Genomic DNA, 115,343 nt, shown 5'->3' on the forward strand with positions numbered 1-115,343 from the left:
GCGCCCCGCCGGGGGGGGGGGGGGGGGCGCCCCCCCCGCCCCCCCCCCCCCCCCCCCCCCGCCCCCCCCCCCCGGGGGGGGGGGGGGCCCCCCCGGCGATGGGCCGCACAGCGGCCCCTTTTGAAGACCACAAATCAGCCTTCAGGTTGCCTGTTACCCGATCAAGGGCAACCCGGCGCCTTGCGCTGGTGGTCTTCGTCGTACTTTTCAAGGCCTTCCGGGCCCACGCGCTTGTTGATCACCGGCACGGTCTCGGCCTGCCACTCGGACTGGTAGCAACCACCCTTGGGCGGCTGCGCCGGGTCGGCATCCGAGGCCGCGCCGCCGGCGCAGGCGCTCAGCAGGCCAGCCAGGATCATCACAGGCAATTGCTTGACCATCAGGCCACTCCCTTTGCCAAGCGCCGACGTCATCAGGCCTTGGCCCGCTCTTCCAGAATTGCCACGGCTGGCAGGACCTTGCCCTCGACGAACTCGAGGAAGGCGCCACCACCGGTAGAAATGTAGGAGATATCAGCGCCAACGCCATATTTGTCGATAGCCGCCAGGGTGTCACCGCCACCGGCGATGGAGAACGCGGCGCTTTCGGCGATGGCTTTGGCCAGCACCTGGGTGCCGTTGCCGAACTGGTCGAACTCGAACACGCCGACCGGGCCGTTCCACAGGATGGTCTTCGACGACTTCAGCAGCTCGGCGAAGTTGGCCGCGGTTTGCGGGCCGATGTCCAGGATCATGTCGTCGGCAGCGACGTCGGCGATGGCCTTGACGGTGGCTTCGGCCGTTTCGGCGAATTCCTTGGCAACCACCACATCGACCGGCAGCGGTACGCTGACCTTGGCGGCGATGGCCTTGGCGGTTTCGACCAGGTCAGGCTCGTACAGCGACTTGCCCACCGGGTGGCCGGCAGCCGCCAGGAAGGTGTTGGCAATGCCGCCACCGACGATCAGCTGGTCGCAGACCGAGCTCAGGCTGTTCAGTACGTCCAGCTTGGTCGATACCTTGGAACCGGCGACGATGGCCGCCATCGGTTTGGCCGGGGCCTTCAGGGCCTTGCCCAGGGCATCCAGCTCGGCGGCCAGCAGCGGGCCGGCGGCAGCGACCTTGGCGAACTTGGCGACACCATGGGTCGAGCCTTCGGCGCGGTGGGCGGTACCGAACGCGTCCATGACGAATACGTCGCACAGGGCAGCGTACTTCTGCGCCAGTTCGTCGGCGTTCTTCTTCTCGCCCTTGTTGAAGCGCACGTTCTCGAACAGCACCAGGTCACCGGCCTGCACCTGGACACCGTCCAGGTAGTCGGCAACCAACGGCACTTCGCGGCCCAGGGCCTTGCTCAGGTAGTCGGCGACCGGCTTGAGGCTGTTCTCGGCCGAGAATTCGCCTTCGCTCGGGCGGCCCAGGTGCGAGCAGACCATTACCGCCGCGCCCTTCTCCAGGGCCAGCTTGATGGTCGGCAGCGCTGCCAGGATACGCGCGTCGCTGGCTACCACACCGTCCTTCACAGGCACGTTGAGGTCTTCGCGGATCAGTACGCGCTTACCTTGCAGGTCGAGGTCGGTCATCTTCAACACGGTCATGAATGCAGTCCTTCAGGGCTGTTTGTTGCGGGTTGGGTGAACGACGTGCAGATAGTGTTCGGCAACGTCGAGCATACGGTTGGCGAACCCCCATTCGTTGTCGAACCAGGCCAGCAGGTTTACCAGGCGGGGGCCGGAAACACGGGTCTGGCTGGCATCGACGATCGCCGAATGCGGGTCATGGTTGAAATCACAGCTGGCATGGGGCAGCTCGGTGTAGGCCAGCAAGCCTTTCAGCGGGCCTTCCAGCGCCGCCTCGCGCAGCACCCGGTTGACTTCCGCCGCGCTGGTATCGCGGGCAGTCTGCAGGGTGATGTCCAGGCACGAGACGTTGACGGTCGGTACGCGTACCGCTTTGGCCTGGATTCGCCCGGCAAGTTCCGGAAGCAGGCGCTCGATGCCACGCGCCAGACCAGTGGACACCGGGATCACCGACTGGAAGGCCGAACGGGTACGCCGCAGGTCTTCGTGGTGGTAGGCGTCGATCACCGGTTGGTCATTCATCGCCGAGTGAATGGTGGTGATCTGCACGTACTCGATGCCGAACGCCTGGTCGAGCACGCGCAGCAGCGGCACGCCGCAATTGGTGGTACACGAGGCGTTGGACACCAGCCGCTCGGTACCGGTCAGGCAGGCCTGGTTGATGCCATATACCACCGTGGCGTCGACGTCGGCCTCGCTGGCCATCGGCTGCGAGAACAGCACCCTCGGGGCGCCGGCGTCGAGAAAGCGCTGGCCGTCGGCGCGGGTGTTGTAGGCGCCGGAGCACTCCAGCACCAGGTCGATGTCCAGGGCGGCCCAGTCGATGCCTTCGGGGGTGGCACTGCGCATCACTTTCACGCAGTCGCCATTGATATGCAGACAGTCGCCATCGACCCGCACCTCCCCAGGGAAGCGCCCGTGGGTGGAGTCGAAGCGTGTCAGGTATTCCAGGCTGGCCTGGTCGGCCAGGTCGTTCAACGCAACGATCTCGAAACCGGCCTTCGCCCCCCGCTCGAACAGCGCGCGCAGGACACAGCGGCCGATCCGGCCATAACCGTTGAGTGCAACTTTGTAGGGACGCAGGTGGGACATTCGTGGGCTCGCTAACGCATGATGGCGGTTGGGGCCGCGTTGCGGCCCATCGCGACGCAAGGCCGCTCCCACAGGGCCCGCATATGCAGGACCTTGTGGGAGCGGCCTTGTGTCGCGAAACGAGGGCAAAGCCCTCGCCTTACGCCTTTATCAGTCTTCCAGCAGCTCTTCGGCAGTACCGAGGATGTTCTCCACGGTGAAGCCGAACTCTTCGAACAGTGCCGAAGCCGGCGCCGACTCACCGTAGGTGGTCATGCCGATGACGCGACCTTCCAGGCCGACGTACTTGTACCAGAAGTCGGCGTGGGCGGCCTCGATGGCGATGCGCGCGCCCACTTCCAGTGGCAGCACGGACTGCTTGTAGGCAGCGTCCTGGGCATCGAACACGCTGGTGCATGGCATGGATACCACACGCACCTTGCGACCCTGCTCGGTCAGCTGGGCGTACGCCTGCACAGCCAGGCCGACTTCGGAGCCGGTGGCGATCAGGATCAGTTCAGGCTCGCCGGCACAGTCCTTGAGCACGTAGCCGCCACGGTTGATGTCGGCGATCTGCTGGGCGTCGCGGTCCTGATGCTGCAGGTTCTGACGCGAGAAGATCAGCGCCGAAGGGCCGTCCTTGCGCTCCAGGGCGTACTTCCAGGACACGGCGGATTCCACCGCGTCGGCCGGGCGCCAGGTGTCCAGGTTCGGCGTGCTGCGCAGGCTGGTCAGCTGCTCGATCGGCTGGTGAGTCGGGCCGTCTTCGCCCAGGCCGATGGAGTCGTGGGTGTAGACGTGGATCACCCGCTGCTTCATCAGCGCCGACATGCGCACGGCGTTGCGGGCGTATTCCATGAACATCAGGAAGGTCGCGCCGTAAGGCACCAGGCCGCCATGCAGGGCAACGCCGTTCATGATCGCGGTCATGCCGAATTCGCGCACGCCGTAGAACACGTAGTTGCCGCTGGCGTCATTGGCTTCGACACCCTTGCAGCCCTTCCACAGGGTCAGGTTGGAGCCGGCCAGGTCAGCCGAACCGCCGAGGAATTCCGGCAGCAGCGGGCCGAAGGCGTTCAGGGCGTTCTGGCTGGCCTTGCGGCTGGCGATGGTTTCGCCCTTGGCGGCCACTTCGTTGATGTAGGCCTGGGCCTTCTCGCTGAAATCGGCCGGCAGCTCGCCGCTGGCACGGCGCTTGAACTCTGCAGCCAGCTCCGGGTAGGCCTTGGCGTAGGCGTCGAAACGCTGGTTCCACTCGGCTTCGAGCTTGGCACCGGCAGCCTTGGCATCCCATTCGGCATAGATGTCGGCGGGGATTTCGAACGGGCCGTGGTTCCAGTTCAGTGCCTTGCGGGTCAGGGCGATTTCGTCGTTGCCCAGCGGTGCACCGTGGCAATCTTCCTTGCCCTGCTTGTTCGGCGAGCCAAAACCGATGGTGGTCTTGCAGCAGATCAGGGTCGGGCGATCGCTCTTGCGGGCGGTTTCGATGGCGGTCTTGATCTCGTCGGCATCATGCCCGTCGACGTTGCGGATCACCTGCCAGTTGTAGGCTTCGAAACGCGCCGGGGTGTTGTCGGTGAACCAGCCGTGCACTTCGCCGTCGATGGAGATGCCGTTGTCGTCGTAGAAGGCGATCAGCTTGTTCAGGCCCAGGGTGCCGGCCAGCGAGGCGACTTCGTGGGAGATGCCTTCCATCATGCAGCCGTCGCCGAGGAACACGTAGGTGTTGTGGTCGACGATGGTGTGGCCGTCACGGTTGAACTGGGCCGCCAGCACTTTTTCGGCCAAGGCGAAGCCCACGGCGTTGGCGATACCTTGGCCGAGCGGGCCGGTGGTGGTTTCGACGCCAGGGGTGTAGCCGTACTCCGGGTGGCCCGGGGTGCGGCTGTGCAGCTGGCGGAAGGCCTTGAGGTCGTCGATCGACAGGTCGTAGCCGGTCAGGTGCAGCAGCGAGTAGATCAGCATCGAGCCGTGGCCGTTGGACAGCACGAAGCGGTCACGGTCGGCGAAAGCCGGGTTGCTCGGGTTGTGCTTCAGATAGTCGCGCCAAAGCACTTCGGCGATATCCGCCATACCCATGGGGGCACCTGGGTGGCCGCTGTTGGCCTTTTGCACGGCATCCATGCTGAGGGCACGAATGGCGTTGGCACGTTCACGACGGCTGGGCATCGCTGATCTCCTGGGGTTTGAATAGGTGGTGTCACGAAAAAAGGCGGCCATTTTCGCCCACTGCGGGGGCTGGGGGCAATGACGTATGGTCGCAGTCGGGGGATTTTCCTCTGATTGGCACTGATTTCGGGGCAAAATCTGGAAATCGGTGCCGGCTTCTTCGCGGGTGAACCCGCTCCCACAGGGTCGCACCAAGCCTGAGGGCAGTGCTGAACCTGTGGGAGCGGGTTCACCCGCGAAGAGACCCGAAAGGGCAACCCCGCACTCCGCCCATCATTCAATATCAAAACTTTTTGATATTGGCCTTGCGAGGGCAACGATGCCTGTCTAGACTGCCGCCCCATGAACCTACGTGCGCAATCGATTCCCGAGCAACGCGAAGCATTGGCTGCCCTGTGCAAAGCCAGTGGCGACGCGCTGCGCCTGAACGTGTTGCGCGCCTTGGCCAACGACTCGTTCGGCGTGCTGGAACTGGCACAGATCTTCGACGTCGGCCAGTCGGGCATGAGCCACCACCTCAAGGTGCTGGCCCAGGCCGAGCTGGTGGCGACCCGGCGCGAAGGCAATGCCATCTTCTACCGCCGCGCCCTGCCCGACAGCCTGCGCCTGGGCGGCCGGCTGCACGCGGCGCTGCTCGAAGAGGTGGACGACCTGGCCCTGCCGCCCGCCGTGCAGGCGCGCATCGCCCAGGTGCAGCAACGCCGTGCAGCCACCAGCCAGGACTTCTTCCTGCGCGTGGAAGAGAAATTCCGCGCCCAACAAGACCTGATCGCCGGCCTGCCGCAGTACCGCGAAAGCCTGCTGGCGCTGCTCGACAAACTGCATTTCGACCCGGCCGCCAGCGCCCTGGAGGTCGGCCCCGGTGACGGCGGCTTCCTGCCAGACCTGGCCCGCCGCTTCGCCCGGGTCACCGCGCTGGACAACAGCCCGACCATGCTCGAACTGGCACGCCAGGTCTGCGAACGTGAACGGCTGGGTAATGTAAACCTGCAGTTGGCCGATGCACTGGGTGCAACGGATGTGGAAGCCGACTGCGTTGTGCTGAACATGGTCTTGCACCATTTCAGCGATCCGGCCCTGGCCCTGCGCCAGCTGGCCAAACGGGTGAAGGCAGGCGGCAGCCTGCTGGTCACCGAACTGTGCAGCCATGACCAGGGCTGGGCGCGGGAAGCCTGCGGCGATCTCTGGCTCGGCTTCGAACAGGACGACCTGGCCCGTTGGGCCACGGCAGCCGGGCTGGCCCCGGGGGACAGCCTGTACGTGGGCTTGCGTAACGGTTTCCAGATCCAGGTCCGCCATTTTCAGCGGACGGCTGGCGACATACACCATCGGTAAATTTCAGGAACCTTCGAGATGAGCGAATACTCCCTTTTCACCTCCGAGTCCGTGTCCGAAGGGCATCCGGACAAGATCGCCGACCAGATTTCGGACGCCGTCCTTGATGCCATCATCGCTCAGGACAAATACGCCCGCGTCGCGTGCGAAACCCTGGTCAAGACCGGTGTCGCCATCATCGCCGGCGAAGTCACCACGTCGGCCTGGGTCGACCTGGAAGACCTGGTGCGCAAGGTCATCATCGACATCGGCTACAACAGCTCCGACGTCGGCTTCGACGGTGCCACCTGCGCCGTCATGAACATCATCGGCAAACAGTCGGTGGACATCGCCCAGGGCGTGGACCGCTCCAAGCCGGAAGACCAGGGCGCCGGCGACCAGGGCCTGATGTTCGGCTACGCCAGCAACGAAACCGAAGTGCTGATGCCAGCACCGATCTGCTTCTCGCACCGCCTGGTCGAGCGCCAGGCCGAAGCGCGCAAGTCCGGCCTGCTGCCATGGCTGCGCCCGGACGCCAAGTCGCAGGTCACCTGCCGTTACGAGAACGGCAAGGTGGTCGGCATCGACGCCGTGGTGCTGTCGACCCAGCACAACCCTGAGGTCTCCCAGAAAGACCTGCAGGAAGCCGTGATGGAGCTGATCGTCAAGCACACCCTGCCTGCCGAACTGCTGCACAAGGGCACCCAGTACCACATCAACCCGACCGGCAACTTCATCATCGGTGGCCCGGTGGGTGACTGCGGCCTGACCGGGCGCAAGATCATCGTCGACTCCTACGGTGGCATGGCCCGCCACGGTGGTGGCGCGTTCTCCGGCAAGGACCCGTCCAAGGTCGACCGTTCCGCCGCCTACGCCGGCCGTTACGTGGCCAAGAACATCGTCGCCGCCGGCCTGGCCGAGCGCTGCGAGATCCAGGTGTCGTACGCCATCGGCGTGGCCCAGCCGACCTCCATCTCGATCAACACCTTCGGTACCGGCAAGGTCTCCGACGAGAAGATCATCCAGCTGGTGCGCGAGTGCTTCGACCTGCGTCCGTACGCGATCACCACCATGCTCGACCTGCTGCACCCGATGTACCAGGAAACCGCTGCCTACGGTCACTTCGGTCGTACCCCGCAGCAGAAGACCGTCGGCGACGACACCTTCACCACCTTCACCTGGGAACGCACCGACCGCGCCCAGTCGCTGCGTGACGCTGCCGGCCTGTAAGTTTTCCTGCAGCGCTGAGCGAAAGCCCCTGCCGAGCAATCGGCAGGGGCTTTTTTTTGACATATCGGCTGACAAACCCTGCATGGCCGGGCGCGCGCCAGCTGCCTAGGCTGAGGGTTCCCACCCGCCATGCAAGGATGCTGGCCATGCCGTTCATGCTGTTGTTCGCCCTTCTGCTGACATTCAACGCCCCACAGGCCCGGGCCGCGCAGTGCCCCGACTGGCAGCCGCAACGAATCGACAGTGAAGTGGCCCAGCTGCGGGCCACCCTCGCCCGCTGGGACGACCACTACCATCGCCAGGGCGTTGCGCTGGTGCCCGACGAACTGTATGACCAGAGCCGCTTGCGGCTGACCCGGTTGCAGCAGTGCTTCGGCCTGGCGAGCGGCCAGTCCCCGCTGGCCGGCGCGCGCGGCCCGCTGCCCCACCCGGTGCCGCATACCGGCGTCGACAAGCTGGCCGACCGCCGAGCGGTGGAACGCTGGATGGCCGGCAAGGCCGGCGTATGGGTGCAGCCCAAGGTCGATGGCGTTGCGGTTTCGCTCGTTTACCGGCAGGGCCGCCTGGTGCAGTTGATCAGCCGCGGGGATGGCGTGCAGGGGCACGACTGGAGCCGCCATATTCCGCAGCTCGGCGCGATCAACCGGCAGTTGCCCGAGGCCATCGACCTGCAGTTGCAGGGTGAACTGTACCTGCGCCGCGATGCGCATGTGCAAGCGCAGGCAGGCAGCGTCAATGCCCGAGGCACGGTGGCCGGGTTGCTGGCACGCAAACAGCTGGAACGCGAACAAGGCGAGCGCATCGGCCTGTTCGTGTGGGGCTGGCCGCGCGGCCCCGAGCAGCAGGCCGAACGCCTCGCCCAGCTGGCGCAAATGGGCTTCGCGCACAGCCAGCAATACAGCGTGGCCATCGACACCGCGGACGATGCGGCGCACTGGCGTGAGCACTGGTACCGCTCACCCCTGCCCTTCGCCACCGATGGCGTGGTGCTGCGCCTGGGCAGCCGGCCTCCGGCCGAGCGCTGGCAGGCCAAGGCGCCGTACTGGATCGCGGCGTGGAAGTACCCGTATGCGCAGGCCCTGGCCGAAGTGCGCGCAGTCAGCTTCCGCGTTGGCCGCACCGGCAGGGTCACGCCGGTGCTGCAGCTGTTGCCGGTTACCCTCGATGACCGCCGAATCACCCAGGTGAGCCTGGGGTCGCTGGCCCGTTGGCAACAGCTCGACATCCGCCCCGGTGACCAGGTGGCCGTCAGCCTTGCCGGGCTGACCATCCCACGCCTGGGGCAGGTGCTGCACCGCGCCGTCGAGCGCACGCCGGTGACCGCGCCGGCGCCCGGCGAGCATCACGCCCACAGCTGCTGGCAGGCCAGCGAGGGCTGCGAGGAGCAGTTCGTCGCGCGCCTGGCCTGGCTAAGTGGCAAACAGGGGCTGGCGCTGCCGCGCACCGGCCCCGGCACCTGGCGCCGGCTGGTGGCGGCCGGGCTGGTGACCTCGATGACCGACTGGCTGCACCTGGATGCCGAGCGCCTGGGCCAGGTTGCCGGTATCAGCGAGGCGACGGCTGCGCAGCTGCTGGGTAGTTTCGACACTGCCCGCGCACGGCCCTTCACACAATGGTTGCGCGGGCTCGGTGCACCGGCACCCGCTGGCTTGCAGCTGACCGGCGACTGGCCGGACCTGGCTGCGCGCACAGGCCGCGAATGGCAAGCGCTGCCCGGTATTGGCGAAAAACGCGGACAGCAGCTTGTCGGGTTCTTTGCCAGCGACGAGGTTCAAGCCATCGCCAGGCAACTGGCCAAGGCAGGGATCGACGGCTTCCGGATCGACGGGCAGGGTATCGAGCAATGAATTTTTACCAATTTGCCTGTAGGGATATGCCCGGATTCACCCGGAAAAGCCCAACAAGGGTTCCTAAAAGGGCAAAACCAAGGCAGGATTTCCCCCAACTTTTGCTGCCCCGCCCCGTCAAGGAGGCTTTTCATGAAACGTATTTCGACCCTTTTTCTGCTCGCGACACTTGGCCTGGCCGCTACCACCGCACAGGCTGCCCAGCCGGATGCCGGCCTGACCGGTTGCGCCGCCAAGCGCAGTGCCATCGAGAACCAGCTGAAGATTGCCCGCGACCATGGCAACGACGACCAGGTCGCGGGGCTGGAAGAGGCGTTGCGTGGGGTCGACAACTGCACCGATGCCAGCCTGCGCAAGGAGCGTGAGCAAAAGGTGCTCGACGCCCGTCACGAAGTGGCGCAACGGGAAAAGGACTTGAAGAAAGCAGAGAAGAAAGGCGACTCGGAGAAGATCAACAAGCGCAAGGACAAGCTGGCCGAGTCGCGCAAGGAACTGCAGGAAGCGGTGGAAGATCTGGACCGCTAAGGCAGCGGCACACACCGCTCAATGTGGGAGCGACGCAGCCACCACCTGCCATCAATGGTTACGAAACTCGGTATGACAAGCCTTGCACGCCGCCTCCACCTGGTCCATCGGCGCCTTCAGTTGCGCGGCGTCCAGCGGCTGGCTGCGCGTCACATCGACCAGTTCACCGGTGACGCCTTCCAGCTGCCGGGCCAGGTCATGGAACCGCGCCTGGCGCTGCCACACCTCGGCACGCGCGCTGCTTTCGCCAGCAGCGTCCTGTACCTGGGGGAAGTGCTGCCAGGGCTGGTGCGAAAGGTTGTCCAGCTTTACTGCACCGTCGGCAAACTTCACCCCGTCGAACGGCAACCGGCCGCGCAGCATGCCCCCCAGGTCTTCACTGGTCTTGAGCATGTCCTTGAAGATCACCTTGCGCTTGCCAAGCGGCGAGTTCGGGTCAACCCGATCGCAACCACCCAGGGCGCCGCCCAAGGCCAGTACTGCCAGCAGAACAACGGTCAATCGCTTCAACATCACGCTCACTTCGGCCTACGCAAATGGGCGGCCAGTATCGCCGGCCAACGGCCAAAGACCAATAGCCACATAAAAAACAGGGGCGGATCTTCATGTTCGCCCATGACAGGAACGCACTCATGAAATCTGCCCTGCGCCATCTGGCCTGGACACTCCCGGCACTTGCCCTATTGGCCGGCTGCAACGGTGGCGAGAACGCCAAACCCGAACCGCATGCCGTCGCCACCTATGCCACTGCCACCTGGCAAGACCTGCCAGCTGTCAGCGACGCCGACCTGGTGGCCGGCTTCCAGGCCTGGCGCAACGGCTGTGAAAAGCTCAAGCGCGACGCCGTCTGGGCCAGCACCTGCGAAGCCGCCGTCAACGTGCCGGACAATGCCCTGCAGGTACGCGCCTTCCTGCAACAGAACCTGCAGGTATATGGCCTGCGTTCGGCACAGAACAATGCCAACGGCCTGATCACCGGCTACTACGAACCGGTCTACCCTGGCAGCCTGAGCCAGTCGGCGACCAACCACGTGGCGGTCTACGGCATCCCCGACGACATGATCGTGGTCGACCTGGCCAGCGTATACCCCGAACTCAAGGGCAAGCGCCTGCGTGGTCGCCTCGATGGCCGGGTGCTCAAGCCTTACGACACCGCCGAGGTGATCAACCGTGACGGCGTCAAGGCGCCGGTGCTGGCCTGGCTGACCGACCCGATGGACCTGCAGTTTCTGCAAATCCAGGGCTCCGGCCGGGTACAGCTGGAAGATGGCCGCCAGTTGCGCCTGGGCTACGCCGACCAGAACGGCCACCCCTACCGGCCGATCGGGCGCTGGCTGGTGGAGCAAGGCCAGTTGAAAAAGGAAGAAGTGAGCATGGGTGCCATTCATGCCTGGGCCCAGGCCAACCCGCAGCGGGTTCCGGAGCTGCTCGCCAGCAACCCCAGCTACGTGTTCTTCAGCACCCGCCCGGACAGCAACGAAGGCCCGCGCGGTTCGCTGAACGTGCCGCTGACCGCCGGCTACAGCGTGGCCATCGACCGCAAGGTGATTCCGCTGGGCAGCTTGCTGTGGCTCGCCACCACGCGCCCGGACGGCACCCCGGTGGTGCGCCCGGTGGGGGCGCAGGACACCGGCGGGGCGATTGCCGGCGAGGTGCGCGCGGACCTGTTCTGGGGCACCGGGCCGCAGGCCGGGGAACTGGCCGGGAACATGAAGCAGCAAGGGCAGATCTGGCTGCTGTGGCCCAAGGGCAAGCCGTTGCCTGAGGTGCCGAAAGTCCTCTGACGTTACGCTTGCCCTGTGGGAGCGGGTTTACCCGCGAAGAAGACTACGCGGTATATGGCACCGGCTTCGCCGGTGTTCGCGGCTAAAGCCGCTCCCACAGGGACCGCACCAGCTTTCAGATGGAAACCACGAAGAACGCCACGATAATCGCCATCCCGGCAAACCACACCAGCGAGCGCAACACAGCCCAGTCGGCCAGATAGCAAATGATGTAAAGCAGCCGGCTGGTGATGTACATCACGCCCAGTACATCCTGGGTAACCTGCTCGGCGTTGCCGACGATATCCGCCACCAGCACGGCGGCGGCAAAGGCCGGAAAGGCTTCGAAACTGTTCTGCTGGGCCGCATGCGCGCGCCGCGGCAGCCCGGAAAGGGTATCCAGAAATGCCCGCGGGTCGTGGTTGTCACGCAGGCGGAAGCGGCCACTGCCGGCCTTGGCGATCAGCGCGCACAGTGGCGGCAGGAACAACGCAATGAGGATGCACCAGAGGGCAACAGTCATGGACAGGACTCCTTGTTCAGTCTTCAGGTCAAAGCTTCATTACCAACATACCGGCCAACACCAGCCCGCAAGCTAGGAGTCTCGGCCCGCCGAAAGGTTCTTTGAGGTAGCGCATCCCCAGCAGCACCACCAGAATCACGCTCAACTCGCGCAACGCCGCCGCCTCGGCCACCGACCCCAGGTGCATGGCCCACAGCACCAAGGCGTAGCTGAGCAATACGCACAGCCCCACCGCCAACCCCAGGCGCCACTGCAGGCGCCAGAACAGCACGAACGGTGCCCGCCGCGCCACGCTGGCCAGCAACGGGAACGGCCAGGCGCTGAGCAAGGTCAGCCACACCAGGTAATCCCAGGGTTTGCCCCACAAGCGCACCGCCTGGCCGTCGAACCAGGTGTAGCAACCGATGCACAAACCAATCAGGGCCACCACTGGCAGCATTGACCAGGGCAGCCGCTCGCCGCCACCGCCCTGCCACAGCAGGCAGGCCATGCCACAGGGGATTAGCAGGATGCCGATGATCTGCTGCTGGCTCAGCGGTTCCCCGGCAAAGGCCAGGGTCAGCCCCAGCACCACCAGCGGTGACAGCCCGCGCATCAGAGGATAGACCAGACCCAGATCGCCCACGCGGTACGCCTGGATCAACAGAAAGCGGTACAGCTGCTCGGCCAGCGCCGAGGCCAGCAACCACGGCCAGATGTTGGCTGGCGGCAGCTCGACGAAGGGCACCGCCAGCACCGCGAAGGCCAGCGCCACCGTGTCCATGCTGGCAATCACCAGCAGGCGCTCGCCGCTGAATTTGATCAGGGTGTTCCAGGTCGCATGCAGCAGGGCGGCGACCAGCACCAGAGATGTTGCCAACACGCCTTGTTGTCCTTATGGCTGGTTCTGGCTGGGACTATATAGCGTTCGGGGGCCGCTGTGCGGCCCAATCGCCGGCAAGCCAGCTCCCACCTCGACCGCGTCGCTTTCAAGGTTGACGCAGTACCTGTGGGAGCTGGCTTGCCGGCGATTGGGCTGCGCAGCAGCCCCCTTACATGGGAACGATTGGAACGAATCCGGTCAAACCTTGTGTCCCGAACCCTGCGCCAGGCCATCAAAGAACTGCCCGTGCCATTCGGGTTACGACTTGGAAGCCACTTTTACAGGATTCGGGATGCTTGAACTCGTTGCCGCGTTTATCTGCCTCACCACCCTTCTCACCTATGTGAACTACCGTTTCATCGGCCTGCCCCCCGCCATCGGCGTGATGGTCACGGCGCTGCTGTTCTCGCTGATGCTGCAGGGCCTGAGCCTGATCGGCTTCCCTGGCCTGGAAGCACGCGTCGAAGGGCTGATGAACCAGATCGACTTCAATGACCTGCTGATGCACTGGATGCTGGCGTTCCTGCTGTTCGCCGGGGCCTTGCACGTCAACCTTTCCGACCTGCGCAGCTACCGCTGGCCGATCGGCCTGCTGGCTACCGTCGGGGTACTGATCGCCACCGTGGTCATCGGCTACCTGTCGCACTGGGTGTTCGCCCTGTTCGGCTGGCAGGTGCCGCTGATCTACTGCTTGCTGTTCGGTGCGCTGATCTCGCCCACCGACCCGATCGCCGTACTGGGCGCGCTGCGTACCGCCAACGCCTCCAAACCGCTGAAAACCACCATCGTCGGCGAGTCGCTGTTCAACGATGGCACTGCCGTGGTGGTGTTCACCGTGTTGCTGGGCATCATCCAGCTGGGCGAAACGCCAAGCATGGCCGATACCGCCGTGCTGTTCGCCCGCGAGGCCATCGGCGGCATAGTGTTCGGCGGGCTGATCGGCTACGCCACCTACCGCATGATCAAGAGTGTCGAGCAATACCAGGTCGAGGTGATGCTGACCCTGGCGCTGGTCATCGGCGGCTCGGCGATGTGCTACGAGCTGCACGTTTCGGCGCCGATCGCCATGGTGGTGGCCGGCCTGATCATCGGTAACCTGGGGCGCAACCTGGCGATGAACGACATGACCAGGCGCTACATGGACGGTTTCTGGGAGCTGATCGACGACATGCTCAACGCCTTGCTGTTCGCGCTGATCGGCCTGGAGCTGTTGCTGTTGCCGTTCAACTGGATGCACCTGGCCGCCGGCAGCGTGCTGGCCCTGGCGGTGCTGCTGTCGCGGCTGCTGACGGTGGCCCCGGCGATCGTGCTGCTGCGGCGCTGGCGCCCGGTGCCCCAGGGCACGGTGCGCGTGCTGACCTGGGGCGGCTTGCGCGGTGGGGTGTCGGTGGCCCTGGCGCTGTCGCTGCCACTGGGCGAGGAGCGTGACCTGCTGTTGTCGATCACCTACATCGTGGTGCTGTCGTCGATCCTGGTGCAGGGTTTGAGCATCGGGCGGGTGGTGCGCAAGGTCAGCGCCCAGCCTTGAGCATCTGTGCCGGCCCCTTCGCGGGTGAACCCGCTCCCACAGCTAACGAAAAATCCTGTGGGAGCGGGTTTACCCGCGAAGGGGCCGGCACTGCCAACCGAGGTCTACTCGACTGCACTGTCCGGGAACTGGTCCTGGATGTACTTGATCTCGGTCCGCCCATGCGGCGCCGGCAGGCCGTCTTCGCCGAGGTTGACGAAGACCATCTTGTCGACCGTGAGGATGGCCTTGCGGGTGATCTTGTTGCGCACTTCGCACTTGAGGGTGATCGAGGTGCGGCCGAACTCGGTGGCGGTGATGCCCAGCTCGATGATGTCACCCTGGCGCGAGGCGCTGACGAAGTTGATTTCCGAAATGTACTTGGTCACCACACGCTGGTTGCCCAGCTGGACGATGGCGTAGATCGCTGCTTCTTCGTCGATCCAGCGCAACAGGCTGCCACCGAACAGGGTGCCATTGGGGTTGAGGTCTTCGGGTTTAACCCACTTGCGGGTATGAAAGTTCATCTTTGCTCCTGACCTGCCTGGCTAACGTGCAGCAATGATGGCAGAGCCACCGCTGTCGCTCCATTGAACATCGACTATCGTCGCGATTAATCGACAGAAAACCTTGGGCAAGCCGGCGCGCGCGGCTATAATCTTCGCCGTTTCACATGGCCGCCCACAGCGGCGCCATGCCCGCCACCCGTCCGAGGGGCGCTGCAGCAGGCTAGACCTGTCAGGCTCGGATGGGGCGTTGCTCGCTCTCGCGGGCGCTTAACGCACAACGGCGCCCATTCGCACACTACGAATGGAGGCTCTCATGAGCGCTGCAAACATGCCTGCTGGTTTTACCGATTACAAAGTCGCCGACATCTCCCTGGCCGCCTGGGGCCGTCGCGAAACCATCATCGCCGAATCGGAAATGCCTGCACTGATGGGCCTGCGCCGCAAGTACCTGGCCGAGCAACCGCTCAAGGGTGCGAAGATCCTGGGCTGCATCCACATGACCATCCAGACCGCCGTGCTGATCGAAACCCTGGTGGCCCTGGGTGCCGAAGTGCGCTGGTCGTCCTGCAACATCTTCTCCACCCAGGACCAGGCCGCCGCGTCGATCGCCGCCGCCGGTATCCCGGTATTCGCCTGGAAAGGTGAAACCGAAGAAGAGTACGAGTGGTGCCTGGAGCAGACCATCCTCAAGGATGGCCAGCCATGGGACGCCAACATGATCCTCGACGACGGTGGCGACCTGACCGAACTGCTGCACAAGAAGTACCCGCAAGTGCTGGAGCGCGTGCACGGTGTGACCGAAGAAACCACCACCGGCGTGCACCGCCTGCTGGACATGCTGGCCAAAGGCGAGCTGAAGGTTCCGGCGATCAACGTCAACGACTCGGTCACCAAGAGCAAGAACGACAACAAGTACGGCTGCCGTCACAGCCTGAACGATGCCATCAAGCGCGGTACCGACCACCTGCTGTCGGGTAAGCAAGCGCTGGTGATCGGCTACGGTGACGTGGGCAAGGGCTCGGCCCAGTCGCTGCGTCAGGAAGGCATGATCGTCAAGGTCACCGAAGTCGACCCGATCTGCGCCATGCAGGCCTGCATGGACGGTTTCGAAGTGGTTTCGCCGTTCATCGACGGGATCAACAACGGCACCGAAGCCAGCATCGACAAGGCCCTGCTGGGCAAGATCGACCTGATCGTGACCACCACCGGTAACGTCAACGTCTGCGACGCCAACATGCTCAAGGCCCTGAAGAAGCGTGCCGTGGTCTGCAACATCGGCCACTTCGACAACGAGATCGACACCGCCTTCATGCGCAAGAACTGGGCATGGGAAGAGGTCAAGCCGCAGGTGCACAAGATCCACCGCACCGGCGCTGGCAGCTTCGACCCGCACAACGACGACTACCTGATCCTGCTGGCCGAAGGCCGTCTGGTCAACCTGGGCAACGCCACTGGCCACCCAAGCCGCATCATGGACGGTTCGTTCGCCAACCAGGTACTGGCGCAGATCTTCCTGTTCCAGCAGAAGTTCGCCGACCTGTCGGCCGAGAAGAAGGCCGAGCGCCTGACCGTTGAAGTGCTGCCGAAGAAACTCGACGAAGAAGTGGCCCTGGAAATGGTCCGCGGCTTCGGCGGCGTGGTCACCCAGCTGACCCCGCAGCAGGCCGACTACATCGGTGTTACCGTCGAAGGCCCGTTCAAGCCGCACGCCTACCGTTACTAAGCGGCAAGCTTGAAGCTTCAAGCGGCAAGCAAAGGCAAACCGTGCCGTTGCTGCTTGTAGCTCAAGCCTGTAAAAATCTTGAACGATGCCCAAGCCAGATCGGCCATCACCGATCTGGCTTTTACTTGCAGCTTGAAGCTTGAAACTTGCTGCTAGGAGAAACGCCTGATGTCCCAGGAACGCCGTTACAGTTTCGAGTTCTTCCCGACCAAGACCGACGCCGGTCACGAAAAGCTGATGGGCGTCGCCCGCCAGCTGGCCACCTACAACCCGGACTTCTTCTCCTGCACCTACGGTGCCGGCGGCTCGACCCGCGACCGCACGCTGAACACCGTGCTGCAGCTGGAAAGCGAAGTGAAGGTCCCTGCCGCACCGCACCTGTCGTGCGTCGGCGACACCAAGGCCGACCTGCGCGCCCTGCTGGCCGAATACAAGGCCGCCGGCATCAAGCGCATCGTCGCCTTGCGTGGCGACCTGCCGTCGGGCATGGGCATGGCCAGTGGCGAACTGCGCTACGCCAGCGACCTGGTCGCCTTCATCCGCGAGGAAACCGCTGATCACTTCCACCTGGAAGTGGCCGCCTACCCCGAGATGCACCCGCAGGCGCGCAACTTCGAGGCCGACCTGGCCAACTTCGTGCACAAGGTCAAGGCCGGTGCCGACAGCGCCATTACCCAGTACTTCTTCAACGCCGACAGCTACTTCTACTTCGTCGAGCGGGCCCAGAAGCTGGGCGTGGATATCCCGGTGGTGCCCGGCATCATGCCGATCACCAACTACAGCAAGCTGGCACGCTTCTCCGATGCCTGTGGCGCCGAGATCCCGCGCTGGGTTCGCAAGCAGCTGGAAGCCTATGCCGACGACACCGCCAGCATCCAGGCCTTTGGCGAAGAAGTGATCACCCGCATGTGCGAACAGCTGCTGCAAGGTGGCGCACCGGGCCTGCACTTCTACACCCTGAACCAGGCCGAGCCGAGCCTGGCCATCTGGAACAATTTGAAGCTGCCACGCTGAAATCTTTTGCAAAATCTGTTTAAGATTCGATTAAGGCTTTGGTCATAGACTAAAGCCTTATTCATTTTCGGGTTACACAGGTCTTGCCTGCCATGCAGCACCAGCCATCGCGTCCACAGCTTGTCTACCTGGCTTTTGGCCCGGCAACCTATCATCAGGAAGCCTGCTTCAGCATCGTCAGCGCCCTTGCCCACCTGGGTACGGCGGCGGGCGAAGCCATGGAAATCCAGGTCTACACCGACAACCCGCAGCCTTATGCCGGCCTGCCGGTCACCGTTCATCTGCTGGACGAAGCCACGCGCCAGGCCTGGAACGCTCCTCACGGTTACCACTTTCGCAGCAAGCATGTGCTGTTGCGCCAGGTGCTGCAGCAGCACCCGCGGGCCGTGCTGATCGACACCGATACCTTCTTCCGTACCTCGCCGCTGGCGCTGTTCGACCGCGTAGCGCCTGGCCGCCTGTTGTGCAATGCCATCGGTGCACGCTACGGCAGCAACCAGAAGTGCCTGCTGTACAAGAACCTGCTGGCCATTCTCGAATCCCGCGGCCTGGCCGATTGCCAGATGCCGCTGGTCAACTCCGGGGTGATCGGCCTGGCGGCGGAAGACGCCGCCACCCTGGACCACTCCATCGCCATGATGGACGAGTTCCACCCGCTGGCCCGCGAGGCCTACACGCTCGAAGAGTTCTGCCTGGCAGTAGCGGCCTACCGCAAGCTGGAGCTGGCCGAGTGTACCGATGTCATCCATCACTACTGGAGCCGCAAGGCGCAGTTCCGCGCGAAGATCCAGGCTTGGCTGCGCAAGCACGGCCATGACCCGCTGAGCCGCGCGGCACTGGCCGATGTGCACCTGGTCAATGACCAGCTGCCACGGCCGCCCGCCTTGCAACGCCTGGGCTACAAGGCGCTGAGCATGACCCTGCCCAGCCACGAACGCCAGTTCGCCCGCGAGCTGCTGTATGGCTGCTACCCCTACCCCAACGAGTTCGACCGCGCCTGCGCGCCGGCCTGGTGGGACAAGGCCCTGGAAAACCTCAATGCCCGCCATGGCCACGTGGCGCCCGAGCAGCTGCGCCAATGCCTGCGCCACCCGGGGCTGCGCCTGTCGCTGGGCGAACGGCGCAAGGATATCGAGGCGCATCTGCTGAGGTCTTCGCATAATTGAGTGAACCTGTGCCGGCCTCTTCGCGGGTAAACCCGCTCCCACAAGTACAGCGCAAGCCTGCCAGCAAGCAGAGCGCCTGTGGGAGCGGGTTTACCCGCGAAGAGGCCGGCACAGGCAAACACCCTCCCCACTGGCCTTGAACAGGCCGAGCGCGTAATCTGCGGCCATGCCGCACATCGCCCGTCTGTTCTGGATCCTGTCGCTCGCCTGCCTGAGCCCGCTGGCTCTGGGCGAGCGCCTGCGCCTGGTAACCGACGACTGGGCGCCCTATGTGTACCAGCGCGACGGCCAGCCGGCGGGCATCGACTATGAAGTCACCAGCCGGGTGTTCGAACGCCTTGGCTTCGAGGTGGAAGTGCAGTTCCTGCCGTGGAAGCGCTGTCTGGTCATGATCGAACAAGGCCTGGCCGACGGCATCCTCGACATCTTCCAGGACGAATCACGCCGGCCTTACCTGGTGTATGCCGCCGAGCCCATGTCAGACGTCGAATTCGTCCTGTTCCAGGCCCGCGCACGCCGCCACCCCGTCCGGCAGCTGAACGACCTCACCGGCCTCACCGTCGGCACCTCGCCCGGCTACGCCTATGGTGCGTCGTTCAACGAGGCCCGGCATTTCAGGCGCGAGTCCGCACCTACCCATGAAGCCAACTTCGGCAAGCTGGTGCTCGGCCGCGTCGACCTGGCGATTACCGACCGCAGGGTGGGCCACTACCTGCTCCGCCACCTGGGCCTGCACCAGCAAATCGAGGAACTGCCGCTGGTGATCAGCCGCCAGCCGCAGTACCTGGGCCTGGTACGCAAGCCGGGGCGCGAAGCACTGGCCCAGGCCTTTACCGAAGAACTGCGACGTTTCAAGCAGGAGCCGGCTTTTGCCGCGATCAGCAACCGCTACACAGGCGACATTGGCAACATTCCCAACGCCGTTGAGCAGCACGAACGCAGCACAGCGCGATAGCTCTGTTATACTCGGGCCTTCCCGCCCGGCTCACGCCCGGACGCTCGGCCTCGCAACAGGCATCCCGATCGGCATCGACGCGCCTTCGCGTCCATCCCTCCGTTACCCGGATGTGCAGTGAAAGCCCAGCTGGACCGGACGCGATCGCATCCCACCGATGCCCGTCGCGCCAGGCAGAACATCCCAACGGGCCCAGCCCACACGAGAACAGGATTGCCCATGTCCTTTGCTTCCCTCGGTCTCTCCGAGGCTCTTGTCCGCGCTATCGAGGCTGCGGGCTATACCCAGCCGACCCCCGTGCAACAGCGGGCGATTCCCGCCGTGTTGCAAGGCCGCGACCTGATGGTCGCCGCACAGACCGGTACTGGTAAAACCGGCGGTTTCGCCCTGCCGATCCTCGAGCGCCTGTTCCCGGCCGGCCACCCCGACAAGTCGCAGCGTCATGGCCCGCGCCAGCCGCGCGTACTGGTGCTGACCCCGACCCGCGAGCTGGCCGCCCAGGTGCATGACAGCTTCAAGGTATATGCCCGCGACCTGCCACTGGTCAGCGCCTGCATCTTCGGCGGTGTCGGCATGAACCCGCAGATCCAGGCCATCGCCAAGGGTGTCGATGTGCTGGTCGCCTGCCCGGGCCGCCTGCTCGACCTGGCCGGCCAAGGCAAGGTCGATCTGGCCCACGTGGAAATCCTGGTACTCGACGAAGCCGACCGCATGCTCGACATGGGCTTCATCCATGACGTCAAGAAGGTCCTCGCCCGCCTGCCGGCCAAGCGCCAGAACCTGCTGTTCTCGGCCACCTTCTCCAAGGACATCACCGACCTTGCCGACAAGCTTCTGCACAACCCGGAGCGTATCGAGGTCACCCCGCCGAACACCACCGTCGAGCGTATCGAGCAGCGCGTCTACCGCCTGCCCGCCAGCCACAAGCGTGCCCTGCTGGCGCACCTGATCACCCTTGGCGCCTGGGAACAGGTGCTGGTGTTCACCCGTACCAAGCACGGTGCCAACCGCCTGGCCGAGTACCTGGAAAAGCACGGCCTGACCGCCGCCGCGATCCACGGCAACAAGAGCCAGAACGCCCGCACCAAGGCCCTGGCCGACTTCAAGGCCAACAGCGTGCGGGTGCTGGTCGCCACCGACATCGCCGCCCGTGGCCTGGACATCGACCAACTGCCCCACGTGGTCAACTTCGAGCTGCCGAACGTGGAAGAAGACTACGTTCACCGTATCGGCCGTACCGGCCGTGCCGGGCGTTCGGGCGAGGCCATTTCGCTGGTCGCGCCGGATGAAGAGAAGCTGCTCAAGAGCATCGAGCGGGTGACCCGGCAGAAGATCCCGGATGGCGACCTGATGGGCTTTGACGCCAGCCAGGTAGAAGCCGAAAAGCCTGAAGTACGCGAGCGCCCACAGAACAGCGGCCGTGGCGGTCGTAACCAGCAGGCACGCGGCGAAGGCGGCAAAGACGCCAACGGCGGCCGCAAGGACAAGGGCAAGGACAAAGGCAAGGCCAAGCAGCAAGCTGCGGAAAAGCCGGCCGACAAGGAAAAGAGCGGCGACAAGCAACAGCAGCCACGCAAGCCGCGTGACAAGAAGCCGCGCCAGCAACAGCAGCAGGCCAGCAACGGCAGCGCGCCGAAAGCGCCGGCCGACCGTGACCCGGAAGAGTTCCTGGACGACGAGATCGACAACTTCGGCAACCGTGCCGACTATGTCAGCCCGTACCAGGGTAAAGGCCAAGGCCGCAATCGCCGTCCAGGTGCTGGCGCCGGCCAGGGCCAGGGCAGCGGTCAGCGCAGCAACGCGGGTGGCCAAGGCCAGGCCCGTAGTGGCGGCCAGCCGCGCAGCGGTGGCGGTGGCGAGAAACGCCCACCCCGCGCCAACAACGGTGGCGGTGCCCGGCGTGACGGCGGTGGTGCTGGCCGTGGTCGCCCGGCGCGGGATGATGCCGCCCGGCAAGAGCCGGCCGTGCGCAACCCTCGCCAGCCGGAAAAGCAACCAGTGATCATCCGCAAGGAATCCAAGCTCGACCGTTACCCGACGCCCGAGCAGCTGGATGACCTGCCGAGCCGCCCGCGCGGTGAGCGCCCGGCGCTGTTGACCCGCAAAGGCTGACAGAAAGTATGAGGGGGCCGCTTTGCGGCCCTTTCGCGACACAAGGCCGCTCCCACAGGCTGTAGGAGCGGCCTTGTGTCGCGAAAGGGCTGCGAAGCAGCCCCCTCGGTACTTCAGCTAAAGCAAGTTACTTCTGCTTCACACCTTCAACACTGATATCCAGGTCCAGGGTCTGCGAAGTAGCGCCCGGGCCCTTGATGCCGAAGTCGTTCAGGTTCAGCGTGGTGGTGGCGTTGAAACCAGCGCGCTCACCGCCCCATGGGTCCTTGCCTTCACCGTTGAAGGTAGCCTTGAAGGTCACCGGCTTGGTCACGCCGTGCATGGTCAGGTCGCCAGTCACGTCAGCAGTCTTGTCGCCAGTCGACTTGACACTGGTGGAGACGAACTTGGCTTCCGGGTACTTCTTCACATCAAGGAAGTCGGCGCTGGCGATGTGCTTGTCACGCTCGGCGTGGTTCGACCACAGGCTGGCGGTTTTCAGGTCGACGCTGATCTTGCTGGCTTCAGGCTTGGCGCTGTCCCAGCTGAAGTTGCCGTCGAAGTCCTTGAACGTACCGTGAATGAAGCTGTAGCCCAGGTGGCTGATCTTCCAGTCAACGAACGCGTGTTGGCCTTCCTTGTCGATCTTGTACTCGGCAGCCATGGCCTGGCCGGCGGAGATCAGGGCGGTACCGAGCGCCAGAGCGGCAAAAGTCTTTTTCAACATCCTTATTTCCTTCCTATGCAATTGAGGTTGAGAGTCAAGCTTTGCGGCCCAGCATGCGGGCCAGGGTCGCGTCACGGTCGATGAAATGGTGCTTGAGCGCCGCCAGGGCATGCAGCACGGCAAAAATCACCAGGCCCCAGGCCAGCCAGAGATGAATCACCCCAGCCAGGTCTGCCTGGTCGGGCAGATCGCTGACCAGTGCCGGCACCTCGAACAGGCCGAACACCGGGATGCCGACGCCGTCGGCGGTGGAAATCAGGTAACCGGCAATCATCACCGCGAACAGCCCCAGGTACAGCGCCAGGTGGCCCAGTTTGGCCGCCGTGCGGGTGAATGCGCCATGGTTGGCCGGTGCAGGTGGTGGCGGGCTGATGAAGCGCCAGACCACCCGCAGCAGCATCACTGCCAGCAGCACCAGGCCGATGCTCTTATGCAGGTCGGGGCCGGCCTTGCGCCAAGGGCTGTAGTAGTCGAGGCCGACCATCCACAGGCCCAGGCCGAACAGGCCGAAGACTGCCAGCGCCACGCCCCAGTGCAGGACGATACTGACCACGCCGTAGCGAGAAGGTGAATTGCGCAGTTGCATGTTGACGTGTTTCCCCGTGAAAGCTGTGCACAGACTAACGCGTAACGTATCGAAGAAAAGCGGAAAAAATTGCTTCGGATTATCGAGAAATCCGATATGTATTGTGTAAGCTTCCCATTAAGGAAACATTAACGATAGACGGTGCATGCGCGCTTGCCAGTGCCGGCCCTTTCGCGGGTGAACCCGCTCCCACAGGGTCGGCGCTGTACCTGAGACCTGCGCCGGACCTGTGGGAGCGGGTTCACCCGCGAAAAGGGCCGGCACTGGCAGTAAATCAACCCGCCTTGGCCTGGGTGTTGGCCTTCTTGGTCTGCGTGGGCTTGTGCGTGGGCTTGTGCGCGGGCGCATGCTTGGCCGGCGTGGCCTTGGTCGCCGCCGGTTTGGCCGGCGCTGGCTTGGCCACAGGCGCTGGCGCAACCGGGGCCGGCGCGGCTTGCGGCGCTGGTGCTGGTGCTGGTGCCGGCGCCACTTCCTCGGCCTTGGCAATCGGCGCGGCCTTCACCTCAGGCTTGTCCGCCCCGCCAAACAGGCGCGAGAAGAAGCCGGGCTTGTCCTGCCTGGCCTCATCGTCCTTTTTCGGCTCGGCCTTGGCAGGGGCCTGGTCAGCCTTGTCGCCCTTCTCGCTCTTGTCGTCAGAGCCGCCAAACATATTGGAGAAGAACCCGCCCTTGCTCGGCTTGGCCGCCGCCGCGCCTGCCGCAGCAGCTGCCGCCACAGGTGCCGCCTTGGCCGGGTCGAACGACTTGCCGGCCAACAGGTCCTGCACCTGGCTGGCCGCACGCTGGCCACTGCGCAGCGCACCTTCCAGGGTGCCTGGGTAAAGCGCGTCGGTGTGCTCACCGGCAAACGTGATGCGCTGCACCGGGCGCTCCCACAGGCGCCAGTACTTGCTGATCTGCCCAGGGCCGTAGGCCAGGTAGGCGCCGCCGGTGCCGGCGTCGGTGCTGTAGCGCTTGACCTCGTAACCGGTGAACGAACCACGCGCCTGCGGGTAGAAGGCGTGCAGGCGGATCAGCACCTGGTCGACCATCTGCTTGTCGCCGAACGCCTGCAGCAGGCGGGCGTTGTCGCCCGACAGATTGATCACCACGTTGGCGCCACCCTTGAGCGCCGGTTCGATCCACAGCATGCCCAGGCCGGCATTACTGTAGATTTCGCCCGACATGCGCGCACGGCTTTCCCACACCGGCTTCTTGAACTTGAGCATCAGCTGGTCGCGCCAGCCATAGTTGGTGCCCTTGAGCGCCGCCAGGTGCTGGCCGTCGAGGCCCGGGGTCATCTGGATCCTGGCCAGGGCGCGCAGTGGCACGGCCATGACCAGGTAATCGGCCTGGTAGCCGACGCTGCCGACCTTGACCGTGACACCGTCCTTGTCCTGAACGATGGCGGTAACCGGCGAACTGGTCTTGATGGTCTTCAGTTGCTTGACGAAAGCCTGGGCCAGCACCGGGCTGCCGCCGGGCAGACGCGCGGCACGCAGGTCGCGGTCGCTGACGCCACGGTAAACGCGGTTCTGCTGGGCGAAGTACAGCAACGACAGGCGCGACGGCTCATCGTAGCGGGTACGGATCTGCTGGTTGACCAGCTGACGGGCGGTGGCCGGTAGCTGCAATTTGTCCAGCCAGGTGGAGACGTTGATCTGGTCGAGGGCGAACAGCGTGCTGGTCGCCTGTGGGTTCATCGGGTCGTCGATGGAACGGGCCAGGTCATCGAGGGTTTTCTCGTAACGCTTGAGCGCCTCGGCGGTGGCCGGCTGCTTGGTGGCCAGGTCGCTGGCGCTGAAATACTCGCCGTCGATCAGGTAACCGGGGGTACGCACGAATTCAGGTGCCGGCAGTGTTTCAAGTTTGAAACGGTCGAGGTACTGGTTGAGTACAGGCTGCGCCTTGGTGTTGCCGATCCACTCGCTGGTAGCCAGGCCCGAGCGCCCGCCCATGCCTGGCTTGGCTTCCAGCAGCGTCACCTGCCAGCCTTTGTTCTGCAGCTCATAGGCGGCGGTCAGGCCCGCCAGGCCGCCACCGACGACAATCGCCGAAGGTGTCTTGTCCTTTGCCAGCGCGGCGCCGCTGGACACACCGATCAATACCAACGCGCACAGGCGCACCCAAGCAGCAGCCATGTCGGCGAACTCCGAGTCAGGGGGTTACAGAAAACGGGGAGAGGCAGGAAATGCCCCGGGAGAGATGCGTTAAGAATACGTCAGCTCCGCCGCCCCTGCCAGCGCAGTGATATCAAGTCCTTTTCGCCACTGACATTTTTGCCACGTGAACAACGGCGGTTGTCCTGCCCAGCGGCATTGCTTAGGCTTACGCGGTCGAACCAAGCCGCACTGCCAGGAGAAGCGACCATGGGCCTCAATGATCAGTGGATGCAACGCGACCTCAAGGTCCTGTGGCACCCCTGCACGCAGATGAAAGACCACGAGCAGCTGCCGCTGATCCCGATCAGGCGCGGCGAAGGCGTGTGGCTGGAAGACTTCGAAGGCAAGCGCTACCTGGATGCGGTGAGCAGCTGGTGGGTCAACGTGTTCGGCCACGCCAACCCGCGCATCAACCAGCGCATCAAGGACCAGGTCGACCAGCTGGAGCACGTGATCCTGGCCGGTTTCAGCCACCAGCCGGTAATCGAGCTGTCCGAGCGCCTGGTGGCCATGACCCCGGCCGGCCTCGACCGGGTGTTCTATGCCGACAACGGCTCGTCGTGCATCGAAGTAGCGCTGAAGATGAGCTTCCACTACTGGCAGAACGTCGGCAAACCAGGCAAGAAGCGCTTCGTCACGCTGACCAACAGCTACCACGGCGAAACCATCGCGGCCATGTCGGTCGGCGATGTGCCGCTGTTCACCGAAACCTACAAGGCGCTGCTGCTCGACACCCTCAAGGTGCCCAGCCCCGACTGCTACCTGCGGCCCGAGGGCATGAGCTGGGAAGCGCATTCGCGCAACATGTTCCAGGCCATGGAGCAGACCCTGGCCGAGCACCACGCCTCGATCAGCGCGGTGATCGTCGAACCGCTGATCCAGGGCGCCGGTGGCATGCGCATGTACCACCCGGTGTACCTCAAGCTGCTGCGCGAGGCCTGCGACCGCTACGAGGTGCACCTGATCCACGACGAGATTGCCGTGGGCTTCGGCCGCACCGGCACGATGTTCGCCTGCGAGCAGGCCGGTATCCGCCCGGATTTCCTCTGCCTGTCCAAGGCCCTGACCGGTGGCTACCTGCCGCTGGCCGCGTGCCTGACCACCGACAAGGTGTACCAGGCGTTCTACGACGACTACCCAACGCTGCGTGCGTTCCTGCACTCGCACAGCTACACCGGCAACCCGCTGGCGTGCGCCGCGGCGCTGGCGACCCTGGACATCTTCGCCCAGGACAACGTGATCGAGGCCAACAAGGCGCTGGCCACGCGCATGGCCAGTGCCACCGCGCACCTGGCCGAGCACCCGCATGTCGCCGAGATTCGCCAGACCGGCATGGCCCTGGCCATCGAAATGGTCCAGGACAAGGCTGGCAAGGTTGCCTACCCGTGGCAGGAGCGGCGCGGCCTGAAAGTGTTCGAGCACGCCCTGAGCCGTGGCGCGCTGTTGCGACCGCTGGGTAGCGTGGTGTATTTCCTGCCGCCTTACGTGATCACACCGGAACAGATCGACTTCCTTGCCGAAGTGGCCAGCGAAGGCATCGACATCGCCACCCGCGACAGCGTCAGCGTGGCGGTACCGGCCGACTTCCACCCCGACTTCCGCGACCCGGGCTAGGCCCGCCAGCCCACCACTGAACCCTGTGGGAGCGGGTTCACCCGCGAATGCGTCGGTGAGCCCACCATCGCATTCGCGGGTAAACCCGCTCCCACAGGGTCATCTGATCCCTTTTTGTCCGAGCTGAACCATGAGACTGTCCCGCTTCTTCATCGATGCCCCCCTTAGCCTTGGCGAGCATGACCTGCCCGAGGCCCAGGCCCACTACATCGGCCGCGTGCTGCGCATGGCCGCCGGCGACGCCGTGCAGCTGTTCGACGGCAGCGGCCAGGAATACCGCGGCCAGTTGCTCGAAGTGGGCAAGAAAACCGTTCGCGTCAGCCTCGACCAGGCCCTCGCCGGCCAGGCCGACTCACCCCTGCATGTCCACCTCGGCCAGGGCCTGTCCCGCGGCGAGCGCATGGACTGGGCGATCCAGAAGGCCACCGAACTGGGCGCCAACGAAATCACCCCGATCGTCAGCGAACGCTGCGAAGTACGGCTGAAGGATGAACGCGCCGACAAGCGCCTGGCGCACTGGCGCCAGGTGGCGATCAGCGCCTGCGAGCAATGTGGCCGCTCGACCTTGCCGGTCATCCACCCGCCCATGACCTTGGCCGAATGGCTGAGCAGCGCCAGTGCCGAGCTGAAGCTGGTCCTGCACCCGGTCGCCGAAGCGCTGACCAGCCACGCCAGGCCGGCCTCTCTGGCTTTCCTCATCGGCCCCGAAGGCGGCCTGAGCGAGGCAGAGGTCGAGCAGGCCAAGGCCGCCGGTTTCCACGCCGCGCGCCTTGGCCCACGGGTGCTGCGCACCGAGACCGCGCCGGTGGTGGCGCTGGCGGTGGCCCAGCAACTGTGGGGCGACTTCTGACTAGCGCACGTACAACGACACCGCCACGAAGTGCATGAGGCTGCCGGCGATCACGAACAGGTGCCAGATGCCATGCCAATGGCGGAAGCGGCTGTCGAAGGCGAAGAAGATGATGCCGACGGTGTAGAACACGCCGCCGGCGGCCAGCCAGGCAAAGCCGGCGCTGCCCAGTGAGTGCAGCAACGGCTTGACTGCCACCAGCACGATCCAGCCCATCACGGCATAGATGATGATCGACAGGACCCGTGCTTCCGAGCGCGGCTTGATCTCTTGCAGCATGCCGATCACCGCCAGCCCCCAGACCACCCCGAACAGGCTCCAGCCCCACGGCCCGCGCAGGCTGACCAGGCAGAACGGGGTATAGCTGCCGGCGATCAGCAGGTAGATCGACAGGTGATCGAGCTTGCGCATGATCACCTTGGCCCGCCCGCGGGTGCTGTGGTACAGGGTGGAAATGCTGTACAGCAACAGCAGGGTGCCGCCGTAGATGGAGAAACTGACGATCTTCCACGGGTCGCCTTGCAAGCCCGCGGCCACGATCAGCCAGATGGCACCGATACAGGCCAGGACGGCACCGACCAGGTGGGTCCAGGCATTGAAACGTTCACCGTAATACATGCAAACACAGACCTCCTGAGGTGGGCTGGGTTCCTGATTTGATGCTGATGGCCTCTTCGCGGGCACGCCCGCTCCCACAGGTAGGGCACATCCCTCAAGCATTGTGGGATCCCTGTGGGAGCGGGTTCACCCGCGAAAGCGCCCTGTGCTTCACATCCTAGCCAGGCTCAGGTTGCAATTGCGCGTCACGCACCAGCCGTTCCAGCCCGACCAGGTCCGGCACCCGTGCCACTTGTTCGCCCACCTGCACCGCCGCCAGCTCCAGCCGCCCCAGCGCCACATCCACGTAGTTCAGCTGGCTGTCGAGCTTGCACGAGCGCGGAATGTCCTGCAGCAACAGCGCCAGGTAACGCAACCCGGTATCCCCCAAGGCATTCAGCACCACCACGCGCGCGCGCTCGCCGCACGGGGTCTCGCCACCACACGCCGCCTCGAAACCGATCAGCGGCAGGCGCTGCTGGCGCCAGTCGATCCAGCCCAGGTGCCAGGCCGGCTCCCCGCGCTGGCACACCAGGTTGCGCTGGCCACTCAATTCCGCCACCGCGACATTGGGCAACACCAGGGTACGGTCGCCCAACGGCAGCAACAGCCCGGTCAGGCTGCTGCGCTGGCCGCCGATCAGTTCAAGCATGGGTCTGGCTCCAGTGGGCAATGCTCTGCAACAGGACCGACTCCTGGTATGGCTTGCCCAGGTATTCGTTGACACCGATGGCCATGGCACGATCACGGTGCTTCTGCCCGGTGCGCGAGGTGATCATGATGATCGGCAGGTCTTTCAGGCGCGGGTCACGGCGGATGCGCGTGGCTACCTCGAAGCCGTCCATGCGCGGCATCTCGATGTCCAGCAGCAACACATCGGGGCGATGCTCCTCCAGCTGGGCCATGGCGTCGACACCGTCCTTGGCCGTCAGCACGCTCATGCCGTGACGTTCCAGCAGGCGGCTGGTGACCTTGCGCACGGTCACCGAGTCGTCCACCACCATCACCAGCAACGCCCGCCGGGGTGCCGGGCCGAGCATCTGGCGCTGCCCCGCAGCGCCGCCCGGCAGGCGCGCCAGGCGCCGCTGCTGGCCGCGCAACTGGCCCGGCAGGTCGAGAATCAGCACCACCCGGCCATCGCCCAGCAGCGTCGCCCCCGACAACCCGGCAACCGCAGCAAATTGCGGCCCCAGGCTCTTCACCACGATCTCGCGGCTCGGCGACAGGCTGTCGGCCTGGATGGCGAACGACTGCTCCTGGGAATGCACCAGCAACACCGGCAGCGGCACGCTCTGCCCGAGCAAGGCCGGGCGCGGCAGGCCCTGCAGCAGTTCACCCAGGTAACGCAGCTCGTATTCGTGGCCAGCGTACCGGTAACGCGGCGTGTCCAGTTGATAACAGGCGGCAAGTTCCGCGGGCGGCACCCGCACGATACCCTCGATGGTGTTCAGCGGAATGGCGTACTGCTCTTCGCCCAGGTGCACCATCAGGGCACGGTTGACCGACACGGTAAACGGCAGGCGGATGAGGAAGCGCGCGCCCTTGCCCTGAGCCGACTCGATACTCATCGAGCCACCGAGCTGCTTGACCTCCTCGTGCACCACATCCATGCCCAGCCCGCGCCCGGAAATCTGGGTGATCTTCTCGGCCGTGGAAAAGCCCGGGCGCAGGATGAACTGGAGGATTTCGTGGTCGCTCAACTGCGCCTGCGGGTCCAGCAGGCCGCGCTTGATGGCCTTGCGGCGCACCGCTTCCAGGGGCACGCCAGCACCGTCATCGGTCATCTCGATGACAATATCGGCGCCTTCGTGCAGCAGGTTCAGGTGAATGGTGCCCTGCTCGGGCTTACCGGCGGCCAGGCGCATTTCGCGGCTTTCCAGGCCGTGATCGACGGCGTTGCGCAGCATGTGTTCCAGCGGTGCCACCATGCGTTCGAGCACGCTGCGGTCCAGTTCGCCCTCGGCATTGCCGACCACCAGCTCGACCTGCTTGCCCAGCTCGCTGGCCACCTGTCGCACCACCCGCTGCAAGCGGGGGACCAGGCGTTCGAATGGCACCATCAGGGTCGCGGTCAGGCCTTCCTGCAACTGGCTGTTCACGCGCGCCTGCTGCTGCAGCAGGCCATAGGCTTCCTGGGCGCGCTGGGCCAGGGTTTCCTTGAGGTCGAGCAGGTCGGAGGCCGACTCGAACAGGGCCCGCGAGAGCTGCTGCAGCTGCGAGTGGCGGTCCATTTCCAGCGGGTCGAAGTCCTCGTAGGCATCGCCTTCGAGCTGCTGGCGGCTGGACATCCGCCCCTGGGTCTCGATGTCCAGGCGCAGCAATTGGTCGCGCATGCGCTCGAGGGTGGTCTCCATCTCGTTGAGGGTGAACTGCGCATCGTTGACCTGCTGCTCGATGCGGCCACGGATGATCGAATGCTCGCCTGCCAGGTTGCCCAGGTCGTCGAGCAACTCGGCATCGACCTTGACCATGTCGCCAGGCACCCGCTCCGGCGCTGCCGTCGGCGCCTCGCTGGCGGCCGCACCAAGCGGGCCCTGGCCGGCCGCGCTGTCAGTCAGCGCCGCGCTGCTGAAGTTGCGGATGTAGTCGATCAGCGCCGTGGCAGCATGCAGCGGCTGGCCCAGGCGCACGGCATCGAGCATGTGCGCCAGGCGGTCGTGGCAGTTCTGCAACAGGGCGAACAGCGGCGCACTGGGCGGCAGGCGGCCGGCAGCCAGCAGCTCGTAGAGAAACTCCAGTTCGTGGGCCAGGTCGCCGATCGGCGCAATTTCGACCATGCGCGCCACCCCCTTGAGGGTGTGCAGGTCGCGCATCAGGTTGTCCACCTCGACGCTGTTGCGCGGATCGGCCTGCCAGCGCGCCAGTGCGGCGGCGGCACTCTCGACGATGTCCGAGCTTTCTTCGAGGAACACTTCCAGCAGTTCTTCGCCGGGGCTTTCCGGTTCGTCGATCAGCGGCTCGGCCAGGCCAGGCAGCAATGGCTGGTGCGCCGGCCCAAGGCCAAGGGTATCGGCCAGGTCCATGTCCGGGTGCAGCGGCGTGACCGTGTCGATGCCTACCAGGCCGGTGGCCTCGGGTGCCAGGGCCTGGCCCAGCAGGTTGCGCAGGCTGTCGACCAGCTCTGGCCTGGGCGGGACGTCCTGCCCGGCCGCCACTTCGTCGAGCATGTCCAGCAGGGCTTCCTGGGCCCGCTGCGCGTGGGCGAAGAAGCGCGCATCGGCAGGCAGGCTGCCCTCCTCCACGGCACCGTAGAGGTCGAGCAGGGCTTCGCAAACATCGTCCATCTGCCACAGTTCGGCCAGGTGCGCAGCGTGGCCCAGGCTGGTCAGCTCGTCGAGCAGGCTGTCCAGCGCATCGCGCTGGCCGGGCTGCTGCTGCCAGCGCGACAGCAACGATTCGGCATCGAGGAGAATATCCATGGCCTGGGCGAGAAAACTGGCGGTCAGCTGCGGGTCGCGCTTGCCGCGCCGCGCGGGGTGCGCGTCGTCATGCAAGCCGGCCAGGCGCTCGTCCACCGCCTGCCCCACCTGCTCGATGAGTTCCGCCGCGCCCGGGATTGCTGCCAGCGGCGCGCTGTCGAGTTGCGCCAGGCCCAGGTGAAACAACGAGCCTGCGGTTTCCAGCCATTCGATCTCGGCCATTTGCAGGGGCAACTGGTGGCCTTTGTATTCACGGGCCAGGCGGTCGAAGGCGGTGGCCAGCTCCGCCAGCGGCATCACCCCGGCCATGGCGGCGCTGCCCTTGAGCGTATGCAGGGCACGCTGCAGGCCATCGCTGACCGGCGTGTCGGGGCCGTCCGCGCCCTGCAGGAAGGCGTCCAGGCTGGCCAGGTGGCCCTGCGCCTCGCTACGGAAGATTTCCAGCAGTTGCGGGTCGAGGCCGTCGATATCGGCCGCCTGCGGGGCATCGTTTTCGGCCAGGGCATGCAGGTGCCCGGCCAGTTGTTCGATTTCCGTCAGTTGCGGCAGCTGGCCGGCGGCAAAGTCGGCCAGCAGGTCGGGCAGGTGCACGAACACCTGCTGCAGCGCCACCACGCCTTGTGCGCCGAGCACGCTGCGCCCGCCGAGCACCCGGTTGAGCAGGTGCTCGGCGCCCCAGGCCAGCTCCGCCACCGCTTCGGCATGCACCATGCGGCCGCTGCCTTTTAGCGTATGCAGCGCGCGGCGCACCTCGCCCAGGGCCTCGCGCTGCTGGTTGTCGGCACGCCAGCGCAGCCAGTGGCGCTCGATTTCCGGCAGCAATTCGCCGGCCTCCTCGAGAAACACTTCGCGCAATTCATCATCGATGCCGTCGACGCTGGCAGCCTGGCCGGCACTGGCCTCCAGCACTGCGCAATGCACGCCCAGTGCGGCCAGGCTGGCGCGGGCCATGTCGATGAAGGGTTGGCCATCGGCCAAGGGGTCGGCAACCCGCCATTGCAGGTAGCATTCGGCGGCGCTCAGGGCGTCGGCCAGGTGCGTCAGCTCATCGGCTGGCGGCTCTACCTCCAGGTGCTGCAGCCAGCGCTGCACGTAGCTGGCGCAACCGGCAAACAGCTCGGCCACGCTCGGCAGCATCAACATCACCAGCGCCCCGCGAACCTGTTGCAACAGGCCAGGCAGCGGTTGCAGGCGCTGCCGTGGCCAGCCGGATTCCAGGCAATCGCCGATCAGGTCCTTGGCTTGCTGCAACACACTCAGCGATTCGCTCAACACCAGTTGGCGAATCTCGGCCAGGTCCGAGCCGGGCAAGCCGCCCTGGCCATTTTCTTCCAGCGGGCCGACCATGCCATTGAGGGTGGCCTCCACGTACAGCAACGCCCCGGCCACATCCATCAACACCGCGTCGTCCACCGCGCGCTCGCCCTCGGCCAGGGCCTGCAACGCCAGCACCTGGTCAATGATCACCCGGCGTGGCTGCTGGAAACCCAGCACCGCCAGGGTGTCGGCCACGTGGCGCAACGGTGCCAGCAGGGCATCGAGCTGCTCGCTGTGCTGGCGATCGCCGCGCACGAACTGGTCGAGGCGCTCCTTGATGCGCATCAGGTCGTCGCACAATGCGCTCACCACCGAGCGCAGGGCATCCCGGCCCGGCCCGGCCTGCAACTGCTCGCGCCAGTTGCCCAGCGACAGGTCGAGGTTGGCCAGGTCGTCGGCACCGGCAAAGCGCTGCGTGGCGCCGCTGATCAGGCTGGCCTGGGCCAGTGGCTCCTCGCCACGGCAGGCACGCAGTTGGTTGAGCAATGGCAGCATCACCAGCGGCAAGTCGTGGCGGGCCCCACGCAGCCGCTCCAGGTACGACGGCAACTGCTCCAGGCCGCGAAACAATGCGCCCAGGCAATCGCCACGCGGGCTGACCTGGCCATCGGCCAGGGCCTTGGCGAACAGCTCCAGCTCCTCGGCCAGGCGTGTCGCACCGCGCAGTTCGAGCATGCGCAGGCAGCCGTGCACCTGGTGCAGGTTGTCGACCACGAACGCCAGCATCGACAGGTCGCCCGGCTCGCCGGCAAAGCGCTCCAGGGCCTGACGCGCCTGGCCCAGGCAGTCGAGGATGGCGGCCTTGGTCCAGGCCAGCGCCACGGTGTCGTGGCGCTCGGGGCTTGCTGCGACTACAGCCATGGACATTCCTCAGCGCGGCTCTTCGGTTGGCGATGGCAGGGTGAACCCGGACACCGAGCGACGCATTTCGCTGGCCATGCGCGCCAGGTGGCGAATGCTGTCGGCGGTGGCGCTGGAGCCGGCGGAGGTCTGCGCGGTGATCTGCTGGATCACCGCCATGGTGTGGGAAATCTGCCCGGCAGACGAGGTCTGCAACTGGGCGGCGTCGGAAATGCTGTGAATCAGGTCGGCGAGGTTCTGCGACACCCCTTCGATCTCGGCCAGCGCCACCCCGGCATCCTGGGCCAGGCGGGCACCGCGCACCACTTCGGCGGTGGTTTGCTCCATCGAGATCACCGCCTCGTTGGTGTCGGCCTGGATGGTACGCACCAGCGCTTCGATCTGCCGGGTGGCCGACGACGAACGTTCGGCCAGGCGCTGGACCTCGTCGGCGACCACGGCAAAACCGCGGCCGGCTTCACCGGCCAGCGAGGCCTGGATCGCCGCGTTGAGGGCAAGAATGTTGGTCTGGTCGGCAATGTCGTCGATCAGGCTGACGATGTCGCCAATCTCCTGGGAAGACTCGCCCAGGCGCTTGATCCGCTTGGCGGTGTCCTGGATCTGCTCGCGAATGTTGTCCATGCCGTTGATGGTGTTGTGCACCACCTCGTTGCCCTTGTTGGCAATCGCCACCGAGCGTTCGGCGACCTTGGCCGATTCGTAGGCATGCGCCGACACCCGGTCGATCGACTCGACCATGTCGCCGACCGCCTCGGATGCTTCGCTGATCTGCTCGGCCTGGTGCTCGGAGGCCTTGGCCAGCTGGCGCGCGGTGTTCTGGGTGTCCTGCACGGCGGCAGCGACCTGCACGGCGCTGTGGTTGATGGTGGCGACCAGGTCACGCAACTGGTCCACCGAATAGTTGATCGAGTCGGCAATCGCGCCGGTGAAGTCTTCGGTCACCGATACGGTCACGGTCAGGTCGCCATCGGCCAGCTCTTCGATTTCGTCGAGCAGGCGCATGATTGCCTGCTGGTTGCGCTCGTTCTTTTCCGCCGTCTCGCGCAGCTGGCGGTTGGTGGTGCGCACCATGACCAGGCCGATGAGGATGATCGAGGCCAGCGCCAGCAGGCCCAGGGCATAGCCGCCGACGGTGTCGAGGGTGCGCCCGCCGGCCAGGTTCTCGAACCCGTTGGCCAGGTGCGAAGCCTCGTCGAGCAAGGTTTGCGACAGGCTGAAGATGTTGCCTGCGGCTTCGCGCACACGGAACAGTTCGGGCGAGGTTTCGAGAATTTCATCCACCGAGCCTGCAACGAACTGGAACAGTTCGGCAATTTCCGCCAGGCGCGCGCGGGCGTCGGCGTCCTCGACGCGGGTCACCTGGATCGCCGCGTTGCCACTGAGCATGCCCTCCAGCACCTGGCCGAAGCGCCCGGCATCGCGGCCAAAGGCGTCGGCCGCCTGGGCGGCGCTGTCATCCCCGGCCAGCACGGTGTTGACCGAGCCGAGAATGCGCTCGGCGAGCAGCAACTGGCGCTGGGCCACCGCCACCTGGTTGGCCGGGGCGCCGCTCTGCAGCAAGATCTCGACCACTTTCTCGTATTCCACCTGCAACTGCGGCACGGTCTCGGCCAGGGTCGCCGCCACCTGGTGCAGCGACAGCACGGTCTGCTCGCTGGCCAGGATGGTGTCGGTGTTCTTGCGCAGGTTTTCCCAGTCGCGGCGGACCGCTTCCATCTCGTCACGCACCGTGGGCGGCGCAGGCGGCAGACCGGTGGAGCGGTCGCCCTCGCGCAGGTAGCCCCAGCGCCGTTCGAAATCGTTGCGCGCATCCGACAGCAGCTTGAATGCCAGGGCCTTGCCGGTGGCCGCTTCGGTGGCGTTCTTGGCGATGCGTTGCGACAGCACGCGCAGCTCGCCGGCGTGGCCGATGTACTGCTTGTCGTAGTTCGATTGGGTGTTCAGGTAGGCGAAGTTGGCGAACAGCAGGATGATCGACAGGATCAGGATCAGAAACAGCACGGTGATCTGCGCGATGCTGCGGGTACGTGGTGTCACGCTGGTAACAGGGGTGGCAGGCTTGTTCACGTTCGCAGGTCCTATAACGCCACATCGAGAAAGCCCGGCGCCTGGGCCAGGGCGAAGGGGCTGAAGATCGCCCAGTTGCGTTCACGCGGGAAATGCCCCTGCACGAAGGGGGCGGCGGCGCGGATCAGCGGTTCCGGCGGCGACAGTTGCAGGCTGTCCAGGGCAAAGTGCTGCAGACCCAGTACCTCGTCCACCAGCAGGCCGACGAACAGGTCCTCGTGGTCCAGCACCAGCACCCGCCGCTGCTTGCCCGGGGCGACATGGCCCAGGCCGAAGAAGCTGCTCAGGTCCATCACCGGCAACAGCCTGCCGCGCAGGTTGGCCACCCCGCAAACCCAAGGCTGCACACCGGGAACACGGCTGCTGCGGGGTTCGCGCAGCACCTCGGCGACCTCGCCCATGGGCGCGACGAACCACTGCCCGGCAATGCGAAAGCCGATGCCGCTCCACTGTTGCAGGCGGTTGTCCTGCGGCGGCTGGTCGGCGACCAGCAGGCGGCAACGCCGGTCGATGTCCAGCAACAACTCGAAGGCGGTCAGCGACGCGCCCTGCGGGCGGGTGGTCAAGCGCCAAGCACTTCTTTGAGCTTGGCGATCAGCGCGTCCTCTTCCACCGGCTTGGTCAGGAAGTCACGGGCGCCCTGGCGCGTGGCCCAGATACGGTCGGTTTCCTGGTCCTTGGTGGTGACCACGATCACCGGGATGGCGCTGGTTTCCGGGTCCTTGCTGAGCTGGCGGGTGGCCTGAAAGCCGTTCATGCCAGGCATGACGATGTCCATCAGCACCGCGTCGGGCTTGTCCTGCCGGGCCAGGGCCACACCATCGGCACCGTTGCTGGCCTTGAGCACCTGGTAGCCGTGCTTTTCCAGCCACTCGGTCAATCGGTACATCTCTGTCGGCGAGTCGTCGACAATCAGAACTCGGGCCATGCTGGTTCCCCATCAGGAAAGAAGATCGTGCCATGGCGGGGCACGGTCAGGGTGCGTGTTGTTGGGCTGCGGCAAAACCGGGCACATGGGCGCGGATCGCCTCGAGCAGTTCTTCCTTGCTGAACGGCTTGGTCAGGAACTGGTCGGAACCGACCACCCGACCGCGGGCCTTGTCGAACAGGCCATCGCGTGACGACAGCAGGATGACCGGGGTGTCCTTGAAGGCACTGTTGTGCTTGATCACCGCGCAGGTCTGGTAACCGTCCAGGCGCGGCATCAGCACATCGACGAAAATGATGCTGGGCTGGTGGTCGACGATCTTGGCCAGGGCATCGAAGCCATCACTGGCCGTGATCACCTCGCAGCCCGCTTCACCGAGCAACATCTGCGCGGTGCGGCGGATCGTGCGCGAATCGTCGATCACCATCACCTTCAGGGGTTGTTCCATCTGTTGGGCTACCATTTGCCGAAATTCTGGGGGCCGCTGCGCGCCCCTTTCGCGACACAAGGCCGCTCCCACAAAGATCGCGCGCCCCTCAGGGCCTGTCGTGCAGCCTCGTGACTGGCATTTTTAGCACACTCCGGGTGCCCGTTCCATCTGCCGCGCCCCTTGACCGGCGGCGTTCACGGCGCCACCCTGAGCCACTTTTCTTTCGATCCACCGCGGCCACGCGCCGCCAAGAGGAACCACCCCATGAGCGTTCGCCTCGGCATTGTCATGGACCCCATCGCGTCCATCTCCTACAAGAAGGACAGCTCGCTGGCCATGCTGCTGGCCGCTCAGGCACGCGGCTGGAGCCTGTTCTACATGGAGCAGCGCGACCTGTACCTGGGGGCCGGCCAGGCCCGTGCGCAGATGCGCCCGCTGAAAGTGTTCGCCGACCCGGCCCGCTGGTTCGAGCTGGGCGAAGAGCAGGACAGCGCGCTGGCCGAGCTGGATGTGGTGCTGATGCGCAAGGACCCGCCGTTCGACATGGAGTTCGTCTACAGCACCTACCTGCTGGAGCAGGCCGAGCGCGAAGGCGTGCTGGTCGTCAACCGCCCGCAGAGCCTGCGCGACTGCAACGAAAAACTGTTCGCCACCCAGTTCCCGCAGTGCATGGCACCGACCCTGGTCAGCCGCCGCGTGGACATTCTGCGCGAGTTCGCCAACAGCCGCGGTGATGTGATCCTCAAGCCGCTGGACGGCATGGGCGGCGCCTCGGTGTTCCGCCACCGCAAGGACGACCCGAACCTGTCGGTGATCCTCGAAACCCTGACCCAGCACGGCAACCAGCAGATCATGGCCCAGGAATACCTGCCGCAGATCGTCGATGGCGACAAGCGCATCCTGATGATCGACGGCGAGCCGGTCGACTACTGCCTGGCGCGCATCCCGGCCAGCGGCGAGACCCGCGGCAACCTGGCCGCTGGCGGCCGTGGCGAGGCCCGCCCGTTGACCGAGCGCGACCGCTGGATCGCCGCCCAGGTCGGCCCGACCCTGCGCGAGAAGGGCCTGCTGTTCGTGGGCCTGGACGTGATCGGCGACTACCTCACCGAAATCAACGTCACCAGCCCCACCTGCATCCGCGAGATCGACGCTGCCTACAACACCGATATCGGCGGGCAACTGATGGATGCCATTGATCGCCAGCTGAAGACGCGCTGACCGCCGACGCACGGCAACTACCCAGAGTGGGGTATGATGCGGGTCCTTATTGCCTGGCCTGCTGCCCCGCCCTGCGGTTGCTGGATACCTGATGACGCTGCCCGCTGACATCCCCGCCGACCTGCTGCCTCCCCGCGTTCGCCCGATGGACCGGCTCGGCTTCACCCTGTTCCTGGCTGCCCTGGTGCACCTGGCGCTGATTCTCGGTGTCGGCTTCAGCGTGATCAAGCCGGCCGAAATCCGCCACACCATGGACATCACCCTGGCCACCTTCAAAAGCGAGAAAGCGCCGGAGAAGGCCGACTTCCAGGCCCAGGACAACCAGCAAGGCAGCGGCACCCTGGACAAGAAGGCAGTGCCTACCACCACCGAACTGGCACCGTTCCAGGACAGCAAGATCAACAAGATCACCCCGCCGCCTGCCGCCAGGCCCGAGGTTATCCCGCCGCCTACGCCCGAGAAGTCGGCGGTGGCGACCAAGGCGCCGAAGCCGCAGAAAGTCGAGCCCAAGCCGAAGGAAAGCAAGCCGCAGCCCAAGCCGGCGGCGCCGGTGCCGGACTTCGACAGCTCGCAGCTGTCCAGCCAGATCGCCAGCCTGGAGGCGGAGCTGTCCAACGAACAGCAGATGTACGCCAAACGGCCGCGCATCCACCGGCTCAACGCCGCCTCGACCATGCGCGACAAGGGTGCCTGGTACAAGGAAGAGTGGCGCAAGAAGGTCGAGCGGGTGGGCAACCTGAACTACCCCGACGAAGCGCGCCGGCAGCAGATTTACGGCAACTTGCGCATGATGGTGTCGATCAACCGCGATGGTTCGCTGTACGAAGTGCTGGTGCTGGAGTCGTCCGGGCAGCCGGTGCTGGACCAGGCGGCGCAGCGCATCGTGCGGCTGGCGGCGCCGTTTGCACCGTTTACCGGGGACCTGGCCGAGTTCGACCGGCTGGAAATCATCCGCACCTGGCGCTTTGCCCGTGGGGACCGTTTGTCCAGTAACTGAACAGGGCCGCTTCGCGCCCCATCGCCGGCAAGCCTGCTCCCACACCGATCGCATTGATCTCAAGCCATGTGCTATCCCTGTGGGAGCGGGCGTGCCCGCGAAGAGGCCGGCATGATCGACACAAAGCTCACCTTGTCAGCCTCGCCACCTGGCGCCACACTATCCCCCATGAAAACCCTCACGCCGAGCTACCTCAAGCATCAGTTCCTGATCGCCATGCCGCACATGGCTGATCCGAACTTCGCCCAGACCCTCACGTACATCGTCGAGCACAACGCCCATGGCGCCATGGGCCTGGTGGTCAACCGGCCGCAGGAGCTGAACCTGGCCGACATCCTCGAGCAGCTGCGCCCGGACGAATTGCCGCCGGCCAGCACCTTGCAGGTGCCGATCTACCAAGGTGGCCCGGTACAGACCGACCGCGGCTTCGTACTGCACAGCAGCGAATGCAGCTTCCAGGCCAGCGTGGCCCTGGAAGGGCTGTCGCTGACCACCTCGCAGGACATCCTGCTGGCCATCGCCGCCGGCGTAGGGCCGAAACAAAGCCTGATCACCCTTGGCTATGCCGGCTGGGAAGCCGGCCAGCTGGAAGCGGAGCTGGCCGATAACGCCTGGCTCAACTGCCCGTTCGACCCGGAAATCATCTTCGACATGGCCAGCGACCTGCGCCTGGAGGCCGCCGCCGCCAGCCTGGGTATCAACCTGAGCCTGCTGACCAGCCAGGCGGGCCACGCCTGATGGCCGAACTGCATTCCGAGCTACGGCTGTTGCTGGGCTTCGACTACGGCAGCAAGCAGATTGGCGTGGCCGTCGGCCAGGTGGTCACCGGCCAGGCCCGCGAACTGTGCACCCTGAAAGCGCAGAACGGCGTACCGGACTGGGCCCAGGTGGAAAAACTGATTGCCGAATGGAAGCCGGACGCCATCGTCGTCGGCCTGCCGCTGAACATGGACGGCACGCCCAGCGAAATGAGCGCCCGCGCCGAAAAGTTCGCCCGCCGCCTGAACGGCCGCTTCAACCTGCCCGTGCACACCCACGACGAGCGCCTGACCACCTTCGAAGCCAAGGGCGAGCGCATGGCCCGTGGCGGCCAGCGTGGCAGCTACCGCGACAACCCGGTCGATGCCATTGCCGCGGCCCTGTTGCTGCAGGGCTGGCTGGAGGCCAATACCTGATCATCTTTGCCGCCGGGCGCACCCGGCGCACCCTTCCGAGGAGCCCGCAATGAGCCTACCCAACCCCGCCGAGCTGATCCGGCAGATGGCTGACGACCTTCGCGCCCACCTGGCCCGCCGGGCCATTACCGAGCCGCGGTACATCGGTATCCGCACTGGCGGCGTCTGGGTTGCCCAGGCCCTGCAGGAAGCCATGGGCGACAGCAGCCCGATGGGCACCCTCGACGTTTCGTTCTATCGCGACGACTTCAGCCAGAACGGCCTGCACCCGCAAGTGCGCCCGTCCGAGCTGCCGTTCGAGGTCGAGGGCCAGCACCTGGTGCTGGTGGATGACGTGCTGATGAGCGGCCGCACCGTGCGCGCCGCGCTCAACGAACTGTTCGATTACGGTCGCCCGGCCAGCGTCACCCTGGTCTGCCTGCTGGACCTGGATGCCGGTGAACTGCCGATCCGCCCGAATGTGCTCGGCGCCACCCTGTCGCTGGCTGCCCATGAACGGGTAAAATTGACCGGACCCGCACCGCTCGCCCTCGAGCGCCAGGACCTCGCCTCCGCTTCCGCCCTTTAAGAGTCCCCTCGCGATGACGCCAATCGACGCCAAGCGCCCGCTGCAGCTCAATGATCAGGGCCAGCTGCGCCATTTCCTCTCGCTCGACGGTTTGCCCCGCGAACTGCTCACCGAGATCCTCGACACCGCCGACTCCTTCCTGGAAGTCGGTGCCCGGGCCGTGAAGAAAGTCCCGTTGCTGCGCGGCAAGACCGTGTGCAACGTGTTCTTCGAGAACTCGACCCGCACCCGTACCACCTTCGAGCTGGCGGCCCAGCGGTTGTCCGCCGATGTCATCAGCCTGAACGTGTCGACCTCCTCGACCAGCAAGGGCGAGACCCTGTTCGACACCCTGCGCAACCTCGAAGCCATGGCCGCCGACATGTTCGTCGTGCGCCATTCGGATTCTGGCGCGGCGCACTTCATCGCCGAGCACGTATGCCCTGAAGTGGCGGTGATCAACGGCGGCGACGGCCGCCACGCACACCCGACCCAGGGCATGCTCGACATGCTCACCATTCGCCGCCACAAGGGCAGCTTCGAGAACCTGTCGGTGGCCATCGTCGGCGACATCCTGCATTCGCGCGTGGCGCGTTCCGACATGCTCGCGCTGAAAGCCCTGGGCTGCCCGGACATCCGCGTGATCGGCCCGAAAACCCTGATCCCGATCGGTATCGAGCAGTATGGCGTGAAGGTGTACACCGACCTCGCCGAAGGCCTGAAGGACGTCGATGTGGTGATCATGCTGCGCCTGCAGCGTGAGCGCATGGCCGGTGGCCTGCTGCCCAGCGAAGGCGAGTTCTACCGCTTGTTCGGCCTGACCACCGCGCGCCTGGCCGGGGCCAAGCCCGATGCCATCGTCATGCACCCAGGCCCGATCAACCGTGGCGTGGAAATCGAGTCGGCAGTGGCCGACGGCAAGCACTCGGTGATCCTCAACCAGGTCACCTATGGCATCGCCGTGCGCATGGCCGTGCTGTCCATGGCCATGAGCGGGCAGAACGCGCAACGTCAATTCGACCAGGAGAACGCCCAGTGACCATCAGTATTCTCGGCGCCCGGGTCATCGACCCCAACAGCGGCCTGGACCAGGTCACCGACCTGCACCTGGACGGCGGCCGCATTTCCGCCATCGGCGCCGCCCCGGCCGGCTTCAGCGCCAGCCGCACGATCCACGCCGCAGGCCTGGTGGCCGCGCCCGGCCTGGTAGACCTCGGCGTATCCCTGCGCGAGCCGGGCTACAGCCGCAAAGGCAACATCGCCAGCGAAACCCGCGCCGCCGTCGCCGGCGGCGTCACCAGCCTGTGCTGCCCGCCGCAGACCAAGCCGGTGCTGGACACCTCGGCCGTGGCCGAACTGATCCTCGACCGCGCACGCGAGGCTGCCAATAGCAAGGTCTACCCGATCGGCGCGCTGACCAAGGGCCTGGAAGGCGAGCAACTGGCCGAGCTGGTGGCCCTGCGCGACACCGGTTGCGTGGCCTTCGGCAACGGCCTGAAGGAAATCCCCAACAACCGTACCCTGGCCCGTGCCCTGGAATACGCCGCCACGTTCGACCTGACCGTGGTGTTCCACTCCCAGGACCGCGACCTGGCCCACGGCGGCCTGGCCCATGAAGGTGCCATGGCCAGCTTCCTTGGCTTGCCGGGCATTCCGGAAACCGCCGAGACCGTGGCGCTGGCGCGCAACCTGCTGCTGGTGGAGCAGACCGGCGTGCGTGCGCACTTCACCCAGATCACCAGTGCCCGTGGCGCGCGGCTGATCGCGCAGGCCCAGCAGCTCGGCCTGCCGGTGACCGCCGATGTGGCGCTGTACCAGCTGATCCTCACCGACGAATCGCTGCGTGAGTTCTCCAGCCTGTACCACGTGCAGCCACCGCTGCGCACCGCCGCCGACCGTGACGGCCTGCGTGCGGCGGTGAAGTCGGGGGTGATCCAGGCGATCTCCAGCCATCACCAGCCCCACGAGCGCGACGCCAAGCTGGCCCCGTTCGGCGCCACCGAGCCGGGTATCAGCAGCGTCGAGCTGCTGCTGCCACTGGCCATGACCCTGGTACAGGACGGCCTGCTCGACCTGCCCACCCTGCTGGCGCGCCTGAGCAGCGGCCCGGCGGCGGCCCTGCGCCTGCCGGCAGGGGAAATCAAGGCCGGTGGCGCAGCCGACCTGGTGCTGTTCGACCCGCAAGCCTCGACCGTGGCTGGCGAGCAGTGGTTCTCGCGCGGCGAGAACTGCCCGTTCATCGGCCACTGCCTGCCGGGTGCGGTGCGTTATACCTTGGTCGATGGGCATGTCTGCCACGAGGCCTGAGTAGCCTCTGTGGGAGCGGCCTTGTGTCGCGATAGGGCCGCAAAGCGGCCCCAGCAATCTATGGATGATGCCGAGAACCTGGGGCCGCCGCGCGGCCCTTTCGCGACGCAAGGCCGCTCCCACATTGACCGCATGCAACCTTGAGCCTGCCACCGACCATTCATCCCCCGCGGTTGAAATCCTTCCCCCCACCCCCATATGAGTCTGCATCAGGCACTTTCGCCCCGCTGCGTGGAGACTCTCCCCTTGACCACCATCGTTTCTGTCCGCCGTAACGGCAAAGTCGTCATGGGCGGCGACGGCCAGGTATCCCTCGGCAACACCGTGATGAAAGGCAACGCCAAGAAAGTGCGCCGCCTGTACCACGGCCAGGTCATCGCCGGCTTTGCCGGTGCCACTGCCGATGCCTTCACCCTGTTCGAACGCTTTGAAGGCCAGCTGGAGAAGCACCAGGGCCACCTGGTCCGTGCCGCCGTCGAGCTGGCCAAGGAATGGCGTACCGACCGCTCCCTGAGCCGCCTGGAGGCCATGCTGGCCGTGGCCAACAAGGACGCCTCGCTGATCATCACCGGCAACGGTGACGTGGTCGAACCCGAAGACGGCCTGATCGCCATGGGTTCCGGCGGCGCCTACGCCCAGGCCGCAGCCCGCGCCCTGCTGAACAAGACCGACCTCTCGGCCCGCGAAATCGCCGAGACCGCCCTGAACATCGCCGGCGACATCTGCGTGTTCACCAACCACAACCTGACCATCGAGGAGCAGGACCTGGCCGACTGATTCAGCTGTTCTGGCGCCCCTTCCCGGTGACGGGGCTTTTCCACGCTGACTCATCTGCCCAAGGACCATTTTCATCATGTCCATGACCCCCCGCGAGATCGTCCACGAACTCAACCGCCACATCATCGGCCAGGACGACGCCAAGCGCGCCGTGGCCATTGCCCTGCGCAACCGCTGGCGGCGCATGCAGCTGCCCGCCGAGCTGCGTGCCGAAGTGACCCCGAAGAACATCCTGATGATCGGCCCCACCGGTGTCGGCAAGACCGAAATCGCCCGCCGCCTGGCCAAACTGGCCAATGCGCCATTCCTCAAGGTCGAAGCCACCAAGTTCACCGAAGTGGGCTACGTGGGCCGCGACGTCGAGTCGATCATCCGTGACCTGGCCGATGCCGCGCTGAAGATGCTGCGCGAGCAGGAGATCGTCCGCGTGCGCCACCGCGCCGAAGACGCCGCCGAAGACCGCATCCTCGACGCCCTGCTGCCACAGGCGCGGGTGACCAGCTTCAGCGAGGAAGCGGCGCAAACCAGCAGCGACTCCAATACCCGCCAGCTGTTCCGCAAGCGCCTGCGCGAAGGCCAGCTGGACGACAAGGAAATCGAAATCGAAGTAGCCGATGCCGTGGGCGTGGAAATTGCCGCACCGCCCGGCATGGAAGAAATGACCAACCAGCTGCAGAGCCTGTTCGCCAACATGGGCAAAGGCAAGCGCAAGGCGCGCAAGCTGAAGGTCAAGGAAGCGCTGAAGATGGTTCGCGATGAAGAAGCGAGCCGCCTGGTCAACGAGGACGAGCTCAAGGCCAAGGCGCTGGAAGCGGTCGAACAACACGGCATCGTGTTCATCGACGAAATCGACAAGGTTGCCAAGCGTGGCAACGTTGGCGGCGCCGATGTGTCTCGTGAAGGCGTGCAGCGCGACCTGCTGCCGCTGATCGAAGGCTGCACCGTCAACACCAAGCTGGGCATGGTCAAGACCGACCACATCCTGTTCATTGCCTCGGGTGCGTTCCACCTGAGCAAGCCGAGCGATCTGGTGCCCGAGCTGCAAGGCCGCCTGCCGATCCGCGTCGAGCTCAAGGCCCTGACCCCGGAAGACTTCGAGCGCATCCTGCAAGAGCCGCACGCGTCGCTGACCGAGCAGTACCAGGCCCTGCTGAAGACCGAAGGGCTGAACATCGAGTTCGTCGCCGATGGTATCAAGCGCCTGGCCGAGATTGCCTACCAGGTCAACGAAAAGACCGAGAACATCGGTGCCCGCCGTCTGCACACCCTGCTCGAGCGCCTGCTCGAAGAGGTGTCGTTCAGTGCCGGTGACCTGGCCAGCACCCACGACGAAGCGCCGATCCAGATCGATGCGGCCTATGTGAACAGCCACCTGGGTGAGCTGGCGCAGAACGAAGACCTGTCGCGTTACATCCTGTAAGACTGGTTGCGACAGTTTCGCGGGTAAACCCGCTCCCAAAGGGTCATCACAATGCCAAGGTATGTGATGACCCTGTGGGAGCGGGTTTACCCGCGAAAGGGCCCTTGAATCCCTCACCCATAAGCTGGAAGCTGTGCTTCATTAGCTCCCGAGAGATTCAGCCCATGGCCCGCCTGCCCACCGCCATCAACCTGCACAAAGCCTCGAAAACCCTCAGCCTCACCTACGCCCCCGGCGAGGTCTACCACTTGCCCGCCGAATTCCTGCGTGTGCACTCCCCCTCCGCCGAGGTCCAGGGCCACGGCAACCCCATCCTGCAGTTCGGCAAGATCAACGTCGGCCTCAGCGGCCTGGAACCTGCCGGCCAATACGCACTGAAACTGACCTTCGACGACGGCCATGACAGCGGCCTGTTCACCTGGGAATACCTCGAACAGCTGTGCCTGCGCCAGGAACAGCTGTGGGCCGAGTACCTCGACGAGCTGCACAAGGCCGGAAAATCCCGCGATCCCGCCGCGTCGGTGGTCAAACTCATGCTCTAGCGCAAGGCCTGAAAGGTTTAGAGCGCATTTTCTAGATTCATCTGTTTGAATGGCTTACAGACAGCCCAGTGAAGGGCTGTCTTGCGCATTACATGAAAGTCGGGTAACCAATGAGGCTGGCAAGCTCCCTGCATCCAGTTGCAGGCAGCCAGCACTCGCGCAGCACCGCTGTTCCTTATCACTGGTCACCCGAGTAGCAGTACCGGGCTCAGAACTGTGCACCTGTCACAGCAACCGGTACTCGTCTCAGGACAACGGAGCGTCTTAGATGAGTAACAAGAACAACGATGAGTTGCAGCGGCAAGCCTCGGAAAACACCCTGGGGCTGAACCCGGTCATCGGTATCCGGCGCAAGGACCTGTTGAGCTCGGCACGTACCGTGCTGCGCCAGGCCGTGCGCCAGCCGCTGCACAGCGCCAAGCATGTGGCGCACTTCGGCCTGGAGCTGAAGAACGTGTTGCTGGGCAAGTCCAGCCTGGCCCCGGAAAGCGACGACCGTCGCTTCAATGACCCGGCCTGGCGCCACAACCCGCTGTACCGCCGCTACCTGCAGACCTACCTGGCCTGGCGCAAGGAGTTGCAGGACTGGATCGGCAGCAGCGACCTGTCGCCCCAGGACATCAGCCGCGGCCAGTTCGTCATCAACCTGATGACCGAAGCCATGGCACCGACCAACACCCTGTCCAACCCGGCAGCGGTCAAACGCTTCTTCGAAACCGGCGGCAAAAGCCTGCTCGACGGCCTGTCCAACCTGGCCAAGGACATGGTCAACAACGGCGGCATGCCCAGCCAGGTGAACATGGACGCCTTCGAGGTGGGCAAGAACCTGGGCACCAGCGACGGCGCCGTGGTTTACCGCAACGACGTGCTCGAGCTGATCCAGTACAGCCCCATCACCGAACAGGTGCACGCCCGGCCGCTGCTGGTGGTGCCACCACAGATCAACAAGTTCTACGTGTTCGACCTGAGCCCGGAAAAGAGCCTGGCGCGCTTCTGCCTGCGCGAGCAGCACCAGACGTTCATCATCAGCTGGCGCAACCCGACCAAGGCCCAGCGCGAATGGGGCCTGTCCACCTACATCGATGCGCTCAAGGAGGCGGTCGACGCGGTGCTGGCGATTACCGGCAGCAAGGACCTGAACATGCTCGGTGCCTGCTCCGGCGGCATCACCTGCACCGCGCTGGTGGGGCACTACGCCGCCCTGGGCGAGAACAAGGTCAATGCCCTGACCCTGCTGGTCAGCGTGCTCGACACCACCCTCGACAACCAGGTCGCGCTGTTCGTCGACGAACAGACCCTGGAGGCGGCCAAGCGCCATTCCTACCAGGCCGGCGTGCTCGAAGGCAGCGAGATGGCCAAGGTGTTCGCCTGGATGCGGCCCAACGACCTGATCTGGAACTACTGGGTCAATAACTACCTGCTCGGCAACGAACCGCCGGTGTTCGACATCCTGTTCTGGAACAACGACACCACACGCCTGCCGGCCGCCTTCCACGGCGACCTGATCGAGATGTTCAAGAGCAACCCGCTGACCCGCCCGCACGCCCTCGAAGTATGCGGCACGGCGATCGACCTGAAACAGGTCAAGTGCGACATCTACAGCCTCGCCGGCACCAACGACCACATCACCCCGTGGCAGTCGTGCTACCGCTCGGCCCACCTGTTCGGCGGCAACATCGAGTTCGTGCTGTCCAACAGCGGCCATATCCAGAGCATCCTCAACCCGCCCGGCAACCCCAAGGCGCGCTTCATGACCGGCGCCGACCGCCCGGGCGACCCCGTGGCCTGGCAGGAGAACGCCACCAAGCATGCAGATTCCTGGTGGCTGCACTGGCAAAGCTGGCTGGGCGAACGGGCCGGCGAGCTGAAAAAGGCGCCGACCCGCCTGGGCAACCGGGCCTATGCGGCCGGCGAAGCCGCCCCGGGCACCTACGTTCACGAGCGTTGAGCCGTGGCCCCTGCGGGGCGCCATGGTGTTCATTTCACCCAAGAGTCACGTGCATGCCGCAACCTTACATATTCAGGACCGTCGAGCTGGACGACCAGTCCATCCGCACTGCCGTGCGCCCGGGCAAGCCGCACCTGACGCCGCTGCTGATCTTCAATGGCATCGGCGCCAACCTTGAGCTGGTGTTCCCGTTCATCGAGGCGCTGGACCCGGAGCTGGAAGTCATCGCCTTCGACGTGCCCGGTGTCGGTGGCTCGTCGACGCCACGCCACCCGTATCGCTTCCCCGGGCTGGCCAAGTTGACCGCACGCATGCTCGATTACCTCGATTACGGCCAGGTCAACGTCATCGGTGTGTCCTGGGGCGGCGCCCTGGCCCAGCAGTTCGCCCACGACTACCCCGAGCGCTGCAAGAAGCTGGTGCTGGCCGCCACCGCTGCCGGTGCGGTGATGGTGCCGGGCAAACCCAAGGTGCTATGGATGATGGCCAGCCCGCGGCGCTACGTGCAGCCGTCGCATGTCATCCGCATTGCGCCGTTGATCTATGGTGGCGGTTTCCGGCGTGACCCGGACCTGGCCATGCACCATGCCGCCAAGGTGCGCTCCGGCGGCAAGCTGGGTTACTACTGGCAGCTGTTCGCCGGGCTTGGCTGGACCAGCATCCACTGGCTGCACAAGATCCAGCAGCCGACCCTGGTGCTGGCCGGCGACGACGACCCGCTGATCCCGCTGATCAACATGCGCCTGCTGGCCTGGCGGATTCCCAATGCCCAGCTACACATTATCGACGACGGTCATCTGTTCCTGATCACCCGGGCCGAGGCCGTCGCCCCGATCATCATGAAATTCCTGCAGCAGGAGCGTCAGCGCGCGGTCATGCACCCGCGCCCGGCATCGGGTGGGTGAATGCGCCTTGAGAACCTGTGGGAGCGGGTTTACCCGCGAATCATCCAGCGCGGTGTATGGCACCGGCTTTGCCGGTGTTCGCGGGTAAACCCGCTCCCACAAGGGTCAGCAGCTGGAAGCGGTCAGACGAGGGAGTGTTGCCATGAAAGACAAACCGGCCAGAGGATCGACAACGCTCCCCGCCACCAGCATGAATGTGCAGAACGCCATGCTCGGCCTGCGCGGTCGCGACCTGCTTTCCACGCTGCGCAACGTTGGCCGTCACGGCCTGCGCCACCCGCTGCATACCGCGCATCATCTGCTGGCGCTTGGCGGGCAGCTGGGGCGGGTGATGCTGGGTGACACACCTCACCAGCCGAACCCGCGCGACGCGCGCTTCAGCGACCCTACGTGGAGCCAGAACCCGTTCTACCGCCGCGGCCTGCAGGCATATCTGGCCTGGCAGAAGCAGACGCGCCAGTGGATCGATGAAAGCCACCTGCACGATGATGACCGCGCACGCGCGCACTTTCTGTTCAACCTGATCAACGATGCACTGGCCCCCAGCAACTCGCTGCTCAATCCACTGGCGGTCAAGGAGCTGTTCAATACCGGCGGCCAGAGCCTGGTGCGTGGGGTGGCACACCTGCTCGAAGACCTGCGACACAATGATGGCCTGCCCCGTCAGGTAGACGAGCGCGCCTTCGAAGTGGGCGGCAACCTGGCCACCACGCCTGGCGCCGTGGTGTTTCGCAACGAGCTGCTGGAGCTGATCCAGTACAAGCCAATGAGCGAGCGCCAGCATGCCCGCCCTCTGCTGGTGGTGCCGCCACAGATCAACAAGTTCTACATCTTCGACCTCAGCCCCGCCAACAGCTTCGTCCAGTACATGCTCAAACACGGCTTGCAGGTGTTCATGGTCAGCTGGCGCAACCCCGACCCGCGCCACCGCGAATGGGGCCTGTCCAGCTACGTGCAGGCGCTGGAAGAAGCGCTCAACGCCTGCCGCAGCATCAGCGGCAACCGCGACCCCAACCTGATGGGCGCCTGCGCCGGCGGCCTGACCATGGCCGCACTGCAGGGCCACCTGCAGGCCAAGCAGCAACTGCGCCGGGTACGCAGCGCCACCTACCTGGTCAGCCTGCTGGACAGCAAGTTCGAAAGCCCCGCCAGCCTGTTCGCCGACGAGCAGACCCTCGAAGCCGCCAAGCGCCGCTCTTACCAGCGCGGCGTGCTGGATGGCGCCGAGGTGGCACGGATCTTCGCCTGGATGCGGCCGAACGACCTGATCTGGAACTACTGGGTCAACAACTACCTGCTCGGCAAGACACCACCGGCCTTCGACATCCTCTACTGGAACGCCGACAGCACGCGCCTGCCCGCCGCGCTGCATGGCGACCTGCTGGACTTCTTCAAGCTCAACCCGCTGACCCACCCCGCCGGCCTGGAGGTGTGCGGTACGCCCATCGACCTGCAGAAGGTGGCACTGGACAGCTTCACCGTGGCCGGCAGCAACGACCACATCACCCCGTGGGACGCGGTGTACCGCTCGGCCTTGCTGCTGGGTGGCGAGCGGCGCTTCGTGCTGGCCAACAGCGGGCACATCCAGAGCATCATCAACCCGCCCGGCAACCCCAAGGCCTACTACCTGGCCAACCCCAAGCTGTCCAGCGACCCACGCGCCTGGTTCCACGACGCCAAGCGCAGCGAAGGCAGCTGGTGGCCGCTGTGGCTGGAATGGATCACCCAGCGCTCCGGCCCGCTCAAGGCGCCACGCAGCGAGCTGGGCAACGCCACCTACCCGGCGCTGGGACCCGCGCCGGGTACCTACGTGATGACTCGATGAGCACGCCGACGGGATGAAGACGCGCGACCGTATCCTCGAATGCGCCCTGCAGTTGTTCAACCAGCAGGGCGAGCCCAACGTATCCACGCTGGAGATCGCCAACGAGCTGGGCATCAGCCCTGGCAACCTGTACTACCACTTCCATGGCAAGGAGCCGTTGGTGCTGGGGCTGTTCGAACGCTTTGAAGAAGCGCTGATGCCGCTGCTCGACCCGCCACTGGAAGTACGCCTGGATGCCGAAGATTACTGGTTGTTCCTGCACCTGATCGTCGAGCGCATGGCGCAATACCGCTTCCTGTTCCAGGACCTGTCGAACCTGGCCGGGCGCCTGCCGAAGCTGGCGCGCGGCATGCGCAGCCTGGTCAATGCGCTCAAGCGCACACTGGCAGCGTTGCTCGCCAGCCTCAAGAGCCAGGGGCTGGTGGAGAGTGATACGCAGGCGCTGGGGCAACTGGTGGAACAGATCACCCTGACCCTGATGTTCTCGCTGGATTACCAGCGGGTCCTTGGGCGCGAGGGGGATGTGGGGATCGTGGTGTACCAGGTGATGATGCTGGTGGCGCCGCATCTGCAGGGCCAGGCACGGGCGGCGGCGGAGCAGTTGGCGGTGGGGTATCTGGAAGGATAAGCCTGCTGGTGCGGCGCTGAGGCCTTCGCGGGCTTGCCCGCTCCCACAGGGGCTTTGCGCTGTACCTGTGGGAGCGGGCGAGCCCGCGAAGCAGACGACGCGGTATCAGATCAAAGTACCAGTGCCGTTCGCTGCCGACGGGTTGCTGCTGGCCGGCGCGGTAGCCGGGGCCGGGGCTGCGGTTGCAGCTGGAGCAGCGCTGGCTGCCGGCTTGGCGGCGGCCGGTTTGGCCGGGGCTTTCTTCACCGCAGGCTTCTTGGCTGCCGCAGGCTTGGCTGCAGGTTTCGCCGCTGCTGTCTTGGCCGCTGCTGTCTTGGCTGCAGGCTTCGCCGCTGCAGTTTTAGCCGCCGGCTTGGCCGCGGCGGTTTTCGCCGCAGGTTTGGCCGCTGCCGTCTTCGCCAGTGGCTTGGCCGCAGCCTTGCTGGTCGCCGGTTTGGCTGCTGCACGCGACGAGATCGGCGTAACCGACGCGCCGGTCAGTTTCTCGATCTGCCTGGTCAGGCTGTCCACCTGCTGGTGCAGCGCCTTGATCTCGTTGCGGCTCGGCACGCCAAGGCGCGAGATGGCGCTGTTCAGGCGCTTGTCGAAGGCTTCTTCGAGCTCGCTCCACTTGCCCAGCGCACGGTCCTTGACCCCGGATACACGCGAGCTGGTCGACGACTTGGCGGTCTCCGCCACGTCTTCAGCGCTCTTTTTCGCCTGCTTCTCGGCCTTCTCGCCATCCTTCACCAGCGAGTCGAACAGCTTCGGGCCGTCCTGGTCGATCTTCGAATAGATACCCAGCCCCGCCAGCCAGATCTTGCGGGAGTACTTCTCGATCCCGCCGACCCAGGAGCTGCCTTCTTTTTCGGAATTCTTCTTGCCAGCCATCCTGCTCTCCTTATGGTTTGTGCGCGACGCGCTCAAGCAGCTCGTGCAGCTGTTCAAGCTTGATGGACAACGCCTCAACGTCATGTTTAGACGGAATGCCCAGGCGATTCAAGGCGCGACCGACCCGTGCGTCGAAAGCTTTTTCGATTTTATCGAGTTGAATTTCCACGCGCCCCGGAACGCGGCTGACGGCCTGGGTCGCTTCGTCGATCTGGTGGTTGGCCGCATCCAGTTCTTTGTCCAGGCGCTGCTTGCCACGCTTCTCGACGCCTTCGCCGGCCTTGACCAGCTCGTTGAAGTAGTCAAAGCCTTCCTGGCCCACGCGCGCATAGGCGCCGATGCCCGCCAGCCAGATCTTGCGCGCGTAGCCGCGCACCTCGCCCAGCGTGCCTTGGGCGTCGTCCTTTTTCTTCACTGTCACTTTGGCCATGCTCTGTACCTCATGCTCATGAGTGGAGGAGAAACCGCCCATGGAGGTTGGGCTTGAGCACAAGGTAGAGAGGGAAATTAGAATCTTCACCCTAAGGTGAGCATGCATGGCCCGGGCGGGGATCAGGCCAGGGCTTTGTCCAGGGCCCGCTCGATCTCGCCCTTGATGGTGCCGCTCATCATCGACAGCATCATGCCCAGCTTCAGCTCCACCCGGATGCTGTCTTCGCCGATGTGCACGCTGCCGTTGGCGCCGCTGCGCGCCACATCGACCCGGTCGCCGTTCCAGGTGGCCTTGAGGTCGTATTCGCGGACCAGTTTTTCAACCAGCGCTTCGGCCTTGGCACGAGCGGCATCACGGCCGAGGGAATGTTTGCGTTCGACGCTGATCTGAGTCATGCGGATGTTCCTGAAGATGAAGACATAATGGGCATTATGCCCGCCCCTGCCCACTGGCACACCCTGCCAAGACAAATCCGCCCGTTCGCCCTAGAATGGCGGTACTTTTTTCCGGTGAAGCGATATGAACGACCAGCGCAAAGGCGACCAAGCCGAACCCACCACCCATTTCGGTTACCAGGACGTCCCTGAAAGCCAGAAGGCGAAGAAAGTCGCCGAAGTGTTCCACTCGGTGGCGGCCAAGTACGACCTGATGAACGATGTGCTTTCCGGCGGCATGCACCGGCTGTGGAAGCGCTTCACCATCGAGCTGTCCGGCGTGCGCGCCGGTAACCGTGTGCTGGACATTGCCGGCGGTACCGGCGACCTGGCCGCCAAGTTCTCGCGGCTGGTCGGCCCGACCGGGCAGGTAGTGCTCGCCGACATCAACGAATCGATGCTCAAGGTCGGCCGTGACCGCCTGCTCGACCGTGGCGTGGCCGGCAATATCGAGTTCGTCCAGGCCGACGCCGAGAAGCTGCCGTTCCCGGACAACCACTTCGACTGCGTGACCATTGCCTTCGGCCTGCGCAACGTCACCCACAAGGACCAGGCCATCCGCTCGATGCTGCGTGTGCTCAAGCCGGGCGGGCGCCTGCTGGTGCTGGAGTTCTCCAAACCGACCAACAAGCTGATGTCCAAGGCCTACGACGCCTACTCGTTCGCCTTCATGCCACTGGCCGGCAAGCTGATCACCAACGATTCGGAAAGCTACCGTTACCTCGCCGAGTCGATCCGCATGCACCCCGACCAGGAAACCCTCAAGAGCATGATGGTCGAGGCCGGTTTCGACCGCGTCACCTACCACAACATGACCAGCGGCATCGTTGCCGTGCACCGGGGGATCAAGCCCTGATGCTGCTGGCCGGGCTGCTCGCCAGTGCCGAACATGGCCTGAACCGCGTCCTGCGCATGGACAGCACGGCCCTGCCGCGGCTGGCTGCACTGGAAGGCAAGGTCATCGAGATCGACTGCCGGCAGCCGGCCCTGCAGGTGTTCATCCTGCCCGATGAACAAGGCCTGATGCTCGCCGCCCACTGGCAAGGCGAGGTCGATTGCAGTTTGCGCGCCCCGGCCGGCAGCCTGGCGCAACTGGCACTGGCCAGGGACAAGACCGCCGTGCTGCACAGCCCGCAGGTCGAACTGCACGGCGACAGCGCGGTACTGCTCGACCTGTTCGGGGTGCTGCAGGACCTGGAACTGGACTGGGAACACGAGCTGCAACGCTGGCTCGGCCCGGTCGCCACGGCCATGCTGGCCGGGCACATCCGCCTGCGCGCACGCTGGACCCGCCAGGGCCTGGCACGCTTCAGCCAGAACCTTGCCGAGTACCTGGCCGAAGAGTCCCGCACCCTGGTCGGCAAGCGCGAAGCCGAAGCCGCCTTCAGCGAACTCGATGCCCTGAAACTCGATACAGAACGCCTCGAGGCGCGCATCAAGCGCCTTTCCCGAACCCTTGATACCAGCGATAACGCATGAAGCTGCTCGCCGTCCGCCGTCTTTTTCGCATCCAGCGGGTCGTCATCCGTTACCGGCTGGATGACCTGCTGTTCGACTACCCGCTGCCCTGGTGGCTGATGAGCCTGCGCCTGCTGATGCCGTGGCGCTGGCTGCCGCGCAAGCCGTCCGCGCTCAGCCGTGGCGCGCGCCTGCGCCTGGCGCTGCAGGACCTGGGGCCGATTTTCATCAAGTTCGGTCAGTTGCTGTCCACCCGCCGCGACCTGCTGCCCACCGACATCGCCGATGAGCTGATGTTGCTGCAAGACCGCGTGCCGCCGTTCGACCCGCAAAAGGCCGTGGCGCTGATCGAAGAGCAACTCGGTGCCCCGGTCAGCCAGGTATTCAGCCGCTTCGACGTCGAGCCACTGGCCTCCGCCTCGGTCGCCCAGGTGCATGCCGCGCGCCTGAAAAGCGGTGAAGAGGTGGTGGTCAAGGTGGTCCGGCCAGGCCTCAAGCCGGTGATCGCCGCTGATATTGCCTGGCTGTTCCTGATCGCCAAAGGCGCCGAGCGAGTCTCTGCCGATGCCCGCCGCCTGCATCCGGTGGAAATCGTCGGCGACTACGAAAAGACCATCTACGACGAACTCGACCTGTTGCGCGAAGCGGGCAATGCCAGCCAGCTACGGCGCAACTTCGAAGGGTCGGAGCTGATGTATGTACCGCAGGTGTATTGGGACTGGTGCCGGCCGAAGGTGCTGGTGATGGAGCGTATCTACGGCGTTCCGGTGACCGACATGGCCACCCTCGCCGACCAGCGTACCGACATGAAGATGCTCGCCGAGCGCGGTGTGGAAGTGTTCTTCACCCAGGTGTTCCGCGACAGCTTCTTCCACGCCGACATGCACCCCGGCAACATCTTCGTCAGCACGGTCAGGCCATGGAGCCCGCAGTACATCGCCATCGACTGCGGCATCGTCGGCAGCCTGACGGACGAGGACCAGGACTACCTGGCGCGCAACCTGATCGCCTTCTTCAAGCGTGACTACCGCCGCGTCGCCCAGTTGCACATCGACTCGGGCTGGGTACCGGCGCACACCAAGGTCAACGAGTTCGAGGCGGCGATCCGCACAGTCTGCGAGCCGATCTTCGAAAAACCGTTAAAGGATATTTCCTTCGGCCAGGTGCTGATGCGCCTGTTCCAGACCGCCCGGCGCTTCAACATGGAAGTGCAGCCGCAGCTGGTCTTGCTGCAGAAGACCTTGCTCAACATCGAAGGCCTGGGCCGCCAGCTGTACCCCGATCTCGACCTGTGGAGCACCGCCAAGCCGTTCCTCGAACGCTGGATGCGCGAACGCATGAGCCCCAAGGCGGTGTTCGGCAACATCTACAGCCAGGCCGAACAGCTGCCGCACCTGGCCAACATGGCCCGCGATGTACTCGAACGCCTGTCACAACCGCACCTGCACGATCCGCAACTGCCCGAGCGCCGTCGCCAGGGTGACCGCTTGCCGCTGCGCGTGCTGGGTGCCGGCCTGCTGAGCGGCGGTGCGGTGCTGGCCGCCGCTGCCGCCGAAGCCGCCAGCCTGGCCGCCCCGGGCGCCTGGCCAGCCTGGCTGATGCTGGCCGCAGGCCTTTACCTGATCGTACGCCAATAGCCAGCCGCGCCCTTGGCTGGCACACTAGCGCAAAGGGCCTGGCACGGGAGCGGGCCCGCTTTGGAGTCGACGATGAAAGACTGGCTGGACGAGATCAAGTGGAACAGCGATGGCCTGGTACCGGCGATCGCCCAGGACCACAAGACCGGACGCGTGCTGATGATGGCCTGGATGAACCGCGAATCGCTGGCCCTGACCGCCGCCGAGCAGCGCGCCATCTATTGGTCGCGTTCGCGTGGCAAGCTGTGGCGCAAGGGCGAAGAGTCCGGGCATGTGCAGAAGCTGCATGAAATGCGCCTGGACTGCGATGCCGACGTGATCATCCTGATGGTCGAGCAACTGGGCCATATCGCCTGCCATACCGGCCGTGAAAGCTGCTTCTACCGCGTCTTCGACGGCGGCCAGTGGAAAACCGTCGACCCGGTCCTGAAAGACCCGGATGCAATCTACAGCGCAGGACACTGACATGAGCGACACCCTCAACCGCCTGGCCGACGTGCTTGAAGAACGCAAGCACGCGGCGCCCGACAGCTCCTACGTGGCCAGCCTGTACCACAAAGGCCTGAACAAGATCCTCGAGAAACTCGGTGAAGAGTCGATCGAGACGATCATTGCTGCCAAGGACGCTGCGGCCAGCAAGGATTACAGCGATGTCATCTACGAAACCGCCGACCTGTGGTTTCATAGCCTGGTCATGCTCAGCGCGCTGGGCCAGCATCCGCAAGCTGTGCTGGATGAGCTGGAACGCCGCTTCGGGCTTTCCGGGCATGATGAGAAGGCGGCTCGTCAGCCGTCTGCCTGATGTATTTTCCCGGGGCAGTGAGCGCCCCTGTGGGAGCGGGTTTACCCGCGAAGAATGCAACGCGGTATGAGGCACCGGCTTCGCCGGTGTTCGCGGGTGAACCCGCTCCCACAGGGACCGCGCTGCCAGGACAACTCGCTGTACCTGTCATTTTCAGGAGTACGAAATGGGTATCTTTGACTGGAAACACTGGATCGTCCTGCTGGTCGTCGTGGTCCTGGTGTTCGGCACCAAGAAGCTGAAAAACTTCGGCAGCGACCTGGGCGAGTCGATCAAGGGCTTTCGCAAGGCCATGAGCGACGAAGAAAACAAACCGGCCGAGCAGACCCCGCCGCCCGCCCAGGCCGTTCCGCCGGTACAGAACACTGCCCAGCAGAGCCAGGGCCACACCATCGATGGCCAGGCCCAACCGGTCCAAGAGCCGCAGCGGAAAGACTGACCCATGTTCGGCATCAGTTTCAGCGAGCTGCTGCTCGTCGGCCTGGTCGCTCTGCTGGTGCTCGGCCCCGAGCGCCTGCCCGGCGCCGCGCGCACGGCAGGCCTGTGGATTGGTCGGCTCAAGCGCAGCTTCAACAGCATCAAGATGGAAGTGGAGCGTGAAATCGGCGCCGACGAAATCCGTCGCCAGCTGCACAACGAGCACATCCTGCAGATGGAAGAGGAAGCCAAGCGCATCCTCAACCCGATGACGCCGCCGGCGCAGCCACCCGTCACCACGGCCACCGTGCAGCCCCCCGCCGGGCTCGAAGCCCGGCCGGTCGAGCCAGCTGCCAGCGCCGCCCACTCTTCTGAACCGCCTCAACCGCCGCGAGCCCCATGAGCGAGAACCCGGAACACGACCAGCCGATGCCGCTGGTGTCGCACCTGACCGAACTGCGCACCCGCCTGCTGCGCTGCGTCGCCGTCATTTTCCTGATCTTTGCCGGGCTGTTCTCCTTCGCCCAGCAGATCTACACCCTGGTTTCCGCGCCACTGCGCGATCACTTGCCGGCCAATGCGACGATGATCGCCACCGATGTGGCCTCGCCGTTCCTCACGCCGTTCAAGCTGACCATGATCGTCGCGCTGTTCCTGGCGATTCCGTTCATCCTGCAGCAGATCTGGGGTTTCATCGCACCCGGGCTGTATCGCCATGAAAAGCGCATCGCCATTCCGCTGCTGGTATCGAGCATCTTCCTGTTCTACGCCGGCATGGCCTTCGCCTACTTCCTGGTGTTCCCGCTGATCTTCGGCTTCTTCGCCAGCGCCACGCCGGAAGGCGTGTCGATGATGACCGACATCGCCAGCTACCTCGACTTCGTGATGACGCTGTTCTTCGCCTTTGGCGTAGCCTTCGAAATCCCGGTAGCGGTGGTGCTGCTGGTGTGGATCGGCGTGGTCGATGTGAAGTACCTGAAGAAGATCCGCCCCTACGTGATCATCGGCTGCTTCGTGGTCGGCATGGTCCTCACGCCGCCGGACATCTTCTCCCAGACCCTGCTGGCCGTCCCCATGTGGCTGCTGTTCGAGATCGGCGTGCTGTGCGGCAGCCTGATCCGCAAGCGCAGCGAAGCCGACGATAGCGCCACCAACGACCACAACGACCAGCCACCTGCGACCCAACCGTGAACCTGTTACTCCTGGAAGAGGCCGACTTCGTCGCGGCCGACCGCGTCGTTCTCGCTGACCGGCGCTTCACCCACATGCAGGACATCCACCGCGTGGCGGTGGGCGACAACCTGCGCGTGGGCCGTATCAATGGCCTGATGGGCCAGGCCACGGTACTGCGCCTGGAACAGCACGAGGCCGAACTTGAAGTGGCCTTCGACCAGCCACCACCCGCCAAGCTGCCGCTGACCTTGGTGCTGGCAGTGCCGCGACCAAAAATGCTGCGCCGGCTGTTCCAGACCGTAGCCACGCTGGGCGTGCCACGGCTGATCCTGGTGAACAGCTACAAGGTCGAAAAAAGTTTCTGGCAAACGCCCTTCCTGAACCCCGAGAGCATTCGCGAAAACCTCATCCTGGGCCTGGAACAGGCTCGCGATACGGTGCTGCCCGAGGTCATCATCGAAAAGCGCTTCAAGCCGTTCGTCGAAGACCGCTTGCCGGCCATCGCCGCAGGCAGCCTGGGCCTGGTCGGCCACCCTGGCCCCTACCCCGCCTGCCCACGTGCCGTGGAGCAGCCGGTGACCCTGGCCATCGGCCCCGAAGGTGGCTGGATACCTTACGAAGTGGATTTGCTGGGCAAGGCCGGCCTGGCTCCGGTGCAGCTGGGCGAGCGTATCCTGCGGGTCGAGACCGCCGTGACCGCCCTGCTTTCGCGGATTTTCTGACGAACAGGTCAGCTTTCACCCATAAAGTTTCCCTCCCCCAGGCCGATGGCCTTGGCAACACAACAAATAAACGTGCTGCCAAGCCGGCGGGGAGTTACACATGTATCAATGGTTCGCCCAATCGTTGGGCAATGTGAGCGTCAGTCGCAAACTCGGGCTGGGTTTCGGCCTGGTACTGCTGTTGACCCTGGCCATCACCCTGGCCGGCTGGCACGGCATGGACAGCATCATCAACCGTGGCGACAAGCTGGGCAACATCTCGGTCATCCAGCAGTACACCCAGGAATTGCGCATCGCCCGCCAGCATTACCAGCGCCAGCGTGACGAAGCCGCGGTGGCAGAGCTGGAAAAAGCCCTGGGCAACCTCGACCGCCAGGTCCAGCTGATGCTCACGCAGATCGAGAACCCCGCCGACCGCCAGCGCCTGGAGCAACAGCGCGAGGCCGTGCGCGGCTATCACCAGGCATTCAACGAACTGAAGCAGGCCGGCCAGCGCCGCGAGGCCAGCCGCGCCGCGCTTGGCGACACGGCCGACAAGGCGGTCGAGCTGGTCGGCCGGGTGCAACGCGGCCTGCTGGAGGGCGGCGATATCAGCCAGTACCAGTACGCGGTGCAAGTGAGCGCCTTGCTGCAACAGGCGCGCTTCCAGGTGCGTGGCTACACCTACAGCGGTAATGCCGAGTACCAGCAGACAGCACTGAAGGCCATTGACCAGGCCCTGGCCGAGCTGCGCGCGCTACCGGCCAAAGTGCCGGCGCAACATGCCGCCAGCCTGGATGACGCCGCCACGGCCATGGCCGGCTACCGCGACGCGGTCACCCAGTTCGGCAATGCCCAGACCGCCAGTGATCAGGCCTTGCAGAGCATGGTCGAGCACGGCACGGTGCTGCTGCAGACCAGCCAGGCGATGACCGCGTCGCAGACCGAGGTGCGCGACGCCGGTGCCGCCCAGGCCAAGATGCTGCTCGCGGTGGCCACTGTGCTGGCCCTGGCCCTCGGCCTGCTGGCCGCCTGGCTCATCACCCGGCAGATCGTCGCCCCGCTGCGCCAGACCTTGCAGGCCGCCGAACGCATTGCCAGCGGCGACCTCAGCCAGCACGCGCAGGTACAACGCCGCGATGAACTGGGCCAGTTGCAGGCCAGCATGCAGCGCATGACCCAGGGCCTGCGCGAGCTGATCGGCGGCATTGGTGATGGCGTCACGCAGATCGCCAGCGCGGCAGAGGAGCTGTCGGCGGTGACCGAGCAGACCAGCGCCGGGGTCAACAACCAGAAGGTCGAGACCGATCAGGTGGCGACCGCGATGAACCAGATGACCGCCACCGTGCATGAAGTGGCGCGCAATGCCGAGCAGGCCTCGGAAGCCGCGCTGATGGCCGACCAGCAGGCCCGCGAAGGTGACCGCGTGGTGGGCGAGGCAGTGGCGCAGATCGAGCGCCTGGCCGGCGAAGTGGTCAACTCCAGCGAAGCGATGAACCAGCTCAAGGCCGAAAGTGACAAGATCGGCAGCGTGCTCGATGTCATCAAGTCGGTGGCCCAGCAGACCAACCTGCTGGCCCTCAACGCCGCGATCGAGGCCGCCCGTGCCGGCGAGGCCGGGCGTGGTTTTGCCGTGGTGGCCGATGAGGTGCGCAGCCTGGCCCAGCGCACCCAGCAATCGACCGAAGAGATCGAAGAGCTGATCGCCGGCCTGCAAAGCGGCACCCAGCGCGTCGCCAGCGTGATGGACAGCAGCCGCCAGTTGACCGACAGCAGCGTGGAACTCACCCGCCGTGCCGGCAGCTCGCTGGAAACCATCACCCGCACCGTGTCGTCGATCCAGGCGATGAACCAGCAGATTGCCACCGCAGCGGAAGAACAGACGGCGGTGGCGGAAGAGATCAACCGCAGCGTGATGAATGTGCGGGACATTTCCGACCAGACCTCGGCGGCCAGCGAAGAGACGGCCAGCTCCAGCGTGGAGCTGGCGCGGCTGGGTACCCACCTGCAGGGGTTGGTGGGGCGGTTCAGGCTCTGACCTGATATGGGGCCGCCTGTGCGAAACCTGGAGGAGCGGGCAAGCCCGCGAACAGGCCAGCACAGGCGGAACGCTCCCACAAACTAAGGTGAAATTTCCTACCTGATTATCAGGTCAAGTCCTACAACTCCGCTGCCGATGGGCAAGGTGTGATGCCGGCAATGCGTCCGCATCCCCTCCCCCAATCGCACGGAGACTCACCATGCTCGGCTACCTCAACCGCAAGCTCGGCAACATCAGTGTCGGTGCCAAGCTCGCCCTCGGCTTCGCCGTGGTGCTACTGCTTACCCTGGCCACCACCATCAGTGGCTGGCGCGCGCTGGATGGCGCCATTGTGCGTTCGCAGCAACTCAGCGAAATCGGCCAGATCAATGACCTGACCAAGGACCTGCGCGCGGAACGCATCACCTACCGCGTGCTCAACGACGATGCCAGCAAGTCGCGCATCACCACCATCCTCGGTCAGCTCGACAGCATGCTGACCACTCTGCAACAACGCAGCAATGTAGATGACTCACGGCAAATGCTGAGCGAGAAGCTGGCCCTGTTGCAGCGCCTGCGCGATCAGTTCAGCGAACTGCAACGCAACGTCGCCAGCCGTGCCGCCATGCGCAAGGCCATGCAGGAACAGGAGCAGAAGCTCAACGAGGTGATCGACCAACTGCAGACCCAGGCCCTGCTGGAAATGCCCGCCGACAGCCAGCAAAGCGGTGTGCTGGGCCTGATGGATACCCTCAGCCGGCACATCGACAACGCCAACCAGCAGAGCCTGGTGCCTGCCTACACGTTCACCCCCGTAGAGAACTTCGCCAAGGTCGGCGACAGCGCCCTGGACGCCGCCGATGCCAGCCTGGCGCAACTGCTCAAGGGCCTTGCCCCGCTGCGCCTGGCGCGCACGTTGACCGAGCAGCCCGGTGTCGAACTGGCCCGCTACCGCGCCAGCCTGGACCAGTACCGGCGCGCCGCGGTCCGCGTCGAGCAATTGCAGAACGACCTGGAAACGATGGGCGATGAGCTGCGCGCGGTGAGCGTGGAGCTTGGCAAGCGCAAGGTCGAGCAACGCGACAGCGAAGCCCTGGCCGCCCGCTCGCTGCTGACCAGCGTGGCGCTGCTGGCGCTGGTGGTCGGGGTGCTGGCCGGCTGGCTGATCACCCTGCAGATTACCCAGCCGCTGCGCCAGACCCTGGCGCTGGCCGCACGCATTGCCAAGGGCGACCTGAGCCAGGTCGAAACCGTGCAACGCCGTGACGAGATGGGCCAGTTGCAGAGCAGCATGCGCGACATGACCTTGAGCCTGCGCGAGCTGATCGGCGGCATCGACCAAGGTGTCGGGCAACTGTCACAGGCGGCCTCGGAGCTGGCGACCAGCAGCGAGGACACCAAGCTGCGCATCAACCAGCAGCGCGAGGAAACCGACCAGGTGGCCACCGCCATGAACCAGATGAGCGCCACGGTGCAGGAAGTGGCGCAGAACGCCGAACAGGCCTCGCTGGCCGCGACCAACGCCGACCAGCAGGCGCAGCTCGGCGATCAGGTGGTTGCCGAGGCCATCGGCCGTATCGAGCAACTGGCCGGGCAGATGGACCATTGCCTGGCGGCCATGCAGCACCTGGCAGGCGAGAGCCAGCGCATCGGCAGCATTCTCGATGTGATCAAGTCGGTGTCCGAGCAGACCAACCTGCTGGCGCTGAACGCGGCCATCGAAGCGGCGCGCGCCGGTGAAGCCGGGCGCGGGTTTGCCGTGGTGGCCGATGAAGTGCGCGGCCTGGCCCAGCGGACCTCGACCGCCACCGAGGAGATTGGCCAACTGATCGACAGCCTGCACAACGGTACCGACGAGGTAACCCGATTGCTCGACAGCAGCAAGAGCCTGACCGAGCAAAGCGTGGAACTGAGCCGCAGGGCCGGGCATGCGCTGGGCCAGATCACCGACACGGTGTCGAGCATCCAGGGCATGAACCAGCAGATCGCCACGGCCAGCGAGGAACAGAGCGTGGTCGCCGAGCAGATCAACCGGAGCGTGCTGAACGTGCGGGATGTGTCGGATCAGACCAGTGCGGCCAGTGAGCAGACGGCGGCTTCGAGTGGCGAGCTGGAGCAGTTGGGGCAGCAGCTGCGGGGAATGGTTGGGCGGTTCAACATCTGAGATCAGGTCGCCCTCTTCGCGGGCACGCCCGCTCCCACAGGTACATCGCTACACTTGTGGGAGCGGGCATGCCCGCGAAGAGGCCGGTGCGGGTTACAGCACCTGACGCAGGAATGCCTGCGCACGCGGATCCGTCGGTGCCGCAAAGAACGCAGCCGGTGCCGAGTCTTCCAGCAGCTTGCCGTGGTCGAAGAACAGCACCCGGTCAGCCACTTCGCGGGCAAAGCCCATTTCGTGGGTAACGCAGACCATGGTCATGCCTTCCTGAGCCAGGGTCTTCATCACATCCAGCACCTCGCCGACCATTTCCGGGTCGAGCGCCGAGGTCGGCTCGTCAAACAGCATTACCTTCGGGTCCATCGCCAGGGCCCGGGCGATCGCCACCCGCTGTTGCTGGCCGCCGGACAGGCGCGACGGGTATTCGTTGGCCTTCTGCGCGATACCGACCTTTTCCAGCAATGCCCGCGCCTTGGCTTCACGCTCGGCCTTGTTGCGCTTGCGCACCACCTTCTGCGCCAGGCACAGGTTTTCCAGCACGGTCATGTGCGGGAACAGGTTGAAGTGCTGGAACACCATGCCGACTTCGCGGCGGTAGGCGTTGATGTCGGTCTTCGGGTCGGCCAGTTGCAGGCCGTCGATGGCCACGTGGCCTTCGTCGAAATGCTCCAGGCCGTTGAGGCAGCGCAGGAAGGTCGACTTGCCCGAACCCGACGGGCCGAGCACCACCACCACTTCGCCCTTGGCGACCTGGGTGGTGACGTTATCCACAGCCCGCACCACATGGCCACGGGTATCGAAGACTTTCAGCAGGTCACGGACTTCAATCACTTTGCGCAAGCCTCCGCTCGAGCCGGCTGGCCAGGTGCGACAGCGGCAGGTTGATCAGCAGGTACAGGCCTGCCACGCAGAACCAGATCTCGAAGGTCGAGAACGAGGTGGTGATGGCCTCGCGGCCACTCTTGGTCAGTTCGGTGATGGCGATCACCGAGACCAGCGAGGTGTCCTTGACCAGGCTGATGAACTGCCCGGCCAACGGCGGCAACACGCGCTTGAAGGCTTGCGGCAGGATCACATGGCGCATCGACTGGCCAGCGTTCAAGCCCAGCGAGCGGGCTGCTTCGTTCTGGCCCTTGGCGATGGACTGCACGCCGGCACGCACGATTTCCGCCACGTAAGCGCCGGTGAACAACGCCAGTGCAGCCACCCCGGCAAACTCGCGGGACAGGTTGAGCACGGTACCGATGAAGAAGTAGAAGATGAAGATCTGCACCAGCAGCGGGGTCCCGCGCACCAGTTCGACATACACCGTCGACAGGTCACGCAGGGTCGGGTTGCTGGACAGGCGGCAGAGGCCGGCGAACAGGCCGATCAGCAGGCCCAGGGCACCGGATACCACCGAAATCCATAGCGTGGTCCACAGGCCCCAGGCCAGCGGGCCGGCAGCCCAGTGGCGAGTCACGCCGATCTGGTCACCTTCGGCGACATCGTCGCCGCGGCTCAGCTGCAGGCTGTCCTTGTCCACCTCGAGCACCTGCTCGCCACCGTTCTCGTCTTTCAGCGTGACGCGGGCATTGTCGCCGGAGACGACGATCTCCTGCACGGTGCCGTAAGCGGCGGCGCGCTGTGCTTCCTCGGCCTGGTAGGCGAAGTACTGCGGTACGCGGTTCCAGCGCCACTCGTAGGAAATCATCGAAGTGGCCATGTACAGGCTGAACGCCAGGCCCACCAGGACCAGGGCGGTCAAACCGTGCCAGGGCCACTGGGCTTTCTTGTGTTTGATCACGTGGGGTACTTCCGTAAATGCGAACGCGCAGGGTTTGCCTGCGCGTCGAGGTCATAAAGCCGGGCTTTTGGCCTGGGCCTTATTCCATTTCCTTCAGCCAGTCCTTGTTCTTGAACCACTTGTCGTGAATACGATCGTAGGTCCCGTCGTGCTTGATCTGGTGCAGGAAGTTGTTGATGAAGTTGATGCTGTCGTAGTCGCCTTTCTTCAGGCCGAAGGCCAGCGGCTCGTAGGTGAAGGGTTCTTCGAGGAACAGCAGCTTGCCGGCGCCGGCCTTGTCTACGGCTACCACGTTGTAAGGTGCGTCGTAGACGAAGGCATCGGCCTTGCCGTTGACCACATCCATCACCGCTTCCTGCTCGTTGTCGTAGCCGTGGTACTTGGCTTTGCCGATCAGCTTTTTCGACACCATTTCACCGGTGGTACCAAGCTTGGAAGTCAGGCGGTACTTCTCGTTGTTCAGGTCCTTGTACGACTTGATCTCGCCCGCCAGTTCCTTGCGGATCAGCAGGGTCTGGCCAACCACGATGAAGGGTTCGCTGAAGTTCAGGCGCAGGTTGCGCTCCTGGGTCAGGGTCATGCCGCTGCCGATCATGTCGAACTTGTCGGTCAGCAGGGCCGGGATGATGCCGTCATAAGCGGTGGAAACGGCCTCGAACTTGACGCCCATCGACTTGGCCATGGCTTTGAGGATATCGACTTCGAAGCCGATGATCTCGCCACGCTTGTTGGTCATCTGGAACGGCATGTAGGTCGGGTCCATGCCCACCCGCAGGGTGCCGCGCTTGACCGCTTCATCGATGGCGCCGGCTTGCGCCGCTGTCACGGCGACCAGGGCGGTGACACCGACCAGCAGTCGCGAAAGGTATTTCTTGATCATCACCAAGTCCCCTGGCAAGAAAAGTAGCGAATCTTATTGTTGGCACGACCGTACTGGCCGATGCGTCGTATCGGAGAGGGATGCTAACGCATGGCGGCCCGGGGACCTAGAGGCGGGGGGGACTTTGTTGGCCAAAATCGGTGGAAGCCCTGAAAAGCTTCGCGGGCATGCCCGCTCCCACAGGGACTGTGAAATACCCTGTGGGAGCGGGCGTGCCCGCGAATTGGCCCGATCAGGCGCCGACGAGTGCCGGCTGGCCTTCATTCTCCGGATGCAGCGGCAACAGCGGCGAATGCGGGTCGTTCTTGATCGATGCGCGCCAGACGTTGATCCACGCCGCGTTGTGCTCGGCCCAGACCTGCTCGTGCAGGCGGGTCAGCGCCACCGGGTCGCTGAGCAGGGCCAGGCGGGTGTTGAGGTCCAGCCCTTGCGGCCCGACCTCCATCGCCTTGGCCACACGCTCGGCGCGCAGTGCCTCGATCGGTGCGGCCTGGCCATGACGGGCCGTGGCCATGGCGCAGGCCAGGGCGTTCTGCCGCGGGTCGACCACAGCCCGCACGAAACCGTCATGCAGGGCATGCCAGCGGTTTTCGTGGGTGTACTGGTCGGTAGCCAGCAGCTCTGGCGGAGTGGCGTATTCCTCGGGGATGAGGAACAGCTTCTCGTCCTTGGCCGCCAGGCCCAGGCGGGTGCGGCTGGAAATCACCGACACCGGGATCGACAGCACCAGCGAACCGACGATCGGCGCCAGCCACCACAGGAAGCTCGGGTTCAACCAAGCCACCAGCGCCGCCCAGGCAAGGCCCAGCAGGGTCTGCGGGCCATGCCGGCGCACCGCTTCGCTCCACGGCGTGGAGTCGTCGTCACGCTGCGGCGAGTTCCAGGTCGCGGCCCAGCCGAGGAACGCGGCCAGCACGAAACGGGTGTGGAAAATCATGCGCACCGGTGCCAGCAGCATGGAGAACAGCATCTCCATCAGCATCGACAGGGTAACCTTGATGCGCCCGCCAAACTCGGTCGCGCCCTTGGCCCAGATCAGGATGACACTGAGCAGCTTGGGCAGGAACAACAGCACGATGGTGGTGGAGAACAGCGCCACGGCTTTTTCCGGGTGCCACTGCGGCCATAGCGGGTAGAGCTGGTACGGCTCGATGAAGTACTGCGGCTCCATCAGCGTGTTGGTCGCCAGCAGCGCGGTCGACAACACCAGGAACAGGAACCACAGCGGCGCCGACAGGTACGACATGACCCCGGTGAGGAACACCGCGCGGTGCACCGGGTGCATGCCCTTGACCAGGAACAGGCGGAAGTTCATCAGGTTGCCGTGGCACCAGCGGCGGTCGCGCTTGAGCTCGTCGAGCAGGTTCGGCGGCAGTTCTTCATAGCTGCCCGGCAGGTCGTAGGCGATCCACACGCCCCAGCCGGCACGGCGCATCAGCGCGGCTTCGACGAAGTCGTGCGACAGAATGGCACCGGCGAACGCACCCTTGCCCGGCAACGGCGCCAGGGCGCAGTGCTCGATGAACGGCTTCATGCGGATGATCGCGTTGTGGCCCCAGTAGTGCGACTCGCCCAGCTGCCAGAAGTGCAGGCCGGCGGTGAACAGCGGGCCGTACACGCGGGTGGCGAACTGCTGCATGCGCGCGTACAGGGTATCCATGCCCGAAGCTTTCGGCCCGGTCTGGATGATACCGGCGTCCGGGTTGGCCTCCATCAGGCGCACCAGGCTGCTCAGGCATTCGCCGCTCATGACGCTGTCGGCGTCGAGCACGACCATGTACTTGTACTCGCCGCCCCAGCGACGGCAGAAGTCGTCGAGGTTGCCGCTCTTGCGCTTCACCCGGCGCCGACGGCGGCGGTAGAAGATGCGGCCGAAGCCTTTGGTTTCGCGGCATACGTCCAGCCAGGCCTGTTGCTCGGCGACGGCGATGTCGGTGTCGTTGGTGTCGCTGAGCACGAAGAAATCGAAACGGTCGAGGTTGCCGCTGGCGGCCACCGACTCGAACGTTGCGCGCAGGCCGGCGAACACGCGCGGCACGTCTTCGTTGCAGATCGGCATCACCAGCGCGGTACGCGCCTCGGGCGCGATCGGCTCGTTGCCTGCACTGCTACCCGAAATCTTGTACTTGTCGCGCCCGGTGAGCAGCTCGAGGAAGCCCATCAATGCGGTCCAGAAGCCCGCCGAGACCCAGCAGAACAGGATGCCGAAGAGGATCAGGATGGACGTCTGCAAGGCATACGGCCACACCTGCACTACGGTGTCCCACAGCGGCTGGTTGACGATTTCGTCGAATTCCACGAACGACCAGCCCTGGTACGGCAGGATGCCCTTCATGTACCAGCCGGCGACGATGGTCTGGCCGATCATCAGCGCCAGCAGGATGTAACGGCGGATCGAGCCGACCGTACGCCAGCGTGCCGGTGGCAGCTCGCGCTTGGGTGGCTGAGGTGCGTTGGTGCGGCCGGTCATGCGTCGCCACATGCGGACCAGCACGTTGGTGCGCCACGGCTCGGGCACGACCTTGGTGCGCTTGATCGGCGGGGCGATCTTCAGGCACAGGCGGCCGCTGCCGTCGACACCGAGCATTTCGGCGTCTTCCAGCTCGGCGGCGCTGCCTACGGTCAGGCGCGGGCCTACCGAAGCCTGCACGGCCTCGGCAGAGCTGGCGGCCGGGTTGGCCGCCAGGCGTTGGTGCAGCTCACCGAACGAGGTGCAGCTGGCGAGTTCCGCCCGTTGCTCGTCGCTCAGTGGTAGGTGGGCCAGGTACTCGCGAAGCGATTCCGGCCTTGCGCTTGAGTTACTCATCGGCAGGCAACTGATAGCTCCAGGTCTCGGTCAGCACCTTCTCGGTGGTGGCCGGGGTCCCGTTGGTGGGCGCCGCATCGGCGGCAGGTTGTTCGGCCTTGGCGGCTTTGTCGGCCTTGGCTGGCTTGGCTGCAGCCTTGTCCTGCTTGGCGTCCTTGGCAGGCTTGGCGGCTTCGACCGGCACGTCACGCACCAGCGCGGCACGCATTTCGGTCGATTTGTTGGCTTCCTTGACCTTCAGACGCAGGGTCAGGCGCCAGCCCTTGGTCTCAGGGTTATAGCGCAGGTTGTTCTCGACCACCTCGGCGTTGTCGCCCACGCTGATCTGGCTGCGTACGGCGGCATCTTCCGGCAGGGCGGCCAGCGCCGGGCCGGCGAAGTCGACCAGGAAGGCTACGCTGCCGTCTGGCTGGCGGATCAGGTTGGACTGCTTGACGTCGCCGGTGGAACGCAGGGTCTGCTTGACCCAGCCCAGTTCAGGGGCCTGAAACTTCGGCTCGTCGATGGTCCAGTGCAGGCGGTAGGCGTACTCGAACGGCTTGCCTGGCTCAGGCAGCTTCTCCGGGCTCCAGAAGGCCACGATGTTGTCGTTGGTCTCGTCGGCAGTCGGGATCTCGACCAGGTCGACGGTGCCCTTGCCCCAGTCACCCTTCGGCTCGATCCAGGCGCTCGGGCGCTTCTGGTAGTTGTCATCGAGGTCTTCATAGTCGCTGAAGGCACGCTGACGCTGCATCAGGCCGAAACCACGCGGGTTCTCGACGCTGAAGTTGCTCACGGCCAGGTGTTTCGGATTGTTCAGCGGGCGCCACAGCCACTCACCGTTGCCGGCATGGATCGACAGGCCTTCGGAGTCGTGCAGCGCCGGGCGGTAGTTGAGGACCTTGGACGGCTGGTTGGGGCCGAACAGGTACATGCTGGTCAGCGGGGCGATGCCCAGGCGGCTGACATGGTCACGCAGGAACACGCGGGACTGCACATCGACCACGGTGTCATTGCCCGGGCGCAGGGTCAGCTTGTAGGCGCCGGTGGAGCGCGGCGAGTCCAGCAGGGCGTAGATCACCAGGTGCTTGTCGGCCGGCTTGGGCTTCTCGACCCAGAACTCGGTGAAGCGCGGGAACTCCTCGCCCGACGGCAACGCGGTGTCGATGGCCAGGCCACGGGCCGAAAGGCCATACACATGGCCTTTGCCGACCACGCGGAAATAGCTGGCGCCAAGCAGGGTCATGATCTCGTCCTGCTTGTCGGCCTTGTTGATCGGGTACAGCACGCGGAAACCGGCGTAACCGAGGTTCTTGGTGGTTTCCGGGTCGTGTGGCACGTCACCGAACTCGAAGCGGCTCGGGTCGTACTTGATTTCCTCGACCTTGGTGGCGGTGACCTCGTTGATCTTCACCGGCGTGTCGAAGTGCATGCCCTGGTGATAGAACGACAGTTTGAACGGGGTCTTGTCCTTGGCCCACTCGGCCTTTTCCTGCAGGAAGTGGATCTTCTGGTAATCCGCGAACTTCATGTCACGGAACACCGCCGGCAGGTTGCTTTTCGGTGTTTCATACTTCTGGCCGGCCAGATCCTTTGCCTTGGCTGCAACATCGTCAAGATTGAATGCCCACAGCTGGCCCGCGCTCATCAGGCCGACCAGTGCCACACTGGCCATCAGGGCCTTGCGCAGCCCGGTGCCGGGGATTCTTGATGCTTTTTGGGGACTAACAATCACGAGCAACCCTCGCCGAAAACAGATCATGAAACCAACGGCCAGCTACAAATGCCGGGTTGGCGAGCACTGTTCGGACCCCGTGAGGGCGTAATGATTCCCCAAACGGATCCAGACAATGCTCGAGTCAGAGTGAAACGAACCTGCGAACGCAGGCCCATGCAGCGCGCGATTATCCAGCAGGTCGCGTTACAACGCATCAGGCTGGAACAACTATTTATCGTACAAAACCCCTTGTTTTCCTGTGAACAGGGGGTTTTTGACCTCATATTTGTAACATAAATGTTACCGGGCCATCATTGACCAGATGCACCTGCATGTCTGCGCCGAATTGCCCGCTTGCCACATCGGCGTGGCGGGCCTTCGCCTGCTGCAAAAGATAGTCGAACAACTCGGCGCCGAGCGCCGGTGGCGCCGCCGTCGAGAAGCTCGGGCGCATGCCGTTGCGGGTGTCTGCCGCCAGGGTGAACTGCGACACCAGCAACAAGCCACCGCCGACATCCTTGAGCGACAGGTTCATCTTGCCCTGCTCGTCGCTGAACACCCGGTAGTTCAACAGCTTGTGCAACAGCTTGTCGGCCTGCTCGCGGGAATCTTCAGGCTCGACGGCTACCAGCACCAGCAAACCCTGGTCGATGGCACCCACCACCTCCCCGGCGACCTCTACCCGCGCGCCGCGCACGCGCTGCAGCAAACCCCTCATGCTTCTTCCAGGGGCAGGTCGAGCAGGCGCCGTGCCATCTGGTCGGCGGCACGCACCAAGGCATCGGTGATGCCCGGCTCGGAAGCCGCGTGGCCCGCGTCGCGGATCACCTTCAGTTCGCTGTTCGGCCAGGCCTGGTGCAGCGCCCAGGCGTTGTCCAGCGGGCAGATCACATCATAGCGACCATGCACGATCACCGCCGGCAGGTGGGCGATTTTCGGCAGGTCGCGGATCAACTGGTCCGGCTCGAGGAAGGCGTTGTTCATGAAGTAGTGGCATTCGATACGGGCGATCGACAGCGCGCGCTGCGGCTCGGAGAAGCGATCGACCACCAGCGGGTTCGGGCGCAGGGTGGCGGTACGCCCTTCCCAGGTGGACCAGGCCTTGGCTGCGTGCATCTGGGCGATCTGGTCGCTGCCGGTCAGGCGCTTGTGGAATGCCGTGACCAGGTCACCGCGCTCTTCCGGTGGAATCGGCGCGATGTAGTCCTGCCAATAGTCGGGGAACAGGCGGCTGGCACCTTCCTGGTAGAACCACTGGATCTCCTGCGGACGGCACAGGAAGATACCGCGCAGGATCAGGCCATGCACCCGCTCGGGGTGGGTCTGGGCGTAGGCCAGCGCCAGGGTCGAGCCCCACGAGCCGCCGAACAGCACCCACTTGTCGATCCCGAGGTGCTCGCGGATACGCTCCAGGTCCTCGACCAGGTGCCAGGTGGTGTTGTTCTCCAGGCTCGCATGCGGCGTGGAGCGGCCACAGCCGCGCTGGTCGAAGGTAATGATGCGGTACAGCGTAGGGTCGAAGTAGCAGCGGCTTTGCGCGTCGCAACCGGCGCCCGGGCCACCGTGGATGAACACCACCGGCAGACCTTCTGGCGAGCCGCTTTCGTCGACATACAACACATGCGGCGCTTCCACGGCCAGATCGTGCCGGGCGTAGGGTTTGATCTGCGGGTACAGGGTCTGCATTGCGCACTCCGTGTGAGGATTATTCGGCCGTGGGCCATCATAAACCCGAATCGCGCTCAGAGCATGTGTATAAGCAAGATCATCTTATGTGCAGGCCGCAGACACGGCTCATTAGCATCGGCGGAACTCTGTCAAAGCGAGGTTCCCCATGATCGACCCGAGCAGCCCTTCAACGACCGCCCCTGCACTCCCCTATGAGCTTGTCGCCAGCAAGTTACCCAACTGGGTTGTCGATGCTTCGCCAGCACAGCGACAACTCATGCGCGCCACGGCGGCCCGGCGCGACCCTGGAATCGAACGCGCATGCCAGGAAAACCCGGAGGTTGCCCAGGCGCTGGTACAGACCTATGGCCACCACCTGCAAGCCGAGGCCAGGCTGAAGGCTCTGCTGGCGACAGTGCCGCAACTGCAGCAATACGCCACAAGCCTGCTATCGACAGCGATCAGCGAGCGCTTCGGCAAGACGATCGATGTTTCGCGAACTTACCTGATGAACCTGAGCCGGGCTGCAACCTTCAAGCAGGCGCTCTCCAGCCCTGGCGACGATCCGTTCGCAACCTCCTCCCGCGCGCTGAAGCTGGCGACTCAATCGTTGCTGCACAGCGCCTTGCAGAACTTCGAGGCTTACGAGGCAGAGCCTGGCGGCTTGAGCGCCGGCAGCAACGAATCCGCCATCCTTGACCGCAATGACGTCAGCCTGCACTCCACAGCAGCCAAGCTGCCCATCGTCGCAGAGGACTTCGCGGCGCTGGCACGCGAGCTGGATATCGGCGGCAAGTACCAGGTGCTGCTCGATTCGCTCGACCCTCCTGCCACCCACGCTGATGCCGAGACTGTTCGCTCAGTGTTCGCTGCAGCAGAACGCTCCACTTTCCACTTTCATGTCCACCAGGCCCTTCTCCTTGGCAAGATCGACAAAGCCATCCATGAAACACTACTCAAGCTCGACAGCGACAGTAAGGCCGAACACGACGGGCTCCCGGTGCTGTGCGCCAGTGTCGAGCTGCTGCACGCTTCGCTCACCGGCGCCATGGCGATTGGCCTCGATACCCGCATCCCAATGGGCGCCGGGCGCTTCCCGCCCGATTCTGCATTCCCCCTTGGTGGCTGGCTGGTGCTCTACCTCCCAGGCCTGCCCGAGCCGCTGAGCCAGCACGCCTCCAGGGCCGATGCTGAGGCGTTCCTGCTCGAACAGCTGCCAGCATTTCGCGGCGCTGCGGGCCTGCAACTGATACCAGAGCGGCACAAGCACGCTTTTCTCGACAAGCTCGCCGACACGCTTGAGCCTTATACCTGGGTCGCGAGCGGGCAGTACCAGAAACGCATGCCCGACCCCAATGCACGGGTCACCCTGCATGTGCACCCTTTCACCCAGCCTTTTCTTGAACAACGAGTCACTCAACGACAACAACGCCTGAGGCATGATGGCCTTTTTCATGCCGTGCCAACGGCAACGCAGGACGACCAGGCTACCCAGCGGCTGCTTGGCTATTTCAAGGCCATCGCGTTCACCGGCTTGAACATAGCGGGTCTTTTCATACCGCCGCTAGGCGCCGTGATGTTCAGCGTAGCGGTAGTACAACTGGCCCACGAAACGTTCGAAGGTATCGGCAGCTGGCTCGACGGCGACCGCCAACAAGCGTTCGACTATTTGATGGATGTGATAGAGAACGTCACCATCATGACCGCGCTCGGCGCAGCCGCCACCGCTCAAGGCCGCCCCGTCGTCGAGCGGATACCGGTTGAGACACCGTCCTTCATCGAAGAACTGGAGCCCGTCGAGCTGCCCAACGGCGAAAGCCGTCTGTGGAAGCCCGACCTGGCCCCCTTCGCCCACGACCGGGTGCTGCCGGCTGGGCTCAAGGCGGACGAATCCGGCCTGTTCCACCACGCTGGCAAAACCTGGCTGGCCGTCGAGGACCGGGTGTTTTCGGTCAAGCAGGCAGGCAATGGCTATCACCTCGAACACCCGGCCCGCCCCCAGAGCTATCAACCAGCGGCCTTGCATAATGGTGCCGGTGCATGGTTGCTGGAAACCGAACAACCGCTGACCTGGAGCGCCTCGCGCCTGTTGCGCCGCATGGGTCACCTGAACGCGCATTTCGACGAAACGACCTTGCAGCGGATACTCGAAGTCAGCGATCTCGACGAAGACGTCCTGCGCCGCACCCTGGTGGAAAACAGGCGGCTGCCCGCCTTGTTGCAGGACACCCTGCAGCGTTTCAGGCTGGATCGGGATATAAAGGCGATGAACCCCGACTGGCCAGTCGACAGGCTGAACAGCGAGTTCCTGCGCCAGTATCGCTCGCTACCCGGTAGCCAGGCCCCGCAGGCACGGTTGATTCGGCGTGTCTATCCCGGCCTGCCAGAGCCCGTGATCGAGGAGTTGCTACAGCATGCCTCTGCCGCTGAGCTTCAGCTACTGAGTGAAGGCAAGATACCAAGGCGGATGGGTGAAGAGGCGCGCCTCTACCAGCAGCAGGTGCGCCTGGCGCGAGCCTGCGAGGGGCTTTACCTGGACACGGTCCGCAGCTGGGATGCCGACCGGCTGATCCTGCATACGCTTGGGCAAATCCCCGAATGGCCAGCGCACATGATCATCGACCTGGAACACCATGGTCAGCTGCCGGCAGACAGCATGCGTACAGGCGATGCCAGCGGCGAGCCTCACGCCAGCATCCTCAGTACCCAGGCTGGCTACATCGTACTCGACAACACCACTGCGACTGCCTCGGAGCGGGTTCATGATTCCCTGCACGGCGCACTTGCAGCGGCCATGCCTGCCTCGCTGCGCCAGGCACTCGGGATTACAGATGTGGAAAGCGCCCAGGCACTCAAGCGGATATTACAAGCGAGGCCGCTGCCGGGCCGCGCGCAGCTGAGACAGGTGTTGCGCATGCAGCCTGTGCGCCCGGGCTACCAATCGCCGATGCGCCTGGCCGACGGCCGCCTGGGCTACTCGCTGGGAGGTGGGGGCGGAGCCGGCAGCTACATCAGAAGGCCCAGCTTGTTGCGCATGATCAACCAGCTAGGCCTGCCGCGGCACGCGTCCAATACTGCTGCAGACATACTCAACACCCTGGAGCAGAGGGGGTTGAGCCTGCGCCAGATAAACGATCAGTTACTGGACCTGGGCCGAGAGCGCAATACCCTGGCTCGCTATCTGGACGCATGGCAAACCGCCCAGCCCGGCTCGGAAGGCAACGCGGAAGCGATCCACTCGCTGCGCGAACGGCTCATGCAGTGCTGGTTCGACCATGCGCCACAACTGGAAAATGTCGAATCGCCAAGCCTGCGTCTGGAGAATGTCTCAATGGACACTTTCCCAGCCAATCTGCCCGCTTTTTTTGGCGAACGGGTCACCCGTCTCGAGCTGATTTCCCCTTTCTACGACAGTGCCATGGGTATGCAGCGACGCCAGCGCAGCCTCACAAGACTGCTGGAGCAATTTCGCGGCTTGCGCTCACTGGATATTTCCCGGACCACCGAAGAGGATGAAGCAAGCGTCAGAGCACCCCACCATACCTTGCACGCGATCACCGTGAACCTCCCTGACCTGGAATCGCTCAGTCTGTCCAATCAGAACCTGACCTTGGCCGGCCAGGATTTCGAGAGGCTGCGGGGTATGCACCGGCTGCGCCGATTAATCCTCGATGGCAACCGGATTTCGCCGTTCGCGATCGAGGAATTCGGAGGATTTACGCTCGACTACCTCAGCCTTGAACGCATGGCGTTGGATAGCTGGCCCCAAAGCCTGACTCAACGAACCTTGCGGCAAATCGGTGAAATTTCACTTCGCAACAACCAGATCCGATCATTGCCCGGTTTTCTCATCGGTAACGAGCAATCCACCCTCACGCATACCGTCGTTCACCTGGAAGGAAATGACATCCTGGACGATCAGCTGCTGCGCATCCTGCTCAGTCACCAGGGCAGCCCTGAACGCATCCACTTCGATCGTTCGCCTTCCCTGAACGAGCGCATGCGCCCCTACACCGAGCAACGCGAGCAATTGCACGAGGCCACCTACCGCTGGGCGAATGCCTCGAGCTCGACGGCGCCGCTGAGCCCGGCGACCCTGGCGATGCGCAATCGCATCGCCATGACCCTCAACGCTTACTGGCATGGTGTGGAACTGGGTTCGCGGCGCCCGCTACGCCTGGCGAACATCGCACTGGATCAGTTTCCTCCGCGGCTACCATCGTTCTTTCAGTTGCAGGTCCGCGCGCTGTCCATGGAGCGGACCAGCGGCACGGCTGCGCAACTGAGTGCGTTCTTCCAACGCTTCAGCTCAGTGGAAGTGCTCAGCCTCGGCAACCACCTCGAACCGAACCAGGCACTCGCCTCGACCCTGCTGCACCTGCCGCAGCTCAGCTACCTTTCCCTGAATGAAATGGGCCTGACGATCGATAACCAGATACTCGCCATCTTCGGCCAACTGAGCAATCTGCGCACGCTGGAACTGTCTGGTAACCGCCTGGGCGACATCACCCAAGTGCCGGAAGCATTGCACAACCTGCGCCGCCTCGACCTGAACAACATGGGCATCAGCCAGTGGCCCACCTGGGTGGATGCCCTGCTACCACTGGAACTGCTCGACCTCAGCGAGAATCAGCTGACCGAGTTGCCCGAACACATCCTCAACAACCCGGATACCAATGCTCAGGTAACGTCGATTTCGCTGTTCGACAACCCACTCAGCGCCGAGACCGTGGAGCGGGCAAGAAGGTCCTCCGCGACCCAGCGGCGCTTCACCTTCGCCTTCAGCCCGTCTGCCGATGCTCCCGCCGGAGGGCACCTGCATGACCCCATACCCATCGACACTGAGGACCGGCCAGACCTGGCCCGATGGTTGCTCGGCACACCGGTGCAGAATGAAGCCCTGCGCGATGCCTGGCAGCAACTCAAACAGGCAGGCGATGCCAACAACCTGCTGACGTTCGTGGGGCGCCTGCAACAGTCGGCGCCCTATCGCAATGGCGACACCCGCGCGGCATTTGCCGAACGGGTGCGCCTGGTGCTGATCCGGGCGCTGGTCAGCCAGGAAGAGCGCGCGTTGTTCGATCACATTGCCCAGGAAGGTCTGGTACAGCAGGACACTGGCAACCAGACCTGCCACGACGGCGTCCTGCTGGTCTTCCAGAACCTGGAGTTTCTCATCGCCGATCGACGGCTGCTCAGCGACCATGCCGACACCGAGCAAATGCTGTATCACGAGCTCAGGCGGCTTTACCGCCTGAGCCGGCTGGACGAAATTGCCCGTGACAGCGCCGGTGAACGCGACGAGGCAGAAGTACGCCTGGCTTATCGCCGAGGTGCGAACGAACCCTTGAAGCTAGGTGTACCCAACGACAACATGCTCTTCGAGGCTTTCGCCGATGTCAGTCGCAATGAGCTGACCAGCGCGATCGAGCACGTGCTGCAGGATGAACAGGGCGAGGGCTTCCTGGAATATGCCGTGAACAGTCAGGAATGGGGGCGTTACCTGCGTCACATCTATGCGGAGCGGTTCAACGCCATCGAGCAGACGTACCAGGCGAACGTGATCGACCTGCCCAGCCATTATCCGGAAGACACCCCCATCGAAGATCTGGCTAGCGAGTTCGATGCGCTGCAACGTATAAGGACCGAGCAGGAAAGGCAGCTGATTCGCGAACTCACCCAGCTCGCCAACCCCGATCGAATCTGACGATTGCCCCCAAAGCGCGATACCAGGCTAAACGCCGTATCGCGCTTTTCCCCAGCCCAGCGCAGCAGCCAGCAGCTGCGCCAGCACTTGTTGAGTGTGCGCCGCCAAGTCCTCGCGGTAGGCGAACGGCTCGACCTCATTCATGTAGGTACTCTGCGCCAGTTCCAGCTGCACGGCATGGACATGGTTGGCCGGGTCACCATAATGCCGGGTGATATGGCCGCCCTTGAAACGACCGTTGAGCACATGGCTGTAGCCTTGCGCTTGCCCGCACACACCTTGCAACCGCTCGGCGAGGGCCGGATCGCAACTGGCGCCGTTGAAGGTGCCCAGGTTGAAGTCCGGCAGCTTGCCGTCGAACAGGTGCGGGATCAGCGAACGAATCGAGTGGGCGTCCCATAGCAGTGCGTAGCCGAACTGCTCACGTAGCCGCGCCAGCTCGCTCCGAATCGTGTTGTGATAGGGCCGCCAGATGCCTTCCAGATAACCCTGGCGCTCTTCGGCGGTCGGCTGCTGCCCTTGCTTGAACAGCGGCTCGCCATCGAACAGGGTCGACGGGTAAAGGCCGGTGGTGGCGCCGGCATACAGCGGCTTGTCATCGTCCGGGCGGTTCAGGTCGATGACGAAGCGCGAGTATTCCGCCGCCACCACGCTCGCGCCCAGGTCACGGGCAAAGTCATACAGGCGCGGGATGTGCCAGTCGGTGTCGGGCAGGCTGCGCGCCGCCTCGACCAACCCGTTGTCCACCGCCGGCGTCAGTTTCAGCCCCGCGTGGGGCATGCTGATCAGTAGCGGCAGGTGGCCCTGGTGAAAACTCAGTACCTTGTCCATCGTGCCTCTCTCAGTGGGTAATCTCGAGGCCCTTGCGCACCACGCGCTTGGGCAGGTCGCCACCCAGCCAGTAGGCCAGGTCGGCGGGGCGTTCGATCTGCCAGGCGACGAAGTCGGCGACCTTGCCCACCTCCAGCGAACCATGGCTGGCGCCCAGGCCGAGTGCCGTGGCGGCGTGCACGGTAACGCCGGCCAGGGCTTCTTCCGGGGTCATGCGGAAGCAGGTGCAGCCCATGTTCAGCATCAGGCGTAGCGACAGCCCTGGCGAGGTGCCGGGGTTGAGGTCGCTGGCCAGGGCAATTTTCACGCCATGGCGGCGCAGCGCGTCCATCGGCGGCAGCTGGGTTTCGCGCAAGAAGTAGAAGGCGCCGGGCAGCAGCACGGCGACCGTGCCGGCCTTGGCCATGGCGATGGCGTCTTCCTCGGTCATGAACTCGAGGTGGTCGGCCGACAGCGCCTGGTAGCGCGCCGCCAGGCTGGAGCCGTGCAGCGACGACAGCTGTTCGGCATGCAGCTTGACCGGCAGGCCCAGTTCGCGCGCCTTGATGAACAGCCGCTCGACCTGGGCCGGGGAGAACGCCAGGTGTTCGCAGAAAGCATCCACGGCGTCCACCAGGCCCTCGGCGGCCAGGGCCGGCAGCATTTCGTCGCAGATGTGGGCGATGTAGTCATCGGCCCGGCCAGCGTATTCCGGCGGCAGGGCGTGCGCAGCCAGGCAAGTGGCCCGCACTGCCACCGGCAGCTCGTCGGCCAGGCGCCGGGCCACGCGCAGCATCTTGCGTTCGTTGGCCAGGTCCAGGCCGTAGCCGGACTTGATTTCCAAGGTGGTCACGCCATCGCGCATCAGCGCCTGTACCCGCTGGCGGGCACTGGCGAACAACTGGTCCTCGCTGGCCGCACGGGTGGCCCGCACGGTGCTGGCGATGCCACCGCCCTGGGCGGCGATCTCGGCATAGCTCACGCCCTGCAGGCGCTGCTCGAATTCGCCGCTGCGGTTACCGCCGAACACCGCGTGGGTGTGGCAGTCGATCAGCCCCGGGGTGACCCAGGCGCCGGCCAGGTCCACCGTACGCGCGGCGTCGCCCGACGCCAGTTCGGCGCGCGGGCCGATCCACTCGATCAGCCCGCCATCGGTGACGATGGCGGCATCCTCGATGGCCGCGTAACGGCCTTCGGCCATGGTTGCCACATGGCAGTGCTGCCAGACGGTTCTCATACACAGACTCCTGTTTTTAGCGGTGCAGCTCGGCCGGTTGCGCTGCCGGCTGGCCCTGCCCTGCGCGCGGCTTGCACCACAGCAGGTAGGACGCCACCAGGAACACCACCCAGACCACGCCGACGAGCAATGCCGCCTGGGTATCGGGGAAGTAACCGAGCACGCCGAAGATGAACACCATGAACGCGATGGCCATGGCTGGGCCGTAAGGCCAGAACGGTACCGGGAACTGCAGCTGGGCCACCTGCTCGCGGCTCATGCTGCGGCGCATGGCCACCTGGGTGAGCAGGATCATCAGCCACACCCACACGGTGGCGAAGGTAGCGATCGAGGCGATCAGCAGGAACACGTTCTCCGGGATCAGGTAGTTGAGCAGCACGCCAATCAGCAGCGCAGCGCCCATCACCACCACGGTCATCCACGGTACGCCGTGCTTGGACAGCTTGCCGAAGCCGCGTGGCGCGTGGCCTTGCTGGGCCAGCCCGTACATCATGCGGCCGGCACCGAAGATGTCACTGTTGATGGCCGAGATCGCCGCGGAAATCACTACGACGTTCAGCACGGCGGCGGCAGAGCCAATGCCCAGGTTGCTGAAAATCTGCACGAACGGGCTGCCCTGGCTGCCGATCTGCGGCCATGGGTACAGGCACATCAGCACCAGCAGGGTGAGCACGTAGAACAACAGGATGCGCAGCGGCACGGCGTTGATCGCCTTGGGGATGACCCGCTGCGGATCCTTGGCTTCACCGGCAGTGACGCCGATGATCTCGATGCCGCCGAAGGCGAACATCACCACGGCAAAGGAGGCGATCAGGCCACCCACGCCATTGGGCATGAAGCCGCCGTGGTCGAACAGGTTGCCGATGCCCACCGCCTGCCCGGTGCCGACCTGGCTGAAACCGAAGGCCATGATGCCGAGGCCGGCCAGGATCATCGCCACGATGGCGCCGACCTTGAGCAGCGACAGCCAGAATTCCATTTCGCCGAAGACCTTGACGTTGCACAGGTTGAGGCCGCCGATCAGGAAGACGATGCCCAGCACCCAGATCCAGCGGGCCACTTCCGGGAACCAGAAGCCCATGTAGATGCCGAAGGCGGTGACATCGGCGATGGCGACGATGACCATCTCGAACGCGTAGGTCCAGCCGAGGATGAAGCCGGCCATGGGGCCGAGGTAAGTGCTGGCGTAATGGCCGAACGAGCCGGCAACCGGGTTGTGCACGGCCATTTCGCCAAGCGCGCGCATGACCATGAACACGGCGGCGCCACCGATCAGATAGGCCAGCAGCACGGCCGGGCCGGCCATCTGGATGGCCGAGGCGGAGCCGTAGAACAGGCCGGTGCCGATGGCGGAACCGAGGGCCATGAAGCGAATGTGGCGCGCACTGAGCCCGCGCTTGAGACCTTGAGCTTGTTGCATGTCACGTCCTTGAGTTGTTTTTGTGGTCGTGAGGTCAGGGGCTGCCTTGCAGCCCATCGCCGGCAAGCCAGCGCCCACAAATACCTTTCCTGTGGGAGCGGGCGTACCCGCGAAGGGCCGCGCAGCGGCCCCCCGGGGCATTACAGGCTTGGCAGCACACCCGCCGGCAGCAGGCTGGTCAGGCTACCCTTGGCCAACAGTTGCATGGCCTTTTCGATGTCTGGCGCGAAGAAACGGTCACGGTCGTAGTGCGGCACTTCGCTGCGCAGCGCCTGGCGCGCCTGCTCCAGCTTGGCCGAGGTCTTCAGGCCCTTGCGCAGGTCCAGGCCCTGGCAGGCACCGAGCCATTCGATGGCCAGTACGCCACGGGTGTTTTCGGCCATTTCCCACAGACGCTTGCCGGCAGCCGGGGCCATCGACACGTGGTCTTCCTGGTTGGCCGAGGTCGGCAGGCTGTCGACGCTGTGCGGGTGCGACAGGGCCTTGTTCTCGCTGGCCAGCGCAGCCGCAGTGACCTGGGCGATCATGAAGCCGGAGTTGACCCCGCCGTTTTCCACCAGGAACGGCGGCAGCTGGGACATGTGCTTGTCCATCATCAGCGAGATGCGGCGCTCGCTGAGCGAACCGATTTCGGCGATTGCCAGGGCGATGTTGTCGGCAGCCATGGCCACCGGCTCGGCGTGGAAGTTGCCGCCGGAGATCACGTCACCTTCGGCAGCGAACACCAGCGGGTTGTCCGACACGGCGTTGGCTTCGATGCCCAGCACCTCGGCGGCCTGGCGTAGCTGGGTCAGGCAGGCGCCCATGACCTGCGGCTGGCAGCGCAGCGAGTACGGGTCCTGGACCTTGTCGCAGTTCTTGTGCGACAGCGACACTTCGCTGGCATCGCCCAGCAGGTCACGGAAGCAGGCCGCGGTGTCGATCTGGCCGCGCTGGCCACGCACTTCATGAATGCGCGCATCGAACGGCGAGCGCGAACCCAGTGCGGCTTCCACGCTCAGGCCACCGCACGCGATGGCGGCGGCGTACAGGTCTTCGGCCTGGAACAGGCCACGCAGGGCATAAGCGGTGGACGCCTGGGTGCCGTTGAGCAGGGCCAGGCCCTCCTTGGCAGCCAAGGTCAGCGGCTCGAGGCCGGCCACCGCAAGGGCTTCAGTGGCCGGCAGCCACTGGCCCTGGTGGCGGGCCTTGCCTTCGCCCAGCAGCACCAGCGACATGTGCGCCAGCGGCGCGAGGTCGCCGGAGGCACCGACCGAACCCTTGAGCGGGATGTGCGGATAGACCTCGGCGTTGACCAGGGCGATCAGCGCATCGATGACCTTGCGGCGGATACCGGAGAAACCACGGCTGAGGCTGTTGATTTTCAGCACCATGATCAGCCGCACCAGGTCGTCATCCAGCGGCGCGCCGACACCCGCGGCGTGCGACAGCACCAGCGAGCGCTGCAGGTTTTCCAGGTCGTGGCTGGCGATGCGGGTCGAGGCCAGCAGGCCGAAACCGGTGTTGATGCCGTAGGCGGTACGGTCTTCGGCGATGATTTGCTCGACGCAGGCAACGCTGGCGTCGATGGCCGGCGCGGCGCTGGCGTCCAGGCTCAGGTGCAGCGGCGCCTGGTGAATGCGGCGCAGCTGGGCCAGGGTCAGCTGGCCAGGGATCAGGTTCAGGGCTTCCACGTAGAGTCTCCTTTCAATTGTTCAGGGCCGCGCCGGCAGCACGGGGCTGCGGCGCGGGCGAGGATTTCAGCAGGGCGGCGGCGCGGGCGATGTCCGGGGCCAGCCAGCGGTCTTCGAGGTACGCCGGCACCTGCTCACGGAGCAAGCGCCAGGCGGCGTCGGTGCCAGCGCCGAAACGCTGGCCCTGGAAAAATTCGAACGCCTGGGCGGCCAGCAGGTACTCGATCGCCAGAATCTGGAAGCAGTTCTCCAGCACCTGGTGCAGCTTCAGCGCGGCGTTGGTACCCAGGCTCAGGTGGTCTTCCTGCAAGCCGGAGGTGACGTAGTTGTCGAGCACCGCCGGTTGCGCCAGCTGGCGGTTCTGCGCGCACAGCGAGGCAGCGACGTACTGGGCGATCATCATCCCGGAGTTCACCCCAGGGTTGCTGACCAGAAACGCCGGCAGGCCGCTGACCAGCGGGTTGACCAGGCGGTCCAGGCGGCGCTCGGCAATCGCGCCGATCTCGGCCATGGCAATCGCCAGCAGGTCGGCCGCCATGGCCACCGACTGGCCGTGCGGGTTGGCCTGGGAGACCACCCGGAAGTCATCCGGTGTGCCCAGCAGCAGCGGGTTGTCGTTGGCGCCGTTGAGCTCGGCCTCGATCTGCTTCTGCACATGCGCCAGCTGGTCGCGGGCGGCGCCGTGCACCTGCGGGATCGAGCGAATGCTCAGGGCGTCCTGGGTACGCATGCCTTTGCTGGCGGCGATCACTTCGCTGTCGGCCAGCAACGCCCGCAGGTTATTGCCCACCACCTGCATGCCCGGGTGTGGCTTGAGGGCAATGATCTCGGCGTCGAAGGCGTCGATCTGGCCGCGCAGCGCTTCAAAGCTCATGGCGCCGATCACGTCGGCCCATTGCAGCAGCCGGCTGGCATCGTCCAGGGCCAGGCAGGCCAGCCCGGTCATGCAGGGCGTGCCATTGACCAGGCACAGGCCGTCCTTGGCGCCCAGTTGTACCGGCGCCAGTCCTTCTTCGGCCAGGGCCTGGGCGGCATCGACAACCTGCCCACGGTAGCTGACCTTGCCGATGCCCAGCAGGCACACGCCGACATGCGCCATGTGGGTCAGGTAGCCCACCGAACCCTGGGACGGCACCTGCGGGGTGATGCCGTGGTTGAGCAGTGCCAGCAACGCCTCGACCACGCTGCGCTGGATGCCGGACTTGCCGTGACTGTAGTTGCAGATGGCCGCGCAGATGATCGCCCGGGTCTGCTCGTCTGCCAGTGCCGGGCCGACGCCGCAGGCGTGGCTGAGCAAGGTGTTGCGCGACAGCTGGCTGAGCTGCTCGCCCTGCAGCGAGACATTGCACAGGGCGCCCAGCCCGGTGTTGACGCCATAGGCGCGTTCACCGCTGGCGACGATATGGCGGACGATCGCCTGGGCGTTGTCGATGCGTGCCCAGACCTGCGCTGCCAGCACAAGGCGCGCGCCCTGGCGGGCGACTGCGGCAATGTCCTGCCAGCGCAGGGCTGCGCCGTCGAGGATCACCGTTTCGACCTGCGACATGCTGCCTCTCATACCGCGACCGCGCGGCGCTGGACGAAGCGGTCGACATATTCGTCGGCCGGGTCGTGGAGGATCTGGTGCGGCGTACCCACCTGGATCAGGCGGCCGTCCTTGAGGATGGCGATGCGGTTGCCGATGCGCACGGCTTCGTCCAGGTCGTGGGTGATGAACACGATGGTCTTGTGCAGGGTCTTCTGCAGCTCCAGCAGCTGATCCTGCATTTCTGCGCGGATCAGCGGATCGAGGGCGCTGAACGCCTCGTCCATGAGGATGATGTCGGTATCCGCCGCCAGCGCCCGCGCCAGGCCAACGCGTTGGCGCATGCCGCCGGACAACTGGTGCGGGTACTTCTTCTCGTAGCCCTTCAGGCCCACGGTCTCGATCCATTGCTGGGCGCGCTCGGCGCACAGCTGCTTGCTCTCGCCGCGCACCTTCAGGCCGTAGGCGACGTTGTCCAGCACATTGCGGTGCGGCAACAGGCCGAAGCTCTGGAACACCATGCTGATCTTGCGCCGACGAAATTCGCGCAGGGCATCCATGTCGTACTGCAGGATGTCCTCGCCATCGACCAGGATCTGCCCACTGGTGGGGTCGATCAGGCGGTTGAAATGGCGTACCAGCGTCGACTTGCCAGAACCGGACAGGCCCATGATCACGAAGATCTCGCCGCTGCCGATGGACAACGACAGGTCGTTGACGCCGACCACGCAACCGGTCTGGGCCAGCACCTGGTCCTTGCCGTGGTTGTTGCGGATCAACTGCAGGGCTTCGCTGGCGCGGTCGCCGAAGATCTTGAAGACGTTTTTCACTTCGATCTTGCTGATCGGCTGCATGCTCATTTGCTCACCTCATGGCGTGGCCGGCCATAGGCCTGGGTAATACGATCGATCACCACCGCGAGAATCACGATGGCCAGGCCTGCCTCGAGGCCACGGCCGACGTTGAGGGTCTGGATGCCGACCAGTACGTCCTCGCCCAAGCCCCGGGCACCGATCATCGAAGCGATCACCACCATCGACAGGGCCATCATGGTGGTCTGGTTGATACCGGCCATGATGCTCGGCAGCGCCAGCGGCAACTGCACGCCGAACAGTTGCTGCCAACGGTTGGCGCCGAAGGCGTTCTTCGCCGTCCACCTGGCGGATGCCCAGGTCGGTCAGGCGGATCAATGGCGGCGCGGCGTAGATCACCGTGGCGAAGATCGCCGGCACCTTGCCCAGGCCGAACAGCATCAGCACCGGGATCAGGTACACGAAGCTGGGCATGGTCTGCATGATGTCCAGCAACGGCATCAGCACCGCGCGCAAGCGGTTGCTGCGCGCCGACAGAATGCCCAGCGGGATGCCCACCAGCACCGAGATCAGCGTGGCCACCAGCATCAGCGCCAAGGTCTGCATCAGTTTGTCCCAGAGGCCGACGGCGCCCACCAGGAACAGCAAGCCGGTGATGACCAAGGTCGGTAGCACGCGCCGGGTGGCGTGCCAGGCGATCACGGCCACCACGCCGAGCATCAGCCACCAGGGCGTCGCCCGCAGCGCGCCTTCGAGGCTGACGATCGCCCACAGCAGGGTGTCGGAGATGTGCCGGAACACATCCCCATAGTTGGTCACCAGGGCGTCGACCCAGCCGTTGACCCAGTCGGCGATGGAGAATGTCAGGTTGTCAGGAAACATAGGTTCCACTCATCAGCTGAGGACGCTCAGAGCGCCGCGTTGATCTTCTTGGCAGCCTCTTCGCTGACCCAGGCCTGCCAGACTTCAGGATGTTCCTTGAGGAACGCCTTGGCCAGCGCTGGCGATTCGATCCGGTCCTTGGCCATGCGCGCCAGGTTCTGGTTCAGCAGATCGATGGGCAGGTTGACCTTCTGCAGCACCGCGACCAGCTCTGGCGCCTCGTCGTGGAACGCCTTGGAAAGGCCGACCTTGATCGACACGGTCTTGTCCACACCGTCCTTTTCCTGCAGCTTGACCAGGTCGACCTGGCCCATCAGCGGAGTGGGTGTCCAGTAATAGAACAGGATCGGCTCGCCGCGCTTGTAGCTCGACAGAACCGCAGCATCCAGTGCCGGGCCGGTGCCCGGGCGGAAGTTGGTGTAGCTGTTTTCCAGGCCGTACTCCTTGAGCATCTTGGTGTTGTCGAGTTCGCAGGTCCAACCGGCCGGGCAGTTGTAGAAACGGCCCTTGGCAGGTTCTTCCTGGTCCTTGAACACGCTGGAATACTTGCCCAGGTCGGCCACGCTCTTGAGCTCTGGCGCCTTGGCTTCGAGCTTGCGCTTGGCGTCACCCTCGATCACGTAGCGCGGCACGTACCAGCCCTCCTCGGCGCCGACCACCGGCGCGCCGACACCGACCACCTTGCCGGCGGCCTCGGCCTTCTTCCAGACCTCGCTGCGGCCGACCCACTCTTCGGCGAACACCTGGATGTCATTGGTGCCCAGGGCGTTTTCCATGGTGATGGAATTGCCAGGCAGGCTGTCGGTTTCGCAGCCGTAGCCGTTCTTCAATACAAACTGCATCACATCGGTCAGCAGCATGCCGCTTTCCCAGTTCAGCCCGGCGAACTTCACCGGCTTGCCAGATTCGCACCAGCCGGCGGCCTGGCTGCTGCCGGCGGCGCCGAGCAGGCCGAGGGCGAACAGCGAGGCAAGCAAGGTCTTGTTGGTTTTCATTGCGTGACGCTCCCAAACTTGAAAGTGGAAATCGGCAGTCCTTGCAAGAAAATGCTGCATCCAGGGGTTGCTGCGCGGGTGCCTCCATGAACGCCCGCGCAGCCACCACGGCTGGATTCTCAGCCGGTGATCATCGGCAGGTTCAGGCCCTGCTCTTTGGCGCAATCGATCGCAATCTGGTAGCCAGCATCGGCGTGGCGCATCACCCCGGTGGCGGGGTCGTTGGTCAGCACGCGGGCGATGCGCGCGGCGGCCTCGTCGGTACCGTCACACACAATGACCATGCCAGAGTGCTGCGAGAAGCCCATGCCCACGCCACCGCCGTGGTGCAGCGAAACCCAGGTGGCGCCGCTGGCGGTGTTCAGCAGGGCGTTCAGCAGCGGCCAGTCGGACACCGCGTCCGAGCCGTCCTGCATGGCTTCGGTCTCGCGGTTGGGGCTGGAGACCGAGCCGGAGTCGAGGTGGTCGCGGCCAATCACGATCGGCGCCGACAGCTCGCCGCTGCGGACCATTTCGTTGAATGCCAGGCCCAGCTTGGCACGCAGGCCCAGGCCTACCCAGCAGATTCGGGCCGGCAGGCCCTGGAAGCTGATGCGCTCGCGGGCCATGTCCAGCCAGCGGTGCAGGTGGGCGTCGTCCGGGATCAGTTCCTTGACCTTGGCGTCGGTCTTGTAGATGTCTTCGGCATCGCCGGACAGCGCGGCCCAGCGGAACGGGCCGATACCCCGGCAGAACAGCGGGCGGATGTACGCCGGGACGAAGCCCGGGAAGTCGAAGGCATTGGCGACGCCCTCTTCCTTGGCCATCTGGCGAATGTTGTTGCCGTAGTCGAAGGTCGGTACGCCTTGCTTCTGGAAATCGAGCATGGCTTGCACGTGCACGGCCATGGACTGTTTGGCGGCCTTGACCACGGCGGCGGGTTCGGTCTGGGCGCGGTCGCGGTACTGCTCCCAGGTCCAGCCGGCAGGCAGGTAGCCGTTCAGCGGGTCGTGGGCGCTGGTCTGGTCGGTGACCATGTCCGGGCGCACGCCGCGCTTGACCAGTTCCGGCAGGATTTCGGCGGCGTTGCCGTGCAGGGCGATGGAGATGGCCTTGCCTTCGGCAGTGTATTTGGCGATGCGCGCCAGGGCGTCGTCGAGGTCGCTGGCCTGTTCATCGACGTAGCGGGTTTGCAGGCGGAAGTCGATGCGGCTCTGCTGGCATTCGATGTTCAGCGAGCAGGCGCCGGCCAAGGTCGCCGCCAGTGGCTGGGCGCCGCCCATGCCGCCCAGGCCGGCGGTGAGCACCCACTTGCCCTTGAGGCTGCCGCCATAGTGCTGGCGACCAGCTTCGACGAAGGTTTCATAGGTGCCCTGGACGATGCCCTGGCTGCCGATGTAGATCCAGCTGCCGGCGGTCATCTGGCCGTACATGGCCAGGCCCTTGGCGTCCAGTTCGTTGAAGTGCTCCCAGTTGGCCCAGTGCGGCACCAGGTTGGAGTTGGCGATGAGCACGCGCGGGGCGTTGGCGTGGGTCTTGAACACGCCGACCGGTTTGCCCGACTGCACCAGCAGGGTTTCATCGTCGTTCAGCTGGGTCAGGCTCTCGACGATCTTGTCGTAGCAGGCCCAGTTGCGCGCGGCGCGGCCGATGCCGCCGTACACCACCAGTTCCTTCGGGTTTTCGGCAACCTGCGGGTCGAGGTTGTTCATCAGCATGCGCAGCGGCGCTTCAGTCAGCCAGCTCTTGGCGGTCAGCTTGTTGCCACGCGGGGCGCGGATCTCGACGTCACGGAATTTGTTCAGCTTGTTGTCAGTCACGAAAAGTGCTCCTCGAGCGATCTATCCAAAACCCGACGCGATCGGCGGGCCAGTGGTGCGGTCGGTACAGCGCGAATGGGGACGGCCTATCCACTTTCGCGCACTTGGCTTTACTTGTACATACAAGCATATGCAATTGAACGGCCAAGTCGCTTCGCCGGGCATCCTTTTGGGTGCTGCCAGGGAAGTGCAGCCCACAGAGCGCAAGGCATCCAGGGGATTGAAAAAGCTGTGAGGGGGTCTGGCGAGAGGAATTCGAATCAGAAGGCATTGCGCCATCTTGGGGCATTCGGTAACAGGCCAGACCATTACGGGGCGTTACCGTGTAACTTTTACCAGGCCACACGGCCCCTTCGCGTAACGGCGAAGGGCCGCCGGGGAACGTTACGAAAGCGCAGTCAGCTCGATGACACAGCAGCGCCCGAGCACCTCCACTTCCAGAAGGCGCTCGTTACCGCTCAGTTGCAGGCAGTCATACAACCCCAGCGCCGGCTGCAGCTGGCCATCGAGGCTCACCTGCAACTGCGCCTGGCCACTGAAGATCAGTACCGTGCTGGCGGCACTGAACAGCCGGCTGCCACCGTTGAACCACTGCAACCGCGCACGGTAACGCAGCGGTGCGTAGATCAGGTTGAAGTCGCGGATCGGCCCGCCCAGCAACGCGCAGTTCACCTGGCTTTCACCGCTGAACGCATAGGCGTCGAAGGGCACCAGTGGCCGGCTGGGCTGGCCATCCACGGTAAGGCGCATGCCATCCCCCTGCAGCACGGTGATGATGCGCTGGTACCCGGTGAAGGTAGAGAAGCCCCCGGAAGCCTCGATATCGGCAATCGACAGGCGCCAGCCGAAACCTTCGAGCCCGTCACCGGCGTCGCGGGTGATTTCCTCGGTGAACCCGCCACCGTTCTTCCACGGCATGCGTGGGTAGTCTTTGGCACGCAACCATTGCAGCTGGCTCATTTGCTGAAACGTCCTTCCAGGCGATGACGGGAACCGGGGTGGATCAGCCGCGCGGCCGTGACAGGCTGGCGACCGGACCAGGTGCGGCGGCGAATCAACAGGCACGGCTCACCCTGCTCGATCTGCAGGAGCCGGCATTCGTCGGGCTCGGCGAGGATGGCTTCGACGACATGCTCGCCTTCGGTCAGCGGCGCTACCTGGGACAGGTAGGCGTAGGGCGTCTGCACGGTGAAGTCCTGCTTGAGGTATTCCGGGGCGATCTGCGCATTGACGTAACGGTCTTCGATTTGCACCGGTACGCCGTTTTCATAGTGCACGATCAACGAATGGAACACCCGCTGGCCTTCGCGCATGTCCAGGGCCAGAGCGCGTTCGGAGCCTGCGGCTTCCTCGGCCAGGGTAATCACCTGGCAGCTGTGCTGGTGGCCACGTGCGGCGATCTCGTCGGCGATATTGTTGACTTCGAACAGCGCCGAACGGGTCTTGGGCTCGGCGACGAAGGTGCCGACCCCCTGCATGCGCACCAACAGCCCTTCAGCGGTAAGCTCGCGCAACGCGCGGTTGATGGTCATGCGGCTGAAGCCCAGCTGGCTGACGAGCTCGCTTTCGGACGGCACGCGGTGGTGCGGCGGCCAGCTGCCATTCTCGATCTGCTGGACGATCATCTGCTTGACCCGGGCGTACAACGGCGCCGGGCCCTCGCCCATTTGGGCTACCAGCGTGGAGACAGAAGGTGTCGGCACGGCGTTTGATCCTTGTGAGAATAGATTGACGGTAGCTTGCCGGAGTTTACCCGGCAGGCAAACGGCTGTATATGTATATACAAGCTGAACAATAACAGGACTGCGCAATGCCCGCCTATTACGCCGAACGTGCCCTCCTGCCCACCGGTTGGGCTCACCATGTCCGTTTCGAGGTCGCTGGCGATGGTTGCCTGTCGGCAATCGAAACGGATGCCAGTGCCGAAGGTGCCGAGCGCCTCGGCGGCCCTGTGCTGCCCGGCATGCCCAACCTGCACTCGCATGCCTTCCAGCGCGCGATGGCCGGCCTGGCGGAAGTCGCCGGCAACCCCAACGACAGTTTCTGGACCTGGCGAGACCTGATGTACCGCCTGGTCGGGCAGATCAGCCCGGAGCAGCTGCAGGTCATCGCTCGCCAGCTGTACATCGAAATGCTCAAGGCCGGCTACACCTCGGTGGCGGAATTCCACTACGTGCACCACGACCAGGCCGGCGAGGCCTACGCCGACCCGGCCGAACTGTCGCGCCGTATCAGCGCGGCCGCAGCCGACAGCGGCATTGGCCTGACCTTGCTGCCGGTGCTGTACAGCCATGCCGGGTTTGGCGGCCAGGCCCCGAACGACGGGCAGCGGCGCTTTATCAACTCCACCGAACAGTACCTGCAGCTGCAGGCGCAACTGGCGCCGCTGCTGGCGGCACAACCTGCGCAGCGCCTGGGCCTGTGCTTCCATTCGCTGCGTGCGGTTACGCCGGCACAGATCGCCGCAGTGCTGGCGGCCAGCGACCCGCAATGCCCGGTGCATATCCACATTGCCGAGCAGCAGAAGGAAGTCGACGACTGCCTGGCCTGGAGCGGCCTGCGCCCGTTGCAGTGGCTGTACCAGCATGTGGATGTGGACCGGCGCTGGTGCCTGGTGCATGCCACCCATGCCGAGCCGGATGAAGTCACTGCCATGGCCCGCAGCGGCGCGGTAGCCGGGCTATGCCTGACTACCGAGGCCAACCTGGGCGACGGGATTTTCCCGGCGGTGGACTTTCTGGCCCAGGGCGGGCGCATGGGCATCGGTTCGGACAGCCATGTGTCGCTGAGCGTGGTCGAGGAGCTGCGCTGGCTGGAATATGGCCAGCGCCTGCGTGACCAACGGCGCAACCGCCTGTACCGCGGCGACCAGCCGATGGTCGGGCGTACGCTGTATGACGCTGCGCTGACGGGCGGCGCGCAGGCGCTGGGGCAGGCGGTCGGGGAACTGGCCGTAGGCAAGCGCGCCGACTGGCTGGTGCTCGATGGGCACGACCCTTACATTGCCACGGCCGATGGCGATGCCATTCTCAACCGCTGGCTGTTTGCCGGGGGGGACCGCCAGGTGCGGGATGTGATGGTGAACGGGCAGTGGGTGGTGCGCCAGGGGCGGCATGCGCAGGAAGAGGAAAGCGGGCGGGCGTTTGCCGGGGTGCTGCGCCAGTTGCTGGGGTGATCCGGCGCCTGTTCTATCGCATTCGCGGTAAACCCGCTCCCACAGGTGCTGTGGGAGCGGGCGTGCCCGCGAACACCGGCGAAGCCGGTGCCATACCCACAGTTGTCCTTGGAAAACTCAGTGCATCTTGACGATTTGCTGGTCCGAAGCGCGCCAGATCAAGCGGCTGGTGTCATACCCCTGTTGCCGCGCCCTCGACATCAGGTTCTCGCGCTCCCAGGCCGGTAGCGTCGGCGTGCGCGACAGCAGCCACAAGTGCTTGCGGTCCGGGCTGCCGACCACCGCGGTGCGATAACGCTCGTCCACGTACAGAATCCAGTACTCGCCCCTGGCCACGCCTGGTACCAGCTTGGTGAACCAGTTGTCGAACTCGACCCACAACTTGTCGGTGTGCCCCGGCTCCTGGATGTTCGCGTGCCCTTCGGCACGCAGCCATTCATCACCCATGGTGCGGCACCGGTTGAGCACCCCCAGGCTGCCATCGACCTTGAGGTTGTAGTGTGCCTCGGATTGCTCGCAACCGTCCTGGAAGTGCATCGGCAGGCGCGCCAGCTCGTACCATTTGCCCTGGTAGCGCTTGAGGTCGACATGACCAGCGGTTTTCGGCGCCAGCGGGTCGTGCACGGAGCCGGCACAACCGCCCAGCAGTAACGCCAGGCATACCCCCAGCAGCAGATACAGGCGCGTCATTTGAGACCCTGCCCGGAATACATCAGCACCTTGTCGGCTGCATATTGAACGCTGATGAAGCTCTTCTCGTCCCCCCAGGTGCAGCTGCTCATGCCCAGCGCGCCAGAGCACTCGGTCGGCGTGCCGAGCAACTGCTCGACCTCGGCCTTGTTCATACCGGCCTTGATCCTGGAATAGTTTTCCTGATTGATCTTGCTGCAGGCAGTCAGAACGACGCACAGCGACAACAGGGCGAGGGAACGCAACGACATGAAGGACACTCCTGGACAGGGGATACAGGCGAGTGGCCTGCAGTGACCTTCGACGGAAAAAACCTCCCCAGGTTCCCTGCCCTCCCCCTTTTCCCCCTACACCATTGGTCGGATGGCCACTAATGTGCGATTAATCACAAAGCATTAGTCGCGCGCCCAATAAAAAAGCCGCCCCTGTGGGAGCGGCCTTGCGTCGCGATGGCCTGCGCAGCAGGCCCCTGCACTCTCAGAATCTGGACCCAGGCTCCAGCAAAAAGTCCATCTCTTCGCTGGTGCTCGGCCGCTCCAGCACCAGGTTGCGGTGCGGGAAGCGCCCGAAACGGGCAATCACCCGCTGGTGCTGCTCGGCATAGTCGAGGAAACCTTCGAACAACCGGCGGTTGGCTTCGGGCTGTTCGTCCAGCAGCGTCTGATAGCGCTCGACGCACAGGTTTTGCCAGTCCAGCACCTCGGCGTGCTCCAGCACCAGCAACACGAACACCCGCTGGATCGGCAGCAACTGGTAATCCCAGTTCTTTTGCAAACCCTGCATCGCCACCACCTGGGCACGCCGGTCGCCCTCGAAGGCGCGCGGCGTATCGCGGTAGATCATGCGCGGCAGCTGGTCCAGCAGGATCAGCAGGCCCAGCCAGCCCTGCGGGCTTTGCTGCCACTCGTCGAGCCCACCCGCCAGGGCGTGCTCGACCAGCTCGCCGAACAGCGCCTGGGCCTCGGCATCGTGATGCTTGCCGAACCACAGCGTGCTCTTCTCGTCAGCCACGGCCTGGGGACTGGTGCCCCAACCGAACCACCACTCCAGCAACGGCTGCCAAGGTGCGAGCATGACTTACTCCTTGTGGTAGGCGGTAACGCGCTCGACCTCTTCCTTCGAGCCGAGGATTACCGACACGCGCTGGTGCAGGCTTTCTGGCTGGATGTCGAGGATGCGATCGTAACCGTTGGTGGAGGCGCCGCCGGCCTGCTCGATGATGAACGACATCGGGTTGGCCTCGTACATCAGGCGCAGCTTGCCCGGCTTGCTCGGCTCGCGGGCATCACGTGGGTACATGAACAGGCCGCCACGGGTCAGGATGCGGTGCACATCGGCCACCATCGAGGCGATCCAGCGCATGTTGTAGTTCTTCTTCAGCGGGCCGGTCTCGCCAGCCAGCAGTTCGCCCACGTAGCGCTGCACCGGGGCTTCCCAGTGGCGCTGGTTGGACATGTTGATGGCGAACTCGGCGGTGGTTTCCGGCACGCGGATGTTTTCGTGGGTGAGGACGAAGCTGCCCAGCTCACGGTCCAGGGTGAAGCCCTTGACGCCGTTGCCCAGGGTCAGGATCAGCATGGTCTGCGGGCCATAGATGGCGTAACCGGCGGCGACCTGCTCGGTGCCTGGCTGCAGGAAGGCGTTTTCGTTCAGGGTTTCGTTCTGGCTCAGGTACTCGTTAGGGCAACGCAGTACCGAGAAGATGGTGCCGACCGAGACGTTGACGTCGATGTTGGACGAGCCGTCCAGCGGGTCGAAGACCAGCAGGTAGGCGCCTTTCGGGTACTTGCCCGGAATCTGGTAGGCGTTGTCCATTTCTTCGGAGGCCATGCCGGCCAGGTGGCCGCCCCACTCGTTGGCTTCCAGCAGGATATCGTTGGAAATCACATCCAGTTTCTTCTGGACTTCGCCCTGCACGTTTTCAGTGCCCATGCTGCCCAGCACGCCGCCGAGGGCGCCTTTGGACACGTGATGGCTGATTTCCTTGCACGCACGCGCCACCACCTCGATCAGGAAGCGCAGATCGGCAGGGGTATTGTTGCTGCGGGTCTGCTCAATCAGATAGCGACTCAGGGTAACGCGGGACATGTATGGCTCCGAAAGGATTGGGGGATGAAAACCCCCGCAGTTTACAGGGAGAGTTGCGGGCTAGCGAGCGATGAGACTCGCCACGGCTCTCAGACGGCACAATAGGTCGGTAGTTCAGCGCGCACCAGGCCGGTGGTCTGGTTGTCGGCCCATTCGCGGGCTCGCCCGCTCCCACAGGGACTGCACAGGTTTCCAAGGCTGTGCAATCCCTGTGGGAGCGGGCCCGCGAAGAGGCCGGCACAGGCTTACATCAATCCAGCGCTTTCCAGATCTCACTGGCATATTCCCGAATCGTCCGGTCCGAGGAGAACCAGCCCATCCGCGCGGTGTTCAGCACCGCCATGCGCCACCATTCCTGCGGCTTGTGCCACAGCTCCTCGACCCGCCGCTGGGCATCCCAGTAGGCATCGAAGTCAGCGCACACCAGGAAGCGGTCATAGGCCACCAGCCCGTCGATCAAGGCGGTATAGCGCGACGGGTCATCCGGCGAGAACACCCCGCTGCGAATCGCCTGCAGCACATCGTTGAGGCGATTGGACGCGGCTATCGCCGCCGTCGCGCCGAAGTCCCCGGCGCGGCGCCGCGCTTCGACCTGCTGCGCGGTGAGGCCGAAGATGAACATGTTGTCCGCCCCGACCTGCTCGCTCATTTCCACGTTGGCGCCATCCAGGGTGCCGATGGTCAGCGCGCCGTTGAGGCCGAACTTCATGTTGCTGGTGCCGGACGCTTCGTAACCGGCGGTGGAAATCTGCTCGGAAAGGTCCGCCGCCGGGATGATGCTTTCGGCCAGGCTGACGTTGTAATTGGGCAGGAACACCACCTTCAGCAGGCCACGCACGGTCGGGTCGTTGTTCACCACCCGGGCAATGTCGTTGGCCAGCTTGATGATCAGCTTGGCCTGGTGATAACTGGCCGCGGCCTTGCCGGCGAAAATCTTCACCCGAGGCACCCAGTCGGTGCCAGGGTCGTTGCGCATGGCCTGGTACAGCGCCACGGTGTGCAGCAGGTTGAGCAACTGGCGCTTGTACTCGTGGATGCGCTTGACCTGCACATCGAACAACGCCTCGGGGTTGACCGTGACGCCCACGCGGTCCTGGATGATGCTGGCAAGGGCACGCTTGCTGTGCAGGCGCTGGGCGGCGAACTGCTTGCGGAAACTGCCCTTGTCGGCGAACGGCACCAGCCCGGCCAGGCGCCCCTCGGGGTCGTCCAGCAGCTCCGGGCCCAATGCCTCGACCAGCATGGCGGTCAGCTGCGGGTTGGACTGGTACAGCCAGCGGCGGAAGGTAATGCCGTTGGTCTTGTTGTTGATCCGTTGCGGGTAGAGCTTGTGCAGCTCGGCGAACACCGTGCTTTTCATCAGTTTGCTGTGCAGCGCCGATACCCCGTTGACGCTGTGCGAACCGAGGAACGCCAGGTTGCCCATGCGCACCCGCCGGCCGTTGTCCTCCTCGATCAGCGACACCGCCCGCAGCACATCGAAATCATGCAGGCCTTTCGCCCGCAGGGCGTCGATGTGGTAGGCGTTGATCAGATAGATGATCTGCATGTGCCGCGGCAGCATGCGCTCCATCAGCGCTACCGGCCAGGTTTCCAGGGCTTCGGGCAGCAAGGTGTGGTTGGTGTAGGCCAGAGTGCCGACGGTCAGTTCCCAGGCGGTATCCCAGGGGATTTCATGCTGGTCGACCAGCAGCCGCATCAGCTCGGCCACGGCGATCGACGGGTGGGTGTCGTTGAGCTGGATGGCCGCCGCATCGGGCAGGTTGAGCAGGTTGTCGTGCATGTTCAGGTGACGCCGCAGCAAGTCCTGCAGCGAGGCCGAAACGAAGAAGTACTCCTGGCGCAGGCGCAGCTCCTGGCCGGCCTCGGTGCTGTCTGCCGGGTACAGCACCCGCGAAATGCTTTCAGCCCGCGCCACCTCGGCCACCGCGCCCAGATGGTCGCCGGCGTTGAAGCGTTCCAGGTGCAGCTCTTCCAGCGCACGCGCACGCCACAGGCGCAGGGTGTTGACGCTGGCGCCGCGCCAACCGACCACCGGCGTGTCGTAAGCCACCGCCCGCACGGTCTCGCCCGGCCACCACACCTGGCGCGGCTGGCCGTGGGTGTCGTGCACCGTTTCGACGCTGCCGCCAAAGCTGATCGGGTAGATCACCTCGGCGCGCTCGAACTCCCAGGGGTTGCCGAAGTCCAGCCAGTTCTCGGTCTGCTCCTGCTGCCAGCCATCGACCATGGCCTGGCGGAACAGCCCGTGCTCGTAGCGTATGCCATAACCGTGGGCGGCGATGCCCAGGGTCGACATGCTTTCCATGAAGCACGCCGCCAGGCGGCCCAGGCCGCCATTGCCCAGCGCGGCATCCGGTTCGAGCAGGCGAATGCGCTCCAGGTCCACATCCAGCCCTTCCAGAGCATCGCGAGCGATGTCGAGCAAGCCCAGGTTACTCAGGCTGTCGTACAGCAGGCGGCCGATGAGAAACTCGAGGGAAAGGTAATAGACCCGCTTCTGGCTGCGGCGATAGGCCTGGCGAGTGTGGTCCATCCAGTGATCGACCATGTGATCGCGCGCGGCCAGGGCGATGGCTTCGAACCAGTCATGGTCGAAGGCGTGCTCCGGGTCCTTGCCGACCGCATAGGTCAGCTTGTTCAGTACGGCGGCGCGAAATTCCGCGACTTCGGCGTCACGTGCTTTGGGTTCCTGGGACATGCGGCATCCTCGGGCAAGTTGACGAAAGCGGAGGGAGATTGTTCAGCCTAGACGCTTCGACCGGGAGCGGAAGCCTGGGTTCGTGGTTTTCACGCATGTTTGCGCATTCGGTCAAAAGGTTGTTCATAAATTGAACAATTCCGGTATGATCGCGCGCCCCGATACCGTGATACACCCCCATAACGATGAAAACGACCCTGATCGCCGCTGCCGAAGTCGACCGCCTGGAGACTTGGCAGCGCTACACCAGCAGCATGTGCCATGGCTGCCATTCGACCTGCTGCACCCTGCCGGTGGAGGTGAAGATCAAGGATCTGATCCGCATTGGCGTGGTGGACGAGTTCGAGAAAGACGAACCGCCGAAGAACGTGGCCAAGCGTTTGCAGAAGGAAGGCATCATCGAGCGCTTCAACCAGAAGTCGGGGATCTTCACCCTGACCCGGATGAGCAACGATGACTGCATGTACCTGGATCGCAAGAGCCGGCTGTGCACCATTTATGACAAGCGCCCGGACACCTGCCGCAACCACCCCAAGGTCGGGCCGCGGCCGGGGTATTGTGCTTACAAGCCGAAGGTGGTTGGGCGGTGATTCGCCTTTTGATTGGGTGAGGACCACTGGGCGCATGCCTTGGTTGTGATGGTGTGGCGGAGATCGAGCGCCGCGCAGGCGGCGCTCGATCTCATAGGCGCTGAAAATGTCGAGGCGGCCCCATGGTGGCCCACCTGCAACCTGAAGACAGGCCCATCCCGGCACCTGCTCACGCACCGCCCGCCGGGAAGCTGCGGCAAGCACCACCGTGATCGGTCGGTGGATGCTCGGGGTATGTCTGCGGCAGCACGCTGACCGGGCTGGTGGCGACGAAGCCATCAGCGAACTTCGCCTCGACGAACTGCGCCTGCCACCCCGACGCTGGCGCCGTACGTTGCAGGGTGAAATGCTGCTGGGGCACCAGCGTCTCGGACTGGTAACGCACCCCGCAGGCATAGCGGAAGTCGCGATCCTGGCTGTTGCTTGCCGTCCACACCTTTACCGCCACCGGTGGCTCGGAGAACTGGACAGCCATCTGCCCGGGCTGCCCGCCCTCTGATACCTGCACGCTCGGCAGCGGTTTGCCATCGCGCAGGCGCGTCACCGCCGGCACCAGGGTACTGACCACCTGCTGACGCACCCCGCCGTGATCCGAGTTGGGCAACACCCTCAGGCTCGTCTGCCCTGGCAGGCGCTGCTGATAATCGGTAACGGGGTCCGGCGCGAAGAAATCATCACCGCTGGCAGACACCAGGTACTTGGGAATCGCCAAGCGCTGCCCCTCCTCGTTCAGATATTGCATCGGGTCCATCATCGTCATTAGCCGCTTGAATGCCGGGGTGCCCAGTTGTTGCAACACACCGGCCTGCTGGTAGGAACCCAGTGCCAAGGGCCAGTGACCGCCATAGCGCTTGCGTAGTCCAGCCAGCATGTCCGAGGTGTCCGCCACGTCGATCACCGCAGGCACGATGGCCATCACCCGGTCATCCGCCAACGCCGTAAGCCAAGCACTCCAGCCGCGCTTGGAGGCACCCGTGATGATGAATCTGTCCACCGTGAGCCCTTGCTTTGCCAGCTCCTGCTCAGCCAGGTCCATCGCCCGGCTCGCCGCAGCAGCCATCGGCACATGCAGTGGCAATTCCGGCGCAGCCCCTCTTAGCGAATGCGCCCAGGTATGGGCCACGGCGTCATCTTCGCGCAAGGGCTGGTCAACATCGCTGAAGGTCACGTACTGGTTGGGCGCATCGCTGATCATGACCACAGCCATCTGCGACTTGAGGGCCACTTCGCGCAACGCTTCGCGGGTATAGTCCGGGGTCTGCGCCGGCCCGTGCCGCACGCCGTTGTTCACCACCAGCAAGGCTCTGCCGGGCACGGCAGTGCGCGGTATGTGCAGCTCGACATCGTGCTCCCAGCGACGTGGCTCAACCACCGGCTCTGGCTCCCAGACCTGCGAAACCATTTGCAGACGACGGAATTCGTAGACAGGTTCAGAGGCCTGCTCGAGCAATCGGGCCTCCAGCGGTGTCTGGCGTACATTGTCGATGTGGCAGTGAACGACTTCCTGCAAACGCAGACCGCTACAGTCCTGCAGGGCGCTGGCATGGAAACTGGCCATCAGGCAGGGAATGGCCAGTGCGAATCGGTATTTCATGGGCTTGCTTCCTATTGCAGAAAGCACTCCACGCTAGGTGGCCCCGCAACCGTATACAAGCCGTGAAGGCTGCTGAAAGAAGCGCCCTACATCAGCTTCAGACATAGAGTACAACTTGCATCTCCATACAAACAAAAACGCCCCCGGCCTTTCGACCGGGGGCGTTTTCATTCAGCCTGAGCTAACTCAGTTCTTGGCTTTCTTGGCAGCGCGGGTACGCTCGCCTTCGTCCAGGATCTTTTTGCGCAGACGGATCGACTTCGGCGTCACTTCGCACAGCTCGTCGTCCTGGATGAATTCCAGAGCCTGCTCGAGGGTGTGGCGAACTGGCGGAACCAGGGCGATGACTTCGTCTTTGCCCGAAGCACGCATGTTGTCGAGCTTCTTGCCCTTGGTCGGGTTCACGCCCAGGTCGTTGTCACGGCTGTTCAGGCCGATGATCTGACCGTTGTAGATCTCCTGGCCGTGTTCGACGAACAGCTTGCCACGAGCCTGCAGGGTTTCCAGCGAGTAGGTCAGTGCCTTGCCGGTCTCGACCGAAACCAGAACACCGTTCAGACGGCCGGACATCTGGCCCGACTTCATGGTGTCGTAGCGATCGAAGATCGAGGTCAGGATGCCTGCACCGTTGGTCAGGGTCAGGAACTGGTTACGGAAACCGATCAGACCACGGGCTGGAATGTTGTATTCCAGGCGAACACGGCCCTTGCCATCCGGCACCATGTTGGTCAGGTCGCCTTTACGCAGGCCCATCTCTTCCATGACCTTGCCCTGGGATTCTTCAGGGATGTCGATGGTGACGTTTTCGAACGGTTCCTGCTTCACGCCGTCAACTTCGCGGATGATCACTTCAGGACGGCCTACAGCCATCTCGAAGCCTTCACGGCGCATGGTTTCGATCAGAACGGACAGGTGCAGCTCACCACGGCCCGATACCTTGAACTTGTCAGGGGAATCGGTTTCCTGAACGCGCAGGGCTACGTTGTACAGCAGCTCTTTGTCCAGACGGTCCTTGATGTTACGGCTGGTGACGAACTTGCCTTCCTTACCGCAGAACGGCGAGTCGTTGACCTGGAAGGTCATCGAAACGGTTGGCTCGTCAACGGTCAGCGGCTTCATCGCTTCTACCGCATCCGGGGCGCACAGGGTGTCGGAAATGAACAGCTCGTCGAAACCGCTGATGCAGACGATGTCGCCAGCCTGAGCTTCTTCGACGTCGACGCGGTGCAGGCCGTGGTGGCCCATCAGCTTGAGGATACGGCCGTTACGCTTCTTGCCGTTGGTGTCGATGGCGACCACCGGGGTGTTCGGCTTGACGCGACCACGGGCGATACGGCCAACGCCGATAACACCGAGGAAGCTGTTGTAGTCCAGTGCCGAGATCTGCATCTGGAACGGGCCGTCACGGTCAACGGACGGTGCCGGTACGTTGTCGACGATCGACTGGTACAGCGCGGTCATGTCTTCGCCCATTTCGGTGTGGTCCAGACCGGCAATGCCGTTCAGGGCCGAGGCGTAGACGACTTTGAAGTCCAGCTGTTCGTCGGTGGCACCGAGGTTGTCGAACAGGTCGAAGATCTGGTCCAGAACCCAGTCAGGACGCGCGCCCGGGCGGTCAACCTTGTTGATCACGACGATCGGCTTCAGACCGGCTTCGAAGGCCTTCTTGGTCACGAAGCGGGTTTGCGGCATCGGGCCGTCCTGGGCATCGACCAGCAGCAGCACGGAGTCGACCATCGACATCACACGCTCGACCTCGCCACCGAAGTCGGCGTGGCCGGGGGTGTCGACGATGTTGATGTGGTAGCCGTTCCAGTTGATGGCGGTGTTTTTCGCCAGAATGGTAATACCGCGCTCTTTTTCCTGGTCGTTGGAGTCCATGACGCGCTCGTCGTTGAGCTCGTTACGCTCCAGGGTGCCGGACTGACGCAGGAGTTTGTCGACCAGGGTGGTTTTACCATGGTCAACGTGGGCGATGATGGCGATGTTACGCAGATTTTCGATCACAACTGTATCTCGATCAGAGGATTCGGTTGCCGCCAGTTTAGGCGGCGAATATGTACGCTTTGAGGCTCAGCGGGCCCGATGGTCGGGAGGGCGATGGCGGATGCTGCCGCCATACAGCCCTGGCGTCTTATGCCGGACGATAAACACGCACATTGGCATGTCCCTCACTGAGCAGGTGGTGTGCGTGCAGACGGCTCATCACACCTTTGTCGCAATACAGCAAGTACTGGCGCGTAGGGTCCAGGTGTTTGAACTTGCTGTTGATCGCATAGAACGGCATGGTCTGGATTTCGATACCTTCCAGCACCAGAGGTTCGTCTTCCTGGGCATCGGGGTGACGAATGTCGATGACGATCTGGCCTGGCAGTGCCTCGGCCACTTCCTCGATTTCGATATCCTTGCCCAGCTCATCGATCACGTGGTCGATGGAGATGAACCTGGCGCGCTCCAGGGCGCGCTCCAGCACGGCCATGTCGAACTGCTTTTCTTCGTGCTCCATGCGGTGACGCTTGGCATGGGTGGTCGGGTTCACCGAGATCACGCCGCAATATTCCGGCATGTGCTTGGCGAAGTCGGCGGTGCCGATTTCGTTGGCCTGGTCGATGATGTCCTGCTTGTGGCTGGCCAGCAACGGGCGCAACACCAGCTTGTCGGTGGCCGAGTCGATTATCGACAGGTTCGGCAGGGTCTGGCTGGACACCTGGGAAATCGCCTCGCCGGTGACCAGCGCATCGATCTGCAGGCGGTCGGCCATATGCGCGGCGCCGCGCAGCATCATGCGCTTGAGGGTCACGCCCATGTAGCTGTTGTCGACCTTGTTGAGAATCTCGCCGACCACTTCTTCGAACGGCACGCTGATGAACAGCACGCGCTGGCTGCTGCCGTACTTCTTCCACAGGTAGTGCGCCACTTCCATCACGCCCAGCTCGTGGGCACGGCCACCGAGGTTGAAGAAGCAGAAGTGGGTCATCAGGCCGCGGCGCATCATCTGGTAGGCCGCCACGGTGGAGTCGAAGCCACCGGACATCAGCACCAGGGTCTGCTCCAGGGCGCCCAGCGGGTAGCCGCCGATGCCGTTGTGCTGGTTATGAATCACGTACAGGCGCTGGTCGCGAATTTCGATGCGCACCAGCACTTCGGGGTTTTTCAGCTCGATGCCGGCGGCGCCGCACTGCTGGCGCAGCTGGCTGCCGACGTAACGGTCGACGTCCATCGAGGTGAAGTCGTGGTGGCCGCCACGCTTGCAGCGCACGGCGAAGTGCTTGCCGGCCAGCAGGTGGCCGAAGTGCTGCTTGCACTTGGCGACGATGTCGTCGAAGTCGCCGAGCGGGTATTCCTCTACCTGCAGGAAGTGGGTGATCCCCGGGGTGCAGGTGAGGCGCTCGATCATCTCGCGCTGGGCTTTTTCGTCTTCGACGCGGGTGACCACTTCGAGATTATCCCAGACACCATCGACCACGAGCTCAGGGTCGAGGTCCTTGAGCACGTTGCGAATGTTCTTGCCGAGCTGGCGGATGAAGCGCTTGCGCACCGGCCGGCTCTTGATGGTGATTTCTGGGAAGACTTTGACGATAAGTTTCATTGGTTAACAGCGCGCGCAGGGCCTGCCGAAAATGAGGGGCGCGAATTATATCGGAAATTGCTCAGGATTTGACCAACTTTTGATCAGAAGCTTGCAGATAAATACAGGGAACAGGTTTTGCGGCGGCTGTGCCGGCCCTTTCGCGGGTGAACCCGCTCCCACAGGAATGTCACAACCTTCGAAATCTGTGCGGCCCCTGTGGGAGCGGGTTGACCCGCGAAGAGGCCCCCAAAGAAGGCACAACATCCAAGCCATGCACGCTATTGGTGCGCGACCACCAAAAATCGCCTCGTAACAGTGCACTTTTCCGGGCCAAGCCCCTGCCCAATGCCCACAGACGCCCCCTTTTATCCCGAACTCGCCATTTTCGGGCACTGGCATGCAATTTGCTCCCTTGTGAGGCAGGTAAGCTTGGCCGACTATCCGCGCCCGGCAACACCCTTTTTCCAGGGCAGCGGCCAACCGCGCTCTAGACCATCCGGAGGACAACATGTCGAAGTCGGTTCAACTCATCAAAGATCATGACGTCAAGTGGATTGATCTGCGTTTCACGGACACCAAAGGCATTCAGCACCACGTGACCATGCCGTCGCGTGATGCGCTGGACGACGACTTCTTCGAAGTCGGCAAGATGTTCGACGGTTCCTCCATCGCTGGCTGGAAAGGCATCGAAGCCTCCGACATGATCCTGATGCCGGTCGACGAAACTGCCGTACTGGACCCGTTCACCGAAGAGCCGACCCTGATCATCACCTGCGACATCGTCGACCCGTCGAGCATGCAGGGCTACGATCGTGACCCACGCGCCATCGCCAAGCGCGCCGAAGAGTACCTGAAGAGCACCGGCATCGGTGACACCGTATTCGCCGGCCCAGAGCCTGAGTTCTTCATCTTCGACGAAGTGAAGTTCCACTCGGACATCTCCGGTTCGATGTTCAAGATCTTCTCCGAGCAAGGCTCGTGGATGACCGGTGCGGACGTCGAAGGCGGCAACAAGGGCCACCGCCCAGGCGTGAAAGGCGGCTACTTCCCGGTTCCGCCGTTCGACCACGACCACGAAATCCGTACTGCCATGTGCAACGCACTGGAAGAAATGGGTCAGACCGTCGAAGTTCACCACCATGAAGTGGCAACTGCCGGCCAGAACGAAATCGGCGTCAAGTTCAACACCCTGGTGAAGAAGGCTGACGAAGTACAGGCGCTGAAATACGTCGTGCACAACGTTGCCGACGCCTACGGCCGTACCGCCACCTTCATGCCGAAGCCACTGTACGGCGACAACGGCTCGGGCATGCACGTACACATGTCGATCTGGAAAGACGGCAAGAACACCTTCGCCGGTGAAGGCTATGCCGGCCTGTCCGATACCGCCTTGTACTTCATCGGCGGCATCATCAAGCACGGCAAGGCCCTGAACGGCTTCACCAACCCGTCGACCAACTCCTACAAGCGTCTGGTCCCAGGCTTCGAAGCCCCGGTAATGCTGGCCTACTCGGCGCGCAACCGTTCCGCCTCGATCCGTATTCCTTACGTCGGCAGCCCGAAAGCCCGCCGTATCGAAGCACGCTTCCCGGACCCGTCGGCCAACCCGTACCTGGCCTTCGCAGCCCTGCTGATGGCCGGCCTGGACGGCATCCAGAACAAGATCCACCCAGGCGATGCTGCCGACAAGAACCTGTACGACCTGCCACCAGAAGAGGCCAAGGACATTCCGCAAGTTTGCGGCAGCCTGAAAGAAGCCCTGGAAGAGCTGGACAAGGGCCGTGCGTTCCTGACCAAGGGCGGCGTGTTCTCCGACGACTTCATCGATGCCTTCATCGAGCTGAAGAGCGAAGAAGAAATCAAAGTCCGCACCTTCGTGCACCCGCTGGAATACGAGCTGTACTACAGCTGCTGATCTGATCGGCGCCTGGCGCCGGTAGCCTGATCACGACGGCCTCCTTCGGGAGGCCGTTTTCATTTGTGCGGTACACAGAAACCCCGCCCGTCACGCTATGCTCTATCTTGGTGCACGATTGAACGCCGTGCCCCTATTTGCTCCCCAATCTGGTTCAAGTGAAACGCTTCACCAAGACTTTATGGTCCGAATTCGCGCAGATTCAGGCCTTAATCGGCCAATCCCGCTTCTTTTCGGAGCTTTGGTTTGTTTCTTGCATTTTTCCAGGCAGAGAGTCTCGCATCAGCGGATCCAACCTGCGCACAGCCATGGCGCCAAGCCGGCCAAGCGCCAAAAGAGGTCAACGACGCCTTATGACCATCAGCGATGCACAGCACCGTCTGTTACTGGACAACCTGACCACCGCCACGCTGCTGCTCAACGCCGAGCTGCGCCTGGAATACATGAACCCGGCGGCGGAAATGCTGCTGGCGGTCAGTGGCCAGCGCAGCCACGGGCAGTTCATCAGCGAACTGTTCACCGAGTCGACCGAGGCACTCAGCTCGCTGCGCCAGGCGGTCGAACAGGCGCACCCGTTCACCAAGCGCGAAGCGCAGCTCACCTCGCTGACCGGGCAGACCATCACCGTCGACTATGCGGTAACGCCGATCCTGCACCAGGGCCAGACCCTGTTGTTGCTCGAAGTGCACCCGCGTGACCGGCTGCTGCGCATCACCAAGGAAGAGGCCCAGCTGAGCAAGCAGGAAACCACCAAGATGCTGGTGCGCGGCCTGGCCCACGAGATCAAGAACCCCCTTGGCGGTATCCGCGGCGCCGCCCAGTTGCTGGCCCGCGAGCTGCCCGAGGAAAGCCTGCGCGACTACACCAACGTGATCATCGAAGAGGCGGACCGCCTGCGCAACCTGGTCGACCGCATGCTCGGCTCGAACAAGCTGCCATCGCTGGCGATGACCAACATCCACGAGGTACTGGAGCGGGTCTGCAGCCTGGTGGAAGCCGAAAGCCAGGGCTGCATCACCTTGGTGCGCGATTATGACCCGAGCCTGCCGGACGTGCTGATCGACCGCGAGCAGATGATCCAGGCCGTGCTCAACATCGTGCGCAACGCCATGCAGGCGATCAGTTCGCAGAACGAACTGCGCCTGGGCCGCATCACCCTGCGCAGCCGCGCCCTGCGCCAGTTCACCATCGGCCACGTGCGCCATCGCCTGGTGGCACGGGTGGAAATCATCGACAACGGCCCGGGCATTCCGCCAGAACTGCAGGAAACCCTCTTCTACCCCATGGTCAGCGGCCGCCCGGACGGCACCGGGCTGGGCCTGGCCATTACCCAGAACATCATCAGCCAGCACCAGGGCCTGATCGAGTGTGAAAGCCATGCAGGCCACACCGCCTTCTCGATCTACCTGCCTCTGGAACAAGGAGCCACAGCCTCATGAGCCGAAGTGAAACCGTATGGATCGTCGACGATGATCGTTCCATCCGCTGGGTACTGGAAAAAGCCCTGCAACAGGAGGGCATGACCACCCAGAGCTTCGACAGCGCCGATGGCGTGATGGGCCGCCTGGCGCGCCAGCAGCCGGATGTGATCATTTCCGATATCCGCATGCCCGGTACCAGCGGCCTCGACTTGCTGGCGCAGATTCGCGAGCAGCACCCACGGCTGCCGGTCATCATCATGACCGCGCACTCCGACCTGGACAGCGCCGTGGCCTCATATCAAGGTGGCGCCTTCGAGTACCTGCCCAAACCGTTCGACGTTGACGAGGCGGTGTCGCTGGTCAAGCGCGCCAATCAGCACGCCCAGGAGCAACAAGGGCTGGATGTGCCGCAGAACCTGGCACGCACCCCGGAAATCATCGGGGAAGCACCGGCGATGCAGGAGGTGTTCCGCGCCATCGGCCGCCTCAGCCATTCGAACATCACCGTGCTGATCAACGGCGAGTCAGGTACCGGCAAGGAGCTGGTGGCCCACGCCCTGCACCGGCACAGCCCGCGCGCGGCGTCGCCGTTCATCGCCCTGAACATGGCCGCCATCCCCAAGGACCTGATGGAGTCGGAACTGTTCGGCCACGAAAAAGGCGCCTTCACCGGTGCGGCCAACCTGCGCCGGGGGCGCTTCGAACAGGCGGACGGCGGCACCTTGTTCCTCGACGAAATCGGCGACATGCCCGCCGACACCCAGACCCGCCTGCTGCGGGTGCTGGCCGATGGCGAGTTCTATCGGGTGGGCGGCCATGTGCCGGTCAAGGTCGATGTACGCATCATCGCCGCCACGCACCAGAACCTGGAGTCGCTGGTACAGGCCGGCAAGTTCCGCGAGGACTTGTTCCATCGCCTGAATGTGATCCGCATCCACATCCCACGGCTGGCCGACCGCCGCGAGGATATCCCCGCCCTCGCCCGCCATTTCCTTGCCCGCGCAGCTCAGGAGCTGGCAGTGGAACCGAAGATTCTCAAGCCGGAGACCGAGGAATTCATCCGCAACCTGCCTTGGCCAGGCAACGTGCGGCAGATGGAGAACACCTGCCGCTGGATCACCGTGATGGCCTCCAGCCGCGAAGTGCTGATCGGCGACCTGCCGCCAGAGTTGCTGAACCTGCCGCAGGACGCCGCGCCAGTCACCAACTGGGAGCAGGCCCTGCGCCAGTGGGCCGACCAGGCACTGGCGCGCGGGCAGACCAGCCTGCTGGACAGCGCGGTGCCAAGCTTTGAGCGGATCATGATCGAGACGGCGCTCAAGCATACCGCCGGGCGCCGGCGGGATGCGGCGCTGTTGCTGGGCTGGGGGCGCAATACCCTGACGCGCAAGATCAAGGAGCTGGGAATGAACGTGGCGGGTGGCGATGATGAGGAAGGTGACGACCATTAACCATTGACTGCCTGCACCGACGCATTCGCGGGTAAACCCGCTCCCACAGGTACAGCGCCAGCCTCAAGGTTAGCGCAGTCACTGTGGGAGCGGGTTTACCCGCGAATGCGTTGTAAGAACCAGAACAAGTTTCAGCCCTCCGATGCACCGATCCTGTGCCCGATGCACCTCTCCAAGGCACAAATCCCCTCAAAACCCGGCCAGATTCCCCTCAAAGCCCTTTATTCACGGGCTTGGCAAACCTGGCACGCCCCCTGCAATAGCCAATACATACCCAGTTTCGGGGGCCCTGGTACAGGCAGGCCGGGTGAACCCCTCTTTTATTCGCAGCACCCGTTTCGGGGACCTCGGTACAGGCAGGCCGGGATATCCCCTCTTTTATTCGTGCAGTTTCACCTGCACCCGCCAGCGCCCGGCGTCCTCTGCACCAGCCCATTCGCCGCGCAGAGGGCGCGCGGCCACTACCGTCAGCAACAAACCCTCCTGGCTGTGCTGCAGCCGCCAGCTCACAGGCTTGCCCTGCAGGCTCAGTTGCCCTTGCTGCGCCTTGCCGCGCGCCTGGAACAGCAACGCAACCGTACCCTCCACATTCTCGCCATGCAGCTCGGGTTCTTCGTTGAACCACAGGTCCAGGCCATCCTGCACCACCTGCACCTGCTGCAGCTCACGCTCATCGGGCGTGGTCAGGCGGCCGATCATCAGCCCCACCATCAAGCCGACGATGGCCAGCGACAGCATCACCCGCGGCAACGCTTTCGAACGCTCGTCCGGTTCAGGGGTAGAATGCCCGTCATCTTCACGCTTGGAGCCGTGCATGTTTCACGTCATCCTTTTTCAACCAGAAATTCCGCCGAATACCGGCAACATCATTCGCCTGTGCGCCAACAGCGGCTGCGCCCTGCACCTGATCGAACCCATCAGCTTCGAACTGGATGACAAACGCCTGCGCCGCGCGGGGCTGGACTACCACGAGTATGCCACGCTCAAGCGCCACCAGAGCCTGGCCGGGTGCCTGGAAAGCCTGGGCAACCCACGGCTGTTCGCCTTTACCACCAAGGGTTCGCACCCGTTCCACGAAGTGGCCTACCAGCCGGGTGATGCCTTCCTGTTCGGGCCCGAGAGCCGTGGCTTGCCAGCCGAAGTGCTGGACAGCCTGCCGGCCGAGCAGCGCTTGCGCCTGCCGATGCGTCCGGGGTGCCGCAGCCTGAACCTGTCCAATACCGTGGCGGTGACGGTGTATGAGGCGTGGCGGCAGAACGGCTTTGCCGGGAGTTGATGGGTTGCCTGTGCCGGCCTCTTCGCGGGTAAACCCGCTCCCACAGGGACCGCAAGAGACTTGAAGCTAGTGCAACACCTGTGGGAGCGGGTTTACCCGCGAAAGGGCCGGCACAGATAACAAAAAAGCGCCCCGAAAGGCGCTTTTCTGATACCGACAGCGATTACTGCACGGTCGGCACTTCACCCGCTTCTTGCATACGCTGCATTTCCTGCGCGTACAGGGCGTCGAAGTTGACCGGCGACAGCATCAGGGCCGGGAACGAACCACGGGTCACCAGGCTGTCCAGGGTCTCGCGCGCGTACGGGAACAGGATGTTCGGGCAGAACGCACCCAGGGTGTGGCTCATCGAAGCCGCGTCCAGGTTCTTGATCAGGAAGATACCGGCCTGCTGCACTTCAGCGATGAAGGCCACTTCATCACCGTTCTTGACGGTGACCGACAGGGTCAGCACCACCTCGTGGAAGTCACCTTCCAGGGCTTTCTGCTTGGTGTTCAGGTCCAGGGCAACGCTCGGCTCCCAGGTCTGACGGAAGATCTGCGGGCTTTTCGGGGCCTCGAACGACAGGTCGCGCACATAGATACGCTGCATGGAGAACTGAGGGCTGTTGTCTTCTGCAGCAGCGCCGTTGGTCTGTTGGTCAGTCATGGCAGATCCTTATCCTAATGTTTTTGAATGCAGTGCAAATCAGGCCGCCAGCAGCGCATCGAGCTTGCCGGCGCGCTCCAGGGCGTAAAGGTCATCGCATCCACCGACATGGGTACTGCCGATCCAGATCTGCGGCACCGATGTACGGCCGGCCTTCTGGCTCATCTCGGCACGCACCTGGGGCTTGCCGTCGACCTTGATTTCCTCGAAGGCCACGCCCTTGCTCTCGAGCAGGTACTTGGCGCGCATGCAGTAGGGGCAGTAGTCGCTGGAATAGACGATGACGGGCTTCATATCACTTCACCAGGGGCAGGTTATCGGCTTTCCAGCTGGAAACGCCACCGCTCAGTTTGGCGGCGTTGTAACCAGCTTTGAGCAATTCGCGGCAAATGGTGCCGGACTGCTGGCCCATCGAGTCGACCACGATCAGAGTCTTCTCTTTGTGCTTGTCCAGCTCGCTCATGCGGTTGACCAGTTTGTCCTGCGGGATGTTCACCGCGCCGACGATGTGCCCGGCGGCGTATTCCTTGGTCGGGCGGATATCGATGACCAGGGCCTTCTCGGCATTGACCAGAGCAGTCAGCTGGCCATTGCTCAGGCTTTGGCCGCCGCGACGGATTTCGTTGACCAGCAATGCGACCAGCAAAACAACGAAGATCGCCACCAGGATGTAGTGGTTTGTCGCAAATTGAATCAGGTTAGCAACCATCTGGGGTGTTCCACGCGATTGAAAATGCCGGCCAGTATACACAGCCCCTTATTGCCACCAAAGCCCGACGGGCCGGCGGCAAAGCCACCAGCGCATCGCCGGCACATGCGCGCCGGTCGGCGGGAGGGGAGGAATATTCGCCGCCGGTGGCGTAATTGCCCTAAAATGCGTGTCTTTATCATCTTTGAACAACCGTGAGTTTGATTGATGACGAGTACGCCCAAACCCCTGGTCCTGATCATCCTGGATGGCTTCGGCCACAGCGAAAGCCCCGAATACAACGCCATCTACGCCGCCAACACACCGGTCTACGACCGCCTGCGCGCCAGCCAGCCGCATGGCCTCATTTCCGGCTCGGGCATGGATGTCGGCCTGCCGGACGGGCAGATGGGCAACTCCGAAGTCGGTCACATGAACCTCGGCGCCGGCCGTGTGGTGTACCAGGATTTCACCCGGGTGACCAAGGCCATCCGTGACGGCGAGTTCTTCGAGAACCCGGTGCTCACCGGCGCCGTGGACAAGGCCGCCGGCGCCGGCAAGGCCGTGCATATCCTCGGCCTGCTGTCCGATGGCGGCGTACACAGCCATCAGGACCACCTGGTGGCCATGGCCGAACTGGCCGCACAGCGCGGTGCGCAGAAGATCTACCTGCACGCCTTCCTCGATGGCCGCGACACGCCGCCACGCAGCGCGCAATCGTCCATCGAACTGCTCGACGCCACCTTCGCCCGGCTGGGCAAGGGCCGCATCGCCAGCATTATCGGCCGCTACTACGCCATGGACCGTGACAACCGCTGGGACCGCGTCAGCGCCGCCTACAACCTGATCGTCGACAGCACGGCCGAACACAGCGCCGACACGGCCCTGGCCGGCCTGCAAGCTGCCTACGCCCGCGACGAGAGCGACGAGTTCGTCAAAGCCACGCGCATCGGTGAAGCGGTCAAGGTCGAAGATGGCGACGCGGTGATCTTCATGAACTTCCGCGCTGACCGCGCCCGCGAGCTGTCGCGCGTGTTCGTCGAGGCCGATTTCAGCGAATTCCCGCGCGCACGCCTGCCGAAACTGGCCGCCTACATCGGCCTGACCCAGTACTCGGCGAAGATCCCGGCGCCTGCCGCCTTTGCCCCGGCCAGCCTGAACAACGTGCTGGGCGAATACCTGGCGAAAAACGGCAAGACCCAGCTGCGTATCGCCGAGACCGAGAAGTACGCCCATGTCACCTTCTTCTTCTCCGGCGGCCGCGAAGAGCCGTTCGAAGGCGAAGAACGCATCCTGATCCCGTCGCCGAAGGTCGCTACCTATGACCTGCAACCGGAAATGAGCGCGCCAGAGGTGACCGACCGTATCGTCGAAGCCATCGAGCAGCAGCGCTACGACGTCATCGTGGTCAACTACGCCAACGGCGACATGGTCGGCCACACCGGCGTGTTCGATGCCGCGGTAAAAGCCGTCGAGGCTCTGGATGGCTGCGTCGGCCGTATCGTCGAAGCGCTGGACAAGGTCGGCGGCGAAGCGCTGATCACCGCCGACCACGGCAACGTCGAGCAGATGGAAGACGAATGCACCGGCCAGGCGCATACCGCGCACACCACCGAGCCGGTACCGTTCATCTATGTCGGCAAGCGCCAGGTCAAGGTGCGTGACGGCGGCGTGCTGGCCGATGTGGCGCCGACCATGCTGAAGCTGCTGGGGCTGGAGAAACCGGCAGAAATGACCGGTACTTCGATCCTGGTCGATGCCTGATTTTGTGTATGGGGGCCGCGTTGCGGCCCAATCGCCAGCAAGCCAGCTCCCACAGGATCACCACAGGCCTTGAAACTGTGCAGTACTTGTGGGAGCTGGCTTGCCGGCGATTGGGCTGCAAAGCAGCCCCCTTTGGCATGAATTCCAGACAAACGCCCCTCTGCACCCGCAGCGAGGCGTTTTTTTTGCACGCCCGCGCGGGCATACTAGGCCAGTCTCCATCCCCGGTACGCCAACCCCATGCTTCGCGCCCTGATTTTCCTAGCCCTGTCTTGCCTGCTCAGCCCGGCCTTCGCCGATGAGCGTGCGCAGACCCAGCAGCAACTGGACGCCACCCGCCAGGACATCGCCGAGCTCAAGAAGACGCTGGGCAAGCTCCAGGAAGAAAAGGCCGGTGTGCAAAAGGACCTCAAAGCCACCGAGACCGATATCGGCAACCTCGAAAAGCAGGTGGAGGCACTGCAGCAAGAACTAAAAAAGACCGAGGGCGAGCTGGAGCGCCTTGATACCGAGAAAAAAAAACTCCAGAGCGCCCGCATTGAACAACAACGACTGATCGCCATCCAGGCGCGTTCGGCCTACCAGAACGGCCGCGAGGAATACCTCAAGCTGCTGCTCAACCAGCAGAACCCCGAGAAGTTCGCCCGCACCCTCACCTACTACGACTACGTGAGCAAGGCGCGCCTGGAGCAACTGCGCACCTTCAACGAGACCCTGCGCCAATTGGCCAACGTCGAACAGGAGATCGCCACCCAGCAGCAACAGCTGTTGGCCCAGCGCGCCGACCTCGACAGCCGCCGACAGGCCCTGGAAGCCGAGCGCGGCAAGCGTCAGCAGGTGCTGGCCAAGCTCAACAGCGACATGAAGGAGCGCGACCAGAAGCTGCAATCGCGCGAGCAGGACCAGGCCGACCTGTCCAAAGTGCTCAAGACCATCGAGGAAACCCTTGCCCGCCAAGCCCGCGAGGCCGAGGAAGCGCGCAAGAAGGCCTTGCTGGCCCAACAGGAAGCGGAAAAACGCCGCCAGCAGGAAGCCCTGGCTGCGGCCGCCAGCCGCGACCAGGCGCGCGAACCTGTCGAACCGCCGAAAAAGGCCCGCACCACCCTCGGCCCGATAGTTTCCAGCGACGGCGCAAGCTACGGTGGCGCATTTTCTGCCGCACGGGGAAAACTTCCATGGCCAGTCAATGGTCGATTGCTCGCGCGCTTCGGTGATGCCCGCGGCAGCGACGTCCGTGCCAAGTGGGACGGGGTGATGATCAGCGCCAACCCGGGCACCCAGGTACGTGCCGTGCACGGCGGGCGGGTGGTGTTCGCCGACTGGTTGCGTGGTGCCGGACTTCTGGTCATTCTCGACCATGGCAACGGTTACCTGAGCCTGTACGGCCATAACCAGAGCCTGCTCAAGAGCGCCGGTGATATCGTCAAGGCCGGTGAGGCCATTTCCACCGTTGGCGACAGCGGCGGCCAGGAAGCCGCCGGCTTGTACTTCGCCATCCGCCAGCAGGGCCGGCCTACCGACCCTTCGCAGTGGTGCCGCGGCTAGTCAAATTTCTACGGCGTAGCCCCCAGGCTGCGCCGATGCTCCGCAGGGAGCGCCTACAGGATCAGGAGTTCGTTCGACATGCTGCACTCGCCTCGTCTCACCCAGCTGGCCCTGTCCATCGCCCTGGCGGTCGGTGCGCCCCTGGCCTTGGCCGCGGAGCCAGCCAAGCCGGCCGCCGTCACGGCCACCGAGGTGACCGCCAAGGCGCCACTGCCGCTGGAAGAGCTGCGCACCTTTGCCGAGGTCATGGACCGCATCAAGGCGGCCTACGTCGAGCCGGTGGATGACAAGACCCTGCTGGAAAACGCCATCAAGGGCATGCTCAGCAACCTGGACCCGCACTCGGCCTACCTCGGCCCGGAGGACTTCCAGGAGCTGCAGGAAAGCACCAGCGGCGAGTTCGGCGGGCTGGGTATCGAAGTGGGCCAGGAAGACGGCTTCATCAAGGTAGTGTCGCCGATCGATGACACCCCGGCTTCGCGTGCCGGCGTGCAGGCCGGCGACCTGATCGTCAAGATCAATGGCGCCCCGACCCGCGGCCAGAGCATGACCGAAGCGGTCGACAAGATGCGCGGCAAGGTCGGCGAGAAGATCACCCTGACCCTGGTGCGCGACGGCGGCACGCCCTTCGATGTGACCCTGGCCCGCGCGGTCATCCAGGTCAAGAGCGTGAAGAGCCAGCTGCTGGAGAACGACTATGGCTACATCCGCATCACCCAGTTCCAGGTCAAGACCGGCGACGAAGTGGGCAAGGCCCTGGCCAAGCTGCGC

The 115,343-nt window shown here is 64.4% G+C and carries 98 protein-coding genes, 1 pseudogene and 1 riboswitch (1 of these 100 running past the window's edge); of the genes and pseudogenes, 48 read left to right on the plus strand and 51 right to left on the minus strand.

The features are described from left to right. Positions 1-161: 161 nt before the first annotated feature. From C6A77_RS03735 to tkt, 4 genes are all read right to left on the minus strand, one after another. Positions 162-413, minus strand: a complete 252-nt coding sequence (locus C6A77_RS03735; protein ID WP_114168073.1) for a hypothetical protein — start codon at positions 411-413, stop codon at positions 162-164. Continuing rightward, the gene (locus C6A77_RS03740) at positions 413-1,576 is read right to left on the minus strand and encodes a phosphoglycerate kinase (protein ID WP_114168074.1); all 1,164 of its coding nucleotides are present in this window, start codon (positions 1,574-1,576) and stop codon (positions 413-415) included. The genes C6A77_RS03735 and C6A77_RS03740 overlap by 1 nt, the downstream gene beginning before the upstream one ends. 12 nt (positions 1,577-1,588) lie before the next feature. Continuing rightward, positions 1,589-2,650, minus strand: coding sequence for an erythrose-4-phosphate dehydrogenase (gene epd, locus C6A77_RS03745; RefSeq protein ID WP_114168075.1), 1,062 nt, complete (start codon positions 2,648-2,650; stop codon positions 1,589-1,591). Positions 2,651-2,800: 150 nt separating this feature from the next. Beyond that, complete coding sequence (gene tkt / locus C6A77_RS03750) at positions 2,801-4,798, minus strand: transketolase (protein WP_114168076.1); 1,998 nt, start codon at positions 4,796-4,798, stop codon at positions 2,801-2,803. Positions 4,799-5,140: 342 nt separating this feature from the next. Between tkt and C6A77_RS03760 the strand changes: the two genes are divergently transcribed. The 4 genes from C6A77_RS03760 to C6A77_RS03775 all read left to right on the plus strand — a co-directional run bounded on the left by C6A77_RS03760 (position 5,141) and on the right by C6A77_RS03775 (position 9,714). Continuing rightward, the gene (locus C6A77_RS03760; protein ID WP_114168078.1) at positions 5,141-6,133 is read left to right on the plus strand and encodes a metalloregulator ArsR/SmtB family transcription factor; all 993 of its coding nucleotides are present in this window, start codon (positions 5,141-5,143) and stop codon (positions 6,131-6,133) included. Positions 6,134-6,151: 18 nt separating this feature from the next. After that, positions 6,152-7,342, plus strand: a complete 1,191-nt coding sequence (gene metK, locus C6A77_RS03765; RefSeq protein ID WP_009681381.1) for a methionine adenosyltransferase — start codon at positions 6,152-6,154, stop codon at positions 7,340-7,342. A gap of 146 nt (positions 7,343-7,488) precedes the next feature. After that, positions 7,489-9,189, plus strand: coding sequence for an NAD-dependent DNA ligase LigB (ligB, locus tag C6A77_RS03770; RefSeq protein WP_114168079.1), 1,701 nt, complete (start codon positions 7,489-7,491; stop codon positions 9,187-9,189). Positions 9,190-9,321: 132 nt separating this feature from the next. Further along, positions 9,322-9,714, plus strand: coding sequence for a DUF1090 domain-containing protein (locus C6A77_RS03775; RefSeq protein WP_114168080.1), 393 nt, complete (start codon positions 9,322-9,324; stop codon positions 9,712-9,714). Positions 9,715-9,765: 51 nt separating this feature from the next. Here the strand turns inward: C6A77_RS03775 and C6A77_RS03780 are convergent, their stop codons facing one another. After that, complete coding sequence (locus tag C6A77_RS03780; protein ID WP_114168081.1) at positions 9,766-10,227, minus strand: cytochrome c; 462 nt, start codon at positions 10,225-10,227, stop codon at positions 9,766-9,768. A gap of 119 nt (positions 10,228-10,346) precedes the next feature. Between C6A77_RS03780 and C6A77_RS03785 the strand changes: the two genes are divergently transcribed. Beyond that, positions 10,347-11,498 carry a murein transglycosylase A gene (locus tag C6A77_RS03785; protein ID WP_114168082.1) on the plus strand — a complete coding sequence of 384 codons (1,152 nt, stop codon included), beginning with the start codon at positions 10,347-10,349 and terminating at the stop codon, positions 11,496-11,498. A 115-nt stretch (positions 11,499-11,613) separates the two neighbouring features. On the opposite strand, the gene C6A77_RS03795 is transcribed toward C6A77_RS03785, so the two are convergent. Continuing rightward, entirely contained in the window at positions 11,614-12,000 is a 387-nt protein-coding gene (locus C6A77_RS03795; protein WP_114168084.1) for an MAPEG family protein, read from the minus strand. 28 nt (positions 12,001-12,028) lie between these two features. Continuing rightward, a complete protein-coding gene (locus C6A77_RS03800) occupies positions 12,029-12,862 on the minus strand; it encodes an EamA family transporter (RefSeq protein ID WP_114168085.1) in 834 nt (277 codons plus the stop codon). Between the two features lie 292 nt (positions 12,863-13,154). On the opposite strand from C6A77_RS03800, the gene C6A77_RS03805 reads away from it, so the two are divergent. Next, positions 13,155-14,390, plus strand: coding sequence for a sodium:proton antiporter (locus tag C6A77_RS03805; RefSeq protein WP_114168086.1), 1,236 nt, complete (start codon positions 13,155-13,157; stop codon positions 14,388-14,390). A 104-nt stretch (positions 14,391-14,494) separates the two neighbouring features. Here C6A77_RS03805 and C6A77_RS03810 read toward each other — a convergent pair whose 3' ends face one another. Continuing rightward, positions 14,495-14,896 carry a hotdog domain-containing protein gene (locus C6A77_RS03810; RefSeq protein WP_009399312.1) on the minus strand — a complete coding sequence of 134 codons (402 nt, stop codon included), beginning with the start codon at positions 14,894-14,896 and terminating at the stop codon, positions 14,495-14,497. 178 nt (positions 14,897-15,074) lie between these two features. After that, a riboswitch (S-adenosyl-L-homocysteine riboswitch) is annotated at positions 15,075-15,171 on the plus strand. Between the two features lie 20 nt (positions 15,172-15,191). Here C6A77_RS03810 and ahcY point away from each other — a divergent pair. The 5 genes from ahcY (at position 15,192) to C6A77_RS03840 (ending at position 21,848) form a co-directional block, all read left to right on the plus strand. Then, a complete protein-coding gene (gene ahcY, locus C6A77_RS03815) occupies positions 15,192-16,601 on the plus strand; it encodes an adenosylhomocysteinase (protein ID WP_114168087.1) in 1,410 nt (469 codons plus the stop codon). A gap of 168 nt (positions 16,602-16,769) precedes the next feature. Further along, on the plus strand, positions 16,770-17,615 hold the full coding sequence (gene metF / locus C6A77_RS03820) for a methylenetetrahydrofolate reductase [NAD(P)H] (RefSeq protein WP_114168088.1): 846 nt from the start codon (positions 16,770-16,772) through the stop codon (positions 17,613-17,615). A 92-nt stretch (positions 17,616-17,707) separates the two neighbouring features. After that, positions 17,708-18,781 (plus strand): hypothetical protein, encoded by a 1,074-nt coding sequence (locus tag C6A77_RS03825; protein ID WP_114168089.1) that lies wholly within the window; start codon positions 17,708-17,710, stop codon positions 18,779-18,781. A gap of 166 nt (positions 18,782-18,947) precedes the next feature. Then, positions 18,948-19,736, plus strand: a complete 789-nt coding sequence (locus C6A77_RS03835) for a transporter substrate-binding domain-containing protein (protein WP_114168090.1) — start codon at positions 18,948-18,950, stop codon at positions 19,734-19,736. 219 nt (positions 19,737-19,955) lie between these two features. Continuing rightward, complete coding sequence (locus C6A77_RS03840) at positions 19,956-21,848, plus strand: DEAD/DEAH box helicase (protein WP_114168091.1); 1,893 nt, start codon at positions 19,956-19,958, stop codon at positions 21,846-21,848. A 127-nt stretch (positions 21,849-21,975) separates the two neighbouring features. On the opposite strand, the gene C6A77_RS03845 is transcribed toward C6A77_RS03840, so the two are convergent. The 3 genes from C6A77_RS03845 to C6A77_RS03855 form a co-directional block, all read right to left on the minus strand. After that, positions 21,976-22,554, minus strand: a complete 579-nt coding sequence (locus C6A77_RS03845) for a YceI family protein (protein WP_114168092.1) — start codon at positions 22,552-22,554, stop codon at positions 21,976-21,978. A gap of 34 nt (positions 22,555-22,588) precedes the next feature. Continuing rightward, positions 22,589-23,140 (minus strand): cytochrome b, encoded by a 552-nt coding sequence (locus C6A77_RS03850; protein ID WP_114168093.1) that lies wholly within the window; start codon positions 23,138-23,140, stop codon positions 22,589-22,591. Positions 23,141-23,414: 274 nt separating this feature from the next. Then, positions 23,415-25,259, minus strand: coding sequence for a flavin monoamine oxidase family protein (locus tag C6A77_RS03855; RefSeq protein WP_114168094.1), 1,845 nt, complete (start codon positions 25,257-25,259; stop codon positions 23,415-23,417). Between the two features lie 228 nt (positions 25,260-25,487). Here C6A77_RS03855 and C6A77_RS03860 point away from each other — a divergent pair, with 228 nt between their 5' ends. Then, a complete protein-coding gene (locus C6A77_RS03860; protein WP_114168095.1) occupies positions 25,488-26,894 on the plus strand; it encodes an adenosylmethionine--8-amino-7-oxononanoate transaminase in 1,407 nt (468 codons plus the stop codon). Between the two features lie 130 nt (positions 26,895-27,024). Continuing rightward, positions 27,025-27,744, plus strand: a complete 720-nt coding sequence (locus C6A77_RS03870) for a 16S rRNA (uracil(1498)-N(3))-methyltransferase (RefSeq protein WP_114168097.1) — start codon at positions 27,025-27,027, stop codon at positions 27,742-27,744. Here C6A77_RS03870 and C6A77_RS03875 read toward each other — a convergent pair whose 3' ends face one another. From C6A77_RS03875 to C6A77_RS03905, 7 genes are all read right to left on the minus strand, one after another. Beyond that, the gene (locus C6A77_RS03875) at positions 27,745-28,362 is read right to left on the minus strand and encodes a hemolysin III family protein (protein WP_114168098.1); all 618 of its coding nucleotides are present in this window, start codon (positions 28,360-28,362) and stop codon (positions 27,745-27,747) included. It lies immediately after the preceding gene. A gap of 157 nt (positions 28,363-28,519) precedes the next feature. After that, positions 28,520-28,993 (minus strand): chemotaxis protein CheW, encoded by a 474-nt coding sequence (locus C6A77_RS03880; protein ID WP_114168099.1) that lies wholly within the window; start codon positions 28,991-28,993, stop codon positions 28,520-28,522. Further along, complete coding sequence (locus C6A77_RS03885) at positions 28,986-33,938, minus strand: Hpt domain-containing protein (protein WP_114168100.1); 4,953 nt, start codon at positions 33,936-33,938, stop codon at positions 28,986-28,988. Before C6A77_RS03885 ends, C6A77_RS03880 begins: the two co-directional genes overlap by 8 nt. A gap of 9 nt (positions 33,939-33,947) precedes the next feature. Beyond that, a complete protein-coding gene (locus C6A77_RS03890) occupies positions 33,948-35,975 on the minus strand; it encodes a methyl-accepting chemotaxis protein (RefSeq protein WP_241507383.1) in 2,028 nt (675 codons plus the stop codon). 41 nt (positions 35,976-36,016) lie between these two features. Then, positions 36,017-36,571: a chemotaxis protein CheW gene (locus C6A77_RS03895; RefSeq protein ID WP_114168102.1), complete on the minus strand. Its 555-nt coding sequence runs from the start codon at positions 36,569-36,571 to the stop codon at positions 36,017-36,019. Beyond that, positions 36,568-36,933 (minus strand): twitching motility response regulator PilH, encoded by a 366-nt coding sequence (gene pilH / locus C6A77_RS03900; protein ID WP_012274551.1) that lies wholly within the window; start codon positions 36,931-36,933, stop codon positions 36,568-36,570. The genes C6A77_RS03895 and pilH overlap by 4 nt, the downstream gene beginning before the upstream one ends. 46 nt (positions 36,934-36,979) lie before the next feature. Next, the gene (locus C6A77_RS03905) at positions 36,980-37,381 is read right to left on the minus strand and encodes a response regulator (protein WP_114168103.1); all 402 of its coding nucleotides are present in this window, start codon (positions 37,379-37,381) and stop codon (positions 36,980-36,982) included. 246 nt (positions 37,382-37,627) lie between these two features. Here C6A77_RS03905 and gshB point away from each other — a divergent pair, with 246 nt between their 5' ends. The 14 genes from gshB (at position 37,628) to C6A77_RS03975 (ending at position 51,652) form a co-directional block, all read left to right on the plus strand. Then, on the plus strand, positions 37,628-38,581 hold the full coding sequence (gene gshB, locus C6A77_RS03910) for a glutathione synthase (protein WP_114168104.1): 954 nt from the start codon (positions 37,628-37,630) through the stop codon (positions 38,579-38,581). Positions 38,582-38,672: 91 nt separating this feature from the next. After that, positions 38,673-39,578, plus strand: coding sequence for an energy transducer TonB (locus tag C6A77_RS03915; RefSeq protein ID WP_114168105.1), 906 nt, complete (start codon positions 38,673-38,675; stop codon positions 39,576-39,578). A gap of 168 nt (positions 39,579-39,746) precedes the next feature. Then, positions 39,747-40,316: a YqgE/AlgH family protein gene (locus C6A77_RS03920; RefSeq protein ID WP_114168106.1), complete on the plus strand. Its 570-nt coding sequence runs from the start codon at positions 39,747-39,749 to the stop codon at positions 40,314-40,316. Continuing rightward, positions 40,316-40,753 (plus strand): Holliday junction resolvase RuvX, encoded by a 438-nt coding sequence (gene ruvX, locus C6A77_RS03925; protein ID WP_114168107.1) that lies wholly within the window; start codon positions 40,316-40,318, stop codon positions 40,751-40,753. Before C6A77_RS03920 ends, ruvX begins: the two co-directional genes overlap by 1 nt. A gap of 49 nt (positions 40,754-40,802) precedes the next feature. Continuing rightward, complete coding sequence (gene pyrR / locus C6A77_RS03930) at positions 40,803-41,321, plus strand: bifunctional pyr operon transcriptional regulator/uracil phosphoribosyltransferase PyrR (protein WP_114168108.1); 519 nt, start codon at positions 40,803-40,805, stop codon at positions 41,319-41,321. 13 nt (positions 41,322-41,334) lie between these two features. Then, the gene (locus tag C6A77_RS03935) at positions 41,335-42,339 is read left to right on the plus strand and encodes an aspartate carbamoyltransferase catalytic subunit (RefSeq protein ID WP_003257774.1); all 1,005 of its coding nucleotides are present in this window, start codon (positions 41,335-41,337) and stop codon (positions 42,337-42,339) included. Continuing rightward, positions 42,336-43,607, plus strand: a complete 1,272-nt coding sequence (locus tag C6A77_RS03940; RefSeq protein ID WP_114168109.1) for a dihydroorotase — start codon at positions 42,336-42,338, stop codon at positions 43,605-43,607. Before C6A77_RS03935 ends, C6A77_RS03940 begins: the two co-directional genes overlap by 4 nt. A 246-nt stretch (positions 43,608-43,853) precedes the next feature. Beyond that, positions 43,854-44,384, plus strand: coding sequence for an ATP-dependent protease subunit HslV (hslV, locus tag C6A77_RS03945; protein ID WP_003249309.1), 531 nt, complete (start codon positions 43,854-43,856; stop codon positions 44,382-44,384). Positions 44,385-44,460: 76 nt separating this feature from the next. Further along, positions 44,461-45,804, plus strand: a complete 1,344-nt coding sequence (gene hslU / locus C6A77_RS03950) for an ATP-dependent protease ATPase subunit HslU (RefSeq protein WP_114168110.1) — start codon at positions 44,461-44,463, stop codon at positions 45,802-45,804. A 164-nt stretch (positions 45,805-45,968) separates the two neighbouring features. After that, positions 45,969-46,346, plus strand: coding sequence for a DUF971 domain-containing protein (locus C6A77_RS03955; RefSeq protein WP_114168111.1), 378 nt, complete (start codon positions 45,969-45,971; stop codon positions 46,344-46,346). Positions 46,347-46,614: 268 nt separating this feature from the next. Beyond that, entirely contained in the window at positions 46,615-48,294 is a 1,680-nt protein-coding gene (gene phaC, locus C6A77_RS03960) for a class II poly(R)-hydroxyalkanoic acid synthase (RefSeq protein WP_114168112.1), read from the plus strand. Between the two features lie 53 nt (positions 48,295-48,347). After that, positions 48,348-49,199, plus strand: a complete 852-nt coding sequence (gene phaZ, locus C6A77_RS03965; protein WP_114168113.1) for a poly(3-hydroxyalkanoate) depolymerase — start codon at positions 48,348-48,350, stop codon at positions 49,197-49,199. 142 nt (positions 49,200-49,341) lie between these two features. Beyond that, positions 49,342-51,024, plus strand: a complete 1,683-nt coding sequence (gene phaC / locus C6A77_RS03970; protein WP_114168114.1) for a class II poly(R)-hydroxyalkanoic acid synthase — start codon at positions 49,342-49,344, stop codon at positions 51,022-51,024. A 13-nt stretch (positions 51,025-51,037) separates the two neighbouring features. Then, positions 51,038-51,652 (plus strand): TetR/AcrR family transcriptional regulator, encoded by a 615-nt coding sequence (locus C6A77_RS03975; RefSeq protein ID WP_114168115.1) that lies wholly within the window; start codon positions 51,038-51,040, stop codon positions 51,650-51,652. Between the two features lie 105 nt (positions 51,653-51,757). Here the strand turns inward: C6A77_RS03975 and C6A77_RS03980 are convergent, their stop codons facing one another. The 3 genes from C6A77_RS03980 to C6A77_RS03990 all read right to left on the minus strand — a co-directional run bounded on the left by C6A77_RS03980 (position 51,758) and on the right by C6A77_RS03990 (position 53,350). Continuing rightward, entirely contained in the window at positions 51,758-52,522 is a 765-nt protein-coding gene (locus C6A77_RS03980; protein ID WP_114168116.1) for a phasin family protein, read from the minus strand. Between the two features lie 10 nt (positions 52,523-52,532). Further along, the gene (locus C6A77_RS03985) at positions 52,533-52,952 is read right to left on the minus strand and encodes a phasin family protein (protein WP_114168117.1); all 420 of its coding nucleotides are present in this window, start codon (positions 52,950-52,952) and stop codon (positions 52,533-52,535) included. Positions 52,953-53,074: 122 nt separating this feature from the next. Continuing rightward, positions 53,075-53,350, minus strand: a complete 276-nt coding sequence (locus C6A77_RS03990) for a polyhydroxyalkanoic acid system family protein (RefSeq protein ID WP_114168118.1) — start codon at positions 53,348-53,350, stop codon at positions 53,075-53,077. A gap of 124 nt (positions 53,351-53,474) precedes the next feature. On the opposite strand from C6A77_RS03990, the gene ubiE reads away from it, so the two are divergent. The 11 genes from ubiE to C6A77_RS04050 all read left to right on the plus strand — a co-directional run bounded on the left by ubiE (position 53,475) and on the right by C6A77_RS04050 (position 63,761). Beyond that, on the plus strand, positions 53,475-54,245 hold the full coding sequence (ubiE, locus tag C6A77_RS03995) for a bifunctional demethylmenaquinone methyltransferase/2-methoxy-6-polyprenyl-1,4-benzoquinol methylase UbiE (protein WP_114168119.1): 771 nt from the start codon (positions 53,475-53,477) through the stop codon (positions 54,243-54,245). After that, on the plus strand, positions 54,245-54,868 hold the full coding sequence (locus C6A77_RS04000) for an SCP2 sterol-binding domain-containing protein (protein WP_114168120.1): 624 nt from the start codon (positions 54,245-54,247) through the stop codon (positions 54,866-54,868). The genes ubiE and C6A77_RS04000 overlap by 1 nt, the downstream gene beginning before the upstream one ends. Then, positions 54,865-56,484 carry a ubiquinone biosynthesis regulatory protein kinase UbiB gene (gene ubiB, locus C6A77_RS04005; protein ID WP_114168121.1) on the plus strand — a complete coding sequence of 540 codons (1,620 nt, stop codon included), beginning with the start codon at positions 54,865-54,867 and terminating at the stop codon, positions 56,482-56,484. Before C6A77_RS04000 ends, ubiB begins: the two co-directional genes overlap by 4 nt. A 72-nt stretch (positions 56,485-56,556) precedes the next feature. Continuing rightward, positions 56,557-56,949 carry a phosphoribosyl-AMP cyclohydrolase gene (gene hisI, locus C6A77_RS04010; protein ID WP_114168122.1) on the plus strand — a complete coding sequence of 131 codons (393 nt, stop codon included), beginning with the start codon at positions 56,557-56,559 and terminating at the stop codon, positions 56,947-56,949. A gap of 1 nt (position 56,950) precedes the next feature. Beyond that, on the plus strand, positions 56,951-57,286 hold the full coding sequence (locus C6A77_RS04015; protein ID WP_114168123.1) for a phosphoribosyl-ATP diphosphatase: 336 nt from the start codon (positions 56,951-56,953) through the stop codon (positions 57,284-57,286). Between the two features lie 166 nt (positions 57,287-57,452). After that, positions 57,453-57,725, plus strand: a complete 273-nt coding sequence (locus C6A77_RS04025) for a twin-arginine translocase TatA/TatE family subunit (RefSeq protein ID WP_114168124.1) — start codon at positions 57,453-57,455, stop codon at positions 57,723-57,725. A 3-nt stretch (positions 57,726-57,728) separates the two neighbouring features. Continuing rightward, a complete protein-coding gene (gene tatB / locus C6A77_RS04030; protein ID WP_114168125.1) occupies positions 57,729-58,106 on the plus strand; it encodes a Sec-independent protein translocase protein TatB in 378 nt (125 codons plus the stop codon). Continuing rightward, complete coding sequence (gene tatC / locus C6A77_RS04035; RefSeq protein ID WP_114168126.1) at positions 58,103-58,894, plus strand: twin-arginine translocase subunit TatC; 792 nt, start codon at positions 58,103-58,105, stop codon at positions 58,892-58,894. Before tatB ends, tatC begins: the two co-directional genes overlap by 4 nt. Continuing rightward, on the plus strand, positions 58,891-59,598 hold the full coding sequence (locus C6A77_RS04040) for a 16S rRNA (uracil(1498)-N(3))-methyltransferase (protein WP_114168127.1): 708 nt from the start codon (positions 58,891-58,893) through the stop codon (positions 59,596-59,598). The genes tatC and C6A77_RS04040 overlap by 4 nt, the downstream gene beginning before the upstream one ends. Positions 59,599-59,698: 100 nt before the next feature. Then, on the plus strand, positions 59,699-61,615 hold the full coding sequence (locus C6A77_RS04045; RefSeq protein ID WP_114168128.1) for a methyl-accepting chemotaxis protein: 1,917 nt from the start codon (positions 59,699-59,701) through the stop codon (positions 61,613-61,615). 202 nt (positions 61,616-61,817) lie between these two features. Further along, positions 61,818-63,761: a methyl-accepting chemotaxis protein gene (locus C6A77_RS04050; RefSeq protein ID WP_114168129.1), complete on the plus strand. Its 1,944-nt coding sequence runs from the start codon at positions 61,818-61,820 to the stop codon at positions 63,759-63,761. A gap of 93 nt (positions 63,762-63,854) precedes the next feature. Here the strand turns inward: C6A77_RS04050 and C6A77_RS04055 are convergent, their stop codons facing one another. The 7 genes from C6A77_RS04055 to pip form a co-directional block, all read right to left on the minus strand. Next, a complete protein-coding gene (locus C6A77_RS04055) occupies positions 63,855-64,589 on the minus strand; it encodes an amino acid ABC transporter ATP-binding protein (RefSeq protein ID WP_114168174.1) in 735 nt (244 codons plus the stop codon). Beyond that, complete coding sequence (locus C6A77_RS04060) at positions 64,582-65,544, minus strand: amino acid ABC transporter permease (protein ID WP_114168130.1); 963 nt, start codon at positions 65,542-65,544, stop codon at positions 64,582-64,584. The genes C6A77_RS04055 and C6A77_RS04060 overlap by 8 nt, the downstream gene beginning before the upstream one ends. Positions 65,545-65,623: 79 nt before the next feature. Beyond that, a complete protein-coding gene (locus tag C6A77_RS04065; RefSeq protein ID WP_114168175.1) occupies positions 65,624-66,421 on the minus strand; it encodes a transporter substrate-binding domain-containing protein in 798 nt (265 codons plus the stop codon). A 235-nt stretch (positions 66,422-66,656) separates the two neighbouring features. Next, positions 66,657-69,230, minus strand: coding sequence for a glucans biosynthesis glucosyltransferase MdoH (mdoH, locus tag C6A77_RS04070; protein WP_114168131.1), 2,574 nt, complete (start codon positions 69,228-69,230; stop codon positions 66,657-66,659). Then, positions 69,223-70,944, minus strand: coding sequence for a glucan biosynthesis protein G (locus tag C6A77_RS04075; RefSeq protein ID WP_206605914.1), 1,722 nt, complete (start codon positions 70,942-70,944; stop codon positions 69,223-69,225). Before C6A77_RS04075 ends, mdoH begins: the two co-directional genes overlap by 8 nt. A 262-nt stretch (positions 70,945-71,206) precedes the next feature. After that, complete coding sequence (gene dtd / locus C6A77_RS04080; protein ID WP_013974555.1) at positions 71,207-71,644, minus strand: D-aminoacyl-tRNA deacylase; 438 nt, start codon at positions 71,642-71,644, stop codon at positions 71,207-71,209. Continuing rightward, positions 71,641-72,612 carry a prolyl aminopeptidase gene (gene pip / locus C6A77_RS04085; RefSeq protein WP_114168133.1) on the minus strand — a complete coding sequence of 324 codons (972 nt, stop codon included), beginning with the start codon at positions 72,610-72,612 and terminating at the stop codon, positions 71,641-71,643. The genes dtd and pip overlap by 4 nt, the downstream gene beginning before the upstream one ends. A gap of 148 nt (positions 72,613-72,760) precedes the next feature. Here pip and C6A77_RS04090 point away from each other — a divergent pair, with 148 nt between their 5' ends. Next, entirely contained in the window at positions 72,761-78,301 is a 5,541-nt protein-coding gene (locus C6A77_RS04090) for a DUF6543 domain-containing protein (protein ID WP_114168134.1), read from the plus strand. Between the two features lie 27 nt (positions 78,302-78,328). On the opposite strand, the gene hutG is transcribed toward C6A77_RS04090, so the two are convergent. The 11 genes and pseudogenes from hutG to hutC form a co-directional block, all read right to left on the minus strand. Further along, a complete protein-coding gene (gene hutG / locus C6A77_RS04095) occupies positions 78,329-79,132 on the minus strand; it encodes an N-formylglutamate deformylase (protein WP_114168135.1) in 804 nt (267 codons plus the stop codon). 10 nt (positions 79,133-79,142) lie between these two features. Beyond that, positions 79,143-80,348 (minus strand): imidazolonepropionase, encoded by a 1,206-nt coding sequence (gene hutI, locus C6A77_RS04100; RefSeq protein WP_114168136.1) that lies wholly within the window; start codon positions 80,346-80,348, stop codon positions 79,143-79,145. Positions 80,349-80,364: 16 nt separating this feature from the next. Beyond that, positions 80,365-81,768: an amino acid permease gene (locus tag C6A77_RS04105; RefSeq protein WP_114168137.1), complete on the minus strand. Its 1,404-nt coding sequence runs from the start codon at positions 81,766-81,768 to the stop codon at positions 80,365-80,367. Between the two features lie 140 nt (positions 81,769-81,908). Then, positions 81,909-83,441: a histidine ammonia-lyase gene (hutH, locus tag C6A77_RS04110; protein WP_114168138.1), complete on the minus strand. Its 1,533-nt coding sequence runs from the start codon at positions 83,439-83,441 to the stop codon at positions 81,909-81,911. A 13-nt stretch (positions 83,442-83,454) separates the two neighbouring features. Then, positions 83,455-84,987 (minus strand): histidine ammonia-lyase, encoded by a 1,533-nt coding sequence (gene hutH, locus C6A77_RS04115; protein WP_114168139.1) that lies wholly within the window; start codon positions 84,985-84,987, stop codon positions 83,455-83,457. An 8-nt stretch (positions 84,988-84,995) separates the two neighbouring features. Then, positions 84,996-85,826, minus strand: coding sequence for a glycine betaine/L-proline ABC transporter ATP-binding protein (locus C6A77_RS04120; protein WP_114168140.1), 831 nt, complete (start codon positions 85,824-85,826; stop codon positions 84,996-84,998). After that, positions 85,823-86,660, minus strand: a pseudogene (locus tag C6A77_RS04125) (proline/glycine betaine ABC transporter permease). Before C6A77_RS04125 ends, C6A77_RS04120 begins: the two are co-directional and overlap by 4 nt. A 26-nt stretch (positions 86,661-86,686) precedes the next feature. Then, positions 86,687-87,655 (minus strand): ABC transporter substrate-binding protein, encoded by a 969-nt coding sequence (locus tag C6A77_RS04130; protein WP_114168141.1) that lies wholly within the window; start codon positions 87,653-87,655, stop codon positions 86,687-86,689. A 119-nt stretch (positions 87,656-87,774) separates the two neighbouring features. After that, entirely contained in the window at positions 87,775-89,454 is a 1,680-nt protein-coding gene (gene hutU, locus C6A77_RS04135) for a urocanate hydratase (protein ID WP_114168142.1), read from the minus strand. A gap of 384 nt (positions 89,455-89,838) precedes the next feature. Next, positions 89,839-90,414 carry a HutD family protein gene (locus tag C6A77_RS04140; protein WP_114168143.1) on the minus strand — a complete coding sequence of 192 codons (576 nt, stop codon included), beginning with the start codon at positions 90,412-90,414 and terminating at the stop codon, positions 89,839-89,841. Next, on the minus strand, positions 90,411-91,121 hold the full coding sequence (hutC, locus tag C6A77_RS04145) for a histidine utilization repressor (protein ID WP_161959645.1): 711 nt from the start codon (positions 91,119-91,121) through the stop codon (positions 90,411-90,413). Before hutC ends, C6A77_RS04140 begins: the two co-directional genes overlap by 4 nt. A gap of 143 nt (positions 91,122-91,264) precedes the next feature. On the opposite strand from hutC, the gene C6A77_RS04150 reads away from it, so the two are divergent. Beyond that, the gene (locus C6A77_RS04150; RefSeq protein ID WP_114168145.1) at positions 91,265-92,629 is read left to right on the plus strand and encodes a formimidoylglutamate deiminase; all 1,365 of its coding nucleotides are present in this window, start codon (positions 91,265-91,267) and stop codon (positions 92,627-92,629) included. A 117-nt stretch (positions 92,630-92,746) separates the two neighbouring features. On the opposite strand, the gene C6A77_RS04155 is transcribed toward C6A77_RS04150, so the two are convergent. The 5 genes from C6A77_RS04155 to C6A77_RS04175 all read right to left on the minus strand — a co-directional run bounded on the left by C6A77_RS04155 (position 92,747) and on the right by C6A77_RS04175 (position 98,108). Further along, positions 92,747-93,319, minus strand: coding sequence for a lipocalin family protein (locus C6A77_RS04155; protein ID WP_114168146.1), 573 nt, complete (start codon positions 93,317-93,319; stop codon positions 92,747-92,749). Next, on the minus strand, positions 93,316-93,570 hold the full coding sequence (gene bamE, locus C6A77_RS04160) for an outer membrane protein assembly factor BamE (RefSeq protein WP_043200628.1): 255 nt from the start codon (positions 93,568-93,570) through the stop codon (positions 93,316-93,318). The genes C6A77_RS04155 and bamE overlap by 4 nt, the downstream gene beginning before the upstream one ends. A 226-nt stretch (positions 93,571-93,796) precedes the next feature. Beyond that, positions 93,797-94,393 (minus strand): DUF924 family protein, encoded by a 597-nt coding sequence (locus C6A77_RS04165; RefSeq protein WP_114168147.1) that lies wholly within the window; start codon positions 94,391-94,393, stop codon positions 93,797-93,799. Positions 94,394-94,396: 3 nt separating this feature from the next. After that, positions 94,397-95,407: a class 1 fructose-bisphosphatase gene (locus C6A77_RS04170; protein WP_114168148.1), complete on the minus strand. Its 1,011-nt coding sequence runs from the start codon at positions 95,405-95,407 to the stop codon at positions 94,397-94,399. Positions 95,408-95,657: 250 nt separating this feature from the next. Continuing rightward, complete coding sequence (locus C6A77_RS04175; protein WP_114168149.1) at positions 95,658-98,108, minus strand: glycogen/starch/alpha-glucan phosphorylase; 2,451 nt, start codon at positions 98,106-98,108, stop codon at positions 95,658-95,660. Between the two features lie 185 nt (positions 98,109-98,293). Here C6A77_RS04175 and C6A77_RS04180 point away from each other — a divergent pair, with 185 nt between their 5' ends. Further along, a complete protein-coding gene (locus C6A77_RS04180; protein WP_114168150.1) occupies positions 98,294-98,698 on the plus strand; it encodes a YkgJ family cysteine cluster protein in 405 nt (134 codons plus the stop codon). A gap of 169 nt (positions 98,699-98,867) precedes the next feature. On the opposite strand, the gene C6A77_RS04185 is transcribed toward C6A77_RS04180, so the two are convergent. The 3 genes from C6A77_RS04185 to thiI form a co-directional block, all read right to left on the minus strand. After that, positions 98,868-100,292, minus strand: a complete 1,425-nt coding sequence (locus tag C6A77_RS04185; protein WP_114168151.1) for a PhoPQ-activated protein PqaA family protein — start codon at positions 100,290-100,292, stop codon at positions 98,868-98,870. 186 nt (positions 100,293-100,478) lie between these two features. Continuing rightward, positions 100,479-102,299: a translational GTPase TypA gene (gene typA, locus C6A77_RS04190; protein WP_016712460.1), complete on the minus strand. Its 1,821-nt coding sequence runs from the start codon at positions 102,297-102,299 to the stop codon at positions 100,479-100,481. A 127-nt stretch (positions 102,300-102,426) separates the two neighbouring features. Further along, a complete protein-coding gene (gene thiI / locus C6A77_RS04195; RefSeq protein WP_114168152.1) occupies positions 102,427-103,881 on the minus strand; it encodes a tRNA uracil 4-sulfurtransferase ThiI in 1,455 nt (484 codons plus the stop codon). A 490-nt stretch (positions 103,882-104,371) separates the two neighbouring features. Here thiI and glnA point away from each other — a divergent pair, with 490 nt between their 5' ends. The 3 genes from glnA (at position 104,372) to ntrC (ending at position 108,650) form a co-directional block, all read left to right on the plus strand. Continuing rightward, positions 104,372-105,778, plus strand: a complete 1,407-nt coding sequence (glnA, locus tag C6A77_RS04205; protein WP_114168153.1) for a type I glutamate--ammonia ligase — start codon at positions 104,372-104,374, stop codon at positions 105,776-105,778. A 353-nt stretch (positions 105,779-106,131) separates the two neighbouring features. Then, entirely contained in the window at positions 106,132-107,217 is a 1,086-nt protein-coding gene (glnL, locus tag C6A77_RS04210; RefSeq protein WP_114168154.1) for a nitrogen regulation protein NR(II), read from the plus strand. Next, positions 107,214-108,650 carry a nitrogen regulation protein NR(I) gene (gene ntrC, locus C6A77_RS04215; RefSeq protein WP_003249213.1) on the plus strand — a complete coding sequence of 479 codons (1,437 nt, stop codon included), beginning with the start codon at positions 107,214-107,216 and terminating at the stop codon, positions 108,648-108,650. The genes glnL and ntrC overlap by 4 nt, the downstream gene beginning before the upstream one ends. A 378-nt stretch (positions 108,651-109,028) precedes the next feature. On the opposite strand, the gene C6A77_RS04220 is transcribed toward ntrC, so the two are convergent. Then, entirely contained in the window at positions 109,029-109,466 is a 438-nt protein-coding gene (locus C6A77_RS04220; protein ID WP_114168155.1) for a hypothetical protein, read from the minus strand. Between C6A77_RS04220 and trmL the strand changes: the two genes are divergently transcribed. Then, positions 109,465-109,926, plus strand: a complete 462-nt coding sequence (gene trmL, locus C6A77_RS04225) for a tRNA (uridine(34)/cytosine(34)/5-carboxymethylaminomethyluridine(34)-2'-O)-methyltransferase TrmL (protein ID WP_114168156.1) — start codon at positions 109,465-109,467, stop codon at positions 109,924-109,926. The genes C6A77_RS04220 and trmL overlap by 2 nt on opposite strands. A 163-nt stretch (positions 109,927-110,089) precedes the next feature. On the opposite strand, the gene secB is transcribed toward trmL, so the two are convergent. Genes secB through C6A77_RS04245 form a run of 3 tightly spaced genes read right to left on the minus strand, consistent with a single transcriptional unit; the run spans position 110,090 to position 111,284 of the window. Further along, positions 110,090-110,575, minus strand: a complete 486-nt coding sequence (secB, locus tag C6A77_RS04235) for a protein-export chaperone SecB (RefSeq protein WP_114168157.1) — start codon at positions 110,573-110,575, stop codon at positions 110,090-110,092. A gap of 39 nt (positions 110,576-110,614) precedes the next feature. Then, a complete protein-coding gene (gene grxC, locus C6A77_RS04240) occupies positions 110,615-110,869 on the minus strand; it encodes a glutaredoxin 3 (RefSeq protein ID WP_003249204.1) in 255 nt (84 codons plus the stop codon). A gap of 1 nt (position 110,870) precedes the next feature. Further along, complete coding sequence (locus C6A77_RS04245) at positions 110,871-111,284, minus strand: rhodanese-like domain-containing protein (protein WP_114168158.1); 414 nt, start codon at positions 111,282-111,284, stop codon at positions 110,871-110,873. Between the two features lie 207 nt (positions 111,285-111,491). Here C6A77_RS04245 and gpmI point away from each other — a divergent pair, with 207 nt between their 5' ends. The 3 genes from gpmI to C6A77_RS04260 all read left to right on the plus strand — a co-directional run. Then, entirely contained in the window at positions 111,492-113,027 is a 1,536-nt protein-coding gene (gpmI, locus tag C6A77_RS04250; RefSeq protein ID WP_114168159.1) for a 2,3-bisphosphoglycerate-independent phosphoglycerate mutase, read from the plus strand. Positions 113,028-113,267: 240 nt separating this feature from the next. Beyond that, positions 113,268-114,572: a murein hydrolase activator EnvC gene (locus C6A77_RS04255; protein ID WP_114168160.1), complete on the plus strand. Its 1,305-nt coding sequence runs from the start codon at positions 113,268-113,270 to the stop codon at positions 114,570-114,572. A gap of 78 nt (positions 114,573-114,650) precedes the next feature. Then, a protein-coding gene (locus C6A77_RS04260) for a S41 family peptidase (RefSeq protein WP_114168161.1) crosses the window boundary here: on the plus strand, positions 114,651-115,343 show its 5' portion. Its footprint extends 624 nt past the window's final position; the window shows 693 of its 1,317 coding nt (coding positions 1-693); its start codon is at positions 114,651-114,653; its stop codon lies beyond the right edge, outside the window.

This window comes from Pseudomonas sp. AFG_SD02_1510_Pfu_092 (genome assembly GCF_003331055.1).
Classification (GTDB): Bacteria; Pseudomonadota; Gammaproteobacteria; order Pseudomonadales; family Pseudomonadaceae; genus Aquipseudomonas.

Bases quoted from the DNA above. Each gene is read 5' to 3' on its own strand.
- gpmI (WP_114168159.1), top strand. From the start codon at position 111,492: ATGACGAGTACGCCCAAACCCCTGGTCCTGATCATCCTGGATGGCTTC.
- ubiB (WP_114168121.1), top strand. From the start codon at position 54,865: ATGAAGCTGCTCGCCGTCCGCCGTCTTTTTCGCATCCAGCGGGTCGTC.
- ligB (WP_114168079.1), top strand. From the start codon at position 7,489: ATGCCGTTCATGCTGTTGTTCGCCCTTCTGCTGACATTCAACGCCCCA.
- C6A77_RS03810 (WP_009399312.1), bottom strand. From the start codon at position 14,896: ATGAACTTTCATACCCGCAAGTGGGTTAAACCCGAAGACCTCAACCCC.
- C6A77_RS04245 (WP_114168158.1), bottom strand. From the start codon at position 111,284: ATGGTTGCTAACCTGATTCAATTTGCGACAAACCACTACATCCTGGTG.
- C6A77_RS04150 (WP_114168145.1), top strand. From the start codon at position 91,265: ATGCCCGCCTATTACGCCGAACGTGCCCTCCTGCCCACCGGTTGGGCT.
- C6A77_RS03825 (WP_114168089.1), top strand. From the start codon at position 17,708: ATGCAGCACCAGCCATCGCGTCCACAGCTTGTCTACCTGGCTTTTGGC.
- C6A77_RS03880 (WP_114168099.1), bottom strand. From the start codon at position 28,993: ATGCTTGAACTGATCGGCGGCCAGCGCAGCAGCCTGACCGGGCTGTTG.
- C6A77_RS04175 (WP_114168149.1), bottom strand. From the start codon at position 98,108: ATGTCCCAGGAACCCAAAGCACGTGACGCCGAAGTCGCGGAATTTCGC.
- gshB (WP_114168104.1), top strand. From the start codon at position 37,628: ATGAGCGTTCGCCTCGGCATTGTCATGGACCCCATCGCGTCCATCTCC.
- C6A77_RS04220 (WP_114168155.1), bottom strand. From the start codon at position 109,466: ATGCACGGCTCCAAGCGTGAAGATGACGGGCATTCTACCCCTGAACCG.
- ahcY (WP_114168087.1), top strand. From the start codon at position 15,192: ATGAGCGCTGCAAACATGCCTGCTGGTTTTACCGATTACAAAGTCGCC.
- C6A77_RS03980 (WP_114168116.1), bottom strand. From the start codon at position 52,522: ATGGCTGGCAAGAAGAATTCCGAAAAAGAAGGCAGCTCCTGGGTCGGC.
- pip (WP_114168133.1), bottom strand. From the start codon at position 72,612: ATGCAGACCCTGTACCCGCAGATCAAACCCTACGCCCGGCACGATCTG.
- C6A77_RS04015 (WP_114168123.1), top strand. From the start codon at position 56,951: ATGAGCGACACCCTCAACCGCCTGGCCGACGTGCTTGAAGAACGCAAG.
- phaC (WP_114168112.1), top strand. From the start codon at position 46,615: ATGAGTAACAAGAACAACGATGAGTTGCAGCGGCAAGCCTCGGAAAAC.
- C6A77_RS04185 (WP_114168151.1), bottom strand. From the start codon at position 100,292: ATGAAATACCGATTCGCACTGGCCATTCCCTGCCTGATGGCCAGTTTC.
- C6A77_RS04140 (WP_114168143.1), bottom strand. From the start codon at position 90,414: ATGAGCCAGCTGCAATGGTTGCGTGCCAAAGACTACCCACGCATGCCG.
- hisI (WP_114168122.1), top strand. From the start codon at position 56,557: ATGAAAGACTGGCTGGACGAGATCAAGTGGAACAGCGATGGCCTGGTA.
- C6A77_RS04255 (WP_114168160.1), top strand. From the start codon at position 113,268: ATGCTTCGCGCCCTGATTTTCCTAGCCCTGTCTTGCCTGCTCAGCCCG.
- tatB (WP_114168125.1), top strand. From the start codon at position 57,729: ATGTTCGGCATCAGTTTCAGCGAGCTGCTGCTCGTCGGCCTGGTCGCT.
- C6A77_RS04155 (WP_114168146.1), bottom strand. From the start codon at position 93,319: ATGACGCGCCTGTATCTGCTGCTGGGGGTATGCCTGGCGTTACTGCTG.
- ruvX (WP_114168107.1), top strand. From the start codon at position 40,316: ATGGCCGAACTGCATTCCGAGCTACGGCTGTTGCTGGGCTTCGACTAC.
- trmL (WP_114168156.1), top strand. From the start codon at position 109,465: ATGTTTCACGTCATCCTTTTTCAACCAGAAATTCCGCCGAATACCGGC.
- mdoH (WP_114168131.1), bottom strand. From the start codon at position 69,230: ATGAGTAACTCAAGCGCAAGGCCGGAATCGCTTCGCGAGTACCTGGCC.
- C6A77_RS03805 (WP_114168086.1), top strand. From the start codon at position 13,155: ATGCTTGAACTCGTTGCCGCGTTTATCTGCCTCACCACCCTTCTCACC.
- secB (WP_114168157.1), bottom strand. From the start codon at position 110,575: ATGACTGACCAACAGACCAACGGCGCTGCTGCAGAAGACAACAGCCCT.
- hutC (WP_161959645.1), bottom strand. From the start codon at position 91,121: ATGGGCGAGGGCCCGGCGCCGTTGTACGCCCGGGTCAAGCAGATGATC.
- pilH (WP_012274551.1), bottom strand. From the start codon at position 36,933: ATGGCCCGAGTTCTGATTGTCGACGACTCGCCGACAGAGATGTACCGA.
- ubiE (WP_114168119.1), top strand. From the start codon at position 53,475: ATGAACGACCAGCGCAAAGGCGACCAAGCCGAACCCACCACCCATTTC.
- pyrR (WP_114168108.1), top strand. From the start codon at position 40,803: ATGAGCCTACCCAACCCCGCCGAGCTGATCCGGCAGATGGCTGACGAC.
- dtd (WP_013974555.1), bottom strand. From the start codon at position 71,644: ATGAGGGGTTTGCTGCAGCGCGTGCGCGGCGCGCGGGTAGAGGTCGCC.
- thiI (WP_114168152.1), bottom strand. From the start codon at position 103,881: ATGAAACTTATCGTCAAAGTCTTCCCAGAAATCACCATCAAGAGCCGG.
- C6A77_RS03870 (WP_114168097.1), top strand. From the start codon at position 27,025: ATGAGACTGTCCCGCTTCTTCATCGATGCCCCCCTTAGCCTTGGCGAG.
- metF (WP_114168088.1), top strand. From the start codon at position 16,770: ATGTCCCAGGAACGCCGTTACAGTTTCGAGTTCTTCCCGACCAAGACC.
- C6A77_RS03850 (WP_114168093.1), bottom strand. From the start codon at position 23,140: ATGCAACTGCGCAATTCACCTTCTCGCTACGGCGTGGTCAGTATCGTC.
- C6A77_RS03905 (WP_114168103.1), bottom strand. From the start codon at position 37,381: ATGGAACAACCCCTGAAGGTGATGGTGATCGACGATTCGCGCACGATC.
- C6A77_RS03760 (WP_114168078.1), top strand. From the start codon at position 5,141: ATGAACCTACGTGCGCAATCGATTCCCGAGCAACGCGAAGCATTGGCT.
- C6A77_RS03835 (WP_114168090.1), top strand. From the start codon at position 18,948: ATGCCGCACATCGCCCGTCTGTTCTGGATCCTGTCGCTCGCCTGCCTG.
- C6A77_RS04120 (WP_114168140.1), bottom strand. From the start codon at position 85,826: ATGAGCATGCAGCCGATCAGCAAGATCGAAGTGAAAAACGTCTTCAAG.
- C6A77_RS04130 (WP_114168141.1), bottom strand. From the start codon at position 87,655: ATGAAAACCAACAAGACCTTGCTTGCCTCGCTGTTCGCCCTCGGCCTG.
- C6A77_RS04000 (WP_114168120.1), top strand. From the start codon at position 54,245: ATGCTGCTGGCCGGGCTGCTCGCCAGTGCCGAACATGGCCTGAACCGC.
- C6A77_RS03860 (WP_114168095.1), top strand. From the start codon at position 25,488: ATGGGCCTCAATGATCAGTGGATGCAACGCGACCTCAAGGTCCTGTGG.
- C6A77_RS03740 (WP_114168074.1), bottom strand. From the start codon at position 1,576: ATGACCGTGTTGAAGATGACCGACCTCGACCTGCAAGGTAAGCGCGTA.
- C6A77_RS04170 (WP_114168148.1), bottom strand. From the start codon at position 95,407: ATGTCCCGCGTTACCCTGAGTCGCTATCTGATTGAGCAGACCCGCAGC.
- C6A77_RS03990 (WP_114168118.1), bottom strand. From the start codon at position 53,350: ATGACTCAGATCAGCGTCGAACGCAAACATTCCCTCGGCCGTGATGCC.
- tkt (WP_114168076.1), bottom strand. From the start codon at position 4,798: ATGCCCAGCCGTCGTGAACGTGCCAACGCCATTCGTGCCCTCAGCATG.
- bamE (WP_043200628.1), bottom strand. From the start codon at position 93,570: ATGTCGTTGCGTTCCCTCGCCCTGTTGTCGCTGTGCGTCGTTCTGACT.
- hutG (WP_114168135.1), bottom strand. From the start codon at position 79,132: ATGGACAAGGTACTGAGTTTTCACCAGGGCCACCTGCCGCTACTGATC.
- C6A77_RS03920 (WP_114168106.1), top strand. From the start codon at position 39,747: ATGAAAACCCTCACGCCGAGCTACCTCAAGCATCAGTTCCTGATCGCC.
- ntrC (WP_003249213.1), top strand. From the start codon at position 107,214: ATGAGCCGAAGTGAAACCGTATGGATCGTCGACGATGATCGTTCCATC.
- C6A77_RS03780 (WP_114168081.1), bottom strand. From the start codon at position 10,227: ATGTTGAAGCGATTGACCGTTGTTCTGCTGGCAGTACTGGCCTTGGGC.
- hutH (WP_114168139.1), bottom strand. From the start codon at position 84,987: ATGTCGCAGGTCGAAACGGTGATCCTCGACGGCGCAGCCCTGCGCTGG.
- tatC (WP_114168126.1), top strand. From the start codon at position 58,103: ATGAGCGAGAACCCGGAACACGACCAGCCGATGCCGCTGGTGTCGCAC.
- C6A77_RS03735 (WP_114168073.1), bottom strand. From the start codon at position 413: ATGACGTCGGCGCTTGGCAAAGGGAGTGGCCTGATGGTCAAGCAATTG.
- metK (WP_009681381.1), top strand. From the start codon at position 6,152: ATGAGCGAATACTCCCTTTTCACCTCCGAGTCCGTGTCCGAAGGGCAT.
- C6A77_RS04045 (WP_114168128.1), top strand. From the start codon at position 59,699: ATGTATCAATGGTTCGCCCAATCGTTGGGCAATGTGAGCGTCAGTCGC.
- phaZ (WP_114168113.1), top strand. From the start codon at position 48,348: ATGCCGCAACCTTACATATTCAGGACCGTCGAGCTGGACGACCAGTCC.
- C6A77_RS03885 (WP_114168100.1), bottom strand. From the start codon at position 33,938: ATGGCTGTAGTCGCAGCAAGCCCCGAGCGCCACGACACCGTGGCGCTG.
- C6A77_RS03795 (WP_114168084.1), bottom strand. From the start codon at position 12,000: ATGACTGTTGCCCTCTGGTGCATCCTCATTGCGTTGTTCCTGCCGCCA.
- C6A77_RS04025 (WP_114168124.1), top strand. From the start codon at position 57,453: ATGGGTATCTTTGACTGGAAACACTGGATCGTCCTGCTGGTCGTCGTG.
- epd (WP_114168075.1), bottom strand. From the start codon at position 2,650: ATGTCCCACCTGCGTCCCTACAAAGTTGCACTCAACGGTTATGGCCGG.
- C6A77_RS04105 (WP_114168137.1), bottom strand. From the start codon at position 81,768: ATGCAACAAGCTCAAGGTCTCAAGCGCGGGCTCAGTGCGCGCCACATT.
- C6A77_RS03955 (WP_114168111.1), top strand. From the start codon at position 45,969: ATGGCCCGCCTGCCCACCGCCATCAACCTGCACAAAGCCTCGAAAACC.
- phaC (WP_114168114.1), top strand. From the start codon at position 49,342: ATGAAAGACAAACCGGCCAGAGGATCGACAACGCTCCCCGCCACCAGC.
- C6A77_RS04165 (WP_114168147.1), bottom strand. From the start codon at position 94,393: ATGCTCGCACCTTGGCAGCCGTTGCTGGAGTGGTGGTTCGGTTGGGGC.
- C6A77_RS04050 (WP_114168129.1), top strand. From the start codon at position 61,818: ATGCTCGGCTACCTCAACCGCAAGCTCGGCAACATCAGTGTCGGTGCC.
- grxC (WP_003249204.1), bottom strand. From the start codon at position 110,869: ATGAAGCCCGTCATCGTCTATTCCAGCGACTACTGCCCCTACTGCATG.
- hutI (WP_114168136.1), bottom strand. From the start codon at position 80,348: ATGAGAACCGTCTGGCAGCACTGCCATGTGGCAACCATGGCCGAAGGC.
- C6A77_RS03935 (WP_003257774.1), top strand. From the start codon at position 41,335: ATGACGCCAATCGACGCCAAGCGCCCGCTGCAGCTCAATGATCAGGGC.
- C6A77_RS03985 (WP_114168117.1), bottom strand. From the start codon at position 52,952: ATGGCCAAAGTGACAGTGAAGAAAAAGGACGACGCCCAAGGCACGCTG.
- hslU (WP_114168110.1), top strand. From the start codon at position 44,461: ATGTCCATGACCCCCCGCGAGATCGTCCACGAACTCAACCGCCACATC.
- C6A77_RS03845 (WP_114168092.1), bottom strand. From the start codon at position 22,554: ATGTTGAAAAAGACTTTTGCCGCTCTGGCGCTCGGTACCGCCCTGATC.
- C6A77_RS03915 (WP_114168105.1), top strand. From the start codon at position 38,673: ATGACGCTGCCCGCTGACATCCCCGCCGACCTGCTGCCTCCCCGCGTT.
- C6A77_RS03775 (WP_114168080.1), top strand. From the start codon at position 9,322: ATGAAACGTATTTCGACCCTTTTTCTGCTCGCGACACTTGGCCTGGCC.
- glnA (WP_114168153.1), top strand. From the start codon at position 104,372: ATGTCGAAGTCGGTTCAACTCATCAAAGATCATGACGTCAAGTGGATT.
- glnL (WP_114168154.1), top strand. From the start codon at position 106,132: ATGACCATCAGCGATGCACAGCACCGTCTGTTACTGGACAACCTGACC.
- C6A77_RS03840 (WP_114168091.1), top strand. From the start codon at position 19,956: ATGTCCTTTGCTTCCCTCGGTCTCTCCGAGGCTCTTGTCCGCGCTATC.
- C6A77_RS03975 (WP_114168115.1), top strand. From the start codon at position 51,038: ATGAAGACGCGCGACCGTATCCTCGAATGCGCCCTGCAGTTGTTCAAC.
- C6A77_RS03855 (WP_114168094.1), bottom strand. From the start codon at position 25,259: ATGGCTGCTGCTTGGGTGCGCCTGTGCGCGTTGGTATTGATCGGTGTG.
- C6A77_RS03785 (WP_114168082.1), top strand. From the start codon at position 10,347: ATGAAATCTGCCCTGCGCCATCTGGCCTGGACACTCCCGGCACTTGCC.
- C6A77_RS03875 (WP_114168098.1), bottom strand. From the start codon at position 28,362: ATGTATTACGGTGAACGTTTCAATGCCTGGACCCACCTGGTCGGTGCC.
- C6A77_RS04090 (WP_114168134.1), top strand. From the start codon at position 72,761: ATGATCGACCCGAGCAGCCCTTCAACGACCGCCCCTGCACTCCCCTAT.
- C6A77_RS04180 (WP_114168150.1), top strand. From the start codon at position 98,294: ATGAAAACGACCCTGATCGCCGCTGCCGAAGTCGACCGCCTGGAGACT.